Genomic DNA, 90414 nt, shown 5'->3' on the forward strand with positions numbered 1-90414 from the left:
GTATCGAAGCGGCTTTCTTCAATCGAAATGATTTGCAGCACCGCACTGCCGCCCGGTTTCAGGCATCTTTTCAGCGTTTCGAAATAGCTCGGCCAATAGGCCTCGCCGACTGCTTCGAACATTTCGACGGAGACAATCCTGTCGAATTGGCCGTTCAGGTCGCGGTAATCCTGCAGCCTCAGATCGATGCGGTCTGTGCTGCCGGCTTTTTCCGCCGCATTTTTTGCCCATTTTAGCTGGGAGGGGGAGAGTGTGATGCCGGTGACGTTGGCTTTGGCCTGCGTGGCAAGGTGAATGGCGAGTGCGCCCCAGCCGCAGCCGATCTCCAATATGTTCTCGCCGCCGCTCAATTGCAGTTTATCGACGATACGTTCCAGTTTTTTAAGTTGTGCGGCTTCGAGCGTAGACGCCGTGTCATCGAAAATCGCCGAAGAATACAGCATGGAGGGATCAAGCCACTGCCGGTAAAACTCGTTGCCGAGATCATAATGCGCTTCGATATTGCGGCGGCTGCCGCGTCTGGTATTGGCATTCAACCCGTGCGCAGTGCGGTTGAGAAGGCGCATCGGCAGGCTGCCGCGCATTGACCTTGCGAACGCCTCGCGATTTTGGGCCGCAAAGCGGATCAGCGCCGTCAGATCTGGTGTGGTCCAGTCGCCTTCGATGAAACCCTCGGCAAAGCCGATGTCGCCGTTCAGCAGCATTCGCCGGATCGCGCGCCAGCTATGCAGGACAAGGATCGCCTCGCTGCCATTCGTTGCGCCGGATTTTTCAATGATGCGGCCGCCGGGAAGAATGACATTTAATCTTCCCCTGTCGATATTGCTCAACAGCCGGTTGATGAGCCACATGCCTGGGCTGATACGGTCGTTCAGGCGCGTATTCTTCGCCGATAATTCCGTGAGATTGTCAAACGGGGTCATGAATTTTGGCCTCGATTTGCGACGATGAAGGACGATGGAAGGAGACTGGACCGGCAGGCGGCAGCGGCCGTTTTCTGAACTGCACGCCTTTCAGCCAAATTTTCAGGGCCTCCCAATGAATGCCCAGAATGACCTTGAGCGTCAGGAGGGGAATGGCGAAGAAAGCTTTCAGAAGCGCACCGTCCGTCAATTCGACACGCCGGGCCAAATGCCGGGCGGTCAGGATCAGGCCGTCCTTGTCGAAAGTATCGATGACGATTTTCAGCCTGTCGCCGGGCGGGGCGACGCGGAAAACATAGTGGAGATCCATGTCCATGAATGGAGAGACATAAAAGGCCTTGTCGCATTGCTGGACGATCTCGGTCGATTTGCCGGCTTCCACCGGGATCAGGTATGAGTGTCTCTCGCCAAACGTGTTGTCCACCTCCCAGAGGATAGCTTTGAGCGACAAGTCGCGCCCGTAGCAGAAGAAGACACTGAGTGGGTTGAAGGCCCAGCCGAGCACGCGCGGCATGGTGAGCAGACGTATCGGCCCTCCGTCCACTGCCATGCCTGCCGCCGTCATGGCTGCCTCGATCTGCTGGCGCAGCCCGATGGCGCTGCGGTTGCCGCGGTCCCTGCTGTGAAACGAGAACAGGTTGAACCGGTCTACGGAGAAAAATCGCAATTTCCGGTCGAGCACGTTTAACTCATCGAGGTCGAGGAGCAGCGAATAAATCCGGTAGGCGAGCTTATGGGTTTTCGGCTTCAAGCGCGCATGCGTTACATGGCCGGGAAAAAGCGCCGAGGTGAGGGGAGGCGTCATGCCATCGCCTCCATGATTTCCGTGTCTGTCGCAATCGTCGCCAAATCCAGGCGGATGATCCGGCCGTTGTCGTCGGCAACCTTCCATGGACGGGATACGCCGCCAAGATCTTCGGCGACGGCAAGGCCGGCCTGAAGACCATCTTCATGAAAACCGGATCCGAAATAAGCGCCGCAGAACCAGGTGTTTCGCAGACCCTGCAGGGCCCATAGCTCCTGACGCGCCTGTTCGGTGCCAGCATCAAAAACCGGATGGTGATAGGTTTCCTCGGCGATGATTTTTCCTTGATCCGGTTCTCGCTCGGGGTTCAGCGTTACGAAAATGTCCGGGGTTTCACCCAGCGGCTGAAGTCTGTTCATCCAGTAGGTAATGCTCGGCAGGCTCGTTTTAATGCGCGTGTCGGCCACATAGTTCCAGCTTGACCAGGCAGCGCGGCGGCGCGGCATGAAACGGCTGTCGGTGTGAAGCACGGCGCGGTTTTGGGTGTAGGCAAAAGCGCCAAGAATGCGCCGTTCGGCGCGTGTTGCATCGGCGAGCATGTCGAGCGCCTGATCCGCATGGGTTGCTATCACCACGTCATCGAAGCGCACGGCTTTGCCGTCCGCAGTGGTGATTTCGACGCCGTCCGGCAGGCGGTGGATGCGCTTCACAGGCGTCGAGAGGAGAATTCGATCTGCAAACGGCGCCGTAATGCGTTTCACATATTCGCGCGAGCCACCGATGACTGTGCGCCAGACTGGCCGATTGCGCAGCAACAGCAGGCCGTGATTGCGGCAGAATTTGATGAAATGCGCCGCCGGATAGCGGCCGACCTCCATGGCCGGCGTGGACCAGATGGCCGCAGCCATGGGGTAAAGATGATCGTCGCGGAACGCTGAACCATACCGGTTGCGGGTGAGATATTCGTCGAGAGACAGATCGCCCATCAAATGCAGGTCGCGTGGGGCATTGCGGTAAAAGCGCAAAAGGTCAGCAAGCATCGCCCAGAAACGTGGCCTCAGGATGTTGGACTTCTGGGCCAGCAGGCCGGGGCCCGTTCCGCCGGAATATTCGAAACCGCCATTATCCAGAGAAACGGCGAAAGACATGTTCGACGCTGCGGTCGCCACGCCCAGTTGCTTAAAAAGCGCCGTGAGATTGGGGTAGGTCTGCTCGTTATAGACAATGAATCCGGTATCGACATGGACTTGTCCACGGTCTGTGCCGAACGTCACGGTATTGGTGTGGCCTCCGATGCGGTCAGCCGCTTCGAAAACAGTTACATCGTGTCGTTGCGACAAAAGCCAGGCCGCCGACAGACCGGAAATTCCCGTTCCGACCACGGCGATGCGGCGGCTTTGTTCTTTTTTCGCTTCGGTGTCGACCATTTTTCCTCGCTATCGCACTGCCAATCCAGTCCTGGGGACCGCGACATGTACGAGGAGGCCGCTCGATCAGTTTCACCGGCGCACCGATTTTTTGAAATTTTGTCCGGCGCCTGAAACTATTTTGCGGGTCCGCTCGTATTTGCCATCACGAAACCCGACCTCAAACCATTCAAAATGGCGAGCGAATTAGTGATGTTTTCTGTAGTCCTGGCGCTTGCCATTCTCATGTCGCTTCTGATGGCGGGTGCTTGGGCGTTGCAGAGAGCAACCGGTTCAAGCGGCTGGATCGACACGGTCTGGGCGGCAACTGTCGGGCTTGGCGGAATTTTCGCCGTTGTTTTCGCTGGTGGAGACGGCTGGCGGCGTGGTGCTACACTTTTCCTGGTCGTTGTCTGGTCCCTGCGGCTTGCCGGCCATATTGGCATGCGCACGCGAGGAGCCGGGGAAGATCCCCGCTATGCAAAGCTTATCGAGCAATGGGGAAGCGCTGCCGCCTTGCGGCTATTCCTCTTCCTGCAGATACAGGCAATCGCCGCTTTCGTGCTCGTTCTTGCGGTCTATCTTGCGGCAAGCAACACCCATGTGTTTCCGCGTATGGTTGACGTTATCGCCATGGTGGTTGCCCTTGGCGCGCTGGCAGGTGAAGCGCTCTCCGACGCCCAGCTCTCGCAATTCAGAAAGACCGCAGCGGCAAAAAACAGTGTCTGCGAAACCGGCCTGTGGCGTTATTCCCGTCACCCCAACTATTTTTTCGAATGGCTTTTCTGGTGCGGTTTTCCGCTGCTGGCCATTCAGGGGCAGCCCTTGTCATGGGTATCGCTCGCCGCACCGGCGATGATGTACTGGCTGCTTGTCCATGTCTCCGGCATTCCGCCGCTTGAAGACCATATGCTCCAATCGCGCGGGGAAAAATTCCGCGCCCTTCAACAACGCGTCAACGCCTTTTTTCCGGGGCCGCGCAAGAACGAGGACAGGCCATGAACATGCTCGCACTCGCCATCAACGCCGCCGAGCGCGCGCCGCTCAGCGACAGCGTGACGCTCGCCGGAATAGATATGCTCTGCGCACGGACGAAGCGGCGGCTTGCCGCCATTTCAACGGATGCGGAAGAGGTTTTCGCGGCGGATATGGTGAAGTTTCCCGTCGCCAGCCATACTGACGATGCGAACAAACAGCATTACGAAGTACCAGCGGCATTTTTCGCGCTCGTTCTGGGAGAGCAGCGCAAATATTCCTGCTGTTATTATGACGATGCGACGACGACGCTGGATGAAGCTGAAAATGTTGCTTTGGCCCAGACCTCGGCCCATGCCGGCCTTGAGGACGGCATGGATATTCTGGAACTCGGGTGCGGATGGGGTTCGTTATCCCTCTATATGGCCGGCCGTTTCCCCAATGCGCGCATCATCTCAGTCTCGAATTCCGTGTCCCAGCGCGAATATATAATCGGTCGTGCCCGAGAACGGGGGCTTTCAAACCTTTCTGTCGTGACGGCCGATATGAATGATTTTACGACGGGAGATCGATTCGACCGTGTCGTATCGGTGGAAATGTTCGAGCATATGTCGAATTGGCGCGTGTTGTTCGAGCGTGTTCACTCGTGGCTGAAGCCGGACGGCAGGTTTTTCCTGCATGTGTTTAACCACCGCGACCGATCCTATCGTTTTGACCACAACAATCCTGCCGACTGGATCGCCCGGCACTTCTTCACCGGCGGCATCATGCCGGCCTTCGACCTTCCCCATCGCTTCAGTCAGCTTTTCACCGTCGAGCAGGAGTGGCGCTGGTCAGGGTCGCACTATCGTCGGACAGCGCTCGATTGGCTCGAAAATTTCGACAAAAAAATTGACCGTATCCGACCCATTCTGCAGCAAACCTATGGCGCCGACGCCCGGCTGTGGGAAAGGCGATGGCGATTGTTCTTCCTGGCGACCGCGGGGCTCTTTGGGCATGAGGGCGGTGACGTGTGGGGTGTGGGGCACTACTTTTTTAAGAGGGTTTAGTGTTAGCGCCACACAATCTCGACAGAAGGCAGCGATCGGGAAATTTCGTGTGATAATGATAGGGCATCGAGGGGGTCCTTATGAGATGACAGGGAGGGGCGTTGTTCCGAGGGAAATTTGCGAACTATGACCGGGCCTGTTTAATCGCGGCCTTGAGGCCTTTTTCATCCAGAACACCGGGATAGATCGTCTTGCCGATGACGAAGGATGGCGTGCCGACAAAGTTGAAGGCGAGCGCCTGGCGATAGTTTCGATCGAGCAGCGCGGAGATTTTCCTGTTGTTGCTGTTCACCGCCGCGGCGATGTCTTTCATCGCCAATCCTGCGCCGGTCAGGGCCTTTTCGACATCGTTTTCGGAAATACGCGCCTTTGTTTTCATCAGCGCTTCCATGGCGATTTCATATTGACCGATCTGGGCGGCCCCCAGCACCGCTTGCGCCGCGAAGACAGATGCGCCGCCGAAGATCGGCCAGTCCTTCAAAACAAGCCTGACGTCGCCGTCATTGGCGACAACCTTTTTCACCATGGCATGTGAAGTCTTGCAGTAGGGGCATTGATAATCGAAATATTCGACAATCGTGACCTTGCCTTTGGGATTTCCAAGCACGGGTGCGTCCCTGTCGAAGAACACCTCGTCCGTGCTGACCTGCTGTGCGAAGCCGTCTCCTGCAGACACCAGCGCTCCGCTAAAAGCCGCCAGTCCGCCGGCCATGAAATCGCGTCGTGAAAACATCAGAATTCTCCTTGTTGGATTATTGGATACCGGTAATGCGGCAGGATTGATCGCGACCTCGTTCACGGAGGCGATCCCTGCGCCCTGCGAGCGGATGCTGCCAGATCTGCGGCCGAGAATTTGCCGACCAGCCGCGTTGCTTCCGGCTCCTTTCGGTTGCTATCGAGAAAAACCATCGTGGGCGGGCCGACTACCTTCAATGTCGAAAGCAACGCCTGTTTATTCGCGTCCAGTTTTGTCAGGTCCAGGCTGACGAGGTTTACTCCCTTCAACGCTTCAACCACATCGGGTGCGGTTAAAAGTGAGCGCTCGATCGTGCGGCAGGTCACGCACCAGTCGGCTGTGACATAGAGGAGTGTCGGTTCCTGTGGCGGCGAGCTGTCGAGCCGGGCTTCCAGGCTTGCGATGGAGGAAATCTTCTCGAAGTCGCTTTTCTTTATCGATGCGAGAGATCCGGAACCAGTGGCGGAACTCAGCGGCTTCAGGGGAGAGAGCGGATCCGTTGCACCGATGCCGAGACCGACAAAGATCAAGATTGCCCAGATGACGGATGCGAGACCCGTCGTGCGGGAAAGCACGCTCACACCGGACTTCGGATCGCCGGTCCCTGCACCGAAGGCAAAAACGCCGAAGGAAAGGGCAAGTATTGCCCATCCGAGCAATGTCAGCCGTTCGGGAATGAGCGGCGTTGCCAGCCAAAGCGCGGTGGCCAGAAACATGAAGCCGAAAATCTGGCGCACTTTTTCCATCCACAACCCTGCTTTCGGCAGCGCCTTGCCGCTTGCGGTCGCCATGATGACGAGTGGAATCCCCTTGCCCAGTCCAAGGGCGAATGGTGCGGCGGCACCGATGACGACATCGCCGGTGCGGGCAATGTAGAGAAGTGCACCTGCCAGGGGAGCCGTGACGCAAGGTCCGATAAGCAATGCCGAGGAGAAGCCGAGCAGCATCGCGCCGGGAATCGTGCTCGCGCCCTGCGGCGATTTCGCAAACCGGGCAGAGATCACGGCCGGAAGCTGAATGTGGAAAAGGCCGAAATTTGCGAGCGCGAGGACGGCGAACAGGATGGATATCGCAGCTACGGCATAGGTCGATTGCAATGCGATCTGCAGGTTTTGCCCTGACCATGCGGCGGCCATTCCCATCAGCCCGAAGGCGAATGCAAGCGCAAGCGCATAAGATACGGACAACAGGAAGCCGCGCCGCGCGGTCAATTTTTCCCCTTCCCGGGCGAGCATGGCCGCAACGATAGGATACATCGGGAAAACGCACGGCGTGAAGGCGAGCAGCAATCCGAAACCGAGAAATCCGACAAGAAGCAGGATCAATCCGCCATCCGCCAGCAGCAGATCGACCGCCGTCTGCGCGCTATCCTCCGCCAGTGAAAATCCTTCCTTTGTGGCGTCCATGGAGACGCCGGCCGAAGCCTGTGCGGCTTTGGCGAAGCTGTTTTGGGAAAACACACCTTCAGCGCCCACGGTCAGGCTTGTCAGGTCGACCGTTTTGGTAGTCGGCGGATAGCAGAGCCCCCTGTCCTGGCAACCCTGATAGGTAAGGCGGAATTTCGCCGGCGCTTCGGCGATCGATGCCGTTGCGGTCTTGTAGTAAATCTCGGTAAAGCCGAAACTGGGGTCCTCTTTCATCTCTCCGGGGAGGGACTGGATTTCCAGTTTGCGGCCGTCCTCGCCTTCTGCGCTCAGATAGTCACGGTAGAGATAATAGCCGTCATTGATCGCCCAGCGAATGATGGCGCGGCCGTCGTTTCCTCGCTCGACCGTTGCCTTGAACGCCTGGTCCATGGCAAGTGGTGTTTCCATCGCGGCCGCCGGGGAGACGACCCTGAAAAGCGCCAGGATCACAAATGTGAACGCCAATATGCGCATCCGGCATATCCTTTCATGTATTCTTCCATGCCGGGACTGATCTCGCCGGGAGCTTAAGGCAGGCTTAAGCTGGTGCGCGCATGGCAAGATTGGATGGACCGCTTGCGGAGGCGTGATTGCGAATTCTCATTGTCGAAGATGATCCGATCCTGCTCGACGGGTTACGGGAAGGTTTGAAGCTGAGCGGCTTCGTCGCGGACGGCGTGACAACGGCCGCCGATGCGTCGGAGGCGCTGGCGACGGATAATTTCGATGCGGTCGTTCTTGATCGAATGCTGCCGGACGGTTCCGGGCTGGATGTCCTGAACGGCTTGCGTCGCAGTGGAAACCGGATTCCCGTCCTGCTCCTGACGGCCAAGGACGAGGTTGGAGACCGCATCGATGGTTTGGATGCGGGCGCCGACGATTATCTTGGCAAACCTTTCGATCTGGATGAGGTTGCCGCCCGTCTGCGGGCGATCATGCGCCGTGCGGCCGGGCGGGCGAGTGCGCAGATCAGCCTGCGAGGGCTGACGCTGGATCCCGCTTCGATGCAGGTTCTTCGGGATGGGTCGACCGTAATCCTGTCGCGCCGCGAGTTCTCGATCCTTCATGCGCTGATGGAAAGTCCCCAGGCAATTCACTCCAAACAGGCACTGGAAGAGCGTCTCTACGGCTGGCAGGAGGATGTGGAGAGCAATACGATCGAGGTGCATGTGCATAAGCTGCGCGCCAAACTTGGAAGTGCCGCCATCGAAACGGTGCGCGGGGTTGGCTACAGATTGGGGATGCCCTGATGCGTTCGATCCGGTTGCGGCTTTTTGCGATCCTGCTGGCGACGACGGGAGCCCTCTGGCTGCTTGCCGTCATGTGGACCTATTTCAGCGTGCAGCATCAGGTCGAGCGGGTGCTGGACGCGCGACTGATGGAAGCCGCCCGCATGGTCAGCTCGCTCCTTACCGATCACCATATCGATGTGGCTGCCGCCGTGGACGACACGAAAGCCACCGACGCCGCTTCGCCGTTCGATCTCCAGGAGGACTACCGACGGCAGCTCTCCTGCCAGATATGGTCGCTTCAGGGGCACCTCGTCAGCCGGTCGGAAAGCGCGCCGCGAGAATCGCTCACAGACAATCGCGACGGGTTTAGCGAAACCATCGTCGATGGTGTCCGATGGCGTGTCTTTGCGGTTGTGAATCCGAACCTCAATGCCCGTGTTCTTGTGGGCGACAGTCTGGAGATACGCGACAGGCTGGTTGCCGATGTGGTCAAGGGGCAGCTCGTTCCGGCCGTTGCCATTTTGCCGATCCTTGCGGTGCTGATCTGGCTGAGTGTTGGACAGGGGCTGGGACCGCTCAACAGGATCGCCATGTCACTGGGGTTGAGGTCTGCGGATGAACTGCACGCCATCGAAAACAGGGACACGCCCAGTGAAATCAAGCCATTGCTCAGATCGCTGAACTCCCTCTTCCTGCGGGTGGAGGCAGCCCGTGAGCGTGAGAAGACGTTTATCGCCTATGCCGCCCACGAGTTGAAGACCCCGCTTGCCGGATTGAAGACCCAGGCTCAGGTGGCGCTGCGGAGTAAGGAGGATGATGTTCGAGACAAGGCGCTGGCGCATATTTCGACGAGCGTTGACCGGACCGGGCGTCTTGTCCGCCAGCTTATCGACCTGGCGCTTGTCGATTCGGCGGATCGCGGCGACGGGATCGAGACGGTGCGGCTCGCAGAGATAATGGAGGACATTCGGTCCGATCTTGAAGCCCGGAGCAGCAGGCGTGGCATCTCCGTGAAGCTTCGCATGCAACCGGATGAAATGGTGACCTTGAGAAACGTCAATCTCCTGCGTCTGGCCCTGCGCAACGTGATCGAGAATGCGATTCAGTATTCGCCGGAAGGCTCAAGCGTTGAGATTTGTGCGCTGAAGAACGGTCCCAAGGTCGAAATCGACGTGACGGATCAAGGGCAGGGCATAAACCCGGAAGATCAGGCGACTGTCAGGGAGCGGTTCAAGCGAGGACATTCGGCCCATGGCGAAGGCAGCGGCCTTGGCCTGGCGATTGTCGACATGGCGATGCGAAAGCTCGGCGGGGAACTTGATTTTCGTCAGGCTGATTCCGGTTTCGTCGTGACGCTTATTCTGCCGCAGGAGTGACCGGACTACGGTTTAAGGCAGCCTTAAGGTTGGAGCTTCAGCCACGTTTTATAGGCTCCAACCAATTCCAGCAGGCTCCCATGATTCGTCTAATTGTTTCTCCTCGCAGGCCGATGGCCGTCGCGTTGACAATCTTCCTCACCGCTTGCGCAAGCAATGCCGACCGTATTCCCGGCGCTGCGCCGCGCCCTTCCAATGAGCGTGTCGAAGATCGGGAGGCAGCCCCGATCGGAACCGACCCGGTGCTTATGTATGGCGAAAAGACGGATGCCGGTTTTCATATTGCCGGCGTTAATACCGGAAAAATGAATCCCGAGTTCGTGCGACAGGTCGTAAGCTATGCCACGGACGAAAAGCCCGGTACGATCATCGTCGATCAACGAGCGCGTTTCCTTTATCTGATTCAACCCGGCGGTAAGGCGATCCGATATGCCGTGGGTGTCGGCCCTGTTGCGCGCGCCTTCGATGGTGGCGACGCGATTATTGCGCGAAAAGCTGCCTGGCCTCGCTGGATCCCAACACCTGAAATGGTCGCAAGGAACCCCGCGCATTACGGCCCGAACAAGGATGGAGTCGATGGCGGCCCGTCGAACCCGATGGGTGCCCGAGCGCTGTATATGCATAAGGATGGCAGGGATACATATTATCGTGTTCACGGCACGAATGATCCAGGCTCAATCGGCAAGGCTGTATCGGCCGGCTGCATTCGTCTTCTGAATCAGGATATCATCGACCTCTACAACCGGGTAAAGCCCGGTGCCCGGATCGTTGTACAAGGATAGCATGCAGCCGCTTGATAGCCTGGCGAAGTTCCAGGCGATTCCGAAGCCCGGATTAACCTGACGCTACAGGCTAAGACCGGGAAGAACGGTGCGGATGTGATCGCCCAGCGCCCTGGCTGCCGACGATGTCTGCGTATCGGCAAACTCGATGGCAATGCCGATCGTCGGCAGGGGTGGTAGCCCGCTTTTGACGATATGAAGGTCGGCTGGAACGGCTGTCCTTGTCAGCACGCTGATGGCGTGACCGGAGCGCGCGATTGCGATGAGGCCGGAAAGGCTGTTGCTGGCGAAGGCGACGCGGTAGCGGCGATTGGCGGCTTCCATGGCGTCGCACGCCGCGCGGTGATCCAGCGTCACGGGCGCGGAGAGCGCCAGCGGCAGCACATCCTTGGCGAGGAGATCCGGCTCCGGCCTGTCCGCCACCCAGACGAAGCTTTCCCTGCGGAGCACGTCGCGGTGATCCGGATCGGATTGCGAAACCAGCGCCATGTCGATCTGGCGGCGTTGTAGGAGGGGGCGCAGTTCCGTCGTGGGTGCGCAGACCATGCGCAGATCGACTTTCGGGTAGGTGCCGAAGAAGCCTCTCAGCAGTTCCGGCAGGAAGGCGATGGAATAATCTTCAGGGCAGCCAAGGCTCACGGTTCCTTGCAGCGTCGCCTCGCCCATATCGGCAAGGATTTCATCATGCCGGGCAAGCAGGGCGCTGGCATGGGCAAGCAGTCTCTCGCCCGCCGCAGTTACGCGCACTCCAGAACCCGTTCGCTGCAGCAGGGTATGGCCGACCAGCTCTTCCAGCCGCTGCATCTGGGTGCTGAGCGCGGATTGGGTGCGTCCGATCTGCGCTGCGGCGACGCTGATGGAGCCGGCGCGAGCGACAATGATAAAATTCTTCAGCAGCGTAAGGTCGAGCATGGCGATATCAAAATTATCGATATCGGAGTAAAATACTATCAATTGGACTGAGGTGGCAATGGGTTGTTATGTTTCCGCAAGATAAACTCTTGGGTAATGTGCCATGGACAAGCTTGCGAAGAACTTCGCCTCGCTCAATGACGAACCGGCTTTCTGGGAGGCCGCCAATAAACATCTGACCCGCTACGGACCGGCCTTCGAGGAGATCATCGTCGAACGGGCTGAGGGAAGTTTCGTCTATGATGCGGATGGGCGCGCCATTCTCGATTTCACCTCCGGCCAGATGAGCGCTTTGCTCGGGCATACCCATCCGGATATCGTTGCCACCGTCAACCGGCAGATGGCATCGGTCGCCCATCTCTTTTCCGGCATGTTGTCCCGCCCGGTCGTCGACCTGGCGGCGCGGCTGGCGGCGCTCGCGCCGGGTCTTGATCGCGTGCAATTGCTAACCACCGGGGCTGAATCCAACGAGGCGGCGATCCGCATGGCGAAGCTTGTGACCGGCGGGCATGAGATCGTCGCTTTCGCGCAGAGCTGGCACGGCATGACCGGCGCTGCGGCCTCCGCCACCTATAGCGCCGGCCGCAGGGGTTATGGCCCGGCCACGGCCGGTTCACTCGTTATTCCCGCGCCGAATGCCTATCGTCCGCGTTTCAAGAATCCCGATGGATCGAATGACTGGCAGGCGGAACTCGACGATGCTTTCGAACTGATAGATCGCCAGTCGACCGGCAATCTTGCCGCCTTCATTGCCGAGCCGATCCTGTCGAGCGGCGGTATCCTCGAACTGCCGGTCGGTTATCTCGCTGCGCTAAAGAAAAAGTGCGAGGAGCGCGGCATGCTGCTCATCCTCGATGAAGCCCAGACCGGTGTTGGCCGGACCGGGCATATGTTCGCCTTCCAGCGCGATGGGGTGACGCCCGATATCATGACGCTGTCGAAGACGCTCGGCGCCGGCCTGCCGCTTGCGGCGGTGATGACGAGCGCGGAGGTCGAACAGAAGGCCTTCGAGAGGGGTTTCCTGTTCTATACGACCCATGTTTCCGATCCGCTGCCGGCGGCTGTCGGCGTGACGGTTCTCGATGTGGTGGCGCGTGATGGGCTGGTGGAACAGGCAATTGCCCGCGGAAACCGTTTGAAGGAGGGGCTGCTCTCGCTGCAGCAGCGGTTCGAATGCGTTGGAGATGTGCGCGGGCGCGGGCTTTTGCTCGGACTTGAAGTCGTCGCCGACCGGCATACGAAAGCCCCCGGTTTCGAACTCGGTGCGCGCATCATGCAGGAGGCGATGTTGTGTGGCCTCAGCATGAATATCGTCAAGCTGCCCGGCATGGGCGGCGTCTTCCGCATTGCGCCGGCGCTGACGGTATCGGATTCGGAAATCGACCTTGGGCTGGAGATACTGGCGGATTCGATCGAATCCGCACAGCTTGCCCGCTAGGTGTGACCGGCATTTGCCGAGAATGTCAGTTCAACCCTTGCGCCTTCGCCGGGTCTGGAACTGATATGCGCTTCGCCGCCGCTCTGGCGAACGAACCCGTAGACCATGGCGAGGCCGAGACCTGCACCGCCATGGTCGCCCCGCGTGGTGAAATAGGGCTCGAAGGCCTTGTCCACGGCCTCCGGCGTCATGCCGATGCCCTCGTCGGTGACGGCGATCACCAGCGTATCTTTGCCCGAAGCGGCCTCGATCGAAATCAGGCCGCCATCGGGCATGGCGGCTGCGGCGTTCAGGCATAGATTGAGGATGGATTGTTCGAAAAGGGCCGGGTCCAGCGGTATCGAGGGAAGATCGTCGTCGATATAGAGCGCGATCCGGCATTTGGGGCCGACGGCGATTTCGAGAATATCGGCCATGCCGCGCAGCAGGCTTGCGACATTGATGACGCTTGGATGAATCGGCTGCTGGCTGCCGATGGTAAGCATGCTGCTGGCCAGAGACCGGCCGCGGTCTGCCGCCTTGCGGATGCGGGCGATGTGCCGCTTCTGGCGATCGTTGAAACCGGCTTCCCGCTCCAGAAGTCCTAGACTGCCGGTGATGATGCCGATCATGTTGCCTACCTCGTGGCTGACCTGATGGGTCATGCGCATGATGCCATCAAGTCTCTGGGCTTTGACGGCTTCCGCTTCCTGGCGATCGAGAGCGGTCACATCGCGGGCGAGCAGCACGATGCCGCCATCCGGCTGGCGTGACATCGATACTTCGATCACCCGCTGATCGTCGGTGCGATGGCGCAGGACTGCGCGGTCGAGCAATTCTCCGGGCTCTGCATCGAAGGGCAGCAGAGCCGGGTCGATTTCCGGGATCGGTTCGACAAACCGGCGAAGCGGCAGTTTTCGCGATGAGCCGGAGCGTCCGACGAGTTCGATGATGCGACGATTCATGGTGATGGGCCGGCCGGCCGGATCGAAGAGCGCAATTCCCTCGTTCATGGTGCGGAAGGTCGAGCGGATGGTGCGGGCCGCCGCTTCCGCCGTGCGCCTGAGGCGCGAGACGCGGTCGACGCTGTCATGGAAGGCGCGAAACGCATCGAGCAGCCGGATCAACTCCGTCTCGGGGCCGGTATAGGAGGGCGGGCCGACATCCTTATCCCCCTTGGCAAGGGCGTTCATACCGTTGGAGAGCGTCACGATCCCGCGCGAGACACGCATTACCGAGCGGATCGAGAAGATCGCCACGATGAGAACCAGAAGCGAGGCGACGGCAACAATGATCAGCAGCCGATTGAGGGCATCGGAAGTCGAAATCAGGTCTTCGTTCAGGCTGCGCGCAACCGTATCGCCCTGGGTTTCGGTCACATGGGAAAGATCCCGCGAGACGGTGTGAAGGCGGGAGACCGAGGCGCGGATGGCGAACATTTCCAGAAGGTAACGGCTCTGGGCTTCGAAGACCCGCTCGTAGGGCTGCAGCTCGGCCACGGGCAGGCGCTCGCCGGGATAGCCCTGCTGGCGCGCCGTCGTTTCCGCCACGTAACGGCGGCGCAGTTCGCCAAGCTGGAAGAGGCTGTCGGATGCGGATGCGGCCTGTACGATGCCGTTCATTCGCCGGCGCAGTTCCGGATCGAGGATGCCCTGACCGGTGGCGATTTCGCCGAGCGCCGCTGCCGCTTCCGCCTTGTGGCCCTGTGCCGCATCGGCATCCTTCGCAAGATCGAGCGTCTGTTCCCGGATGATCTGGAGGAGTTCGACGATGCGTTCGCTGGCAAAGCCACGGGTGATCCGTTCGCCGCTGTCCGGTCCTGTCATTTCGAGCAAAATATCGACCTGCTGGACCACCGAGCGGCTTTCGCTGGAAACGCGATAGGGCGAGGCGGCGTTCATCAGGAACGGTGCGCTGGAGACGAGATCGGAGACCTGCCGCGAGACCAGCGACGCCTTGGCGAGGCTTGAAAAGGCCTGCAACCCATAGGCCGCCATTTCATCGCGGGCGCGCTGCAGGCCATAAATGGCGATGGCGGAAAGGCTGAAGACGAGGAGGCAGGTAAAGACAATCGCAAAGGGCAGGCGAAAGGCGATGGAGGAAAGGAAGGAGCGGCTGATCACGGGGAAAGCTCGCCCTCATCGGTGTGGAGCACGTAACCCTTGCCGCGCCGCGTCTTGATATGGCGCGGCAGGTCGGGATTGATCTCGATCTTGCGCCTGAGCCGCAGCACCAGCACGTCGACATTTCTGTCGATGTAACGGTCGCTCTCCGAACCCAGCCTGTCGAGAATCTGGGAGCGGCTGACGGGCTGGTTGGGTGTTTCCGCCAGTATTTCCAGAAGCGCGAATTCGGCGGTGGTCAGTGTACGGCTACGGTCCGCGAGGCAGACGGCGCGGCGTGCATCGAGATCGATTGCCCAGTCGCCGAGGCGAAGCGCCCCGCGCCCATGATCGCTGTCCTTCTCCTGTTTCAGCGAAGGGATCGTTCGGCGCAGTACGGCTTTGATCCGGGCCGTGAGTTCGATGGGTTCGAAGGGTTTGACCACATAATCGTCGGCTGCGGTCTCAAGCCCGAGAACCCGGTCGGCGGCGCTGCCGGCGGCAGTGACCATGACGATGCCGATGTCGATCTGGCTGCGCAGCCGCTGGGCGAAGGTGCGTCCGGATGTGCCCGGCAGATTGTGATCGACCAGCACAAGCTGCATCCTGTCCCTTGCCAATATCTCGTCCGCCTCCTCGGCGGAGCGAGCGCAGGTGGGCAGCCAGCCCTCCGCCTCGATGAGGTCCGAGATGAGCTCGGCCATATCCGGATCGTCCTCGACGATCAGAATGCGAACCTTCTGATTAAGCACTGCACTTTCCTCCCGCCATCATCATAGGCATTGCGGCGGCGATCTTCAAAGGCTCGCTGGTTATCGCCCCTGTCATAATTGTAATATCTGTAATCTTGTTCGGCGGTGCGGTGAAAGATTGGTAACCATTCTTCGATTGCGGTGCGGACAGGATGTGACATGCTGTAGGTGGAGACTGGAACGGGGAGGTTCCGGGCAGGGAGGCTTAATTGAAAGCATTGACCGCACTTGCGGCGAGCATGGCTTTATGGCTGTGCGGCGCAGGGCATGGCATGGCCGAGCCGAAGTTGAACGTCCTTTGCGGCGTCGACGAGGCCTGGTGCGTGACCATGCAGCGGGCTTTCGAAGCCAGGGCCGGTCTCGAGATTTCGATGGTGCGCAAGAGCACCGGCGAAATTCTCGACCAGATTCGGGCCGAACGATCCCATCCCACTGTCGATGTCTGGTGGGGCGGTACTGGCGATACCCATTTGCAGGCGGGGTCTGAAGGGCTGCTGGATGAATACCGGCCTGTCCATCAGCAGGATTTGCTGCCGTGGGCGCAGAATTTCTCGGTGATGTCTGGATCGCGGTCTGCGGGAATTTATGCCGGCGCGCTGGGCTTTGCTTATAATTCGGAACTGCTTGCGAAGAACAATCTGCCGGCGCCGACCTGCTGGAAGGATCTGGCGAAGGATGTCTATCGCGGCCATATCCTGACCGGCAATCCGAACTATTCAGGCACGGCCTTCACCATGCTGGCCACTCTCGTCCAGCTGTTTGGCGAGGAGGAAGCTTTCGGGTTCATGGCGAAGCTCAACCAGAACGTCGTGGGCTATACCAAGGTTGGTGCTGCACCGGTGAAGGCGGCGGCGCGGGGCGAGGTCCTGATCGGAATTTCCTTCATGCATGATGCGGTGACGCAGAAGATCGAAGGGTTTCCGCTTGTTATCGTCGCCCCCTGCGAGGGCACCGGTTACGAGATCGGGGCGGTCAGCATCGTCAAGGGCAACCGCAATACGGCCCTTGCGCAGGATTTCGTGGAATTTGCGCTGAGCCCGGAAGGGCAGGCGACCGGGGCCGCGGCCGGCCAGAACCAGGTGCCTTCCAACGCCCGGGCGACATTGCCGCTGACCGCACCTGACATATCGATGATCAAGATGGTGGATTACGACTTCGCCACCTTCGGACAGCCGGAAGAGCGAAGTCGGTTATTGAGCCGCTTCGACAGCGAAATCCACCCGAGCCAGACCCAGTAGGGCCAAAACCAACATCCCGAAAAAGACAGCGCGCGCGCCGCAGGCGCCGCGACCGGCAGCGCCATGTCTGCGCGCGGCCCGAGAATTCAGACGCAAGCTACAGGAGGATAACCATGCGACTGACGATACTCTCCACCCTGCTTTTTGCCGGCACGGCACTCAGCGCCGTTTCCGCGCAGGCGGCGGGCGAACTGAACCTGATCTGCTCGGCCGATGTCGTCATCTGCGAACAGATGAAGGGCGATTTTGAAAAGTCACACGACATCAAGGTCAATATGGTGCGCCTGTCTTCGGGCGAGACCTATGCCAAGGTGCGCGCGGAAGCCCGCAACCCGAAGACCGACATCTGGTGGGCCGGCACCGGCGATCCGCACATGCAGGCGGCGTCCGAGAACCTGACGCTCGAATACAAATCACCGATGCTGGACCAGTTGCAGGACTGGGCCGTGAAGCAGGCGGAAAGCACCGGCTACAGGACTGTCGGCGTTTATGCCGGCGCGCTGGGCTGGGGCTACAACACCGAAATCTTCAAGTCCAAGGGTTACAAGGAGCCGAAATGCTGGGCCGACCTGCTGGCACCGGAACTGAAGGGCGAAATTCAGATCGCCAATCCGAATTCGTCCGGCACCGCCTATACGGCGCTCGCGTCGCTGGTGCAGATCATGGGCGAGGATCAGGCGATTGATTATCTGAAGAAGCTCAACGCCAATATTTCGCAATATACCAAATCCGGCTCGGCACCGGTCAAGGCGGCGGCGCGCGGCGAAACGGCGCTCGGCATCGTCTTCATGCATGATGCGGTGGCGCAGACGGCGGAAGGCTTCCCGGTCAAGTCCATCGCGCCCTGCGAAGGGACGGGTTATGAAATCGGCTCCATGTCGATCATCAAGGGCGCCCGCAACCTCGACAATGCGAAGACCTGGTACGACTGGGCGCTGACGCCGGAGGTGCAGTCGCGCATGAAGGATGCCAAGTCCTTCCAGCTTCCCTCCAACAAGACGGCGGAAGTGCCGAAGGAAGCGCCGAAGTTCGAAGACATCAAGCTCATCGACTACGACTTCAAGACCTATGGCGACCCGGCCAAGCGCAAGGCGCTGTTGGAACGCTGGGACCGTGAGGTCGGTGCGGTCGCCAACTGATCTTAACTCTGGCGACAGGCATCCCGGCTTTTTTAGCCGGGGTGTCCGCCACTCTTTCATCGGCATGAAATAAGCGAGGTCGGCCATGACACGTGGCAATCGCAGGCTGGACATCGTCCTGGCGCTCGGGGCTTTTGCCCTCATTCTTCTTCCCTGGTATCGCATCGAAGGCGGCTTTTTCAGCTTCCGCTGGCTTTCCGGATTTTTCTCGTCGGCCAACAATGCGCCCGGTGTGCTGCAAATATTGTCCTATGGAAAACCATGGCTGGTCGGCGTCGTTGTCTTTTTCCTCGCCGCATGCCTTGTCCGGCCTGTAGGCGATCCGATGCGGCGCGGCGGGCTGCTTGCCGTCATCGGCGCTGCCGGGCTCGTTTTCCTCGCCTTGCAGGGGCTGGCCATCGGCTTTAGCGGCTGGAGCTGGACGGTGAGCGAAAACCTCTTCGGCATGCTTGCCGATGGCCAGCCCTCCATGGGTGCCGGTGCCGTCGTCATCTCGTTCGTCTTCGTGCTGCTTTTTGCCTTCGGTCTTGCCGAGCGCGGCGTCATGAAAGGCGACGCCTTCGTCGTCGGTGCCATTTCCGTTCTGGTTTTCCTCGTCACGGTTTTTGTCTTCTATCCGATCGGCAGTATGCTGGTCGCATCCGTTCAGGATTTCGATGGCTCCTTCAATGCCGATGGCTTCATCCGCAATATTCAGGATCCCGGCATCTGGAGCCTTGGCTGCGTGGCGGGCGAAGAGCGTTGCGGCGTCGCCTGGCGGACGCTGTTTCTTGCCCTGATGACCGCCTTCGGCTCGACCGTGCTCGGCCTCGGCTTTGCCCTGATCGCCACCCGCACTCGCTTTCCTTTCAAGAAGGGCCTGCGGCTTCTGACGGTTCTGCCGATCATCACGCCGCCTTTTGTCATCGGCCTTGCTTTGACGCTGCTTTTCGGCCGCGCCGGTGTCGTCACCGAATGGCTTTCCTATCTCTTCGGCATCGAACCGGGCCGCTGGCTTTATGGCATGACCGGCATCTGGATCGCGCAGGTCCTTTCCTTCACGCCCATTTCGTTTCTGGTGCTGATCGGCGTGGTCGAAGGTGTCAGCCCGTCGATGGAAGAAGCCTCGCAGACGCTGCGCGCCGACCGCTGGCGCACCTTCTGGCGGGTATCGCTGCCGCTGATGAAACCCGGTCTCGCCAATGCTTTTCTCATCGGCTTCATCGAGAGCATGGCGGATTTCGGCAATCCGCTAGTGCTTGGCGGCACGCATGGCGTGCTGTCGACGGAAATCTTCTTTGCGGTCGTCGGCTCGCAGAATGATCCCTCCCGCGCCGCTGTGCTTGCGATCATCCTTTTGTGCTTCACGCTTTCGGCCTTCCTTGCCCAGCGTTTCTGGCTGGCAGGCAAGAATTTTGCGACGGTGACGGGCAAGGGTGACAGCGGCGCGCATATCGCGCTTCCGCGCGGCCTGTCCATCGGCGTCCACGCCGTCGTCGTGCCGTGGATGGTCTTCACCATCGTTGTTTATGGCATGATCCTTGTGGGCGGTTTCGTGAAGACATGGGGTCTCGACAATTCCCTGACGCTCGACCACTACCTCCGCGCCTTTTCCGTCAGCTTCTCCAATGGCTCGATTGCCTGGACGGGCGTTGCCTGGAACTCGTTCTGGACGACCATGAAGATCGCGCTGGTTTCCGCGCCGCTCACCGCCGCCGTCGGTCTTTTGACCGCCTATATCATCGTGCGGCAGAAATTCGCCGGGCGGAACCTGTTCGAATTCGCGCTGATGATGAGCTTTGCCATTCCCGGCACGGTCATCGGCGTCAGCTATATCATGGCGTTCAACCTGCCGCCGGTGGAAATGACCGGCTCGGCGCTGATCCTCATCGCCTGCTTCGTGTTCCGCAACATGCCGGTCGGCGTGCGCGGCGGCATTGCGGCGATGAGCCAGCTGGACAAGAGCCTCGACGAGGCCTCGCTGACGCTGCGGGCCAATAGTTTCCGCACCATCCGCAAGGTCATCCTGCCGCTCTTGAGGCCCGCAATCACGGCCGCACTGGTCTATTCCTTCGTGCGCGCCATCACTTCCATCAGCGCTGTCATCTTCCTCGTCAGCGCCGAATACAACATGGCGACCTCCTATATCGTCGGCCTTGTCGAGAACGGTGAATATGGGGTGGCGATCGCCTATTCCTCCATGCTGATCGTGGTGATGATCACCGTCATCACAGGCTTCCAGCTCATTGTCGGCGAGCGTCGCCTGCGGCGCGAAAACCGCGTCGCCGGCCTGCCCTCCGCTTCCTCCGTTCCTCTCGCTCAGGAGAAAACCGCATGATTTCCGTAAAACCCGGCTCCGTCACCTTTCAGAATGTCCGCAAGACCTTCGGCGCCTTCACCGCCATTCCCGACCTGTCGCTCACCATCGAGCCCGGCACGCTGGTCACCCTGCTCGGTCCCTCCGGCTGCGGCAAGACGACGACGCTGCGCATGCTGGCGGGCCTCGAGCATCCGACCTCGGGCCGCATCCTGATCGGCGACAAGGATGTGACCATGCTGCCCGCCAATGAGCGCGATGTCTCGATGGTCTTCCAGTCCTATGCGCTTTTCCCGCATATGACGGCGCTCGACAATGTCGCCTATGGTCTGCAATCCTCCGGGCTGCGCAAGGCGGAAGCGCGGGAAAGGGCGGAAGAGGGGCTGAAGCTCGTCGGCCTTGCCGGCATGGGCCACCGCCTGCCTGCCGAACTTTCCGGCGGCCAACAGCAGCGCGTGGCGGTTGCCCGCGCTCTTGTGCTCGAGCCGCAGGTGCTGCTGCTGGACGAGCCGCTTTCCAACCTTGATGCCCGCCTCCGCCGCCGGGTCCGCACCGAAATCCGCGAATTGCAGCAGCGGCTTGGCTTTACTGCCGTCTATGTCACGCATGATCAGGATGAGGCGCTGGCCGTTTCCGACCGGATCATCGTGATGAAGGATGGCGAAATCGCCCAGTCGGGTGCGCCACGCGATCTTTACGAGGCCCCGGCCTCCGCTTTCATCGCCGATTTCATGGGTGAGGCGAATGTCGTCGGTTGCGAGGTCATTGGCGTTGAGGGCGCCGATGCGCTGATCCGCGTCGGGGGGATCGATCATCGGGTCGCGGCCCGCAACGCCCGGCCGGGTCCCGCAGAGCTTGCGGTCCGCCCCGGCTCGATTTCCATCGGACAACCGGGTGCGCAGGGGCTTGCCGGAAGGGTGCTGCACAGCGCCTATCTCGGCGGTCACGTTGAATATGAGGTGGAAACCGATATCGGTACGCTTTTCATCGTCGACCATGCCGTGGAGACCAGCCTGCCGGCGGCGAGCGATGTGACGTTGGGGTTCAAGAACCGGGGCATTGCCTTGATTCAGGCTTGAAGCCGCTCCTGCACTCAGGATTACATCGAGACAGAGGCAGATTTGTTCTGCCTCTGTGTGTCGGGAACGCCAGCCTCAAATATCCTTCGCCAGACGGAGCGCATCGTAGATCGCCGCATGGGTATTGCGTGCGGCGACCGCATCGCCGATCCGGAAGAGCCGGTAGGCGCCTTCCGGGTTGCGCTCGACCGCTTGGGCCGCTCCTGCAAGCAGGGCGTCGTAGGAGATTTCCCCGAGGTTTTTCGAACCGGGTTTGAGTTCGAAATAAAGGTCGTCCAGCGGGATGGTGCCGTGGTTGACGACGATCTGATCGACGGTTCTCGATTTCGTCACGCCGCCATAATCGCTGCCGACATGGGCTACAAGCTGGTTGCCGTTTCTTTCCGCCGCTTCCAGCCGGTAGGTAACGGTGAAAGTCACATCGCGTTTTTGCAGCGAGCGCATATAGGGAACGAGGTTCATGGCCATGACTTCCGGGGCGAAGGCGCGGTCGGGCGTCATGATCTCCACTTTCGCCCCGGCTTTTGCAAGGAATTCGGCGGCTTGCAGACCGGCATGATCGCCGGCATCGTCGAAAACCAGTACATTCGTTCCCGGCTTGACGTCTCCTGAAATGATATCCCATGCCGAGACGACGAGATCGTTGCCGCTGGAAAGTACATCGGTATGCGGCAAGCCGCCGGTGGCGATGATGACCACGTCAGGGTTCTCCGAAAGAACCGTGTCCGCTTCGGCCCAGTTGTTGAAGTGGAAGGTGACGCCCAGTCTCTCGCACTGGCTCATGCGCCAGTCGATGATGCTGATCATCTCCCGGCGGCGTTCGCTTTGCGCCGTCAGCCGGATCTGGCCGCCGGGATTGTTGGCGGCCTCGAACACGACGACCTCATGGCCGCGTTCGGCACAGACGCGCGCGGCCTCGAGCCCGGCCGGTCCGGCGCCGACGATCACCACCTTCCGGCGTTCCGCCGCTTTGGGTATCTCGTGCGGCATGGTTTCCTCACGGCCCGTTGCCGCATTGTGAATGCAGAAGGCGAGACCGCCCTGATAGATGCGGTCGAGACAATAATTGGCGCCCACGCAGGGGCGAATATCTTCCTCGCGTTTTTCCATGATCTTGCGCACGATATGCGGATCGGTCATGTGGGCGCGGGTCATGCCCACCATGTCCACCTTGCCGGCGGCGATGGCGTGGCGCGCGGTGGCGACATCGGGGATCTTGGCGGCGTGGAATGTCGGGAAACTGGTCGCGGCGCGGATTTCACCGGCGAAATCGAGATGCGGTGCATTGGCCATGCCCTGAATGGGGATGACGTCGGTCAGGCCCGGGTCGGTGTCGATATGACCCCTGATGACATTGAGATAATCGATCAGGCCGCTGTCCTTCAGGCGTCTGGCGATTTCGATGCCTTCTGCCTGTCCGGTGCCGCCCTCAAGACATTCGTCGGCGGTGTAGCGGACACCGAGGATGAAATCGTCGCCCACGCGTTCGCGCATCGCCCTGAAAACGTCGAGACAGAAGCGCATGCGGTTTTCAAGCGGGCCGCCATAGGGGCCGTCCAGTTCGTTGGTCAGCGGCGAGACGAACTGGTCGATCAGATGGCCATAGGCTTCCAGCTCCACCCCGTCCATTCCGCCCGCCTTCATGCGTTCGGCGGCGTCGGCGAAGTCCTTGATGATGCGCTCGATATCCCAGTCCTCGATCTTCTTGGGAAAAGCCCGATGCGCCGCTTCGCGGTGATGGGATGGCGCAAGGATCGGCAGCCAGTCGCCCTTGTCCCAGCGGGTGCGGCGGCCGAGATGCGTGAGCTGGATCATGATCGCCGCACCCTGTTCATGCACGGCGTCGGTCATTTCCCGGATCCACGGGACGATTTCATCCTTGTAGGCGAGCAGGTTGTTGAAGACGGGCGGGCTGTCCTTGGAGACAGCGGCGGAGCCGGCCGTCATTGTGAGCGCAACGCCGCCCTTTGCCCGCTCCACCGTGTAGGCGCGGTAACGCCCCTTCGGCATGCCGTCCTCGGGATAGGCGGGTTCGTGCGAGGTGACGATGATGCGGTTGCGCAGTGTGAGGTGTTTTAGCTGGTAGGGCTGAAGAAGGGGATCGCTCGACATAGCCTGCTCCAAAAGGGTTTCTGTCTCAAGGCTAAGCGGGAATGTACACTTGTGTCAATTTACAAAACACAATTGTCTTTCCTTTTGACATGGGTGTACATCCCGCTTGTCGCGAAGAGACCGATTTGCTACGAACGCGTCATGGACGCGACATTGAACGACACCGGCTGGCGTGGATCGCAGGAGGGGTGGCTTGAGGCTGCCTATCAGGCTTTGCTGGAATCGGGGGTGGATTCCGTCAAAATCCTGCCTTTGGCGAAAAAGCTAAATCTGTCGCGCACGAGCTTCTACTGGTTCTTCAAGGACCGGGAGGAATTGCTGGCCGCGCTTGTCGCCCGCTGGCGGGAAAAAAATACCGGAAGCATCGTCCGGCAATCCGAAGCCTATGCCGAGACGCTGGTCGAAGCCATGCTGAATGTTTTCGACTGCTGGCTGGATCCCGCGCTTTTCGACAGCAGATTTGAATTCGCCGTTCGAAGCTGGGCCCTTCAGTCCGACGAGATTCTTGCGGAGGTTCGCAAGGCCGACGAGATGAGAATGACGGCGCTTGCACGCATGTTCGTGCGGTTCGGCCACAATGAAAACACGGCGGATGTGCGTGCCCGGACCACCTATCTGGTGCAGATTGGCTACATTTCCATGCAGTCCGAGGAAGCTGTTGCGGTGCGGATGCAGAGGATTCCCGACTATATCGCCATCTATACCGGTGAGATGCCGCAGCAGCGTGAGCTTGACCGGTTTTATGCGAGACACGGGTACAGGTCTGCAACGGCGCAACTGTGAGATTTCCGGAGTGACGTCAGCGTACAACGCACGCAATGCCGTCGGCTTATCTGCTGTTGCTGTAAGGTGGTAGAAGTCGAATTGTCTGCCCGCCCTCCTGCAATGTAGCTGCAACATTTCTCGACCAGTGGTGGGGATGGCAAGAATCCATTTCCGGGGGAAGTCATTGCGAATCTTGCTTCTTGAGGATGAACCCGAAATGGCGCGCGCGCTTCTTGAAGCCCTGCGCCGGCGCGATGTGCTAGGATGGACAGGGCAGGCCGCAACTTCCGGCGACGCCGGAGCTGACGGAACTTAAACGGCGCTATCCGAATCTCTGGTTTGTGGTGCGCGAAGCCAATGACATCGTATTGCAATATGGCGCTGTCCCGGGGCGTGCCCTGTCGGCGGTATTTCCCCGAAGTTTTGACCGTGCGCGTCTGGAGGTGGCCGGAACGCTACGCGCCACCGTTGAAAACCGCGATACAGCCGCCGGGCGCTAGTTCGCCGGCTATCGGTATCAGAGGCCGGCAATGTTGCGGCCGATATGGCGCAGTATGCTTTTGAAGAGTTTCACTTCGGCCGGGTCGAGGCCTTCGATTGCGGTTTTTTCGAACATGGCGGCGATGGGCATGAGTTCGTCGGCCAGTTCCTCGCCCTTCGGGGTAAGGGTGATGCGCACGATGCGCGCATTGTCGAGCGGCCGTTCGCGGCTGACGAGGTTACGCCGGACCATCAGCCCCACAAGCCGGGACAGCGTGGAAATCTCCACCGATACCATGTCTGAAAGCTCGGTCAGCGTCTTGCTCTCCTGCTGCCGCAGCGTCGCCAGCACGCGATACATCGGCAGGGTGATGTCATAGGAGGCCAGTCTTACCGAAAAGCGCTCGCCAAGCCGAACGCCCACCCAGTTGAGCAGGTAGGGTACCGAATCGGTGAATTGATAGGACACGAGCAAATCCCCGTTTGAGAACCATCTGCGCAAATGCTGATGTGCGCCTATCGGCTGTACCGGCACAATCCATCCGTTTCAATAGCTTCGCCCCATAAGACGGGGAAATGCGGCTTTCTCCCCCGCACAAAAAATGACAAAAAACATTTGCATTGACAAATATTGCAAACGCAAATAAATAAGAATGCAGGATTTGGGAGGATCTCATGACATCAGCATTGTTTGGCCTGAGCAGCCTTGCGCCTGAAGGCGTCGGTCAGAATTTCCGTTCAACAATGCGTCGTTTTCCGGCGACTGTGACGGTTATCACGGCCTGTGCTTCAGGTGATCAGCGCGATCACGGCATGACGGTCACGGCCGTCACTTCGGTCTCTATGGAGCCGCCGTCCCTGCTGGTTTGCCTGAACAATCGCACCCTGCTGCATGAACTGCTGCTGTGCCGACCCGATTTCATCGTCAATGTGCTAACGCAGGATCAGATTGCCCTGTCGGATGCCTTCAGCGGCAAAGTTTCGCCGGAAGAGCGTTTTCGCGACGGTCAATGGCAGCGCCACGACAATGGCGTTCTCTATCTGCCCACGGCCCATGCCGCCATCGCCTGCCGCCGGGTCGCGGCCATGCCTTACGGAACCCATACCGTCTTCATCGGGCAGGTTGTTTCGGCCGATGTCAGCGAGACGACACGGCCGTTGCTTTACGAAAACGCCCAATATTGCGCCGCAAGCCCCGCGAGCCTGCCCGCCTGATCATTGCCGCCCAGATAATCCCGGCGAGATAACGCCTGGCCAGCAACATCCGGCCGGTAAAGTCCGGCCAGTAAAGTCCGCAAGGAGACAATCATGAACGATATGAGCCATGCGCCGCTGCCGGCGCAAACGAACCCGCGTGCCCGCCTCGCAAGCCGCGTTACCGGCATAACCGATCTTTTCCGGGCGAGCGCCAGACAGACGGAGGAGGCCCGGCGCGTTCCGGCCAGCCACATCGAGGCGCTTCGTGGAATCGGTTATTTCGATATCGTCAAACCCCGCGCCTTCGGCGGCAAGGGCGGTGACTTCGCCGAGCTCGTCGAGGCCAATATCGAGCTTTCGGCCGCCTGTGCGTCGACCGGCTGGGTCGCTGGCCTGCTGTCGGCCCATCAATGGCTGCTGGCGATGTTTCCGGAAGAGGCGCAGACCGATGTCTGGGGTGAAAACCCCGATGCACTGCTATGCGGCTCCTATGCGCCGGTGAAGATGGCGGAGCTCGCGGATGGCGGTTACCGCCTCAGCGGCAAATGGGCCTTCGCCTCGGGCTGCGAGAATGCGCAATGGTCTCTCTGCGCCGCCATCCTGCCGCCGCAGGGCGAGGGAAAGCCGGTTCCGGCCTTCCTGCTCGTTCCCGCGAGCGAATATACCATTGAAGATACCTGGCATGTGGTGGGGCTGGCCGGCACGGGTTCCAAGACGCTCGTTCTCGACGATGTCTTCGTTCCCAAACACCGGGTTCTGACCTTCCCGGACGCGACCAGCGGAAAGACGCCCGGCGGGCATTATTATGCGGAGGAAGGCCTGTTCAACATGCCGCTTCTGACCGGCATTCCCTCCTGTCTCGCGGCGGCAGGCGTGGGCGCGGCCAGGGGCGCGCTTGCGGCTTACGTCGATCATGTCGGCGGCCGGGTGACGCGCGGTGCGGTGGCGGGCGGCAATAATCGCATGGCCGAATTTCCGACCATCCAGCTGCGCGTCGCGGAAGCAGCGGCGAGCGTCGATGCGGCTTGCGAAATATTGCTGCGCGATGTTGCACGCGCACAGGCGCTCTCGCAGGCAAGGATCGAAGGCCGGGCGGAATTTACGGTGGATGACCGTCTTCTCAGCCGTCGCGGTCAGTCCTTTGCGGTGTCTCTCGCTCTGCGCGCCGTGCAGGCGCTCAACGATTCCACCGGCGGCGTCGGGCTCGATCTTTCCAACCCGGTGCAGCGGGCTTGGCGGGATGCGAACGCGGTCGGCCGCCATATCAGCATGAACTGGGACGCCGTGGGCACCATGATCGGCCAGAGCATGCTCGGGCTGGAACCCAAGGGCCAATATTGATCGCCTCTCGGGCGGCAAATCATAGAGTGAATTCGGAGGAAACCACATGCAAGGCAAGGTCGCTCTCGAGGAGCATTTCGCAATCCCGGAAACGCTTCAGGATTCGGCCGGGTTCGTGCCCGGCGATTACTGGAAGGAACTGCAGCACCGCCTGCTCGACATTCAGGATACGCGCCTGAAGCTGATGGATGCGCATGGCATCGAAACCATGATCCTGTCGCTGAACGCGCCGGCGGTGCAGGCCATTCCCGACAGGAAGAAGGCGATCGAGATCGCGCGGCGGGCAAATGACGTCCTCGCCGAAGAATGCGCCAGGCGGCCGGATCGTTTCCTCGCCTTCGCAGCCCTGCCATTGCAGGACCCTGACGCGGCGACGCAGGAGCTTCAGCGCTGCGTCAACGATCTCGGTTTCGTCGGCGCGCTCGTCAATGGTTTCAGCCAGGAGGGCGATGGCCAGACGCCGCTTTATTACGACCTGCCGCAATATCGCCCATTCTGGGGCGAGGTGGAAAAGCTCGATGTGCCCTTCTACCTGCATCCGCGCAACCCGCTGCCGCAGGATTCGCGCATCTATGACGGCCATCCCTGGCTGCTCGGCCCCACCTGGGCTTTCGCGCAGGAAACGGCCGTGCACGCGTTGCGTCTGATGGCGTCCGGCCTGTTCGACGAGCATCCGCGGCTCAACATCATCCTCGGGCATATGGGCGAGGGCCTGCCCTACATGATGTGGCGCATCGACCACCGTAATGCCTGGGTAAAGCTGCCGCCGCGTTATCCCGCCAAGCGCCGTTTCGTGGATTATTTCAACGAGAATTTCCACATCACCACCTCGGGCAATTTCCGCACCCAGACGCTGATCGACGCCATTCTGGAAATCGGTGCGGACCGCATCCTGTTTTCCACGGACTGGCCCTTCGAGAATATCGACCACGCCTCCGACTGGTTCAACGCGACGACCATCGCCGAGGCCGACCGGGTAAAGATCGGCCGCACCAATGCGCGCCGCCTGTTCAAGCTCGACGGGCGCTGAACCATGCAGCCCTTCGTCTATATGGCCGCGCCCGCCCGCATCGTCTTCGGCGCGGGCAGCTCGGCGGGGGTGGCGGAGGAAATCCGCCGCCTTGGCCTGTCGCGGGCGCTGGTGCTTTCCACGCCGCAGCAGAAGGGCGACGCGGAGGCGCTTGCCGCCCGGCTCGGCCGGCTTGCCGTGGGTGTCTTCTCCGATGCGGCCATGCATACGCCGGTCGAGGTGACGAAAAACGCGGTCGAAACCTATCGCGCCGCCAGTGCGGATTGCGTTGTGGCGCTTGGCGGCGGCTCCACCACCGGTCTCGGCAAGGCCATTGCGCTGCGCACCGATGCGGCGCAGATCGTCATCCCGACCACCTATGCCGGCTCCGAGGTGACGCCCATTCTCGGCCAGACGGAAAACGGGGTGAAGACCACCATACGCGGGCCGGAAATCCTGCCGGAAGTGGTGATTTACGATGCGGAACTGACGCTTGGATTGCCGGTCGCCATCAGCATGACGAGCGGGCTGAACGCCATGGCGCACGCGGCGGAGGGGCTTTACGCGCAGGACCGCAATCCCATCGCCAGCCTGATGGCGGTTGAGGGATTGCGGGCGATGATCGAGGCGCTTCCCGGCGTGAAGGCTGCGCCGCAGGATGTCAAGGCGCGCGAGACCGCGCTTTATGGTGCGTGGCTGTGCGGCACGGTGCTTGGCGCCGTCGGCATGTCGCTGCATCACAAGCTCTGCCACACGCTGGGCGGCAGTCTCGATCTGCCACACGCGGAAACCCATGCGGTGCTTCTGCCGCATACCATCGCCTATGTGGAACAGGAGGTGCCGCATCTGCTTGCACCGCTTGCTTCTCTAGTGGGCGGCAGGGCAGGGACGGGGCTCTACGATTTTGCCGCCCGGCTCGGCGCGCCGTCGAGCCTTTCGGCTCTCGGGGTTCGGTCGGACGATCTCGACCGCATGGCGGAGCTTGCAACGGCCAATCCTTACTGGTGCCCGCGGCCAATCGAAAAAACTGCGATCCGCGACCTTTTGCAACGCGCCTTCGAGGGCGCGCGGCCGGAGTGATGGGAGGAGACGATGGATATGAAGATGAGCAATGATGACGGCTACTTCGTCGAGGAACGTTCGGCTGAAACCGTGATCGCGCGGATGCGCGACTGTGACGATCCGCGTCTGAAGGAAATCATGGCGGTGGTGACGCGCAAGCTGCATGAGGCGGTGAAGGAAATCGAACCGACCGAGGAGGAGTGGATGAAGGCCATTCATTTCCTCACCGAGGTCGGCCAGATCTGCAATGAATGGCGGCAGGAATGGATCCTGTTTTCCGATATTCTCGGCGTCTCCATGCTGGTCGACGCCATCAACCATCGCAAGCCAAGCGGCGCGTCGGAATCGACCGTTCTCGGCCCTTTCCATGTCGCGGATGCGCCGGAAATGCCGATGGGTGCGAATATCTGCCTCGATGGCAAGGGCGAGGATATGGTGGTCACCGGACGCATCCTCGATACCGAGGGAGCGCCGGTCGCCGGCGCGCGCATCGATGTCTGGCAGGCCAATGACGAAGGTTTTTATGACGTGCAGCAGAAGGGCATCCAGCCCGATTTCAACCTGCGCGGCGTCTTCATCACCGGCGAGGACGGACGCTACTGGTTCCGGGCCGCCAAGCCGAAATATTATCCGATCCCGGATGACGGTCCGGTCGGGCAGCTGCTGCGCGCCATGGGGCGGCATCCCTACCGGCCAGCGCATCTGCACTATATCGTTTCGGCCGAAGGCTTCGCCACGCTCGTCACCCATATCTTCGATCCCGACGATCCCTATATCCGTTCGGATGCGGTCTTCGGCGTAAAGGAGAGCCTGCTCGCCGATTTCCAGCGGGTGGATGATGCGCAGAAGGCGCGGGACCTGGGTTTCATCGGCGACTGGTTCTGGTCGGTGAACCACGATTTCGTGCTCGCCCGATGAGCGGCGGCAGCGACCGAACCCGGCTTTACGTGCGTTTCGCCGAAAGCGATCCCGCCGCGGCCGCACAACGGGCGGCGCAGATAGAGGCTCACAAGGTCCATCTGCGCAATGGTGAGGCGATGGCGGAAGGGTTCAAGATTCTTGTCTCCGGCCCGATGAGCGCGGTTGCCGACGGCCCATCCGCCGCCCTCATTATTGCGCAGGCGCGCTCGATCGAAGACGTCATCGCCTTCAGCGATGCCGACCCATTCGTCATTCACGGTGTTTATAACCGCATTCATATTTTGAGCTGGACGCCGACGTTGTCGACGATTTCCGGGCTGGAGCCTGGCTGAATTTCGTCGGCGCGGTGCGCCTGGCATTTGTTAATATTTCATTTGCAATTTTTGCAAATGCAACATTTAATCGAAGGCGGGATGCTGGCGATATGTGCTTGACAGGAGCAGGGCACATATCAGTGTGGAGCACGCCGGGCACTCACGGAGGATATCGCAGGAACGGGAGACGCTTATCCATACCGGATGGCGCGTTCATGCGTGAAAGGGAGGAACATGTCCACGAATTATCTGAGCGCCGCGTCAGCGCGGACGAAGAACCCGGCCGTCGTTATCGCGACATGCGGCCTGATGATCATGTTTGACGGTTACGATCTCGTCGTTTACGGCGCGGTCGCACCGGCACTCTTGAAAGAAGGCGCATGGGCGCTCAATCCGGCCATGGTCGGGCGCGCCGCCGCGCTGACGCTGGTAGGCATGCTGCTGGGCGCGCTTTTTGCCGGCACCATGGCCGACCGCATCGGCCGCCGGAAGGTGGTTCTTCTCAGTCTCGCCGGCTTTTCGGCGATGATGATCGCCTCGGCCATGACGCCGAATTTTCTCGCCTTCGAAATAACGCGCTTCTTCGCCGGTCTCGGGCTTGGCGCGCTGTTGCCGACGGTCACCGCGCTGGTGCTGGAATTTTCGCCGCCGCATCGCAGGGCGCAGGCCAATTCCCTGTCTTTCCTCGGTTATCTTATCGGCGGCATCATTTCCGGCGTCATGGGCATTCTCCTTCTGGAGACCTATGGCTGGCGGCCCTTGATGCTGATCGGCGGCCTGCCGCTTATTCTTCTGCCGATCTTCATGCGTTTCCTGCCGGAATCGCCCGAATGGCTGGCAAGCAAGGGCCGGCAGGCGGAGGCTGACGGCATTTGCGACAGCTACGGTCTGCAACGCATCGTGCCGCATGCGAAAATTCAAAAGGGCGGTGTCGGCGCGCTGTTCTCGGAAGGCCGGCTGCTCTCGACGCTGAATGCCTGGGGCATCCACTTCTGCTCGCTGCTTCTCACCTTCGGCATGGTCAACTGGCTGCCCACCATCATGAACAAGATGGGTTATGATATCAGCTCGGCGCTCAGCTTTTCCGTCATGCTCAATGTCGGGGCCGCGATCGGCATCCTCATCGGCGGTCGGTTTGCGGATAAGGGCAATGTCAAGGTGGTCGTAGCGATCCTGTTTGCCATCGGCGCTGCCTCGATCTTCGCCCTGACGGTGAACAAGGGTCCGCTTCTTTATGCCTTCGTCGCCCTTGCGGGTGCGGGCACCATCGGCACGCAGATTCTCGCCAATGTTCTGGTGGGGCGGCTCTATCCCGTTCATATTCGCGGCGCGGGTCTCGGTTTTTCACTGGCGGTTGGGCGGCTCGGCGGCATTGCCGGCCCGATGATCGGCGGCCTCGTGTTGCAGCGGGGTCTGGCGCCCGAGTGGAATTTCTACATTTTCGGCTCGGTCGCACTTGTGGGGCTGATGCTGACGGTATTGACCCTGCTTTACCGCACCTCCGGTGACGCGCGGGTTTGATGAATGAAACGGCTGGCCGCGGAGAACCGAAATCCGCGGCCGGAGCATTTCCGGCAAAGCTGCCGAGCGGTTTTACGCCCGGAAAATGACGTTAACGCATCATGCCTTGCGGGACACCGGCGCTATTGTCGCCATCTGCTGCAACGTCCGTTCATTGACGCGCTTGGCCCGCGCCAGCGCATCGTCGCGATCTTCCGGCAGTGTATAGGTCATATAGGACAGCGACGTTTCGAGGTCGTTGTTGTTATGTCCGAGAATGGCGGCGAAGTAGCTGTTCTTGGTCACATGCGGCGGCGCGAAATTGTGAAAGGCCACCTCGGCATAGAGGTGCCGGAGGCCATAGGGCTTGGGAAGCTCTTCCTTCGGCCAGAGATCCTCGAACAGGTTAAAAACCGTGTCCCGGAGCAGCAGGCGGGTTTCCGACGAAAAATCGTCGATCGACATGCCATGCCACAATTTTCCCTGTCCGCTTTCGCGCAGGCGCCTATAGGCGGCCAGAATGGTTTCCGAGCGGGCAAGCACCGGGATTTCATAGGTAATCCCGAATTTCGTTCCTTCGCCCTGTTTCGTCTTGGCCTGGCCGTTGAACAGGAGGCTCCATTTGGAGACGCCCTTGCCATAGGGGGCCGGCGAAAATTCGGCCTGGGTGAAGACCTCGTAGGGGCGGCGCCCGGTCATGCCGATCAGGCCGATGCCGATCATCAGGGGATCGGCGGACAGGAGCTTATCGGCGCAAATCTTCAGAACCTGCCGGTAATTCTCGAAGGTGATCAGCGCGCCGTGTTTTCTGGCGATCTTCTCCATCTTCACCCGGCGCGCATCGTCATACATCGCGGCATCGCCGGTGGCGATCTTCAGCATCGGGTGGTCGTCGCCGAAGGCCTCGCGGATGGCGTTGCGATATTTGGTGATGTAGGAGATGATCGTTGTCTGGGCTCTGCCCTTCATGGTGCTGATTTCAGCATTCCACAGGGACTGCATCTCTTCTTTCGTTCCCATACCGTTCATCGCCGAAATGAAATCCGCGATGCGCAGCAGAACGGTCGGCTTGCGACCGGCGGTGTTGAACTCCGCCCGTTCGATTTTTTCGACGATGGAGGTCGCCACGCCGGTTTTCGTATAGTCGGCGCGCGCAATATAGGTGTTCAGCCGCTCGCGCAGCTTTTTCATGTTGCAGATGGCAAGCGGCGTGCTCTTGACGCCGAACTCCGCCTTCAGCGCATTGCGATATTTCATGATGTAGAGTTCAAGCGTCTTTTCGGTGCGGCCATTGTCGAAATGGTAGCGGACCTCGGCATCCCACAAATCGCGGATTTTTCTGTTGCGCAGCGTGTCATCGCTCTTCATCGCCTCTTTGACCTGGCCGACGAAATGATCGATGCGTTCCACGAGGACTGGTGTTTTCGTCTTTCGCTTTGAAGCGGGCATGCGGCGGCTCCCTGAACCCGTCCGGAAATATAAAATCCATGGTTGGCGATCAACAGCAGCACGGTTGCGGAAATGTGATGAACATCCACTGCAGGCCGGTTTCTTTTGAATAATAGTTTAAGCGATTCCGCAAGCACGGCCGCGACGCGAAGAAGCATCGGCGATGCATTCGCCGCCGAAGATCATCCTAGACGCGGGATTTCGGCCGATGGGGATGCAGGTTATTTCGGAAGCCGGGTCTTCAGCGACGTCACGATACGCTTGGCCAGTCCCTCATAGTCCTCGTCAAAATGGTGACCGCCCTCGATGCCGACTGCTTCCACGCCCTTGGCTTTCAGGCCGGGGCAGGGGTCTTCATCTTCTTCTTCCGTGCCATAGATGCATTGCACCAGCTTCGGATCAATCTTGGCGATGTCATCCACCGTCTTGCCGCCCTTGCCTTCACCGGCAACGCCAAGCCAGCCTTCGACGGAAATCTCGAAATCCACTTCGGTCGAAAGTCCCATCAGGGTCAGTTGCACGACATGCGACTTGTCGCGGTCCGGCAGCAGATTATAGGTGGCGGGAAGAATATCGGCACCGAAGGAATAGCCGATCAACACCACATTGCGGACTTTCCATTCCTTGCGATAGGTGTCGATGATGCGGCCGAGATCTGTGGCGACCTCCTGCGGTTTCTTTTCCTTCCAGAAATAGCGGAGCGAATCGACGCCGATGACGGGTATGCCTTCCTTCTGGAAGGCGCCGCCCACTTCCTCGTCGAGATCGCGCCAGCCGCCGTCGCCGGAATAGATCACCGCCATGGTGTCCATCACCGGGCTGGTTTCCAGAACCTTGATCGGCAGGCCGAGCGGGCTGTCGGTGTCGCCTGCGGCGTCGATCTGGTCGGACAGGGTCTGGGTCAAAACCTCGTCCGCCTTGTCATCCACATCCGTCACGTCGATATCGGGATGCAGCTTGACGAGCGCGTTGACGTGGTCGCGGCCCTTCTGATCCGCGGCAGGCGTGAACAACACGCTGACGGGGGCGGGCAGCGGCCCGTCGGTCAGGCCATAGACCGTTTCGCCATCCGCCTTGTCCTTGGTTGCGGGGGTGCAGAGGATTTTCTCAAGCGGCAGGCCGGCCTTGGGGTCGACGGCGATGGCTTCCCGGACGGTGGAAACGGGGCTCTGCGCAATCATCGCCAGCGCCAGCGTTCCGCCCTTGCCGATGCCGGTGAGGATGGGCTGGCGATAGCTGCTCGTGCCGGCGGTGCGCTGGATCTGCTGCGAGAGCGACTCGATGTCCGAGATCATATAGATGCACTCGTCATCATCGGCCTCGAGCGCCTTCAGATATTCCTTGAAATCGATACCGACCACGGCTGCGCCCTTTTCCACCAGCGCCTTGGCGCGGGTCTCATCGGCAGCCGTCCATCCGTCCGCATCAGAAATCAGGAAGACGCTGGCGAGAATTTCGCCATCCGGCACCATGATATGCTCGGAAGGGATCATGCCGGTCTCGTAAGCGGGTTTGTCCTGCGCAAAAACGGCGCCAGAAACAAACAAGGGGGAGGCGAACAGGGCGGAGGCGGCAAGAACTGCTTTCAGCATGCTGGGTTTTCTCATTTTCCGATCACTCCTCTGACGCCGCCGCTGATGAGAACCGTCGCGTCCATCAGCGCCAGAGCGGCGTCTGCGCCGTTCTGCACGGCAAGGTAACGCGGTTCCCATTTCGGGTGAAACTTCGCCTTGAAGGCGCGAAGTCCCTTGAAGTTGTAGAAACGTTCGCCGTGTTCGAACAGCGTGCTGCCGATGCGGTCCCAGACGGGGGCGGCGTCGCGTTTCGACATGCCGGACATGGGGGCCATGCCGAGATTGAAGCTCTCATAGCCCGCCTCGCGCAGATATTGCATGATGCTGACGAAGAGAAAATCCATCGAGCCGCGCGGCGCATCCGGCGAAAAACGCATGAGGTCGACGGTGGCTTCCTTTTTCGTGTCCGTCACCATCAGATTGGCGAAAGCGGTGATCTTTCCATCCTTGCGCAGCACGGCGACAGGTTGCGACAGGATGTAATCCGGCTCGAAAGCGCCAAGAGAGAAACGCTTTTCCCGGGTATTGTGGTGGGCGAGCCAGCCATCGGAGACCTGTTTCAGCTCATCCAGAATATCCGCCACCTGCGCCTGTTCGACCACCTCGAAGGTCAATCCGTCGCGCGCGCCGCGGCTCAGCGACTGGCGAAGATTGGCAAGCTTGCCGCCCTTCAGTTCGAATGCGGTGAGATCGACCAATGCCAGTTCGCCGAGCTTGAAGGCGCGCAGGCCCGCATCGGCGCAATGGGAGAGGAGGAAAGGCGAAATCTGGTAGAAGGCGGCGCGCGCACCGGCGCCACGGGCGGCTTCCACGAATTGCCAGACCAGATCCGGAAAATCATCCTCATCGCCGACCGGATCGGCAAACGCGATCCATGAGCGGCCCTGGATGCCATACATGATGAAGGCGTTGCCGCTTTCGGAGAACATCACGTGTTTGTCGCCCATGCGCACCAGATTGGCGTCGGCCGCATCCTGTTTCATGACGATGCCGGTCGCACTCGTGACGTCGTCGGCCTTGATGGCGTCCGGCCTGAAGGCCACCGGCCGCATCAGGCTGAAGATGGCGATGGTGGAGGAGGCAAGCACGAGGCCGAGAAGGGCGCGCAATCCGCGCGGCGCTTCCTCGGAGAATTCGAACTGCCACCATAATGTCTGGCTGTAATCCGTATCGCGATAAACGAAGAGCAGGATTGTCGCCGCGCCGGCAATGATGACGGCCATGGCGGCGAGCCAGCTTGGGCCCAGCGCCTGCTTAACCAGCGAGGCATGGCGGTTGAAGCTGCGCATATTGACGGAGAGGGCCGCAATGAAGACGCCGAGGATGGCGGCTTCGAACACGGCGATGGCCTTGAGGAGCGAGAGGACCAGCGCCAGCGAGGCGGCGACCAGCGCAATCCACCAGGCGCCGTCAAGCCGCTGCCCGAGGCCGCGCGAAGCGACGACAAGCACGAGGCCGAGAATGCTCGTGAGAAAATGCGCCGCTTCAACGATGGGAAGCGGTACGAAATTGGAGAGGAAATCTAGATTGCTGTCCGGCGTCGGCGTCACACTCGAGAAGATCAGCATGGTGCCGAGGATCATCGCGAAGGTCGATAGCAGCGGCGGCGCGAGCCTGACGGCAAGCTGGCTGATATCGGAGACAACAGGCTTTGCCGCGAACTGCTTCATCTCCGAGACGAGCATGACCAGAATGGCCACCACCAGCGGCAGCACGTGATAGATCACGCGGTAGAGAACGAGGCTTCCGAGCAGCTGATCGACGCTGATGGCGTTGCCAAGCCCCGCAACCATGACGGTTTCAAAGACGCCGAGGCCGGCGGGCACATGGCTGAGCACACCGAGGCCGACGGCGGTGGCGTAGATGGCGAAAAATGTCGGCCAGCCGAGATGCGTGTCGGGCAGCAGGACATAAAGCACGGAGGCGGAGGCGGCGATATCGAAGGCGGAGACCAGGAACTGGCGCGACGATGTCCGGCTGTCCGGGAGACGAAGCCGCCATGCGCCGAGCCGGATGGCGCGCCCGTTGCGCCCGACATAGGCGGCCGCCACGAGAATTGCGATTATGGCAAGCGCTGCACCCCTGAGAATAACGGCATCGACGCCGATGATGGCGGCGATGCGCGGTGCGACGATGAAGGTGGAGATGGCGCTGACCGAAAGCAGCCCAAGCCCGAAGGACAGCGTGACGAAGGCGATGACGCGGGCGATTTCACCGGGTGACAGACCCAGCCGGGAATAGGCGCGAAAGCGGATGGCGCCACCGCTCAAGGGGCCGAAACCGGCGGTATTGCCAATGGCATAGGCCGCAAACGCAGTTGCCGCCATGGGCGGAAAGGGCAGCTTGCGGCCGATATATTCGATGGCATTGGCGTCGTAGAATATCAGCGCCAGAAAGCTGAGCGCGGTGAAAACGATGGCGAGCAGCACCGCCGAGGCCGAGGTCTGTGTCAGCGCATCGATGACGTCGTCATAGCGGACTTCGGAGGTCAGGTGATAGATGGCGAAAGTCATCATCACGAAGACCAGCGTAATGGCGATCGCGGTCAGATAGGGTCGGTTTCTGGCAAAAAAGCTTTCAACCGCAGATTCCGTAACATCGGTTTGTGTAATTTCGCTCTTGTCTGCCATTTACTTTGCCCAGCGCCAGTTCCTGTTGGCGAACCACAGGATTGTGTCGCTAATTCGTTTAGGTTGAGGAAATGTGATTAGCAGAAAAGCATGAAGTGTCGATGTGAAGTTTATGTCCGATCATGCGTGAATTTCACCGGTCGGGCGCTGAAAATACAACTATGGAATGCATGATTGGTGGGATTGTTCCGAATGACGCCAAATTGACCGTTGCGGTTGCTTGGTGGTGCCGTTTGATGCGACTACACGCTCCTTTCGATTGAAGGAGATGCCAATGAACAAGCCCACAAGAATAATAGTTTCGCTCGTCGTCGCCCTTGTGGCGGGCGGCGGATACATGGCGGTGGATAAGATGCGCGGCGCCGAATGGGTCGTTTCGCCGCAACAGATCGCGGAGGCCAAGGCAAAAGGGCAGATGGGTTATGAATCCCGTCCGGGCACCGTGACTGTGTTGCCGATCCGCAGCGAGACGGCGGATGTGCTGCCGATGAAATGGGCGCTGATTGGTGTCGTCGCCGGGCTTCTGGCTTTCCGGGCGACCGGCAAGAAAAAAGCGGCAAAGGCTTAAGGGCCTGCCGCTCACATCTCCGGCGCTTTGCGCCGGAGATAAATTGCAATATGCCTCACGCGCCCCAGGTTTTTTCGAGCACACGGATCCAGTTGCCGTGGCAGATTTTGGCGAGCGCCTCGTCGTCATAACCACCCTTGCGCAGGGCTTCGACCAGCAATTGCAGATCGGCTGCGTCCTTCATGGCCGCGGGAATGGTGGTTCCGTCGAAATCCGAACCGAGCGCGACGTGATCGATGCCGATGCGGTTGACGATATAGTCCACGTGGCGGACGAGTTCGTTGAGATCGGTGTCCGGATTTTTCACGCCGTCCTGACGCAGGAACAGAACGCCGAAATTGATGCCTGCGAGGCCGCCCGTGTCGCGGATGGCGTCAAGCTGCCGGTCCGTCAGGTTGCGGCTGTGATTGCACAGCGCATAGGCGTTGGAATGCGAAGCCACCAGCGGCGCGCCGGAAATCCCGGCAATGTCCCAGAAACCCTGCTCGTTCATGTGCGACAGGTCGACCATGATCTTCAGCTCGTTGCAGGTCTTTATCAGCCTCTTGCCGGCATCCGTGAGGCCGGGGCCGATATCCGGCGTCGAGGGGAAACGGAAGGGAACGCCGTAAGCGAAGATGTTCGGGCGGCTCCAGACCGGCCCGAGCGTGCGCAGGCCCGCTTCGTAGAGAACGTGGAGCGCATCCAGATCGGCGCCGATCGCCTCCGCACCTTCGATATGGAAGACGGAGGCGAAAGCGCCCTCTGCCATGGCGTCGCGGATATCGGCGGCCGTGCGGCAGACCTTGAGCGCGCCTGCGGATTGTTTTTCGGCCCGGAACAAAAGGCCGGCCATGGCAAGCGTTGCCTTCAGCGCATCCGCCTCAGTCGGCGTCGGGTAGTCGCCGTTGGCGTCCTTGTCCATGCTGGGCGAAGGCACATAGGCGGCGCAGAGGCCACCGGCCAGCCCGCCTTTCTTGGCGCGGGGCAGGTCGATGTGGCCGACGGTATCCCCTTCGACGAGAAGCGTTTCGGGGGAAGCATTGCCCGATCGCCATAACCGCAGCAGCACGTCGTTGTGGCCGTCGAAGACGGGTACGGTTTTTTGATCGGTCATGGTCATTCACCTTCGGAAATGGGATTGCGCGGACGCGCGTGCGGACGAGTTTTCTGAATTGGTAGAGGAAAGGTCAAGGCGGGAGCAAATGCAATCCGTGCATAGGCTCTGCCAAATTTGGAATTGGTCGGGCCTCGTTTGCTCGTGGTAATCGCGGGAAAACATAAAAAAAAATGACTGGATTGGGGCAAACCCATACCGTTTTCCGAAAAATAAGGTCCGAAAGGGGATTTTCGATGATTTCAAGACGCAACCTGCTGATTGCCGGCGCTGCCGTTCCGTTCCTTTCTTATGCGCGCATTCCGGCCTTTGCCGCGACGCCGAAGGATATTCTGGTTGTTGCGCAGCAGCTGGACAATATGACGAGCCTTGACCCGCATGAAGGTTTCGAAGCCGTCGGCGGTGAAATCATCTCCAACATGTATCAGAAGCTGGTGCGCGCCAACCGTGAGGATTCGACCAAGGTCGATCCGGTCATCGCGAAATCCTGGGAAGCCGATGCGGACAGCAAGGTCTTCACCTTCACGATCGGTGACGAGGCGACCTTCGCGAGCGGCGCCAAGGTCACGGCGGAAGACGTCGCCTTCTCGTTGCAGCGCGCCATCAAGATGAACAAGAGCCCGGCCTTCATCATCAGCCAGTTCGGCTTCACGCCCGACAATGCCGAGACGACTATCGTTGCCACTGATGACAAGACGGTGAAGCTGACGACGGCAAAGCCGACCGCCATCTCCTTCCTGCTTTATTGCCTCTCCGCCAATATCGGCGCGATCGTCGAAAAGAAGGCGGTTCTCGCCAATGCTTCCGGCGAAGACCTCGGCAATGGCTGGCTGCAGAAGAACAGCGCCGGCTCCGGCGACTTCGTGCTACAGGCCTGGAAGCCGAGCGAAAGCGTTGCGCTCACCGTCAATCCGAACGGTCCTTACAAGGGCAATATCAAGCGCATCATCCTGCGCCACGTCACCGATCCGTCTTCCCAGCTGCTGATGCTGCAGAAGGGCGATATCGACATTGCCCGCGACCTGACGTCGGAACAGCTGCGCACCGTCAAGGACGATGCGAATATCGAACTGGAGCGCAAGTCCATTGCCTCGCTGGTGCTGATCTCGCTCAACCAGGGCAATGAGAACCTCGCCAAGCCGCAGGTCTGGCAGGCCATCAAGTGGGCGCTGGACTACAAGGGCATGCAGGAAAACATCGTGCCGCTGACGCACGAAATCCACCAGAGCTTCGAGCCGAAGGGTTTCCCCGGCGCCGTCAACGACATTCCGTACCAGCGCGACGTCGAAAAGGCCAAGGCTTTGATGGCGGAAGCCGGTCTTGCCGACGGTTTCGAGATCAGCATGGATCACTATTCCGCCCAGCCTTATCCCGATCTGGCGCAGGCCATTCAGGCAAACCTTGCCGATATCGGCATCAAGGTGCGCCTGCAGTCGGCGGAAAACCGTCAGGTTCTGACCAAGATGCGCGCGCGTGAGCACCAGATGGCGCTTTCCGCATGGGGCACGGATTATTTCGATCCGCATTCCAACGCCGATGTCTTCAACATCAACAAGGACAATGGCGACGACGCCAAGTCGAAGCCCTTCCTGTGGCGTTCGCGCTTCAAGAACGACGACTTCGCCGCCAAGGCCGAAGCCGCGCGTGACGAGAAGGATCCTGCAAAGCGCGTGGAGCTTTATGAAGCCCTGCAACGCGAGCACATGGAAAACAGCCCCTTCGTCTTCATGTTCCAGACCACGAAGACGGCAGCCTTCCGCAAGGGTGTTTCCGGCTTCGAACTCGGCGTTCTCTCCGAGGGCAATTCCTACCACGATGCGAAGAAAGCGTGACATTGAACAAGCGCGTTAAAAGCATATCGTCGATACTGAGCAGCGTCCTCCTGACGCTGTTCGGTTTGATGGTCATCACCTTCATGATCGGGCGCGTCATGCCCGTCGATCCCGTCATCGCGGCGGTCGGCGATAACGCGCCCGAAGACGTCATCGTGCGGGTCCGGGCCGAAATGGGTCTCGACCAGCCGCTGGTCGTGCAGTTCTTCCATTATGTCTCGCAGGTCCTGCATGGCGATTTCGGCAATTCGATCCTGACCCGCAATCCGGTCTGGATCGATATCAAGCGCGTTTTCCCCGCCACCTTCGAACTTGCCACCGCAGCTCTCATCCTTGCTGCGCTGATCGGCATTCCGCTCGGTGTCTGGGCGGCCGTCAAGCAGGGCAAGCTGACCGACCAGGTCATCCGCGTCGTCTGCCTTGCCGGTCACTCCGTGCCGGTCTTCATGCTGGCGCTGATTTCGCTGCTCGTCTTCTACGCCACGCTTGGCGTCGCACCGGGGCCGGGCCGGCAGGACATCATCTATGACGGCATGATCACGCAGGTCACTGGTCTGATGACGGTCGACACGCTGCTTGCGGGCGACTGGGACGCCTTTTACGACGCCATCGCCCATATGGTGCAGCCCGTATGCATCCTCGCCTATTTCAGCATGGCCTATATCACCCGCATGACGCGCGCCTTCATGATCGACGCGCTGAAGGGCGAATATGTCATCACCGCCCGCGCCAAGGGGCTTTCGGCCATGACCGTGATCTGGGGCCATGCCTTCCCGACGGTCGCCGTGCAGCTCATCACGGTTCTCGCGCTCACCTATGCCGGCCTCCTCGAAGGTGCGGTGGTGACGGAAACTGTGTTCAGCTGGCCGGGTCTCGGCCAATATCTCACCGTCTCGCTCATGAACGCGGACATGAACCCCGTCGTCGGAGCAACCCTGTTGATCGGCTTCATCTATGTCGCCCTCAACCTGCTCGCAGACGTGCTTTACAGAGTTATGGATCCTCGCGTTCGATGATGTTAGCTAATTTCAGAAACTGGGCGCTGGATGAGACGCCACATTCGCGAACACAGGCTGCCTGGGGCAACCGGTATCGCATCTGGCTCAATCTCAAGTCCAATCCGCTGGCGGTAATCGGACTTACGATCATCGTTCTCTTCATCGCGCTGTCGCTGCTGGCGCCGCTGCTTGCCCCTTACGATCCGGCGACGCAGAACCTCGGCAATCGCTTAGCGTTTCCGAGCGCCGAACACTGGTTCGGCACGGATGAGCTTGGTCGCGATATTCTCTCGCGCATTCTCTATGGCGGCCGCGTCACGCTCGGCATGGTCATTGCCGTCGTCGTTCTCGTAGCACCCATTGGCCTCGCCATCGGCTGCATCGCCGGTTATTTCGGCGGCATTGTCGATACGGTGCTGATGCGCGTGACGGATGTGTTCCTGGCCTTCCCGCGCCTCATCCTCGCGCTTGCTTTCGTCGCGGCTCTGAAGCCGGGTGCCGAGAGCGCCATTCTCGCCATCGCGCTCACCGCCTGGCCGCCCTATGCGCGTCTGGCGCGCGCCGAAACAATGACGGTGCGCGGCAGCGATTTCGTTGCGGCTTATAGGCTGACCGGCGCTTCCGCCTGGCGCATCATCGCCCGGCATATCGCGCCGCTTTGCGTGCCGAGCCTTATCGTGCGCATTACGCTTGATATGAGCTCGATCATCATCACCGCCGCAAGCCTCGGCTTCCTTGGCATGGGTGCACAGCCGCCTTCGCCGGAATGGGGTGCGATGATCGCCACCGCCAAGCGCTTCATCTTCGAACAATGGTGGGTCGCCACCATTCCCGGCATCGCCATCTTCCTCGTTTCGCTCGCCTTCAACTTCCTTGGCGATGGCCTGCGCGACGTTCTCGACCCGAAGGGACATTGAGCCATGCTGGTCGAAATCGAAAATCTGAAGATCGCTTTCCAGACCCGCACCAGCCGTTTCGAGGCGGTGCGCGGTGTCTCCATGAAGCTCGGCACTGAAAAGCTCGGCATTGTCGGCGAATCCGGTTCCGGCAAGAGCCTGACGGCGCGGGCGCTGATGAAGCTCCTGCCCTCCAATGCGGATATCCGCGCCGACAAGCTCGCCTTCGACGGCATCGACGTGCTGTCGGCCAGCGAAAAGCAGATGCGGCAGATCCGCGGCAAGCGGGCCGGCTTCATTCTTCAGGACCCGAAATATTCGCTGAACCCGGTGAAGACCATGGGGGCGCAGATCGCGGAAGCCTGGCGTGCCCATAAGGGCGGCAGCAAGCGTGCCGCCATGGAAGCGGCCATCGCGCTTCTCGATCAGGTGAAGATCCGCAATCCGCGCCAGGTTGCCTCATCCTATGCGCATGAGGTTTCCGGCGGCATGGGCCAGCGCGTGATGATCGCCATGATGCTCGCGCCCGATCCGGAACTGCTGATCGCCGACGAACCGACCAGCGCGCTTGACGCCACGGTGCAGGCTGAAATCCTGCGGCTGATAGAGGAGCTGGTATCGGAACGCGGCATGGGCCTCATCCTCATCAGCCACGACCTGCCGCTCGTTTCGCATTTCTGCGACCGCGTCGCTGTCATGTATTCAGGCCGGGTGATGGAGGAACTGAAGGCTTCCGAGCTTTTGAAAGCCCAGCATCCTTACACGCAGGGACTGCTGAACTGCATTCCCTCGCTGACGCATCCGCGCGAGCGTCTTCCCGTTCTCAACCGTGATGCAGCGTGGTCCAGCCAATGATCGACGTCGATAATCTCCGTATCAAGTTCGGCGACCGCGAAGTGGTAAAGGGCGTGTCCTTTTCGGTGGAAAAGGGCGGCAGCTTCGGCATCGTCGGCGAAAGCGGCTCGGGCAAGTCCACCATCCTGCGCGCCATGGCCGGCCTCAACGAAAGTTGGGAAGGCCGCATCGCCTTTGCCGGCAAGGATGCGCCGCTGAAGCGCACGCCGGAATTCTTCCGGCAGGTGCAGATGGTGTTTCAGGACCCCTATGGCTCGCTGCATCCGCGCCAGACCATCGACCGCATTCTCAGCGAATTGCCGCTGGTGCATGGCATGGACAATATCGAAAAGCGCATCCAGCAGGCACTCTCGGATGTGGCGTTGCCGCAGGCCGTGCGGTTCCGTTTCCCGCACCAGCTTTCCGGCGGCCAGCGCCAGCGCGTGGCGATTGCCCGCGCCTTGATCGCCGATCCGCAGGTGCTGCTGCTTGATGAGCCGACTTCGGCGTTGGATGTTTCGGTGCAGGCGGAAATTCTGAACCTGTTGCAGGACCTGCGCGCGGCGCGCAACCTCACCTATATTCTCGTCAGCCACAATCTGGCGGTCATTGCGCATCTGTGCCCGCAGGTGGGCGTGATGTTGAACGGGGAAATGGTGGAGCAGCTGAGTGCGGACGATCTGCGCGAAGGCCGCACGAAACATCCGCATACGGAAGAGCTGCGCAGCCTGAGCATCCGGTTGGAAGAGCCGGCCTGAGTCTACGTTGCCAATAAATCGAGCGGGTGCCACGAGTTTCTTCTCCCCGAGGGGGAGAAGTCCGCGGCAGCGGGATGAGGGGGCAAGCTTCCCGTAAATCTTTACCGTTGCCCCCTCATCCGACCCTTCGGGCCACCTTCTCCCCCTCGGGGAGAAGAAACAAGCGGCGATGCCGAGGCTTTCTGTAGAGACGACAAGACACGAGACCGAACCATGCCACAGCAATTCGACTGGAATGCCGCTTCAACGCTTGCCGAGAGCTTCGTCTCGCAATGGGCGGGCAACGAGCCGGGCGGGGCGGTCATCGGTTTCGATCTCGGTGGCATTCGCTTCGCTCATGCTGGAGGTGTCGAAAGCCTCTCCACCTTCGCACCTTTCACGCCGCAGAGCGTGGTGCGTTATGCTTCCGTCACCAAACACGCTTTCTGTGCCATGGTGCTTGCCCACTCCGATCTGATCGGGCTTGACGATACACTCGGCAAGCATCTGCCGGAGCTGCAATCGCCGCTCCGCGAGGTGACGGTGGGGCAGGCGCTGGATATGAGTGGCGGGCTGCCGGATACGCGGGAATGCCTCTCACTGCTTGGTCTTTCCGTTTACACGGAGACAAAGGCCGGCCCGCTTCTCGAATACCTTTCGCGGCTGACGCGGCTGAATTTTCCTGCTGGCAGCGAGGTGTCTTATTCCAATACCGGTTATCGTCTGGTGGAAGCGGCGCTGGAGCGTCGCGGTTTCCGTTTCGATGATTTCGTTCAGACGCAGATTGCCGGTCCCTTCGGCGTGTTCCTGAAGGCGCCGGATGTCTGGAACGATCCTGTCGACGGGTTGGTGCCGGGTTACTGGAAGGATGAAGACAACTGGCAGCTTTCGGCCGCCGGTCTGCATATTTCCGCTTCGGGCAGTCTTGCCGGCAGCGCCGAAGCGCTGACCCGCTGGTTGCAGGGGCTGATGCGGGGCGAGGGCAGCTTTGCGGGTGTTCTCCACAGGCTTTCTGCTGAACGTTCGTTGGCCGATGGGCGAATGAGCGAATATGGTCTCGGCCTGCGCTGGTCGCATCTGGGAGACAGGCGCTTCGTCGGCCACGGCGGTTCGCATCCGGGCTACAAGACTTACTTTCTCCTCGATCCGGAAAACGGCACTGGTTTTGTCGTGGTGTCGAACCGCGAGGATACCAACGGCTTCAAGATCGTGCTGGAAAGCATGGCCGCCCTCACCGGCCTGCCTTTGCCCAAGCCCGCCGCCAGCCTGCAGGAAGGCCTTTACGTGACCGAAAGCGGGCCGTGGTGGCTGGAAATCAAGGGCAGTACGTCGACTTTCATTGATGGTGACGACACGCTTTATGAGGATGCGGATGGCTGGGTCTCTTCCCGCTCCGCATCGTCTCCGATGCGCCTCAGGCTAGAGGGTGATGCCATTGTTGGCGAGGCCGGCCACGCCGCTCGCCGCTTCCTGCCGGTCGGCGATCATGCGGTGCCGGATGATCTTTCGGGCTCGTGGCGCTCGGATGAGGGCGCCGAATTTTCGATCAGCGGCTCATCGCTGACGATGGGCATCGGCCCGACGCGTCGCAGCATGCCTCTGAAGGCGCTCGGTAATGGCCGTTTCCTCTTCACGCTGATTGACGGGCCGTGGACGAAGCGCGTCTGCCTCAACCGGCTGGGTGACGACCGGATCGAGCTGGTTTCCAGCCGGGCGCGGATGATCGAATATTCCAGAACCTGCTAACGGTCTGAAACCGATCCCGTTGCGCCCGACAAATTCGACGTCATCCTCGGGCCTGTCCCGAGGATCTGCAAGCGATTGATTTTGTTGACGTGCTTAGATCCTTGGGATAAGCCCAAGGATGACGAGAGCGAGGCTCGGGCTATTTCCTCAACAGTCCGAAGTTTCTAGTGGGTTTCAATCAGGTTCCATTGCTCCTAATAAAGACCCATGTTCCCGGCAGGCCGGGACAACATCTTTGTGGGAGAACAGGCCCTTGGAAGTCAAATGGCTCGAGGATTTCCTGGCGTTGGCCGGAACGCTCAATTTCTCGAAAGCGGCGGATGAGCGGCATGTGACGCAATCCGCCTTCAGCCGACGCATCAAGCAGCTGGAGGCCTGGGTGGGTGCCACGCTGGTCGATCGTGCTTCCTACCCCTCGCGGCTGACCGAGGCGGGCGTGAAGTTCGTGCCGGTGGCACAGGAGACGCTGAAACAGCTCTATCATGCCCGGCGCACCCTGTTGCAGGAGGATGGCGAGGATGCGAAGACGGTTCGGCTGACGGCCCTGCACACCCTGTCCTTCACTTTCTTCCCGGATTGGCTGAAACGGGTGAACGAGAAGGCCGGGCCGCTGTTTTCGGTTCTGCGGCCGGATTCCGGCAGCATGGAGGAGAATCTCAATTCGCTGGTGGACGGGCAGAGCGATTTCCTTCTGACCTATGCCCATCACGAAGTGCCGATGCTGCTCGATGCGCAGACCTTCGAGTTCCGCGTGCTGGGTGCGGAAAACATCATTCCCGTTTCCGCGCCGGCGAAAGACGGCTCGCCGCTGCATGAACTCATGGAAAATGCACGAAAACCATTCGCCTATCTGGACTATGAAAAGGCTTCGTTCTTTGGGCCGTTGCTGCGCGATCTGCTGAGCGCGCGCCTGCCGCAATTCGAGCGGGTGCATGAGGGCAGCATGTCGGTGGGGCTGAAAGCCATGGCGATGGCCGGCTGGGGTGTCGCCTGGGTGCCGGAAAGCCTGATGCGGCACGAGCTGGATAGCGGCGCGCTGGTGCGTGCCGCCGATGACAGTTTCGATATTGCCGTCGATATCCGGCTTTATCGTTCCAAGGAGAACCGCCGGCCCGTTGTCGAGCGTATATGGGCGGTTCTCGAAGGCTGATGTTTGCTTAAATCGCGGTGCGGCGGGCGTTTTCGAGGTAGAGCGCGCGCAAGCGGCTCACCATCGGGCCGGGCTTGCCGTTACCCACCGGCTTGCCGTCGATCTTCGTGACCGAAACCACGAAGTTGGAGGCGCTGGTCAGGCAGGCCTCGTCAGCATTCAGCGCCTCTTCCAGCGTGAAAGGGCGTTCTTCCAGCGTGAAGCCGGCTTCCTTGGCCAGCTGTAGCGCGGCAAGGCGGGTGCAGCCGGGCAGGGTCTTGTTGCTGTTGCCGCGGGTGACGATCTTTTTGTCGCCGGTAATGATATAGGCGGTGGAGGAAGCGCCTTCGGTAACGAAACCATCCTCGATCATCCAGGCTTCGTCACAACCCTCGGCCTTGGCGATGCGCTTGGCCATGACCTGCGGCAGCAGGCAGACGGTCTTGATGTCGCGGCGTTCCCAGCGCTGGTCGGGAACCGATTTGACGGCGATGCCGGCTTCCTCGACCGGGGTGCCGATCAGTTTCTTGGCCTGGGTGAACATGACCAGCGTTGGCTTCAGATCGGCGGAGAAGAGGAAGTTGCGGTCTTCGGCGCCACGCGTCAGCTGCAGGTAGATCATGCCTTCGACAAGGTTGTTGTCGGCGATCAGGCGGCGCTCGGCCTCGACGATCTCTTTCGTGGTGACCGGCAGCGGCACATCGATTTCGCGGGCGCTGCGCTCCAGCCGGGCCATATGCAGGTCGCTGTCGATCAGCTTGCCTTCCAGAACCGAGGTGACTTCATAAATGCCGTCGCCGAACAGGAAACCGCGGTCGAAGATGGAAAGGCGGGCGTCCGCTTCGGGCAGGAATTCGCCGTTGACGTAAACGATGCGACCGGATTGGCTAGTCATGAAAACTCCGTCTGGAAAAGTCAGGCTGAAAGAAGGGTTTTAAGGGCGTCGATGGAAATGGCCTCGACCGTGGAGACCTTGCCGGTGCCGGCATTGAAGCCAGTTGTCGTGGTTGCCGCGCAGAGCGAATTGAGGATCGCCTCCTCCGTCGCCTCTATCGCGGCTTCGAAGAATGGCGAAATCGCATCGTTGGAAAGTTCCGGATAGTCTGCGACGGCCTTGCGGCGCGCAGGCGTGCGGCGCAGCCGCTCATCGGTGGAGAATGCCAGCGCATAGTCACCGGAGCCGTTGCTGAGTGCCGCACCCGTGCGCGCCAGCCCGCCGAAGCTTCTAGCCGCCAGACGCTTCAGGTTGCGGGAGGAGAGCGGCGCGTCGGTGGCGACAATGATGACGATCGAGCCGTCCTTGTCCTTATGGTCAGGGCTGACATAGGACTTGCCGCAGACCAGCAGATGGCCGCCGTAATTGGATTGGACGAGAATGCCGAGCGTATAGGTCGTTCTGGCGATGGTGACGATGCGGGATGCGGTGCCGATGCCGCCTTTCATGCCGAAGGCCACCGTGCCGGTTCCGGCACCCACGCCGCCCTCGGCCACCGGGCCTGTGGCCGCGTTTTGCAGCGCGACCGAAATTTCCTCGATGGTCGGGCGGCCGGCACGGATGTCGTTCAGGCGGGAATCGTTGGTTTCGCCAACGACGGCATTGATCGAGACGACTTTCTCATTGCCCGGCTGTGCCAGCGTATGGCGGTTGATCGCCTCGATGGCCCGGCCAGTTGCCAGCGTATTGGTGAGGATGATGGGTGTTTCGAGCTCGCCGAGTTCCTCGATCTGGGTCGAACCGGCAAATTTGCCGAAGCCGTTATAGACGGCGAAGGCGGCGGGCACCTTGTCCTGAAACAGGTTGCCGCCATGCGGCAGGATCGCGGTTGCGCCCGTGCGGATCGTGTCGCCTTCGATGACGGTCGAATGGCCGATGGTCACGCCTTCGACATCGGTGATGGCGTTGAGCGGGCCGGTCTCGAAATGGCCGGGCCGGAAACCGATATCGCGCAGTCTCGGGCGGGTCGTCTGATGCATCGGGCGATCACTTTTGCGGAATACGGGCTCAAGGTGGAAAAGGCGCGGCTTCATGAAAAGCTTTGCTCTGACTTGACGTTAGACTACTTCGCCGCGAAACGGCATCGCAAAAATGGAATAGTTTTATGCAGGCAATGGATGCGCTCAGGAGGCGCGCAGCGCGGGTTCGCCTTCACGCTCCAGCCATTGGCGCATCGCGTCTTCCGTCTCTTCGCGCGTCGGTGCGCCGATGCGGCCGCCGAAGATCGTGCATTTCAGCGCGGCGGCAACGGAGGAGAGGCGGATGGCCGCGCGGCTTTCCATGCGCTCAGCCATCGCAAGTGCAAACGTGCCGTGGAAAATATCGCCCGCCGCCAGGGTATCGACTGCCTTAACCTGCATGGTCGTCTGGAAATGCACCGTGGGATCGCCGGCTTCCGTCCACCAGCAGCCTAGTGGACCGGCGGTGACGGCGATGAAGGTCTGCGGGTAGCGGGAATGCAGCATCGGCAGCATGTCCTTCACCGTTTCAAGTCCGGTGAGCCGGGCGGCGGCGGGTTCGGAAAAGACGATATGGGTTGCGGCGGGAGCGAGCTTTTCAAGCGTCTCTACCGGAGCAACGTCGCCATCCAGAATGGCGGGTTTGCCAAGCGCGCGTGCCACCGTCAGAACATCGCGCGCCAGTTCCGGCCAGCGAACATCAACCAGAACGGCATCAAAGGGGGCAATATCCTCCGGCGTGCAGGTGCGTTTTTTCTCATGCAGTCGGTGATCGTAAAAAGGCACGATCAGCCGTTCTCCCCGGTCATCGATGATGATCGTCGACAGGGCCGAGCGCGCCCCGGCGGCGATAGTCATGCCGGCAACATCGATGCCGCTTTCGGCGAGATCGCGCAGGATGCGGGTGCCGGTTTCGTCATCGCCCACCGCGCCCCAGAGGCTGGCGCGCCCCCCCATGCGATGGACGGCATAGGCAGCACTGGACGCCATGCCTTCGGCGATCTGCAGCATCTCATAGGGCAGGACCTTGCCCTCACCCTTCGGCATGTCATGCACACGGAACAGGGTGTCCAGCACGGCGGCACCCACGCAGAGCACATGCTTGCCGCCTTTGTCTGCCATGCTGTTCACTTCTGTCACCTGTCAGATACGCTTGCCGCTGTCCTTGTCGAACAGATGCACGGTTGCCGGATCGATGGCAATGCGGATCGTATCACCGAAGCGGACATTGAGGCGCTCGCGGAACAGGCAGGCGATCTCGTCGCCCTTGCAATTCAGCTTGGCATAGATTTCCGAGCCGGTGCCTTCGACCAGTTCGACCCGGCCTTCAATGCCACTCTCAGCGGCGCGGATATGTTCCGGCCGCACGCCGTAGACGAGGTCACGGCCGCCCAGCTTGCCGATATCGGCATTGGCGGGCAGCGGCAGGCTGAGGCCCTTCGCCGTGCGGAACACACCTTCCTCCACCCGGCCGCGAATGAAATTCATGGCGGGCGAGCCGATGAAGCCGGCGACGAAGAGGTTGGCGGGATTGTCGTAAAGCTCCAGCGGCGCGCCGATCTGCTCGATGACGCCATCATGCAGCACCACGATCTTGTCGGCCATGGTCATGGCTTCCACCTGGTCGTGAGTGACATAGATGGTGGTGGTGCCGATGCGCTGGTGCATGGCCTTGATCTCGCCGCGCATCTGCACGCGCAGCTTGGCGTCGAGGTTGGAAAGCGGCTCATCGAACAGGAAGACCTGCGGATCGCGCACCAGGGCGCGGCCCATGGCGACACGCTGGCGCTGGCCGCCGGAAAGCTGGCGCGGATAACGGTCCAGCAGCTTTTCCAGCCCCAGAATGGCGGCGGCCCTGTCCACCTTCGCCTTGGTTTCCTCGGCGCTCACCTTCTTCAGCTTCAGCGCGAAGCCCATATTGTCCTTGACCGTCATGTGCGGATAAAGCGCGTAGTTCTGGAAGACCATGGCGATATCGCGGTCACGGGCGGGCAGGTGGCTGACCTCGCGTGCGCCGATGTGGATTTCGCCGTCGCTCAGCTCTTCGAGCCCGGCGATCATGCGCAGCAGCGTGGATTTGCCGCAGCCGGAAGGGCCGACGAGCACGACAAATTCGCCATCCTTGATGTCGATATCGATGCCATGGATGATGTTGACCGCGCCGAAGCGCTTCTGGACGTTCTGAATATTGACCGGTGCCATGTGCAGGTTCCCGTTATGATTTGTTTGGTTCAGCCGCCCTTGACGGCGCCGGCGGTGAGACCCGCCACGATCTGTTTCTGTGCGAACATGGTCAGCAGCAGCACCGGCAGCGTCACGATCAGCGCTGCGGCGGCAAGCGGACCCCAGCTGACCTGTTCGAAGGACAGCATGTTGTAGACCGCGACCGGCAGGGTGCGGGTTTCACGGCTGGCCAGCACGATGCCGAAGACGAAGTTGTTCCACGAGAAGATGACCGCGAGGATGAAGGAGACGACGATGCCGGGCTTGGCAATCGGTAGCGCCACCAGTCGGAAGACCTGCCAGGAGGACGCGCCATCGATGCTTGCCGCTTCTTCCAGTTCCTTCGGCGTGGTCTCGAAATAACCGATCATGATCCAGACGACGATCGGAACCGTCACCACCAGATGGATGATGATCTGTGGCCAGAGCGTGCCGAGCAGGTTCAGCCATTGGAACAGCAGGAACAGCGGAATGAGGAAGGAGAGGCCGGGCGTCATGCGGGCGATCATGATGACGACCGCCGACTTTTCCGCCTTCAGCCGGGCGATGCCATAACCGGCGGGCACGCCGATGACGAGCGCGAGAATAGTGGCCGCACCGGTGACGAGGACCGAGTTCCAGAAATAGAGGAAGAAGTTGTTTTCCTCGAACACCTTCACATAGTTCGACCAGGCGAAACGTTCGGGAATGAGGATCGGTGGATAGGCGCCGTTGTCGATTTCATATTTCAGCGACAGCGAGATCATCCAGATGAAGAACAGGATGACCGGTGAGATCATCACCAGCGCCACGAAGAACAGGCCGATGCGATCAACCGTCTTGCGTTTCAGGATTTTTGCACACATCAGCGATCCTCCATCTCGTTCCATTGCGAGCGCTGGCGCACCATCAGAAGCACGAAGGAGAGCGCCACGATGATGATGAAGAAGACGACGGCCATGGCCGAGCCGTAACCGATGTCGTAATAGGCGAATGCCGTGTTGTAGAGGTAGATGTTGATGGTTTCGGACGCGGTGCCGGGTCCGCCCTGGGTCATCGCGTAGATGATGTCGAAGCTTTTGACGGCGTCGATGGAGCGGATGATGACGGCGATCATGAGGAACGGCGCAATCATCGGCATGGTGAGATAACGAAACTTCTGCCAGGCATTGGCGCCATCGATTTCGGCGCTCTCATAGGGTTCGCGCGGCACGGCGGCCAGTCCGCCGAGCACGATCAGCATGACGAGCGGGGTCCATTGCCAGGTTTCCACCAGCACCAGAGAGGGGATGACGGTGGACTGGTTGTAGATCCATTCCAGCGGGCCGATGCCGATGAAGGAGAGCAGATAGTTCAGGACACCGAGCTGCGGGTGGAACATCATGGTCCAGACGAGCGCGATGGCGACCGGGGTCGCCATCATCGGCATGACGAAGACGCCGCGCAGGAAACCGCGCAGCGGCAATTGCGCATCGAAAACCAGCGCCGCCAATGTTCCGAGGAACAGTGGGGCGACGACCGACAGCACGGTATAGATGAGCGTGTGCCAGAGCGATTCCCAGAACCGGGCGTCGCTGGCGAGCCGGATGTAGTTCTCGAAACCGATAAAGCTCTGCTCCTGTCCGAGCGTCCAGCGATGCGCGCTCATCCAGAGGGTAAAGACCCATGGAAAAACGATTACCGCCGAAATGACGACAAGTGCCGGTATGACAAAGGGCCAGTAGTTGGGAGCAAGCCTTGCCGGCCTGCTCCCTTCTTTACGACTGACGCCTGTTTTGGTGTTTTCGATGCTCACGGAGGCCATTATCCCTCGCTACGCGCCAGAACGGGTGCGAACTGTTCCGTCGCCTTCTTGAGTTCTGCGGCAGGATCCGCGCCGCCGATCATGTTGGTGAGGCCGACGCCGTAGATGTCGCGGAATTCCGTCACCGGAATGATGACGGGCAGCGCAAGCTGCGAGACCTTGCCGGAACCGACGACCGCATCCAGCCAGGCGGCCGGCATCTTCACGCCTTCACGCACCTTCTGGTCTTCGAGGATGGACTGGCGGAAGGGAACGCCGGCACCCGCCTGCAACAGACGCGCGCCCATTTCATGCGAAATCGCCCATTGGCAGAAGAGGTAAGCGGCTTCCTTCTTGCTGCTGGCTTCGACGACGCCGAGACCATCACCGAATGTGCCGGCGGCCTGCGCTGCCGGGCCCTTCGGCATGACGCCGTAACCGACCTTGCCGACGACGCGGGATTTTTCCGGGTTTTCGATTGGCGGCGCAAAACCGACGCCATCGAACCACATGCCGATCTTGCCCTGGAGGAAGGCCGACTGCGCTTCCGCCCAGTTGAAGCCGGAGACGCCGGGAGGGGCGGCCTTGGTCATCAGGCGCTGATAGAGCTTGGCGGCTTCCACCGCTTCCTTGGATTCGGTGTTGACCTTTCCGTCCGCGCCGATGGGCTTTGCGCCATAACCCAGCATCAGCGAGGTCCAGACCGGGGTATTGGCGTTCTTCAGGCCACGGGCAACGAAACCATAGGTGTTGGTTGCGGGATCGGTGATCTTTTCCGCCGCCGTCACCAGTTCCTCAAAGGTCTCAGGGTATTTCAGGCCCTTGGCTTCGAAGAGCTCCTTGTTCCAGTAGACGATCCAGTAATCCACCGAGAAGGGCAGCGAGCGCAGCACGCCGTCGCTATCCTTGGCAAACAGCATACCTGCCTCGGCAAAATCCTTCTCCGCAAGCGAAGGATCGGTCAGCGACGGGTCCTTCAGGAAGCCGCTGATATCGGCAAGCCATTTGCCCTTTTCGAATTGGCGCTTCTGAACGTGGTAGCTCAGATGCACCACATCGAAGCTCGGCTTGCCGGAGGAAAGCTCGATCACGACCTTCTGGCGCTGCTGCTGTTCCGGGGTGGCTTCGGCATTGACCTTGATGCCGGTCAGTTCTTCAAATTCGCCGAGATATTTGATCAGCGTTTCGCTGCGTGGGCTTTTGACGAGATTGACCTCAAGCGTGGTGCCGGCGTGTTTTTTCCAGTTCACCGCTGCCGATGCCGGGCGAATGCCGAGCATCGCGCCGCCGCCAAGCGCCGCCGTGCCTGCCAGAAAGGCGCGACGCGTGGGGTTGAGCAATGAATGCGTCATGTCAGTTCTCCTCCAGATTAGCCGGAAATTCTCCTCACCCCGGCTTGTTGCTTATTTTCCTGCAATCCCGGCGCAGAACCTCTTCAGTTCCTGCCGGAATTGCCTTAAACCGCCAGCGCCCTGTCCCTTGCGTTGCGGATATGGGCGGTCAGCCGCTCCACGGCGTCTTCGACGGATCGCCTCTCGATGGCCTCGAGAATGGCGAGATGTTCCTTCATCACCGACTTTACGTGGCCGGCGATGCGGAAGCGCTCCTGATTGATAAGGCGCATCTTGATGGAATTGACCCGGTAGGCGTTCGAGATGATCGAATTGCCGAGCGCATCGATGAAGGCATCGTGCATGCCCCAGTCCACCTGCTGCGCATGCTCGTCCAGTTCCGGCGATTCCCCGCCATTTTCAGCCGCTTCGGCAATGTCGCGATGCTGTTTTAAAAGCTTTGCGATTGCCTCGTCGGAGGCCGAGCGGGTAAAAAGCGCGACAGCCTCCTTTTCGAGAAAGATGCGGAACTGGAACGCCTCGCGGATGAGGTTGATGTCGATATGGGCGACCTGCAACCCCCGTTGCGGCACGGTCTTGATCAGCCCTTCCGCCTCCAGCCGCGGAATCGCCTCCCGGATCGCGCCGAGCGGCAAGCCGGTCAGTTCCACGAGGCGGCGTTGCGAGATGAATTGTCCCGGGCGAACGTCGCGCGAGAGAAGGTGATGCGTAAAGCTCTCATACGCCCGTTCCCGCAATGTCTGTTCGCCGGTATCTTCCATGCTCAACCTTTCAAGGTCTGTTCAGGCGGCCTGTTTGCGAAACAGCGCATCGAACGCGCCTTCGATCTGCCGCCGGCCCTCCGGTGAAATGGCGACGAGCGGTGCGCGCACGTCCGACCAGATATTTTCTCCTGTCGTGTGTGATACCAGCACCTTGACCGCTGGTGTAACCGGGAATTTCAGAAGTTCCACAACAAGATCTTCGACGCGCTTGTCGTCCTTGCCGTCAACGGCCATCGCACGGACTTCCTGTGTCAGGAAATTGGCGACGCCGGAGATCGCGCCCTGACCGCCGAGGCGAACACCCTTCGCCAGATCGCGCTCATCGCCTATCAGGATGGCGAGATCGCCATGTTCTTTCAGCAGGCGCTCGGTATGGCTCCAGTTGCCGGAGGAATCCTTGACGCCGGTGACGATGCCGGGGAATGCCTTTTTCAGCCGTCCAACCAGCTCGACCGACAATGTCACCATGGTCACGGAAGGGATGTTGTAGACGAGAATGTCGCGTGCATCCTTGCCGATTTTTTCGAACACCGCCGAGAACCAGGCAAACAGGCCGTCATCGCCGACATTCTTGAAATAGGAGGGTGGTGTGAGAAGAATATTGCGGGCGCCGGCCTTCAGGGCCTCCGCCGACTGGTCGGCGGCGTCCTCGATGGAATCCACCAGAACGCCGGTGACCAGACGGGAAGGCGCAACGCCGGCCTCGATGAAGCGGGAAAGAATGACCTGCCGTTCACGGCTGCCGACGGAGCATCCTTCGCCCGTGGTGCCGAAGAGTGTCACGCTGTCGCAGCCATTTTCAAGGCAGCGTCTGGCATGGGCGATCATGGCGTCGATATCGACCGTTCCGTCCTTTTTGAAAGGAGTGGTCAGGGCTGCCGAAAGGCCAAATTTCTGGGTCAAGTAAGATGCTCCTCGAAGGTGATTGCGCATTGATAACGCGCTGACATGTTAGTTGTAAAGAGGTAATTGTAGTTTGATTGTTCGGAAGACGGGGATCGGGGAATTCGCTTCGTCGTGCGTTGAGCGGCAATGCTGCGAGGCGTTGGGATGGAAGGGTTGTACAGGGGCAGGGAGGCTGCTTTACCGTGGCGACAGCGGGCTTATGCTCTTTGCAGGGCGAGCGGATAAATGCGAAAATAAAATTTGACTGTTGGAGTAAAGATTTTTATCAGCAATCTGAATATTAGGGATAAAGGGACCATCATCATGACCATTGCGGAGCCGTCAGCGCCTGTAGCAGACATTGAGCAGAGCCGCGTCAAGCGCCTGAAAGCTGCGACGCGCGGCGCGCATGGCGATCTCGATGCCTTCATCATGGCATCGAAGCCGTTCGAGAGCCGGGAGAACTTCGGCAAATTCGTGGAAACGCAATATCTTTTCCATCGTGACCTCGATGTCTTCTTTTCCAATGCGACGCTCGATGGCCTGCTTCCTGATCTCAAGGGCCGCCGCCGTCTCTCCATGATCGAGCAGGACCTTGCCGATCTCGGTCTTGCCATTCCCGAAACCGCCGAGCCGCGCTTCACCGGTGAAATGCCGTTCGATCTGCCGGAGGCCATGGGTTGGCTTTATGTGGTTGAAGGCTCCAATCTGGGCGCTGCTTTCCTGCTGAAGGATGCGGCCAAGCTTGGTCTGAATGAAGACTTCGGCGCGCGCCATCTGGCCGGCGCTCCGGAAGGGCGCGGCCTGCACTGGCGCACTTTCACCGCCGCTCTCGATGAGATTTCGCTGACGGTCGAAGAGGAAGAGCGGGTCATCGCCGGTGCGGAAGCCGCTTTCCGGGCCGTGCATGCCTATGCGCGGCAACGCCTCGCCTGAGATTTCGGCATAGCTTTGCGATTCTTGTTCTCATCGCGCAGACGTGCCCCGTGGCACGTGTGTGTTCGATTGAGTCGTAAAATCCCTGCACCGTCACCCCGGACTTGAACCGGGGTCCAGTGCGATCAAGTCCTTGATCGCGAAAGGCTCCTCTCACGGCGCAGACGCGCCGTGGCTGGATGCCGGCTCAAGGCCGGCATGACGGAGGGAGGTTTTGGGATGCCGCGCAACGCTCCGCGACCGATATAAGAGCCGCCCATTTCCCGCAGATTGCGTTCGATATTTGCCGAATAAACAGGCAAATAATTTTATCGAATGATAAAATTTTTATCTTTTGGTAAAAATAATTCGCCTCCAAAATTTTATCCATTTGATAAAATTATTTTATTTGGTCTGGCACAGAACCTGCTACTCTTTTGCCAAGTCAGGAGACACCTGATGCAAAAAAGGGAACAGCAAGATGGAAGTTGGTGTTTTTATCCCGATCGGGAACAATGGTTGGCTGCTGTCAGAAAACGCGCCGCAATACAAACCGAGCTTCGACCTGAACAAGGCCATCACTTTGAAGGCGGAGCAATATGGTTTCGACTTCGCGCTCTCGATGATCAAGCTGCGCGGCTTTGGCGGCAAGACCGAGTTCTGGGACTATAATCTGGAATCCTTCACGCTGATGGCGGGCCTTGCCGCTGTCACCTCCAAGATCAAGCTGTTCGGCACGGCCGCAACGCTGGTCATGCCGCCGGCCATCGTTGCCCGCATGGCGACGACCATCGATTCCATTTCCGGCGGCCGTTTCGGCATCAATCTTATTACCGGCTGGCAGCGGCCGGAATATAGCCAGATGGGGCTCTGGCCGGGCGACGATTATTTCGGTGATCGTTATGAATATCTCGGCGAATATACGACAGTCCTCAAGGAATTGCTGACGGAGGGCCAGTCGGACTACAAGGGCAAGTTCTTCCAGATGGAGGATTGCCGTATGAAGCCGGTGCCGCAGGGCGACGTCAAACTCATCTGCGCCGGCTCTTCCAATTCCGGCATGGCGTTTTCGGCCAAGTTCGCCGATTACAGCTTCTGCTTCGGTGTCGGCGTCAACACGCCAAAGGCCTTTGCGCCCACCAATGAGCGGCTTCTGGCGGCAACGGAAAAGACCGGTCGAGAGGTTAAGTCCGTCGTGCTGACCATGATCCTTGCCGAGGAAAAATCCGAAGATGCCTGGGCGAAATGGGAGCACTATAAGGCCGGTGCAGATGAGGATGCGATCAAGTGGCTCGGCCTGCAAAGCGCTGTCGACACCAAATCCGGCTCCGACACCAATGTTCGCCACATGTCCAATCCCGTCTCGGCGGTCAACATCAACATGGGAACGCTGATCGGCTCCTATGAGGAAGTGGCGGCGATGCTGGACGAGATGAGCGAAGTGCCGGGAACGGGCGGCGTGATGCTGACCTTTGATGATTTCCTCGAAGGCGTCGAGAAATTCGGCAAATATGTGCAGCCGCTGATGAAGAGCCGCGCGCATGTTCAGGCTGCACTGGAGGCTGCGGAATGAGTGAAGCCGTCGTGGCGGGTTACAAGGGGCCGGAAAGCCGTTCGGAAAGCGTGACGCTTCCCGCAAGGCCGGAGCCGATCACCCTGAAACCCAGCGAGACCGCCGTTGTCGTGGTCGACATGCAGAACGCCTATTCGACCGAGGGCGGTTATGTCGATCTGGCCGGTTTCGATATTTCCGGGGCCAAGGGCACCATCGCCAACATCAAGAAGACGCTGGATGCGGCGCGGGCGGCAGGCGTTCAGGTCATCTATTTCCAGAATGGCTGGGACAAGGACTACGTCGAGGCGGGCGGGCCGGGCTCGCCCAACTGGCACAAATCCAATGCCTTGAAGACCATGCGCAAAAGGCCGGAACTGCAGGGCCAGCTCTTGGCCAAAGGCACGTGGGATTATGCCATCGTCGACGAGTTGCAGCCGCAGCCCGGCGATATTCTGGTGCCGAAGACGCGATACAGCGGTTTCTTCAATACCAATATGGACAGCGTGCTGCGCGCCCGCGGCATTCGCAATCTGGTCTTTGTCGGCATTGCCACCAATGTCTGCGTGGAAAGCTCGCTGCGCGACGCCTTCCATCTCGAATATTTCGGGGTGATGCTGGAGGATGCCACCCATCATCTCGGGCCGGACTATATCCAGCAGGCGACGGTCTACAATGTCGAGAAGTTTTTCGGCTGGGTCGCCACCGTCAATGATTTCTGCGGTGTCATCTCGCAGGCCGCACCCGTCACCGATTGATTGAGAAAAACAAAGAGGAGAACGAAATGCCGAAAAAGATCATCGTACCTGTTGGCACCAGCAAACCCATCGCTCCCTTTTCGCCGGGAACCCTTGCCGATGGCGTGGTTTACGTTTCCGGCACGCTGCCCTTCGACAAGGACAATAATGTCGTGCATGTGGGCGATGCGAGCGCCCAGACCCGCCATGTTCTCGAAACCATCAAGTCCGTCATCGAAACCGCCGGCGGCACGATGGAGGACGTGACGATGAACCATATCTTCATCACCGACTGGGCGAATTACCAGGCCGTCAACACGGTCTATGCCGAATATTTCCCCGGCGACAAGCCGGCGCGTTATTGCATCCAGTGCGGCCTCGTAAAGCCAGACGCGCTGGTGGAAATCGCCACCGTCGCCCATATCGGCAAATAGGGCGAAACGGCAGATGATGCATTTCGAGGTTCATGGCCGGACTGATCCTGAGGCGCCCACCATCCTGCTGTCATCGGGGCTGGGCGGATCGGGCGCCTATTGGACGCCGCAGATCGAAGCCCTTGCCGATCATTTCCGGATCGTCACCTACGACCATCGCGGAACCGGCAGGACCGGCGGTGAGGTGCCGCTGGAGGGCGGCATATCGGCGATGGCGGATGATGTGCTGGAAATCGTCTCGGCGCTGACCCTCGAGAAATTCCACTTCATGGGTCATGCGCTTGGCGGTCTGATCGGCCTCGATATCGCGCTGCGCAGGCCCGGCCTTATCGACAGGCTCGTTCTCATCAATGCCTGGAGCAAGGCGGATCCGCATTCCGGGCGCTGCTTCGATGTGCGGATCGAGCTTCTGGAGAAATCCGGCGTTGAGGCTTTCGTGAAAGCCCAGCCGCTGTTTCTTTATCCGGCCGCCTGGATGTCGGACCATCAGGAGCGGCTGGCGCGGGACGATGCCCATGGCGTCGCGCATTTTCAGGGCAAGGGGAATGTGCTTCGGCGCATCGCGGCACTGAGGGCCTTTGACGTCGATAGTCGCCTTGGCGAGATCGGCAATCCGGTTCTGGTGGTGGGCACGAAAGACGATCTTCTGGTGCCCTACACTCGCTCCGTGCGTCTCGCTGAGGGTTTGCCGCAGGGGGAACTCTGCCTTCTCGATTTCGGGGCGCATGCGGTCAATATTACTGAAGCTGACCTTTTCAATGCTCGGCTTTTGCAGTTTCTGCTACCGGCAACACGAACATTCTGACGGGATTTTTAGGACAATGACCACAGCACTCGACGACAAGGCACTTGCAGCACTTTTCACCGCGGCGCGCACCCACAATGGCTGGGCTGACAAGCCGGTCGGCGACGAGACGCTGAGAGAGCTTTACGATCTGACGAAGATGGGTCCGACCTCAGCCAATTGCTCGCCGGGGCGTTTCGTGTTCGTGCGCAGCCAGGAAGCGAAAGAAAAACTGCGGCCGGCGCTTTCGTCGGGTAATCTTGAAAAGACCATGGCAGCACCCGTCACCGTGATTGCCGCCATCGACCGCGAATTTTACGAAAAACTGCCGATGCTGTTTCCGCATGCCGATGCCCGTTCGTGGTTCACCTCCAGCCCGGCCGTGGCCGAGGAAACGGCCTTCCGCAATGCCACTTTGCAGGCGGGCTATCTCATCCTAGCAGCCCGCTCGTTGGGACTTGATACCGGGGCGATGTCCGGTTTCGATAAAGGCAAAGTGGATGCGGCGTTTTTTGCCGGCACGACGTGGAAATCCAATTTCCTGATCAATCTCGGTTATGGCGATCCGTCTAAGCTCTTTGGCCGCCTGCCGCGTCTTGGCTTTGATGACGCCTGTGTGCTGGCTTGATGGCCTGTTAAGGAAGGATGGGTTAGATGCAGATGATGTCTCTTGAAAAGGAAGCGGAAATGGAGACGAAGACTGCACAGCAGCGCAGCCTCGATTATAGAAACGCCATGGCGCGGCTCGGTGCGGCGGTCAATATCGTCACCACGGACGGGGCGGCAGGCCGTGCAGGCTTTGCAGCGACAGCGGTTTGCAGCGTTTCCGACAACCCGCCCACCCTTCTTATCTGCCTCAACCGCAATTCTTCCGCTTACAGGGTGGTGAAGGCCAATGGCGTCGTCTGCGTCAACACGCTCGCCGCCCATCACGAGGTGCTGAGCACGCTTTTCGGCGGCAAGACGCCGGCGGAAGAGCGTTTCGCTGCCGGGAGCTGGGGTGTGCTTGAAACCGGCGCGCCGGTTCTGGAGGACGCGCTTGTCTCTTTCGACTGCCGCATCCGTGAGGCGCATGACGGCGGCACGCATGATATTCTGATCTGCGAGGTTGTAGATATGAAGATCAATGCGGGCGATGAAGCGCTGATGTATTTCAACCGGCGTTACCGGGTGCTTTGAGCGCGGTCTTTTGAAAGTTGGAAGTGGCGGCAGTCTATCGACAAAGTCCCGCGAAACGGTTCCGTTTGGCGCGGCCGTAGCATCCGTACACCGTCACCCCGGACGAAACGTATCGTCGTTTCTCCGAAATTCGAAGGCGTTTCCGGCCTCCCGGAAACGCCCTTTTCATTTACTTGATCAGCGGCAGAAGATCGTTGATCGACTTCTTGGCGTCGCCGTAGAACATGCGGGTATTGTCTTTGTAGAACAGCGGGTTCTCGATACCGGAGTAACCCGTGCCCTGGCCGCGCTTCGAGACGATGACCAGTTTGGACTTCCACACTTCCAGAACCGGCATGCCGGCAATCGGCGAGTTCGGATCGTCCTGGGCGGCCGGATTGACGATGTCGTTGGAGCCGATGACGATGACGACGTCGGTATTGGGGAAGTCGTCGTTGATTTCGTCCATTTCCAGCACGATGTCGTAAGGCACCTTGGCCTCGGCCAGCAGCACGTTCATGTGGCCGGGAAGACGGCCTGCGACCGGGTGGATGGCGAAGCGCACGGTTTTGCCGTCGGCGCGCAGCTTTCGGGTCAGTTCGGAGACAGCCGCCTGCGCCTGCGCCACCGCCATGCCGTAGCCGGGAACGATGATGACGCTGTCGGCGTCATTCAGCGCGGCCGCCACGCCTTCGGCGTCGATCGCCACCTGCTCGCCCTCGATTTCCATCGCCGGGCCCGTCGTACCGCCGAAGCCGCCGAGGATGACCGAGATGAAGGAGCGGTTCATCGCCTTGCACATGATGTAGGAGAGGATCGCACCCGAGGAGCCGACCAGCGCACCGGTGACGATCAGCAGATCGTTGCCGAGCGTGAAGCCGATGGCTGCGGCCGCCCAGCCGGAATAGCTGTTCAGCATCGAAACGACGACAGGCATGTCGGCGCCGCCGATGCCCATGATCAGGTGATAACCGATGAAGAAGGCGGCCAGCGTCATCAGCACCAGCGTCCAAGCGCCGGCGCCGTTGCAATACATGATGAGCAGCACGAGCGACAGGATCGCAGCGCCGGCATTGAGCAAATGTCCGCCCGGCAGTTTCTTCGCCTTGCCGTCCACCTTGCCGGCAAGCTTGCCGAAGGCGACGACGGAGCCAGTGAAGGTGACTGCACCGATGAAGACGCCGAGGAAAACCTCGACCTTCATGATCGCCAGTTCAACCGGCGTCTTGTGCGCCAGGATGGCGGAAAAGCCCGTCAGCAGGGAACGCGCGGTTTCATCGAGCGAGGCGACATGCGCTTCCTCGATATGGGCGTTGAAGCCGATGAAGACGGCGGCGAGGCCGACGAAGGAGTGAAGGGCTGCAACAAGCTGCGGCATTTCGGTCATCTGCACGCGGCTTGCGACGAAGTAGCCGAGAACGGAGCCGCCCGCCAGCATCAGCAGCACCACGAGCCACTGCCCGACGCCCTTGCTGATTTCAGGGCCGAAGACGGTGGCGACGATGGCGAGACCCATGCCGACAATGCCGTACCAGACGGCGCGTTTGGCGCTTTCCTGTCCGGAAAGGCCACCAAGAGAAAGGATGAAAAGAACGGCTGCGGCAACATAGGCCGCGGAAACGATGCCAATGGTCATTGAATGTCCCCTACACGGCTCAGGACTTCTGGAACATGGCGAGCATGCGCCGTGTCACGAGGAAACCGCCGACGATGTTGATCGTCGCGATCAGGACGGAAAGCGAGGCGAGGATCACCACCAGCCAGTTGCCGGAACCGATCTGCAGCAATGCGCCGATGATGACGATGCCGGAAATCGCGTTCGTCACCGCCATCAGCGGCGTGTGCAGCGAATGGCTGACATTCCAGATGACCTGGAAACCGACGAAGCAGGCCAGCACGAAAACGATAAAGTGGCTCATGAAGCTTGCCGGTGCGAAAGCGCCCACCAGAAGCAGGATCGCTGTACCGACGGCGAGCAGGCCGACCTGGCTTTTCGTCTGCGCCTTGAAGTCCGCGTGTTCCTTGGCGTGCTTTTCCTCAGGCGTGAGTTCTTTTGCTCTTTCCTTCGGCTTCTGCGCGGCAATCGCCTGAATTTTCGGCGGCGGCGGGGGATAAGTGATTTCACCCTGATAGGTGACCGTCGCACCGCGGATGACGTCGTCTTCCATGTTGTGAACCGGCTTGCCGTCCTTTGCGGGCGTCAGATCGGTCATCATGTGGCGGATGTTGGTGGAATAGAGCGTCGAGGCCTGCGTGGCCATACGGCTCGGGAAATCCGTATAGCCGATGACGATGACGCCATTGTCGGAAACGACGCGCTGGTCGGGAACCGTGAGGTCGCAATTGCCGCCGCGTTCGGCAGCGAGGTCGACGATGACCGAACCCGGCTTCATCATCGCCACCATGTCGGCGAGCCACAGTTTCGGGGCGTCGCGGCCCGGAATGAGCGCCGTGGTAATGACGATATCGATCTGCGGCGCGAGTTCGCGGAATTTTTCGAGCTGCTTCTCGCGGAATTCCGGCGAGGAGGGGGCGGCATAACCGCCGGTGGCCGCGCCATCCTGCTGCTGGTCGGCGAAATCGAGATAGACGAATTCGGCGCCCATGGATTCGATTTGTTCGGCCACTTCCGGGCGAACGTCGAAGGCATAAGTGATGGCGCCGAGCGATGTGGCCGTGCCGATGGCGGCAAGACCGGCAACGCCTGCGCCGATGACCAGAACTTTGGCGGGCGGCACCTTGCCGGCGGCGGTGACCTGACCGGTGAAGAAGCGGCCGAAATTATTGCCGGCCTCGATGACCGCGCGATAACCGGCGATATTGGCCATGGAGGACAGGGCGTCCATTTTCTGGGCGCGGGAAATGCGCGGCACCATGTCCATGGCGATGACATTTGCGCCCTTTTCCTTCGCCTGCTCCAGAAGGTCCTTGTTCTGAGCGGGATAGAAGAACGAGATCAGCGTCTTGTCCGAAGACAGGCGATCAATCTCCGACGTTTCCGGCTGACGAACCTTGGCGATGATGTCGGAACCGGCGTAAAGCGCATCGGCGCTGTCGACGATCGTTACACCGGCTGCGCGATAGGCGTCGTCGGAAAAACCCGCCGCCTTGCCTGCTCCGGTTTCGAGAATGCAATCATATCCGAGTTTCTGCAATGCCTGGGCGCTGTCGGGCGTCATGCCGACGCGCGCCTCGCCCTCATATAATTCCTTAGGTGTCCCGATTCTCAAAATGGCTCTCCCTCTGCCTGATAATATAGGGGGGTCATAACCTATTCAGGGGGGCTTTGTCTCCATATTGATTTTGTCTTGCCTGCGACGGAATGACAGCCCGCTGCGACAGTCTTGTTCGATATGCGGACGTACCGCGCAATAAAAGAACCCGGCGCTTCAGCGCCGGGTTCCGAAAATGTCGAACAGGGTATGGCTCAATCCATGGCGTGGATATCGCGATCCTTGGTTTCCGGCAGGAACAGCAGGCCGACGACCAGTGTGATGCCTGCGAAGATGATCGGGTACCAGAGGCCGTAATAGATGTCGCCTTTCGCCGCGCTCATCGCAAAGGCGGTGGCGGGCAGAAGACCGCCGAACCAGCCGTTGCCGATGTGGTATGGCAGCGACATGCCGGAGTAGCGGATGCGGGTCGGGAACAGTTCGACCAGCAGGGCCGCGATCGGGCCGTAGACCATCGTCACGTAGATGACGAGAACGGTCAGGACTGCGATGATGACGACCCAGTTCACGGCGGCCGGATCGGCCACCATGGAGAAGGTGCCGCCGCCGGCTACGGTGTAGACGGCCATTTCCGCCGCACCTGCGGCTTCTGCCGGTGTCAGCAGCTTGTCCGCCACCAGCTTGTCGGTCGCGACCATCTTCTTGTCGGCAGCGCGAACGGCCTCCGCATTGAGGTTAAGCTCCGGATTTGCGGCAATGAAGGCATCCAGTTTCGCGTCCGGCACCTGCGCCGCGCCGCGCACCAGCGGGTAGCCGCCATCGTGAAGCGCCATGTTGACCTGCTTCTGGAAGGCCTTGTCCTTGGCTGCCGCATCCGCACCGGCGGCGACGGCGTCATAGCTGGTAATGGTGGCATCGCCGATCTTCACGGTGGCCGGCTGGCCGGCTGTGCCCGCAACCACGTCGTAAGGCACGGAGTTGCGTGTCAGGAACGAGGTGGCGATATCGCAGGATGTGGTGAATTTCGCCGTGCCGGTCGGGTTGAACTGGAACTTGCAGTCGCCGGGGGCTGCGGTCACGGTGGCGCGAACGGTGGACTGGGCTTGCGCCAGCGCCGGGTTGCCGGCCCATGTCAGTGCCTTGAACAGCGGGAAGTAGGTCAGCATGGCAAGGATGAGACCGGCCATGATGATCGGCTTGCGGCCGATCTTGTCGGAAAGCCAGCCGAAGATGACGAAGAAGCTGGTGCCGAGGATGAGTGCTGCCGCCACCATGATGTTGGCGGACTGGCCGTCGACCTTCAGGATGCTCTGCAGGAAGAACAGCGCGTAGAACTGGCCCGTATACCAGACAACGGCCTGGCCGATGACGGCGCCGACAAGCGCGATGAGCGCAATCTTGGCGTTCTTCCACTGGCCGAAGGCTTCGCTGAGCGGCGCCTTGGATGTCTTGCCTTCTTCCTTCATTTTCTTGAAGGCCGGAGATTCGTTCATTTTCAGACGAATCCAGACCGATACGCCGAGCAGCAGAACGGAGACGAGGAAGGGAATGCGCCAGCCCCAGGCGGCGAAGGCTTCCTTGCCGAGTGCGAACTGCACGCCGAGAATGACCACCAGCGACAGGAACAGGCCGAGCGTCGCCGTCGTCTGGATCCATGAGGTGTAATAGCCCCTGCGGCCGTTCGGTGCATGTTCGGCGACGTAGGTTGCCGCACCGCCATATTCACCGCCGAGCGCCAGGCCCTGCAGCATGCGCAGAACGATCAGGATGATCGGAGCGGCAATGCCGATCTGCGATGCGCCGGGCAGGACGCCGACGAGGAAGGTCGAAACGCCCATGATGAGGATGGTGATGAGGAAGGTATATTTGCGGCCGACAATGTCGCCCAGACGGCCGAATACCAGCGCGCCGAAGGGGCGCACGAGGAAGCCGGCGGCGAAGGCCAGCAGCGCAAAAATGTTGCGTGTCGTTTCCGGATATTGGCTGAAGAAGTTCGCGCCGATATAGATCGCCAGCGAGCCGTACAGATAGAAATCGTACCATTCGAAGACTGTTCCGAGAGAAGAGGCGAAAATCACCTTCTTCTCTTCACCCGTCATTGGACGGGCGGCGCCGCTCACGGCTGCAATATCTGCCATTGTCTGTCCTCCACAGATGTCCCAATTGGCGCATTGCGGAGCCCATCTCTCTCCTCCGGACTCCCCATAAGGGTGCAATGCGCGGAGTGTCAGAGTGACAGAAAATTAACTGCAATAAGAGCGATGCTTTCGGATTATGACTTTAGTCTAATGCAAGGCGTCCCGAAAATGTCGCGAGGCCGATTTTACGGCCTGCGCAAGACGCCTCCAAACGCGCCTTTTTTCTTGACACAACCGAGAAACCTTCTAATAGCTTCTCGCGAAGAAGGAGCATCACCTTGCGCATGCATGTTGCAGACATGTTCGTCATGGAAGGACCGGCACAATCCGCCGGCGATGATCCGCGCCTTTCTCATTCTACCCGAATTACGGCCAAAACGACGATTAAAACCGTCTAACGTCTCTGGCCACCGCTCTCTCCCCGGTTTGGCTGGGGATCGAGGAAGCCGCGATCTGATGCGGGTTCCCACCTCACCAAAAAGAGGAGAGACAGAAAGAGAGCTTGATCATGGGTTTCAAAGTTGCAATTGCAGGCGCCACCGGCAACGTCGGTCGCGAAATGCTCAATATCCTGGCCGAACGCGGTTTCCCCGCCGATGAAGTCGTGCCGCTTGCTTCCGCCCGCTCGCAGGGCACGGAAGTCTCCTATGGCGACCGCACGCTGAAGGTTTCCAACCTCGAAAACTACGATTTTTCCGACACGGATATTTGCCTGATGTCGGCCGGCGGCGATGTTTCCAAGAAGTGGTCGCCGAAGATCGGCCAGCAGGGCTGCGTTGTCATCGACAACTCGTCCGCATGGCGCTACGATCAGGACGTTCCGCTGATCGTTCCGGAAGTCAATGCCGATGCGGTTGCCGGCTTCACCAAGAAGAACATCATCGCCAACCCCAATTGCTCCACGGCACAGCTCGTCGTCGCGCTGAAGCCGCTGCATGACTTCGCCAAGATCAAGCGCGTCGTCGTTTCCACCTACCAGTCGGTGTCCGGCGCCGGCAAGGAAGGCATGGACGAGCTGTTCCAGCAGACCCGCGCCGTGTTCGTCGCTGATCCGGTGGAAGCCAAGAAGTTCACCAAGCGCATCGCCTTCAACGTCATTCCGCATATCGACGTCTTCATGGAAGACGGCTACACCAAGGAAGAGTGGAAGGTTCTGGCCGAAACCAAGAAGATGCTCGATCCGAAGATCAAGGTAACCTGCACGGCCGTGCGCGTTCCGGTCTTCATCGGCCATTCGGAATCGGTCAATATCGAGTTCGAAAACGAGATCACCGCCGATCAGGCGCGCGACATCCTGCGCGAAGCGCCGGGTTGCCTCGTGATCGACAAGCGCGAAAACGGCGGCTACATCACCCCGGTTGAATCCGCCGGTGAGGACGCGACCTATATCTCGCGCATCCGCGAAGATGCGACGGTCGAAAACGGCCTCAACCTGTGGGTTGTTTCCGACAATCTGCGCAAGGGTGCGGCTCTCAACGCCGTCCAGATCGCCGAACTGTTGATCAATCGTGGTTTCATCAAGCCCCGCAAGGCGGCTGCCTGATCCACGATACGATTTTTTAAGGTTCGTTAAGTATAACCCGTCTGTTCTGTGTGGGGCAGGCGGGTTTCATAATTGGCGACGATCACGGCCAGTTTATTTGCAGGCCTTGCTGCCGAAAGGCAATTTAGGCCGCCAAAAGACAGTTTTGGCACCTGAATCATACAGTATTGACGGTTTGGTTCTCGGGAAAAATTCCCCAAAGGATATCGAAGGCAGATTTTGATGCGGGCAATGAAGGTAATTCTGGCTGGTGTGGCCATGGTTTCGGTTCTGGCAGCGACGCCGGTTATGGCTGCGCAATGCGGCAACACTTCGGCGGGCTTCGATGCCTGGGTCGGCGCCTTCAAGCAGGAAGCGGCGGGCCGCGGCGTCAGCGCCTCGGTGCTCGACCGTGCTTTCTCCGGCGTCTCCTACAACCAGGCGACGATCCGCGCAGACCGCGGCCAGCACAGCTTCAAGCTTTCCTTCGAACAATTCATGCAGAAGCGCGGCGGTCAGACGATCATTTCGCGCGGCAAGACCATGAAGAAGAACAATGCTGCTCTCTTTGCTTCCATCGAGCGCGCCTATGGCGTGCCGGCCGGTCCGCTGCTCGCCATCTGGGGCATGGAAACCGGCTTTGGTGGCTTCATGGGCAACCAGCACACGCTTTCCGCCGTGGCGACGCTCTCCTTCGATTGCCGTCGTTCGGATTATTTCACCGAGCAGCTTTATGCAGCTCTGAAGCTCGTCGGCAGCGGTTCGCTGAACGTCAACGCCAAGGGTGCGGCCCATGGTGAAATCGGCCAGACGCAGTTCCTGCCGCTGAACGTCGTGCGTTACGGCGTTGATTTCGACCGCGACGGCCGTATCGATCTCGTCGGTTCGCGTGCCGATGCGCTGGCTTCCACCGCGAACTTCCTTGTCGGCCATGGCTGGCAGCGTGGCGCCGGTTACCAGCAGGGACAGGCAAACTACGCCGCCATCCAGGGCTGGAACGCAGCAAGCGTCTACCAGCAGGCGATTGCCTTCATCGGCAAGGCGATTGACGGCCAATAAGGCTGCTTTCCAAGCGCGAATTCCCACTTCCGTCATGCCGGTCCCCGGAACAAGCCCGAGGATGATCCGGCATCCAGTCACGGCGCGTCCGCGCCGTGAAAGAGTCTTTGGCGATCAAGGACTTGATCGCGCTGGACCCCGGATCTAGTCCGGGGTGACGAGCGTTGAATTTGGCCGGTAGCTATTACCTGCCAATCACAGATCCGGGCGACGGAAATCACCCGTCTTGCCGTCCATAACCCACAATTCGCCGGTCGAAATATCGAACCATGCGCCGTGCAGCTTCACCTTACCGGCGGTTTCCTGTGCCTTGACGAAGGGGAAACCGCGCAGGTTGGCGATGGAGTTGCGGATGGAAACACGTTCCAGTGCCGTCTGCCGCTCGGAAGCTGTCATCACGTCGTTGCTCTGGATTTGCGAGGCGGCCGACTTGACCATGTTCATCCATTTGCCGATGAAATCGCCGGGCGACAGCGGCTCGAGATTGGGGTCGAGAGCAGCCTGAATGCCGCCGCAGCGGCCGTGGCCCATGACGACGATATCCTTCACCTTCAGAACCTGAACGGCATATTCGATGGCCGCCGAGGTGGCGTGGTACTGCCCGTCCGGCTCGAAGGGCGGCACCATGTTGGCGACGTTGCGGACGACGAAAAGCTCTCCCGGTCCGCAGTCGAAAATGGTTTCCGGCGCGGAGCGGGAGTCACAACAGGCAATGAACAGGGTCTGCGGCTTCTGTCCGGTGTCGGCCAGAACGCGGTATCTTTCGCGCTCGTCGACATAGCGACCGTTCATGAAGTTCTTGTAGCCGTTGAGAAGGTTTTCCGGAAAATCTTTCATCTATCGCAGTACCGTTGTGGTTGGACCGAGATCAAGAAAAGAACTCGGTGCGTTGAAGACCAATCCTTTGGAGCATTTTCGTTTTTCTTCGAACCGCGAAATCGCTCCAACTCCTTGTTTGTCGCATTTCCGGACGGAAAACCGAGGGCCACTTTTCCTGGAAATGCTCTAGCCGCTATTTGCGCTTGCTGCGCGAAGGATGCAAGAGATGACGCATCTGCACCATCGCCATGGGTGTGGAGAGGCTGGAAGAGTCCGTCTCCAGCGTCAGTTCGTTCATCTCGCGTTTTTTGGTGCGGGCCAGAATTTCGAACACGCTGGCGGTCGCGAGCTGCAGCGCCTTTTCGTCATCCATGCCTTCCAGCAGGCGGGCGAGGAACAGCGCCGACATCAGGTCGCCGAGACCGTTCGGCGCATTCTCAATGGCACGATGTTCGGCAAGCAGCGCGTGGCGGCCGCTGAGATAAAGATTGCCGGTGCCGCCCGTCATCATCGGCACGGCCGAGGTGACCAGCATTTTCGGCGGGCCCAGCGCAAGCGCGGCATCCATGATGGCATTGTTGGTCTCGAGCTCCGCGCCGCTCATCCAGGCGAGTTCATAACGGTTCGGCGTGGCGACAGTGGCAAGCGGGATGAGGTGATCGCGGATGGCTTCCGCGGTCTCGAGCGGAATGTAAAGCCCGCCCAGATCGCCCATGACCGGATCGCAGGCGTAAATCAGCGACGGGTTCTTTTCCTTCAGATTGCGGATCAGCCGTGCGGTGGAGCGAACCTGCGCCGCACTACCGAAATAACCGGTCAGAACAGCCTTGACCTCGCCGATCCATTTGGCGTTTTCGAGGTCGGTCATCGCCTTGTCGAAATCGTCGTCCTGAAAGCGCATCCGGGTGGAAGGGCCGTGGCCGGGATGCCAGGGCATGACGATTGTGGGCACCGCCCAGACGGGATAACCGAGGGTCTCCAGCGCAAAGACAGCGGCGCGATTGCCGACGGAGCCACGCATGACATGGCTGGAAATGACGATGACGGCGCCCTGTGTATTTTCCTGCATCACGGCCTTCTTGCTTTCAAACAAGGCAGAAAGCCCGCAAGTGCACCTCGCCCTGCCACTGCCCAAAGATCAAGATGCGCTCTCATGACATATCGCAAGGCCGGTTTCCACCGTTAATCCCGCAAGGGTCTGTCCCGCAAAAGCATGGCGCGGTCAGGTTCTTTGTCTCTGCCAGCGCTGCCTGCCTGTCATTGCGAGATTGCCGAAGTACTCTATAGTTGTACCATGCTCGATCTCGTCATTGCCTATTGGCCGCATATCCTTGCCGTTCTCTCGATTTTGATGGGAAGCGTGGCGGCCGTGCATGCCACGATGACGAAGGAGGAGGTCCGCTCCGCGCTCGGTTGGGTCGGCGTCATCGTGCTGTCGCCCGTCGTCGGCGCGGTCATCTATGCCATTGCCGGCATCAACCGCATTCGCCGGTCCAACATCACGCAGCAGCGGTCCTTCATGCAGGACGAGATCATGGATCGCGTGGCGCGTCTGGATGCGAGCGGCGACATGATCGCTGCGCGCTTCGGACGCCGTTTCGAGGCGATGAAGACGCTGGGCGACCGGGTGACGCGCCATGCGCTGACGACAGGCAACGGCATAGAGCCGCTGGTGACGGGGGATGCCGCCTATGCCGCCATGCTGGGGGCCATCAACGAGGCGAAGCGGTCGATCATTCTCGAAACATATATTTTCGACAATGACCGGATCGGCGCCCGCTTTGTCGCGGCGCTCGAAAGGGCGAAGTTCCGCGGCGTGGAGGTGCGGGTGCTGGTGGATGCGGTGGGCGCGCGTTATTCGGTGCCGAGCATCCTGCCGACGCTCAGGGAAAAGGGCATCGTCTGCGACGTCTTCAACGGCAATGTCATCATGGGGCTGCGGCTGCCCTATGCCAATCTGCGCACCCACCGCAAGATCCTCGTGGTGGACGGCCGCATCGCGTTCAGTGGCGGCATGAATATCCGTGAGGGGTTCACCCAGGAATTCGGCGGCGAAAGCCAGTCGCACGACACGCATTTCAAGATCACCGGGCCGGTCGTATCGGATTTTTTCTCCATCGCGGCGGAGGACTGGCGTTTCACGACGAAGGAACTGCTGGACACGCCCCTCTGGGATATCGCCATTCCCGATGGTGTGCCGGGTTCGCAGATCGTTGCCCGCGTCTGCTCCTCCGGGCCGGATAAAAGTATCGAGACCAGTCACAAGATGCTGATGGGTGCGTTTTCCGTCGCGCGCTCCTCCATTCTCATCATGTCGCCCTATTTTCTCCCCGATCGGGAGCTTATTTCGGCGCTCATAACCGCAGCAAGACGGGGAGTTGTTGTCGATATCATCGTGCCGAAAAGCAATAATCTGGTGCTTGTGGACAGGGCGATGACGGCGCAGTTCGACCAGATGTTGAGGAATTACTGCCGCATCTGGCGGGCGACGGGGGCTTTCAATCACTCCAAGCTTCTGGTGATCGACGGGCGCTGGAGCTACATTGGCTCTTCCAATCTCGATCCGCGTTCGCTGCGATTGAACTTTGAGATCGATCTCGAAGTTATGGATGAGGAATTCGCGGCGACAATCGGCGAGCGCATCCGGGATGCACGGGCAACCGCCTTGCCGGTGCGGCTCAGCGAACTGAATGCGCGGCCATTCGTTGTCCGTTTTGTGGAGCGTGTCCTGTGGCTCGCTTCGCCTTATCTTTAGAGTGCGGTGCGTCCAACAGGGCGCTGCGCGAGACCGGAGGCATCGACGCGTGAAAAAGAACGGTTTGCTGGATGATGAAAAAACGGCTTTGACGAAAAACACCAGCCTGTCCGCCTTCGTCATGCAGTCGCTGCGCGACCGTCGCCAGCGCCAGAATGCGGCGCCAGCGACGAAAGATCATTCCTTTCCGGTCATCGCCTCCTACAATGTGCATAAATGCGTCGGCCGCGACCGCAAGTTCGATCCCGATCGCACCAGCCGCGTCATTCAGGAAATCGGCGCTGACATCATCGCCCTTCAGGAAGCGGACAGCCGTTTCGGCGAGCGTACCGGTCTGCTCGATCTCGCGCGGCTGGAGCGGGAAAGCGGCCTCATTCCCGTGCCCGTGCAGGCCGGCGTGAAGGCGCATGGCTGGCACGGCAATGTCGTGCTGTTCAAGGAAGGCGCGGTCAGGGATGTGCATACGCTGAAATTGCCGGGGCTGGAGCCGCGCGGCGCGCTCGTCGTGGAGCTGGATCTAAAGCGGGGCGGCACGCTGCGGGTCATCGCCGCCCATTTCGGGCTTCTCAGACATTCCCGCGCCCAGCAGGCGAAAGCGTTGATCAGCCTTCTCGAAGCACGCAACGAATGCGCGACCATCCTCATGGGAGACCTGAACGAATGGCGTCTCGGCAACGGGTCGTCGCTCAATACGTTCCGGGATGCTTTTGGCGCTTTGCCGCCGGCGGTGCCGAGTTTTCCGTCCAACCTGCCGGTGCTGGCGCTCGACAGGATCATCGCCAATCGTGAAGGGCTGATCGAGCAGGTGGAGGCGCATGACAGCGCGCTGGCGCGCATCGCCTCGGATCATCTGCCGCTGAAGGCCGCAGTGCGGACCGACCTGCTGCCGGCCTGATCGCGTTGCGGCGTGGTGTGCCGCATAAAGGCGCCAAAAAGGCCGGATTAGACCCGTTGCGCCACCGTCATGTGGCTGCGCGAGCGCGCTTCAAGCAACGATGTGCGAATGGCTTCCATCAGCCGCTCGCGATTATTTCGGGTCTTGCCTCTGTCGAGATTTTGCGCGGCAAGCGCGAGATCGAGACCCTCATGCATCACTATCGAATAGGCAACGGTCGTTGCCCAGTTTTCGTAGTCCTGCTCCATCATGTCGCCCCTGAACTAAATCATTTAGTCCGAATCACCCTGTTCTTTAAAAATACCACAAAATACAAAGCATAAAATAGAATTGTTTCTTTTGATGTTCATCAATATGGCTGGATATATTGCATTTCTGACGCCTCCGATGCCGCTTAAATTATCTAGTGTTGCCGTGTAAGTATTTGAAACTGATTCTATTTCAGAAAACCCGCATGAACGTTTTGTGTCATAAAAAACGCCGCGCATCGGGGGATGCGCGGCGGGCTTGCGTCGAAGGTGGCGGTGGATGGGAGTGCGGTCTCAGCCGGCCTTTTCGAGCTTGTAGTCCGAATTGGCCGGTTCGTCCTGCTTGTGCTGGATGAGCGGACGATTGCCCGCCAGCCTGCGCACCAGCACGTAGAAGACCGGTGTCATGAAGATGCCGAAGAACGTTACGCCGATCATGCCGGAGAACACCGCGACACCCATGGCCGCACGCATTTCCGCACCTGCACCGGTGGAGACGACCAGCGGCACCACGCCCATGATGAAGGCGAGGGAGGTCATCAGGATCGGGCGCAGGCGAAGCCGGCTTGCCTCGATGGCCGCCTGAAGCGGCGTTCGTCCTTCGAATTCCAGCTCCCGGGCGAATTCCACGATCAGGATCGCGTTTTTCGCCGAGAGACCGACAAGGACGACAAGGCCGATCTGCGTAAAGATGTTGTTATCCCCTCCCGTCAGCCAGACACCCGTGAGGGCCGCAAGCACACCGAGCGGGACGATCAGGATGATCGCAATCGGCAAGGTGAGGCTTTCATATTGCGCGGCGAGCACGAGATAGACGAGCAGCAGCGCCAAGGGGAAGACCACGATGCTGGAATTGCCGGCCAGAATCTGCTGGTAGGTCAGGTCCGTCCATTCGTAGTCGACGCCTGCGGGCAGGGTTTCGGCAAGGATTTTTTCAATCGCCGCCTGTGCCTGTCCAGAGGAGAAGCCCGGCGCCGGACCGCCGTTGATATCGGCCGCAAGGAAGCCGTTATAACGGTTGGTGCGCTCCGGCCCCGTCGTCGCATTTACCTTCAAGAGCGTCGACAGCGGGATCATCTGACCCGATGCGGAGCGAACCTTCAGGCGACCGATATCTTCGGCATGGGCGCGGAACTGGGAATCCGCCTGAACCCGCACGCTGTAGGTCCGTCCGAAAGCATTGAAGTCGTTGACATAGAGCGAGCCCAGATAGATCTGCAGCGTCTGGAAGACGTCGCTGACTGAAACGCCCAGCTGTTCCGCCTTGGCGCGGTCGAGATCGGCGAAGAGCTGCGGCACGTTGATCTGGTAGCTGGAGAAGATGCCCGCGAGTTCCGGCGTTTGATAGGCCTTGCCGATCACGGCCTTCGTCGCTTCATCCAGCGTCTGATAGCCGTAGCCGGCGCGGTCTTCGATCTGCAGCTTGAAGCCGCCCGTCTGGCCGAGACCGTTGACCGGCGGCGGCGGGAACATGGCGATGAAGGCATCCTGAATGCCCGCATATTTCTGGTTCAGCTGCATGGCGATGGCGCCGCCGGACAGTTCCGGTGTCTTGCGCTCTTCGAAGTCATCGAGAACCGCAAAGACGATGCCGGAATTGGAGCCGATGGTGAAGCCGTTGATCGACAGGCCGGGGAAGGCGATGGCGTGGCTGACGCCGGGTGTTTCGAGCGCAATGTCGCTCATCCGCTTGATGACGCTTTCCGTGCGGTCAAGCGTTGCGCCGTCCGGAAGCTGGGCGAAGCCGATCAGGTACTGCTTGTCCTGCGCCGGCACGAAGCCGCTCGGGACGGTGGTGAACATGCCGTAGGTGGCGGCCACCAGCGCCATATAGACCATCATGACAAGGCTCTTGCGCGTCACCAGCCCGCCCACGGTCTTGCCGTAGCCGTTGGAGGCCGCACCGAAGGCGCGGTTGAAGCCGCGGAAGAACCAGCCGAGGATTTTATCCATGAAGCGGGTCAGCCAGTCTTTCGGTGCGCCGTGTTCCTTCAGCAGCAGGGCTGCAAGAGCGGGCGACAGCGTCAGCGAGTTGATGGCCGAAATGACGGTGGAGATCGCAATCGTCAGCGCGAACTGCCGGTAGAACTGGCCGGACAGGCCGGAGATGAAGGCAAGCGGCACGAAGACCGCGACCAGAACCAGCGCAATCGCGATGATCGGGCCGGAGACTTCGCGCATGGCCTTATAGGTGGCGTCACGCGGCGAGAGCCCGTTTTCGATATTTCGCTCGACGTTTTCGACGACAACGATGGCGTCATCCACCACGATGCCGATGGCGAGCACGAGACCGAACAGGGTCAACGCGTTGATGGAGAAGCCGAAGGCATACATGACGGCGAAGGTGCCGATGATCGAGACCGGAACCGCGATCAGCGGAATGATCGATGCGCGCCAGGTCTGCAGGAAGAGGATGACGACGAGCACCACGAGGCCAACGGCCTCGAGGAGTGTATCGACGACCTTCTCGATGGAGGAGCGCACGAATTTCGTCGTGTCGTAGACGATTTCGTATTTCACGCCATCGGGCATTGCCAATTGCAGATTGTCCATCGTGGCGCGGACATTGTCGGCGATTTCAATGGCGTTGGAGCCGGGGGCCTGAAGCACCGCGACAGCCACGGCGGGTTCGCCGTCGAGCAGCGAGCGCAGTGTGTAATCGGCCGCACCGAGTTCGATGCGGGCGACATCGCGCAGGCGGGTGATTTCACCGTTCGCGCCGCTCTTGACGATGATGTTGCCGAATTCCTCCGGCGTCGTCAGACGGCCCTGCGCATTGACGTTGAGTTGCAGGTCGACGCCATTGGGGCTTGGCGAGGCGCCGATGACGCCGGCTGCGGCCTGCACGTTCTGCTGGCGGATGGCGTCGGAAACGTCGCTGGCGGCCAGATCATGCTCTGCCACCTTCTGCGGGTCGAGCCAGACGCGCATGGAATAGTCACCAGCGCCGAAGACCTGCACCTGGCCGACACCTTCGATGCGGGCGAGGCGATCCTTGACGTTCAGCGTCGCATAGTTACGCAGATAAGTGATGTCATAGGCGTCGGTCTTGGAGACGAGGTTGACGACCATGATGAAGTCGGGCGAGCTCTTGACGGTGGTGATGCCGAGTGCGCGCACTTCCGCCGGCAAGCGCGGTTCGGCCTGCGACACGCGGTTCTGCACCAGCTGCTGCGCCTTGTCTGGGTCGGTGCCCAGCTTGAAGGTCACGGTCAGCGTCAGCACGCCATCGGACGTCGCCTGGCTTCCCATATAGAGCATGTCCTCGACGCCGTTGATCTGTTCTTCCAGCGGTGTCGCGACGGTTTCGGCAATAACGGTCGGGTTCGCACCGGGATAGGTGGCGCGCACGACGACGGATGGCGGAACGACTTCGGGATATTCCGAAATCGGCAGGGCGCGCATGCCGAGTAGGCCTGCCACCACAATCAGGACCGAAAGCACGGCAGCGAATACCGGCCGGTCGACAAAAAATCTGGAAATATTCATATCCAGTCCCTCTCCGGGTCTTTGGGAATGCGAAGGCCGTTCCGGCGGCAATTCTGCCGCCGGTGAAGGCCGGTTCTGTCTGAAGGGGCGTCTCGCGGGAGGCGGGACGCTTACTGATCAAAGAGGTGGGTTACTGCGAAGCAGCAACCTTGTCTTCCGCCTGCGGTGCGACGGTGGCGCCGGGACGAATGCGCTGCAGGCCGTTGACGACGATCGTATCACCGGCGGCAAGGCCGCTTTCGATGATGCGCTGGCCATCGGCCGGTGCGCCCGGCTTGATCTGGCGGTAGCTTACCTTGTTTTCGGCATCGACCACGAAGACGAAACGCTTGTCCTGATCCGTGCCGATGGCTCGGTCGCTGATGACGATGCGGTTTTCCGGCTTCGGTTCACCCATGCGCACCCGCACGAACTGGCCGGGAATGAGCCTGCCGTCCGGATTTTCGAAGACGGCGCGGACACCGATGGTGCCGCTTGCCGAATCCACCTGGTTGTCGATCAGATGCAGCGTGCCCTTGATCGGCGTGCCCTCATCCGAAAGCGTGCCGATTTCCACCGGGATCTGTTCGAGAGCGGGCAGGGCGCCGTCCGTCTGCGGCAGTTCGGCAAGCGCTTTGGCCACCACGCCTTCGCTGGCATTGAAGCTGGCATAGATCGGGTTGACCGATACCAGTGTCGTGAGCGCCGGCGAGGTCGAGCCGGCGGCGACGAGGTTGCCGGCGGTGATTTCAATGCGGCCGACGCGGCCGGAAACCGGGGCGAGGATTTCGGTATAACCGAGATCGAGCTGAGCCGTGGTCAGCGCTGCGCGGGCGGCGCGAAGCTGGGCTTCGGCATCCGCAAACGAGCTTTGCCGCTGGTCGAGATCGCTCTGGGAGATGGTGCGGTTATCGGAAAGCCTGCGGCCACGGTCGAGTTCCGTTTTGGCAAGGCTGACCTTGGCTTCGGCGGAAGCGACCTGGCCTTCAGCACCCGCAACAGCGGCCTGATAAGGGGCCGGGTCGATGGTGAAGAGAGGATCGCCTTCCTTCACCAGCGCGCCTTCGCGGAAATGCACGGCCTTGATCTGGCCGGCGACGCGGGAGCGGATCTGCACCCGGTCAACGGCTTCGAGACGGCCGGAAAACTCTTCCCAGCGCATCACGTCGCGGCTTTCCACCTTGGCGACGGTAACCGGGATTGCCGGTGTTTCAGCAGGCGTCGAAGCGGCCGTTGCATCGCGGCTGGTGGGGAGGTCGAAAAACAGTGCTGCTGCTGCAACGGACATGGCAAGCCCGATGCCGGCACCCGTCAGGGCCCGGCGCTTTGTGTTCAGCGTCATGGGTATCTCCTTGGCCCCCGATCGGGAGCAGGTCGTTCATAAATAAATGCGAATTTTCAGTGCTTTAACTGGTCAACGAAGGTCTTGAACTCCGAACAGACGGATGAGACCCATCCGCCGCCCTCTCCTTGATAAAGCCCCGTCCAGCCGACACCGGCGGGGAAAACATGCTGCCGGACGCTGACACCGGAGGCGATGAGGCGGTCTGCATAATTGACCGTTTCGTCGCGCAGAGGGTCGTCCTCGGCGGTAAAGATCAGCGCCGGCGCCACCCGGTTCAGCCGCGTGCACTGGCAGGGCGCGGCATAGGGGTGGAAAAACCCGCACGCCTTGGCAAGGTAATGGCTCCAGCCATCGGCCCAGCGCTGGCGCATGCCGATCCTGTCCGCATCGCGGAAGGATTCCGTCGTCATCATCGGGTCGATCATGGGCGACAGAAGAATCTGGCCTGCGAGTTTGCCCGGCATGCGGTCGCGGGCCTTCAAGGCAAGCCCCGCCGCCACATTGCCGCCAGCCTCTTCGCCGGCCACGAACAGCAGCGATTTCGCGCCGCCATAATGCTTGCGGTCCCGGCTCAGATGATCGAGCGCCTCATAGGCGCAATCGATGACCATCGGAAACTCGTTGCCGGACGGCTTGCTGTAATCGGCTTCCACGACCACCGCGCCGCTTTCCGCGAGCGCGCGAGCCACCGGAAGCTCGGGGCAATTGCCGCCCGGCTCGAGACCGGGTTCCAGAAACGATCCGCCGCGCAGATAAAGCACGACAGGCGGATGGCTGCAGAGGCAGGAACCTTCATAACGGCGCACGGAGAGCTTCGACGCGGACGTCTCGCTACCCATATTTTCCCAATGCGCGTTCATGACTCCAGATCCTTTGCCCGCCACTTAAAGCGTGTTGCGATCCTTCGGATACGCTCCTGCGCTTTAAGTTTTTATCTTGCCGCATGTCGTCACCGCAAAACCGCAACGCACTTTGCGCGACATGCTTCAAGGCGGATCATATTGCAAAATCTGAAATCCATATTATTGTTCGGATCGAAACGATCAAGCATGCAAATTTGAAAACACTATTCCGAAATCACGGATAATCATATCTCCGAGGCAGTGAATGGATCAGCTCTCCGCCATGCGGGTTTTTACGCGGGTCGTGGAAACCGGCAATTTCAGCCGCGCCGCCACCGCGCTGAACATGCCGAAAACCACTGTTACCAATATGGTGCAGGCGCTGGAGGCGCATTTGCACACCACACTTCTCAACCGCACCACGCGCCGGGTGATGCTGACAACGGACGGCGCTCTCTATTATGAGCGGGCCTCACAGATTTTATCGGAAATCGAAGAACTCGACGGTAGCATGTCCAGCGCTCAGGTGCAGCCATCCGGCCGGTTGCGGGTGGAAATGGCCGGTGTCTTCGCGGACCTGGTGGTTATCCCACATCTTTGCGAATTTTACCAGCGTTATCCGCAAATCCGTCTCGACCTCGGTGTCGGCGACCGTCTGGTCGATTATATCGCGGAGAATGTCGACTGTGCGCTGCGGGTCGGCGTGCTGCGCGATCAGTCGCTGATTGCCCGTAAAGTGGGCGAACTCCGGTTCGAGACATTCGCCTCGCCGTCCTACATCGAAAATTTCGGTATGCCGCAAGAACCGGAGGATCTGGAGAAGGAGCATTATTCGGTGGGCTACCTCAATGCCACCACCGGCCAGATCATGCCGGCCTCCTTCGACAATGGCGTGCGCAGCGTCGAGCTGACCCCGAATTATGTCGTCTCGGTCAATGACAGCCGCACCTATCTCAATGCGGCGCTGGCCGGCATGGGTATCGTGCAGCTTCCCGTTTTCATGGTGAGGGATGCGCTTTCGCGGGGAGAACTGGTGCCGGTGCTTTCCGAGTGGCGGCGCGAGGCCATGCCGATCTATGTGGTCTATCCCCAGACCCGGCATGTAACCAACAAGGTCCGCGTTTTTGTCGACTGGCTGGCCAAGTTGGTGCACGGCCTGGTGTGAGGCGGCCAGTCACCGCCCGACCCTTGCTGCGACAAAATCGATGAAGGCGCGAACGCGGGCGGCCAGGCGTTCGTGACCGGCATAAACCGCGTGGATCACTTCCATCTCCTCGGCATTGTAGTCTTCCAGCACCGGTACGAGCAGGCCCGCCTTTATATCCGGCTCGATATGAAATTCGCCGACCCTTCCCAGTCCCAGGCCCGTCAGGCAGAGCCTTCGCATGGCCATGCCGCTGTTGACCGAGACATTGCCCGTTACGGGCAGACGGTAAACTTCCGCAGAGCCGGGGTTGCGAAACGGCCATTCGTTGAGGCTGCGGCTGAAATTGAAGCTGAAGCAATTGTGCCGCGCCAGATCCTGCGGTTTTTCCGGCATTCCGTGTCGTTCGATATAGGCGGGGGAGGCGACGATGACGCGGCGGACTTCCTTCAGCTTTCTCGCCTTCAGGGATGAATCTCCCATCGCGCCCGAGCGGATGGCGATATCGGTGCGTTCCTCGATCAGGCTGATGACGCCGTCGGTCAGCGAGATATCCAGCTCGATTTCCGGATAAAGCGACAAAAATTCCGGCGCAAGCGGCAGCAGATAACGTTCGCCGAAGCCCAGCGTGGTGTTGACGCGCAAAAGGCCGCGCGGCACCACCTTGCCGCCGCTCGCCACGATCTGCTCGGTCTCGGCTATATCGGCGAGAATGCGCCTTGCCCGCGCAAGATAGACTTCGCCCTCCGGTGTGAGCGTGACAAGCCGGGTGGAGCGGGCAAGAAGCCGGGTGCCAAGGCGGTCTTCGATACGGGTGACAAGCTTGCTCACCGCCGAGGGTGAAAGCTTCAGCCTGCGCCCGGCGGCGGAAAAGCTGCCAAGTTCCGCCGCCGCCACGAAGACTTCCATTTCTCCGGCCCGATTGTCCATCGCCGCACCACCTGTGAAATCAATTCAAAGGTATTTATCCAACCTTGCCGATTATCATGCAAGTCCCCTTCGCCCATATTGCGTCCATGGATTTGATCCAACCGGATAGCATCGCTATCCAAATGATCCAACCGGACGGCGTTGCTGTCCAGAACGCCCGCGATCCCGCTCCGGGCGAAGAGGTATTTGTCATGCCATTGGCCTTATTTGCCCTGACGATCGCGGCCTATGCGATCGGCACCACGGAGTTCGTGATTGTCGGTCTTCTGCCGACGGTCGCGACCGATCTCAACATTACCCTGCCGCTTGCCGGCCTCATCGTCAGCGTTTATGCGCTGGGCGTCACCTTCGGTGCGCCGATCCTGACGGCGCTAACCGGCAGGATCGAAAGAAAGCCGCTGCTGCTCGGCCTGATGGCCCTGTTCATCATCGGCAACAGCGCTGCGGCCCTGTCGCCCAGCTATGAGATGCTGCTTGTCGCCCGCGTCATCGCCGCTTTCGCCCATGGCGTCTTCTTTTCGGTCGGCTCCACCATCGCCGCCGATCTCGTGCCGGAAAATCGCCGCGCCTCGGCCATTGCCATGATGTTCATGGGGCTGACGGTCGCCATCGTCACCGGCGTTCCGCTTGGCACCTATATCGGGCAGGTCTTCGGCTGGCGTGCGACCTTCTGGGTCGTTGCCGCCCTTGGCGTCATCGCCTTCTTCGGCATTGCCACGCTTCTGCCGAACACGCTCAAGAAGGCGCCGCCGGCAAGCCTGTTCGATCAGGTCCGTGTTCTCGGCTCTGGTCGCCTGCTCATCGTTTTCGCCATGACCGCGCTTGGTTACGGCGGCACCTTCGTCGCCTTCACCTTCCTTGCGCCGATCCTGCAGGATGTCACCGGCTTTTCCGAAAAGAGCGTCAGCCTGATCCTCGTGCTCTATGGCATCGCCATTGCGGCCGGCAATATCGGCGGCGGCAGGATCGCCAACCATAACCCGGCCAGGGCGCTGATCGGCCTCTTCCTGGCGCAGGCCATCGTACTGCTCGTCTTTTCCTTCACCGCCTTCTCGCCGGTGCTGACGCTCATCACGCTTGCCGCGCTCGGCTTCCTGTCCTTCGCCAATGTTCCCGGCCTGCAGCTTTATGTGGTGCAGCTTGCCAAGGAACATCGCCCCGGCGCTGTCGATGTCGCCTCGGCGCTCAACATCGCCGCCTTCAACCTCGGCATCGCCATTGGCGCATGGCTTGGCGGTCTGGTGGTGGAATCGCCGATGGGTCTTGCCGCAACCCCGTGGGTCGGCGCCATCCTCGTCGCCGTGGCCCTGCTCCTGACCCTCTGGAGCAGCATGCTCGACCGCCGCGCCGCGCTGACGCTGAAAACCGCCTGAACTTTTCATAAAATTCCCGGCCGCTCCCAAGTCGGCCGGGTCACGTCAAAGGAGAAAATATATGTTTGATGTCACCGCAAATGGCGCTTCGATCCCGGCGCTGGGTTTCGGCACGTTTCGTATTCCCGGTGCCGATGTGCTGCGCATCGTTCCCCATGCGCTGAAAGCCGGTTTCCGCCATATCGATACCGCCCAGATCTACGGCAATGAGGCCGAGGTCGGTGAAGCCATCGCTGCTTCGGGCGTGGCGCGCGGCGACGTGTTTCTCACCACCAAGGTCTGGGTCGAGAACTACAGGCATAATGCCTTCCTCGCCTCCGTGGATGAGAGCCTGAAAAAGCTGAAGACCGATTATGTCGACCTGCTGCTGCTGCATTGGCCGAACGAGGCGGTTTCGCTTGCAGAACAGATCGGCGCGCTGAACGCGGTAAAGGAAGCGGGCAAGGTGCGCCATATCGGCGTTTCCAATTTCAGCACGGCGCTGATGGCCGAGGCGGTGAAGTTGTCCAAGGCCCCGATCGTGACCAACCAGATCGAATACCACCCCTATATCGATCAGGACGTGGTTATCGCCGCGGCAAAGGCCGCCGGCATGTTGGTGACGGGTTACTACGGCATGGCCGATGGCAAGGTGTTTAATGATCCGGTGCTGAAGGAAATCGCCGCAGGCCGTGGCAAGTCGGTGGCGCAGGTGGTGCTGCGCTGGCTCGTGCAGCAGCAGGGTGTCATCGCACTGTCGAAGACGGTCAGCGAAGCCCGCGTCGATGAAAATCTCGCCATCTTCGATTTCGAACTTTCGGCCGATGAAATGGCGGCGATCCGCGCGCTTGCCAGGCCGGATGGCCGCATCGTTTCACCGGAAGGGCTTGCACCCGTCTGGGACAAGGCCGCCTGATAATAAGAGCCGGGGAGGGAACGCCCTTCCCGGTTTGCCCGTGCGTGGGAAATCCTCGCGCGGCAATGCTCCTCACAGCCCATGGAAACGACGCGTTTCACATCGGGTGCAGTGAAGATTTATCTGCCTGTTCTGGAAATTTGGAGCGGGCGAAGGGATTTGAACCCTCGACCCCAACCTTGGCAAGGTTGTGCTCTACCCCTGAGCTACACCCGCTCAAATCCACCGGTCCGGGGTAGTTCGCTGAACCGTGGGCCGCCGAAGCGGCGACGGGTGCTATATCGCTCAATCGTTTTTGGAATGCAACAGTTTCTTTTGTGGTTTCGGTGGAAATCCACCTGCGTGCGGATTTATCCGAAAGCTGGCGGCCATCACGGCTGACGACCAGGGGATTTACGTTGAAGATATTGTTTCAGCTGGTTTTTATCCCCCTGCCATGGGTTGGTGACCGGCGGGAATGCCAGAAAATAACCTATTTACATTTGGTTAAAATCTGATTCGACAAGTGATTCGTTCGGGTGTACAAATTCCCTGTCCACAAGAAAAATCAAAACGATATTGGGAACGATGTTTGGCATATCATCATCGGGAGGATGAGCCTTGTCGTACGCAGCTTTTGAACGGGTTGGCGCACAATTGTCGCCGGAGCAGATCACCGATCTGCAGACTATTTTCGATGGCGTATGTTTCGAATGCTTTCAAGACCGCAGCAGCCATGTTGCCAACGAGTGCGCGGCGGTTTTGATCCGTAGCGCCCAGCGCGGCATTCTCGACCATGAGATGTTGCGCGATATCGGTCTTGCGGTTTTACGTCGGCACTGATTGCGCCATATGACAATAAAAAAGCGCCCGAGCATCTCGGGCGCTTTCGTGTGTGTTGGGGCGGCAGCCGCTTCCGGCTCAGCTCTTTTCCTGCACATGCGCTTCGAGGAACCAGAGCGACTTGTCGAGATCGCGCGAGGCGGCGGTGAAGATGTCCGCCGTCGTCGGGTCGCCCGCCTCGTCGGAATCGTCGATAGCCTTGCGGATCATGTTCGCGACTTCGCCATAACGCTCGATCAGCTCATCCAGATGGTCGTGGATCTTATAGATATCGGTCGGATAGGCCTTGAGCTTCGTCGTCGACGAGACGGATTGCAGGCTGCCGAGCGCCGTGCCGCCAAGCTGGACAACACGCTCGGCAATAGTATCGCCATGATTGTCGAGCTGGGTGCGGAAAGTGTCGAGAAGTTCATGCACGGCGATGAATTGCGGGCCCTTGAGGTTCCAGTGCGCCTGCTTGGTGATGAGCGCAAGGTCAATCACCGAGGCCAGCGATTCGTTGAGGATGCCGATCACGGTCGACTTGGCGTTGGAAGGCAGGTCGTTCTTCGTCTTGTGCGTCTTCATCGATGTCTCCTGAAGTTGCGGACGGAATGCCGCTTTGGAAAAGTCCGTCGTTTAACGTCCGGGCCTGAGGCCCTGTTCCATGCTAAGCACTGGGACAGCGAAAATCCTGCACAATCATCATGTCATTCGTAAAACAGGCAGATGCGCCGGCCGTCTATCTCATTGACGCGGATCGGCATGTCGTAGATGTCCTTGAGGACATCCGGACGGATGATCTCTTCCGCCGGCCCATGATGGCAGATGCGGCCTTCGCGCATGGCGATGATGGTGTCGGAATACCAGGAGGCAAAGTTGATGTCGTGCAGCACCAGAACCACGGTCTTCTTCAGCTCGTCAGCGGCGCGGCGCATGATCTTCATCATGCTGGAGGCGTGTTTCATGTCGAGGTTGTTGAGCGGCTCGTCGAGCAGCACGTAATCGGTATCCTGGCACAGCACCATGGCCACGAAGGCGCGCTGGCGCTGGCCGCCGGAAAGCTCGTCCAGAAACCGGCCGGCAAGGGCTTCGAGGTGCAGATATTCCAGCGCCCGGTCGATATGGACTTTGTCCTCGATGGTGGGGCGGCCCTTGGAATAGGGGTAACGGCCGAAACCGACGAGGTCGCGCACCGTCAGGCGCGAAGAGATGTGGTTGTCCTGCCGCAATATAGAAAGCCGCTTGGCCAGCGTATCGGATGGGGTTTTCGTGACATCCAGACCGTCCACCGTCACCGTTCCGGCATCCATCGACATCAGCCTTGCGACGATGGAAAGCAGCGTCGATTTTCCAGCACCATTCGGCCCGATGATGGAGGTGACGCCGCCTGCCGGAATGGAGACGGAGACGCCATCGACGACGAGGCTGTCGCCATAGGATTTGCTGATCTGACTGGCGATGATCATCGCGCACCCCGCTTCAGAATAAGACCGATAAAGACGATACCGCCCAGAAATTCGATGATGATCGAGAGCGCCGTATCGAAGGCGAAGACCCGCTCCAGCACCACCTGACCGCCCACGAGGCAAATCACGGCGATGAGGATCGCCGCCGGCAACACATAGGCGTGTTTGCCATTGCCGGTAAGATAATGGGCAAGGGCCGCGACCAGCAGCCCGAAGAACATGACCGGGCCGACGAGAGCGGTAGAGACGGCGACCAGCACGGAGACCAGCACGAGGATGATGGTGACCGTGCGCTTGTATTCGACCCCCAGGCTGATGGCCGTTGCGCGGCCGAGCGAGAGGACGTCGAGCGTGTGCATGAGCCTGAGCCCGATGATGGTCACCACGCCGATGATAATGGCGGAGACGGCAAGAAGCGTCGGATCGATGGAATTGAAGCTGGCGAACAGCACATCCTGCAGCACCGTATATTCATTGGGGTCCAGCACGCGCTGCATGAAACCCGAGAGGCTGCGGAAGAAGACGCCGAAGACGATGCCGACCAGCACCAGAAGATGCAGGCTGCGTTCCGCGCCGACGAAAAGCCAGCGATAGAGCAGGGCGGAAAAGGCGACGAGCAGCGCGGTCTCCGTGAGAAATTTCAGCTGCGGATCGATCAGGACGACGGTTGCCGAGCCGAAAACGAAGATCAGCCCGGTCTGCATCAGCACGTAAAGCGAATCGAAACCCATGACCGAAGGGGTGAGGATGCGGTTGTTGGTGACGGTCTGGAACAGCACGGTGGAGACCGCGATGGCATAGGCCACCAGCAAGAGCGACAGAAGTTTGATGCCGCGAAACGGCAGTACGAAGCTCCAGCTGCCCTTGGCGCCAAGCGTCATGAAGGCGGCCATGGAGATGAGTGCGAATACCGCAAGCACCAGCAGAACGGTTTTTGCACGCCGGTCGGGATGTCTCTCAAGCATGGTGGCGTTTCCGCAGCAGGAGATAGAGGAACAGCGCGCTGCCAATGACGCCGACCACGGTTCCGATGGGTATTTCGTAAGGCGCACGCACGGTGCGGCCGATGATATCGCAGGAAAGCACGAAGACCGCGCCGAGCGTCGCCACCCAGGGCACCGAGCGGCGCATATTGTCACCGATCATCAGGCTGACGACATTCGGCACGATCAGGCCGAGAAAGGGGATCATGCCGACGGTGACGACGACGACCGCGCTGACCAGCGAGACGATGGTGAGGCCGAGCGCCATGACGCGGCGATAGTTGAGGCCGAGATTGGTGGTGAAATCGCGACCCATGCCGGCCACGGTGAAGCGGTCTGCCGCGAGATAGGCGGCGATGGCGAAGAGGAAGCCGACCCACAGCAACTCATAACGGCCGCGCAGCACACCGGAAAAATCCCCCGTCATCCATGCGCCCAGCGATTGCAGGAGATCAAAACGATAAGCGAAGAAGGTGGTGACGGCGGAGATGACGCCGCCCAGCATGATGCCGATCAGCGGCACCAGCAGCACGTCGCGCAGCGGCACCTGCCTCAGGATACGCAGGAACAGCGCGGTACCGGCGAGCGCGAAAACGGCGGCCACCAGCATCTTGCCGAAGATCGGCGTATCCGGCGCCAGCAGGGTGATGGTGAGCAGGCCAAGGCCGGCGGATTCGGTGGTGCCCGCCGTCGAAGGTTCCACGAAGCGGTTACGCACCAGCATCTGCATGATGAGCCCGGCAATCGCCATCGAGCTTCCGGCCAGTATCAACGCCAGCGTGCGCGGAATGCGGCTGACGAGCAGCACGCGCAGCGCGTCCGCGCTGGTATCAGGCGAAAAGAGCGTCGCGAGCGAGACATTGCTGACGCCGACGAACAGGCTGGTGATGGCGAGCACCAGAGCCAGAAGAAGGGCTGATATCAGTGAAAGGGACTTCACGTTGGCGGTTTCCGGAAAAGGCGAAAGCTCCCGGTAGCCTCAAGCCATCGGGAGCCCTGATGTTGTTCGGCAGGGGTTATTTCTTCTCGGAGACGGCCTTGTAGACCTGATCGAGCAGGGTGGAGAGCGCCGTATAACCGCTGCTGACGATATAGGCCGCCTGCGGATCGAGATAGACGATCTGCTTTTTCTTCCAGGCATTGGTCTGGTGCACCAGCTCGTTGTCCAGCACCTGGGCTGCCGCCTTGCCGGGATCGGTGGCGCGGCCGATGCCGGCGTCGCGGTCGATCACGAACAGCCATTCGGGGTTCACCTCGGCCAGATATTCGAAGGAGACGACATCGCCGCGGTCGAAGCGGTCGTCGATGTCGGCTGCGACCGGCTTGAAGCCGATTTCGGTGTGCAGCCAACCGGTGCGCGAGCTCGGGCCATAAACGCCGACCTTGCCGGCATTGGTGACGAGGATCATCGCCGTGCCGGAATTGGGTGCGATTTCCTTCAGCTTGGCCACTTTTTCATCGATGGCGGCATCGAGCTTCCTGGCTTCTTCCTGCTTGCCGAAGATATCGCCGAGCTTGGTGATGTTGGCTTTGACGCTGCCGATGAATTCCTTGGAATCCACCGACATGTCGATGGCGGGCGTGATCTTCGCAACGTCCGGATATTTCGCGCGCGAACGGCCGCCGACAATGACGAGATCGGCCTCGGCCGCATTGATCGCCTCATAATCAGGCTCAAACAGCGTGCCGACCTTCAGATATTTGCCGTCGGCATATTTCTGCAGATAGGTGGGCAGGTTGGAGCCGACGACACCGGCGGGCTCGACGCCGAGCGCATCTAGATTGTCGAGAGAGGGAATATCGAGAACCAGAACCTTCTTCGGCGCCGCCTTCAGCACGGTCTCGCCCTGCGCGTGCTTGATCGTCATTTCTTCGGCACTCGCCGTCATCGCGCCGAGGCTGAAGGCCGCTGCCGCCAGCAGCCGAACGGGGAAGGTGAAGTTGATGGCCACTTAATATGTCCCTTGCAATATGGTTCCGAGCCGGCGGACGTGATCCCGCCGGGTTAACTTGATGTTGACGATCAGCTTTATTGGCAAGGTCGGCGGAAATCAAAATTATGTTTTAGAACGGTTCTGAATTGCGGTGAGCGGGAAATGTGCGGGTGGAAAAGTATGGCCTGCAGTCTGTCCGGACGTCATCCTCGGCCGTTGAACAAAATCGACAGGTCGCAGATCCTCGGCACAAGGCCACTGCTGTCCGGTTTAAATTTGGTGGACATGGCGCACGGTGTTGATTCTACTCGTATTCGAGCGTTTGGCGACGATCTCGGACACGAAAG

At 60.1% G+C, this 90414-nt stretch carries 79 protein-coding genes, 1 tRNA gene and 2 pseudogenes; 43 read left to right on the forward strand and 39 right to left on the reverse strand.

Annotated elements, in window-relative coordinates:
* From PIB16_RS22865 to PIB16_RS22875, 3 genes are all read right to left on the reverse strand, one after another.
* The coding region (locus PIB16_RS22865; RefSeq protein WP_271046381.1) for an SAM-dependent methyltransferase at positions 1-923 on the reverse strand (923 nt) is incomplete at its 3' end.
* On the reverse strand, positions 910-1728 hold the full coding sequence (locus PIB16_RS22870; protein WP_271046382.1) for a DUF1365 domain-containing protein: 819 nt from the start codon (positions 1726-1728) through the stop codon (positions 910-912). The genes PIB16_RS22870 and PIB16_RS22865, both read right to left, overlap by 14 nt.
* A complete protein-coding gene (locus PIB16_RS22875) occupies positions 1725-3095 on the reverse strand; it encodes an NAD(P)/FAD-dependent oxidoreductase (RefSeq protein WP_271046383.1) in 1371 nt (456 codons plus the stop codon). The genes PIB16_RS22870 and PIB16_RS22875 overlap by 4 nt, the downstream gene beginning before the upstream one ends.
* Positions 3096-3287: 192 nt before the next feature.
* Between PIB16_RS22875 and PIB16_RS22880 the strand changes: the two genes are divergently transcribed.
* Together PIB16_RS22880 and PIB16_RS22885 are read left to right on the forward strand one after the other, a co-directional pair.
* Positions 3288-4076 carry a DUF1295 domain-containing protein gene (locus PIB16_RS22880; protein ID WP_271046384.1) on the forward strand — a complete coding sequence of 263 codons (789 nt, stop codon included), beginning with the start codon at positions 3288-3290 and terminating at the stop codon, positions 4074-4076.
* Positions 4073-5098: an SAM-dependent methyltransferase gene (locus PIB16_RS22885; protein ID WP_271046385.1), complete on the forward strand. Its 1026-nt coding sequence runs from the start codon at positions 4073-4075 to the stop codon at positions 5096-5098. Before PIB16_RS22880 ends, PIB16_RS22885 begins: the two co-directional genes overlap by 4 nt.
* 124 nt (positions 5099-5222) lie before the next feature.
* Here PIB16_RS22885 and PIB16_RS22890 read toward each other — a convergent pair whose 3' ends face one another.
* Both PIB16_RS22890 and dsbD read right to left on the reverse strand, forming a co-directional pair.
* Positions 5223-5831, reverse strand: a complete 609-nt coding sequence (locus PIB16_RS22890; protein ID WP_078051615.1) for a DsbA family protein — start codon at positions 5829-5831, stop codon at positions 5223-5225.
* Between the two features lie 62 nt (positions 5832-5893).
* Entirely contained in the window at positions 5894-7705 is a 1812-nt protein-coding gene (gene dsbD, locus PIB16_RS22895) for a protein-disulfide reductase DsbD (RefSeq protein ID WP_271046386.1), read from the reverse strand.
* A gap of 125 nt (positions 7706-7830) precedes the next feature.
* On the opposite strand from dsbD, the gene PIB16_RS22900 reads away from it, so the two are divergent.
* The 3 genes from PIB16_RS22900 to PIB16_RS22910 all read left to right on the forward strand — a co-directional run bounded on the left by PIB16_RS22900 (position 7831) and on the right by PIB16_RS22910 (position 10630).
* Positions 7831-8490, forward strand: a complete 660-nt coding sequence (locus PIB16_RS22900; protein ID WP_065656201.1) for a response regulator — start codon at positions 7831-7833, stop codon at positions 8488-8490.
* On the forward strand, positions 8490-9848 hold the full coding sequence (locus PIB16_RS22905; RefSeq protein ID WP_271046387.1) for an ATP-binding protein: 1359 nt from the start codon (positions 8490-8492) through the stop codon (positions 9846-9848). Before PIB16_RS22900 ends, PIB16_RS22905 begins: the two co-directional genes overlap by 1 nt.
* An 80-nt stretch (positions 9849-9928) precedes the next feature.
* Positions 9929-10630: a L,D-transpeptidase gene (locus tag PIB16_RS22910; protein ID WP_236781156.1), complete on the forward strand. Its 702-nt coding sequence runs from the start codon at positions 9929-9931 to the stop codon at positions 10628-10630.
* Between the two features lie 63 nt (positions 10631-10693).
* Here PIB16_RS22910 and PIB16_RS22915 read toward each other — a convergent pair whose 3' ends face one another.
* Positions 10694-11542, reverse strand: coding sequence for a LysR family transcriptional regulator (locus PIB16_RS22915; protein ID WP_162856837.1), 849 nt, complete (start codon positions 11540-11542; stop codon positions 10694-10696).
* A 103-nt stretch (positions 11543-11645) separates the two neighbouring features.
* On the opposite strand from PIB16_RS22915, the gene PIB16_RS22920 reads away from it, so the two are divergent.
* On the forward strand, positions 11646-12980 hold the full coding sequence (locus tag PIB16_RS22920) for an aspartate aminotransferase family protein (protein ID WP_271046388.1): 1335 nt from the start codon (positions 11646-11648) through the stop codon (positions 12978-12980).
* Here the strand turns inward: PIB16_RS22920 and PIB16_RS22925 are convergent.
* Together PIB16_RS22925 and PIB16_RS22930 are read right to left on the reverse strand one after the other, a co-directional pair.
* Positions 12977-15082: a sensor histidine kinase gene (locus PIB16_RS22925; protein WP_125145424.1), complete on the reverse strand. Its 2106-nt coding sequence runs from the start codon at positions 15080-15082 to the stop codon at positions 12977-12979. The genes PIB16_RS22920 and PIB16_RS22925 overlap by 4 nt on opposite strands.
* On the reverse strand, positions 15079-15813 hold the full coding sequence (locus PIB16_RS22930) for a response regulator transcription factor (protein ID WP_080856758.1): 735 nt from the start codon (positions 15811-15813) through the stop codon (positions 15079-15081). Before PIB16_RS22930 ends, PIB16_RS22925 begins: the two co-directional genes overlap by 4 nt.
* A gap of 239 nt (positions 15814-16052) precedes the next feature.
* Here PIB16_RS22930 and PIB16_RS22935 point away from each other — a divergent pair, with 239 nt between their 5' ends.
* The 4 genes from PIB16_RS22935 (at position 16053) to PIB16_RS22950 (ending at position 21565) form a co-directional block, all read left to right on the forward strand.
* Positions 16053-17051: an ABC transporter substrate-binding protein gene (locus PIB16_RS22935; protein ID WP_271046412.1), complete on the forward strand. Its 999-nt coding sequence runs from the start codon at positions 16053-16055 to the stop codon at positions 17049-17051.
* Positions 17052-17164: 113 nt separating this feature from the next.
* Positions 17165-18190, forward strand: a complete 1026-nt coding sequence (locus PIB16_RS22940) for an ABC transporter substrate-binding protein (RefSeq protein WP_003492136.1) — start codon at positions 17165-17167, stop codon at positions 18188-18190.
* Positions 18191-18275: 85 nt separating this feature from the next.
* Positions 18276-20507, forward strand: coding sequence for an ABC transporter permease (locus PIB16_RS22945; RefSeq protein ID WP_271046389.1), 2232 nt, complete (start codon positions 18276-18278; stop codon positions 20505-20507).
* Positions 20504-21565 (forward strand): ABC transporter ATP-binding protein, encoded by a 1062-nt coding sequence (locus PIB16_RS22950; protein WP_078051624.1) that lies wholly within the window; start codon positions 20504-20506, stop codon positions 21563-21565. The genes PIB16_RS22945 and PIB16_RS22950 overlap by 4 nt, the downstream gene beginning before the upstream one ends.
* Positions 21566-21640: 75 nt before the next feature.
* Here the strand turns inward: PIB16_RS22950 and PIB16_RS22955 are convergent, their stop codons facing one another.
* Positions 21641-23677 carry an NADH:flavin oxidoreductase gene (locus PIB16_RS22955; RefSeq protein WP_271046390.1) on the reverse strand — a complete coding sequence of 679 codons (2037 nt, stop codon included), beginning with the start codon at positions 23675-23677 and terminating at the stop codon, positions 21641-21643.
* Positions 23678-23818: 141 nt separating this feature from the next.
* Between PIB16_RS22955 and PIB16_RS22960 the strand changes: the two genes are divergently transcribed.
* The 3 genes and pseudogenes from PIB16_RS22960 to PIB16_RS26730 all read left to right on the forward strand — a co-directional run.
* Complete coding sequence (locus PIB16_RS22960; RefSeq protein WP_271046391.1) at positions 23819-24460, forward strand: TetR/AcrR family transcriptional regulator; 642 nt, start codon at positions 23819-23821, stop codon at positions 24458-24460.
* Between the two features lie 166 nt (positions 24461-24626).
* Positions 24627-24746 (forward strand): annotated as a pseudogene (locus tag PIB16_RS26810) (DNA-binding response regulator); the annotation flags it as partial.
* Positions 24706-24939: pseudogene (locus tag PIB16_RS26730) on the forward strand (sensor histidine kinase); the annotation flags it as partial. The pseudogenes PIB16_RS26810 and PIB16_RS26730, both read left to right, overlap by 41 nt.
* A 20-nt stretch (positions 24940-24959) precedes the next feature.
* On the opposite strand, the gene PIB16_RS22965 reads toward PIB16_RS26730, so the two are convergent.
* The gene (locus tag PIB16_RS22965) at positions 24960-25391 is read right to left on the reverse strand and encodes a MarR family winged helix-turn-helix transcriptional regulator (RefSeq protein WP_004433168.1); all 432 of its coding nucleotides are present in this window, start codon (positions 25389-25391) and stop codon (positions 24960-24962) included.
* Between the two features lie 206 nt (positions 25392-25597).
* Here PIB16_RS22965 and graD point away from each other — a divergent pair, with 206 nt between their 5' ends.
* The 7 genes from graD (at position 25598) to PIB16_RS23000 (ending at position 32287) form a co-directional block, all read left to right on the forward strand.
* Positions 25598-26137 (forward strand): FADH(2)-dependent resorcinol hydroxylase reductase component, encoded by a 540-nt coding sequence (graD, locus tag PIB16_RS22970; protein WP_020810141.1) that lies wholly within the window; start codon positions 25598-25600, stop codon positions 26135-26137.
* 93 nt (positions 26138-26230) lie between these two features.
* On the forward strand, positions 26231-27460 hold the full coding sequence (gene graA, locus PIB16_RS22975; RefSeq protein ID WP_271046392.1) for an FADH(2)-dependent resorcinol hydroxylase oxygenase component: 1230 nt from the start codon (positions 26231-26233) through the stop codon (positions 27458-27460).
* A gap of 46 nt (positions 27461-27506) precedes the next feature.
* Complete coding sequence (gene tsdA, locus PIB16_RS22980; protein WP_059755140.1) at positions 27507-28490, forward strand: gamma-resorcylate decarboxylase; 984 nt, start codon at positions 27507-27509, stop codon at positions 28488-28490.
* 3 nt (positions 28491-28493) lie between these two features.
* The gene (gene graC, locus PIB16_RS22985; RefSeq protein ID WP_271046393.1) at positions 28494-29549 is read left to right on the forward strand and encodes a maleylacetate reductase; all 1056 of its coding nucleotides are present in this window, start codon (positions 28494-28496) and stop codon (positions 29547-29549) included.
* A gap of 12 nt (positions 29550-29561) precedes the next feature.
* On the forward strand, positions 29562-30449 hold the full coding sequence (gene graB / locus PIB16_RS22990; protein WP_174039637.1) for a hydroxyquinol 1,2-dioxygenase: 888 nt from the start codon (positions 29562-29564) through the stop codon (positions 30447-30449).
* On the forward strand, positions 30446-30784 hold the full coding sequence (locus PIB16_RS22995; RefSeq protein WP_271046394.1) for a YciI family protein: 339 nt from the start codon (positions 30446-30448) through the stop codon (positions 30782-30784). The genes graB and PIB16_RS22995 overlap by 4 nt, the downstream gene beginning before the upstream one ends.
* Positions 30785-31000: 216 nt before the next feature.
* Positions 31001-32287 carry an MFS transporter gene (locus PIB16_RS23000; protein ID WP_271046395.1) on the forward strand — a complete coding sequence of 429 codons (1287 nt, stop codon included), beginning with the start codon at positions 31001-31003 and terminating at the stop codon, positions 32285-32287.
* Between the two features lie 99 nt (positions 32288-32386).
* On the opposite strand, the gene PIB16_RS23005 is transcribed toward PIB16_RS23000, so the two are convergent.
* The 3 genes from PIB16_RS23005 to mprF all read right to left on the reverse strand — a co-directional run bounded on the left by PIB16_RS23005 (position 32387) and on the right by mprF (position 37919).
* Complete coding sequence (locus PIB16_RS23005) at positions 32387-33715, reverse strand: telomere resolvase (protein ID WP_065656214.1); 1329 nt, start codon at positions 33713-33715, stop codon at positions 32387-32389.
* A 221-nt stretch (positions 33716-33936) separates the two neighbouring features.
* The gene (locus PIB16_RS23010) at positions 33937-35322 is read right to left on the reverse strand and encodes a virulence factor (protein WP_161987858.1); all 1386 of its coding nucleotides are present in this window, start codon (positions 35320-35322) and stop codon (positions 33937-33939) included.
* On the reverse strand, positions 35319-37919 hold the full coding sequence (gene mprF / locus PIB16_RS23015) for a bifunctional lysylphosphatidylglycerol flippase/synthetase MprF (protein WP_080856748.1): 2601 nt from the start codon (positions 37917-37919) through the stop codon (positions 35319-35321). The genes PIB16_RS23010 and mprF overlap by 4 nt, the downstream gene beginning before the upstream one ends.
* A gap of 274 nt (positions 37920-38193) precedes the next feature.
* Here mprF and PIB16_RS23020 point away from each other — a divergent pair, with 274 nt between their 5' ends.
* The gene (locus PIB16_RS23020) at positions 38194-38487 is read left to right on the forward strand and encodes a hypothetical protein (RefSeq protein ID WP_174039633.1); all 294 of its coding nucleotides are present in this window, start codon (positions 38194-38196) and stop codon (positions 38485-38487) included.
* Between the two features lie 55 nt (positions 38488-38542).
* On the opposite strand, the gene PIB16_RS23025 is transcribed toward PIB16_RS23020, so the two are convergent.
* Positions 38543-39583: a dipeptidase gene (locus PIB16_RS23025; protein ID WP_271046396.1), complete on the reverse strand. Its 1041-nt coding sequence runs from the start codon at positions 39581-39583 to the stop codon at positions 38543-38545.
* Between the two features lie 236 nt (positions 39584-39819).
* On the opposite strand from PIB16_RS23025, the gene PIB16_RS23030 reads away from it, so the two are divergent.
* The 7 genes from PIB16_RS23030 (at position 39820) to PIB16_RS23060 (ending at position 47776) form a co-directional block, all read left to right on the forward strand.
* Entirely contained in the window at positions 39820-41415 is a 1596-nt protein-coding gene (locus tag PIB16_RS23030; protein WP_220317365.1) for an ABC transporter substrate-binding protein, read from the forward strand.
* Between the two features lie 2 nt (positions 41416-41417).
* A complete protein-coding gene (locus PIB16_RS23035; RefSeq protein ID WP_271046413.1) occupies positions 41418-42431 on the forward strand; it encodes an ABC transporter permease in 1014 nt (337 codons plus the stop codon).
* A complete protein-coding gene (gene nikC / locus PIB16_RS23040) occupies positions 42428-43330 on the forward strand; it encodes a nickel transporter permease (RefSeq protein ID WP_271046397.1) in 903 nt (300 codons plus the stop codon). The genes PIB16_RS23035 and nikC overlap by 4 nt, the downstream gene beginning before the upstream one ends.
* A gap of 3 nt (positions 43331-43333) precedes the next feature.
* Positions 43334-44164, forward strand: a complete 831-nt coding sequence (locus tag PIB16_RS23045; protein ID WP_174036442.1) for an ABC transporter ATP-binding protein — start codon at positions 43334-43336, stop codon at positions 44162-44164.
* Positions 44161-44901, forward strand: a complete 741-nt coding sequence (locus PIB16_RS23050; RefSeq protein ID WP_078051639.1) for an ABC transporter ATP-binding protein — start codon at positions 44161-44163, stop codon at positions 44899-44901. The genes PIB16_RS23045 and PIB16_RS23050 overlap by 4 nt, the downstream gene beginning before the upstream one ends.
* Positions 44902-45114: 213 nt before the next feature.
* The gene (locus PIB16_RS23055; protein WP_271046398.1) at positions 45115-46626 is read left to right on the forward strand and encodes a serine hydrolase domain-containing protein; all 1512 of its coding nucleotides are present in this window, start codon (positions 45115-45117) and stop codon (positions 46624-46626) included.
* A gap of 253 nt (positions 46627-46879) precedes the next feature.
* Complete coding sequence (locus PIB16_RS23060) at positions 46880-47776, forward strand: LysR substrate-binding domain-containing protein (RefSeq protein ID WP_271046399.1); 897 nt, start codon at positions 46880-46882, stop codon at positions 47774-47776.
* 7 nt (positions 47777-47783) lie between these two features.
* Here the strand turns inward: PIB16_RS23060 and PIB16_RS23065 are convergent, their stop codons facing one another.
* From PIB16_RS23065 to PIB16_RS23105, 9 genes are all read right to left on the reverse strand, one after another.
* On the reverse strand, positions 47784-48650 hold the full coding sequence (locus tag PIB16_RS23065; protein ID WP_271046400.1) for a D-amino-acid transaminase: 867 nt from the start codon (positions 48648-48650) through the stop codon (positions 47784-47786).
* Positions 48651-48670: 20 nt separating this feature from the next.
* The gene (locus PIB16_RS23070) at positions 48671-49729 is read right to left on the reverse strand and encodes a P1 family peptidase (RefSeq protein WP_271046401.1); all 1059 of its coding nucleotides are present in this window, start codon (positions 49727-49729) and stop codon (positions 48671-48673) included.
* A gap of 144 nt (positions 49730-49873) precedes the next feature.
* On the reverse strand, positions 49874-50830 hold the full coding sequence (locus PIB16_RS23075; protein ID WP_271046402.1) for a sugar kinase: 957 nt from the start codon (positions 50828-50830) through the stop codon (positions 49874-49876).
* Between the two features lie 21 nt (positions 50831-50851).
* Positions 50852-51910 carry an ABC transporter ATP-binding protein gene (locus PIB16_RS23080; RefSeq protein ID WP_065655585.1) on the reverse strand — a complete coding sequence of 353 codons (1059 nt, stop codon included), beginning with the start codon at positions 51908-51910 and terminating at the stop codon, positions 50852-50854.
* 29 nt (positions 51911-51939) lie between these two features.
* On the reverse strand, positions 51940-52761 hold the full coding sequence (locus PIB16_RS23085) for a carbohydrate ABC transporter permease (protein WP_174036486.1): 822 nt from the start codon (positions 52759-52761) through the stop codon (positions 51940-51942).
* Positions 52762-52775: 14 nt separating this feature from the next.
* Positions 52776-53714: a carbohydrate ABC transporter permease gene (locus PIB16_RS23090; protein ID WP_271046403.1), complete on the reverse strand. Its 939-nt coding sequence runs from the start codon at positions 53712-53714 to the stop codon at positions 52776-52778.
* Positions 53714-55045 (reverse strand): ABC transporter substrate-binding protein, encoded by a 1332-nt coding sequence (locus PIB16_RS23095; protein ID WP_174036436.1) that lies wholly within the window; start codon positions 55043-55045, stop codon positions 53714-53716. The genes PIB16_RS23090 and PIB16_RS23095 overlap by 1 nt, the downstream gene beginning before the upstream one ends.
* Before the next feature lie 104 nt (positions 55046-55149).
* Entirely contained in the window at positions 55150-55806 is a 657-nt protein-coding gene (locus PIB16_RS23100) for a GntR family transcriptional regulator (RefSeq protein ID WP_065655581.1), read from the reverse strand.
* A 21-nt stretch (positions 55807-55827) separates the two neighbouring features.
* Entirely contained in the window at positions 55828-56712 is an 885-nt protein-coding gene (locus PIB16_RS23105; protein WP_271046404.1) for a dihydrodipicolinate synthase family protein, read from the reverse strand.
* A gap of 306 nt (positions 56713-57018) precedes the next feature.
* Between PIB16_RS23105 and PIB16_RS23110 the strand changes: the two genes are divergently transcribed.
* The 7 genes from PIB16_RS23110 (at position 57019) to rutF (ending at position 62295) form a co-directional block, all read left to right on the forward strand.
* Positions 57019-57630, forward strand: coding sequence for a biliverdin-producing heme oxygenase (locus PIB16_RS23110; protein WP_078051649.1), 612 nt, complete (start codon positions 57019-57021; stop codon positions 57628-57630).
* Positions 57631-58090: 460 nt separating this feature from the next.
* A complete protein-coding gene (gene rutA / locus PIB16_RS23115) occupies positions 58091-59182 on the forward strand; it encodes a pyrimidine utilization protein A (RefSeq protein WP_142844954.1) in 1092 nt (363 codons plus the stop codon).
* The gene (gene rutB, locus PIB16_RS23120; RefSeq protein WP_060723695.1) at positions 59179-59919 is read left to right on the forward strand and encodes a pyrimidine utilization protein B; all 741 of its coding nucleotides are present in this window, start codon (positions 59179-59181) and stop codon (positions 59917-59919) included. Before rutA ends, rutB begins: the two co-directional genes overlap by 4 nt.
* A 26-nt stretch (positions 59920-59945) precedes the next feature.
* The gene (gene rutC / locus PIB16_RS23125) at positions 59946-60332 is read left to right on the forward strand and encodes a pyrimidine utilization protein C (protein ID WP_004443491.1); all 387 of its coding nucleotides are present in this window, start codon (positions 59946-59948) and stop codon (positions 60330-60332) included.
* Between the two features lie 13 nt (positions 60333-60345).
* Positions 60346-61137 carry a pyrimidine utilization protein D gene (gene rutD / locus PIB16_RS23130; RefSeq protein ID WP_271046405.1) on the forward strand — a complete coding sequence of 264 codons (792 nt, stop codon included), beginning with the start codon at positions 60346-60348 and terminating at the stop codon, positions 61135-61137.
* 16 nt (positions 61138-61153) lie between these two features.
* Positions 61154-61744 (forward strand): malonic semialdehyde reductase, encoded by a 591-nt coding sequence (locus tag PIB16_RS23135; RefSeq protein WP_125145444.1) that lies wholly within the window; start codon positions 61154-61156, stop codon positions 61742-61744.
* Positions 61745-61770: 26 nt separating this feature from the next.
* On the forward strand, positions 61771-62295 hold the full coding sequence (gene rutF / locus PIB16_RS23140; protein WP_080789835.1) for an NADH-dependent FMN reductase RutF: 525 nt from the start codon (positions 61771-61773) through the stop codon (positions 62293-62295).
* Positions 62296-62464: 169 nt separating this feature from the next.
* Here rutF and PIB16_RS23145 read toward each other — a convergent pair whose 3' ends face one another.
* From PIB16_RS23145 to PIB16_RS23155, 3 genes are all read right to left on the reverse strand, one after another.
* Positions 62465-63910, reverse strand: coding sequence for an NAD(P)(+) transhydrogenase (Re/Si-specific) subunit beta (locus PIB16_RS23145; RefSeq protein ID WP_003522629.1), 1446 nt, complete (start codon positions 63908-63910; stop codon positions 62465-62467).
* A 19-nt stretch (positions 63911-63929) separates the two neighbouring features.
* The gene (locus tag PIB16_RS23150; protein ID WP_271046406.1) at positions 63930-65504 is read right to left on the reverse strand and encodes a Re/Si-specific NAD(P)(+) transhydrogenase subunit alpha; all 1575 of its coding nucleotides are present in this window, start codon (positions 65502-65504) and stop codon (positions 63930-63932) included.
* A 197-nt stretch (positions 65505-65701) separates the two neighbouring features.
* Positions 65702-67585, reverse strand: coding sequence for an MFS transporter (locus PIB16_RS23155; protein WP_161987856.1), 1884 nt, complete (start codon positions 67583-67585; stop codon positions 65702-65704).
* Between the two features lie 508 nt (positions 67586-68093).
* Here PIB16_RS23155 and PIB16_RS23160 point away from each other — a divergent pair.
* Together PIB16_RS23160 and PIB16_RS23165 are read left to right on the forward strand one after the other, a co-directional pair.
* Entirely contained in the window at positions 68094-69128 is a 1035-nt protein-coding gene (locus PIB16_RS23160) for an aspartate-semialdehyde dehydrogenase (RefSeq protein ID WP_003522626.1), read from the forward strand.
* Between the two features lie 222 nt (positions 69129-69350).
* The gene (locus PIB16_RS23165) at positions 69351-70166 is read left to right on the forward strand and encodes a lytic murein transglycosylase (protein WP_078051652.1); all 816 of its coding nucleotides are present in this window, start codon (positions 69351-69353) and stop codon (positions 70164-70166) included.
* 195 nt (positions 70167-70361) lie between these two features.
* On the opposite strand, the gene PIB16_RS23170 is transcribed toward PIB16_RS23165, so the two are convergent.
* Both PIB16_RS23170 and pdxY read right to left on the reverse strand, forming a co-directional pair.
* Entirely contained in the window at positions 70362-71003 is a 642-nt protein-coding gene (locus PIB16_RS23170) for a carbonic anhydrase (protein ID WP_065655570.1), read from the reverse strand.
* Between the two features lie 175 nt (positions 71004-71178).
* Positions 71179-72054 (reverse strand): pyridoxal kinase PdxY, encoded by an 876-nt coding sequence (gene pdxY, locus PIB16_RS23175; RefSeq protein WP_078051917.1) that lies wholly within the window; start codon positions 72052-72054, stop codon positions 71179-71181.
* 225 nt (positions 72055-72279) lie between these two features.
* Between pdxY and PIB16_RS23180 the strand changes: the two genes are divergently transcribed.
* Complete coding sequence (locus tag PIB16_RS23180) at positions 72280-73740, forward strand: phospholipase D-like domain-containing protein (RefSeq protein WP_271046414.1); 1461 nt, start codon at positions 72280-72282, stop codon at positions 73738-73740.
* Between the two features lie 49 nt (positions 73741-73789).
* The gene (locus tag PIB16_RS23185) at positions 73790-74635 is read left to right on the forward strand and encodes an endonuclease/exonuclease/phosphatase family protein (protein WP_078051654.1); all 846 of its coding nucleotides are present in this window, start codon (positions 73790-73792) and stop codon (positions 74633-74635) included.
* Positions 74636-74682: 47 nt separating this feature from the next.
* On the opposite strand, the gene PIB16_RS23190 is transcribed toward PIB16_RS23185, so the two are convergent.
* The 4 genes from PIB16_RS23190 to PIB16_RS23205 form a co-directional block, all read right to left on the reverse strand.
* Complete coding sequence (locus PIB16_RS23190) at positions 74683-74886, reverse strand: hypothetical protein (RefSeq protein ID WP_065655566.1); 204 nt, start codon at positions 74884-74886, stop codon at positions 74683-74685.
* A 291-nt stretch (positions 74887-75177) separates the two neighbouring features.
* Entirely contained in the window at positions 75178-78372 is a 3195-nt protein-coding gene (locus tag PIB16_RS23195; RefSeq protein WP_271046407.1) for an efflux RND transporter permease subunit, read from the reverse strand.
* Between the two features lie 130 nt (positions 78373-78502).
* A complete protein-coding gene (locus PIB16_RS23200; RefSeq protein ID WP_078051656.1) occupies positions 78503-79693 on the reverse strand; it encodes an efflux RND transporter periplasmic adaptor subunit in 1191 nt (396 codons plus the stop codon).
* Positions 79694-79749: 56 nt separating this feature from the next.
* Entirely contained in the window at positions 79750-80556 is an 807-nt protein-coding gene (locus tag PIB16_RS23205; protein ID WP_020809339.1) for an alpha/beta hydrolase fold domain-containing protein, read from the reverse strand.
* 247 nt (positions 80557-80803) lie between these two features.
* On the opposite strand from PIB16_RS23205, the gene PIB16_RS23210 reads away from it, so the two are divergent.
* Complete coding sequence (locus PIB16_RS23210; protein ID WP_065655564.1) at positions 80804-81703, forward strand: LysR family transcriptional regulator; 900 nt, start codon at positions 80804-80806, stop codon at positions 81701-81703.
* Between the two features lie 9 nt (positions 81704-81712).
* On the opposite strand, the gene PIB16_RS23215 is transcribed toward PIB16_RS23210, so the two are convergent.
* Positions 81713-82612 (reverse strand): LysR family transcriptional regulator, encoded by a 900-nt coding sequence (locus tag PIB16_RS23215; protein ID WP_271046408.1) that lies wholly within the window; start codon positions 82610-82612, stop codon positions 81713-81715.
* Positions 82613-82803: 191 nt separating this feature from the next.
* Here PIB16_RS23215 and PIB16_RS23220 point away from each other — a divergent pair, with 191 nt between their 5' ends.
* Both PIB16_RS23220 and PIB16_RS23225 read left to right on the forward strand, forming a co-directional pair.
* Positions 82804-83985 (forward strand): MFS transporter, encoded by a 1182-nt coding sequence (locus tag PIB16_RS23220; protein ID WP_271046409.1) that lies wholly within the window; start codon positions 82804-82806, stop codon positions 83983-83985.
* A 61-nt stretch (positions 83986-84046) separates the two neighbouring features.
* A complete protein-coding gene (locus PIB16_RS23225) occupies positions 84047-84880 on the forward strand; it encodes an aldo/keto reductase (RefSeq protein WP_271046410.1) in 834 nt (277 codons plus the stop codon).
* 141 nt (positions 84881-85021) lie between these two features.
* On the opposite strand, the gene PIB16_RS23230 is transcribed toward PIB16_RS23225, so the two are convergent.
* Positions 85022-85096, reverse strand: a tRNA-Gly gene (locus PIB16_RS23230).
* Positions 85097-85480: 384 nt separating this feature from the next.
* Here PIB16_RS23230 and PIB16_RS23235 point away from each other — a divergent pair.
* A complete protein-coding gene (locus PIB16_RS23235) occupies positions 85481-85702 on the forward strand; it encodes a hypothetical protein (RefSeq protein ID WP_003522612.1) in 222 nt (73 codons plus the stop codon).
* 78 nt (positions 85703-85780) lie between these two features.
* Here PIB16_RS23235 and dps read toward each other — a convergent pair whose 3' ends face one another.
* The 5 genes from dps to PIB16_RS23260 form a co-directional block, all read right to left on the reverse strand.
* Entirely contained in the window at positions 85781-86269 is a 489-nt protein-coding gene (gene dps / locus PIB16_RS23240; protein WP_003522611.1) for a DNA starvation/stationary phase protection protein Dps, read from the reverse strand.
* A gap of 122 nt (positions 86270-86391) precedes the next feature.
* Positions 86392-87150, reverse strand: a complete 759-nt coding sequence (locus PIB16_RS23245) for an iron ABC transporter ATP-binding protein (protein WP_078051660.1) — start codon at positions 87148-87150, stop codon at positions 86392-86394.
* Positions 87147-88115: an iron chelate uptake ABC transporter family permease subunit gene (locus PIB16_RS23250; RefSeq protein WP_271046411.1), complete on the reverse strand. Its 969-nt coding sequence runs from the start codon at positions 88113-88115 to the stop codon at positions 87147-87149. Before PIB16_RS23250 ends, PIB16_RS23245 begins: the two co-directional genes overlap by 4 nt.
* A complete protein-coding gene (locus tag PIB16_RS23255) occupies positions 88108-89073 on the reverse strand; it encodes an ABC transporter permease (RefSeq protein WP_080815896.1) in 966 nt (321 codons plus the stop codon). Before PIB16_RS23255 ends, PIB16_RS23250 begins: the two co-directional genes overlap by 8 nt.
* A gap of 76 nt (positions 89074-89149) precedes the next feature.
* Positions 89150-90085: a siderophore ABC transporter substrate-binding protein gene (locus PIB16_RS23260; RefSeq protein WP_080856734.1), complete on the reverse strand. Its 936-nt coding sequence runs from the start codon at positions 90083-90085 to the stop codon at positions 89150-89152.
* Positions 90086-90414: the final 329 nt, after the last annotated feature.

Source organism: Agrobacterium sp. ST15.13.015, assembly GCF_027871645.1.
Lineage (GTDB): Bacteria > Pseudomonadota > Alphaproteobacteria > Rhizobiales > Rhizobiaceae > Agrobacterium > Agrobacterium leguminum.

Coding starts and splice junctions, on each gene's coding strand:
- PIB16_RS22870 (WP_271046382.1), bottom strand. CDS start 1,728: ATGACGCCTCCCCTCACCTCGGCGCTTTTTCCCGGCCATGTAACGCAT.
- PIB16_RS22875 (WP_271046383.1), bottom strand. CDS start 3,095: ATGGTCGACACCGAAGCGAAAAAAGAACAAAGCCGCCGCATCGCCGTG.
- PIB16_RS22880 (WP_271046384.1), top strand. CDS start 3,288: ATGTTTTCTGTAGTCCTGGCGCTTGCCATTCTCATGTCGCTTCTGATG.
- PIB16_RS22885 (WP_271046385.1), top strand. CDS start 4,073: ATGAACATGCTCGCACTCGCCATCAACGCCGCCGAGCGCGCGCCGCTC.
- PIB16_RS22890 (WP_078051615.1), bottom strand. CDS start 5,831: ATGTTTTCACGACGCGATTTCATGGCCGGCGGACTGGCGGCTTTTAGC.
- PIB16_RS22905 (WP_271046387.1), top strand. CDS start 8,490: ATGCGTTCGATCCGGTTGCGGCTTTTTGCGATCCTGCTGGCGACGACG.
- PIB16_RS22910 (WP_236781156.1), top strand. CDS start 9,929: ATGATTCGTCTAATTGTTTCTCCTCGCAGGCCGATGGCCGTCGCGTTG.
- PIB16_RS22915 (WP_162856837.1), bottom strand. CDS start 11,542: ATGCTCGACCTTACGCTGCTGAAGAATTTTATCATTGTCGCTCGCGCC.
- PIB16_RS22920 (WP_271046388.1), top strand. CDS start 11,646: ATGGACAAGCTTGCGAAGAACTTCGCCTCGCTCAATGACGAACCGGCT.
- PIB16_RS22935 (WP_271046412.1), top strand. CDS start 16,053: ATGGCTTTATGGCTGTGCGGCGCAGGGCATGGCATGGCCGAGCCGAAG.
- PIB16_RS22940 (WP_003492136.1), top strand. CDS start 17,165: ATGCGACTGACGATACTCTCCACCCTGCTTTTTGCCGGCACGGCACTC.
- PIB16_RS22945 (WP_271046389.1), top strand. CDS start 18,276: ATGACACGTGGCAATCGCAGGCTGGACATCGTCCTGGCGCTCGGGGCT.
- PIB16_RS22950 (WP_078051624.1), top strand. CDS start 20,504: ATGATTTCCGTAAAACCCGGCTCCGTCACCTTTCAGAATGTCCGCAAG.
- PIB16_RS22955 (WP_271046390.1), bottom strand. CDS start 23,677: ATGTCGAGCGATCCCCTTCTTCAGCCCTACCAGCTAAAACACCTCACA.
- PIB16_RS22960 (WP_271046391.1), top strand. CDS start 23,819: ATGGACGCGACATTGAACGACACCGGCTGGCGTGGATCGCAGGAGGGG.
- graD (WP_020810141.1), top strand. CDS start 25,598: ATGACATCAGCATTGTTTGGCCTGAGCAGCCTTGCGCCTGAAGGCGTC.
- graA (WP_271046392.1), top strand. CDS start 26,231: ATGAACGATATGAGCCATGCGCCGCTGCCGGCGCAAACGAACCCGCGT.
- tsdA (WP_059755140.1), top strand. CDS start 27,507: ATGCAAGGCAAGGTCGCTCTCGAGGAGCATTTCGCAATCCCGGAAACG.
- graC (WP_271046393.1), top strand. CDS start 28,494: ATGCAGCCCTTCGTCTATATGGCCGCGCCCGCCCGCATCGTCTTCGGC.
- graB (WP_174039637.1), top strand. CDS start 29,562: ATGGATATGAAGATGAGCAATGATGACGGCTACTTCGTCGAGGAACGT.
- PIB16_RS22995 (WP_271046394.1), top strand. CDS start 30,446: ATGAGCGGCGGCAGCGACCGAACCCGGCTTTACGTGCGTTTCGCCGAA.
- PIB16_RS23000 (WP_271046395.1), top strand. CDS start 31,001: ATGTCCACGAATTATCTGAGCGCCGCGTCAGCGCGGACGAAGAACCCG.
- PIB16_RS23005 (WP_065656214.1), bottom strand. CDS start 33,715: ATGCCCGCTTCAAAGCGAAAGACGAAAACACCAGTCCTCGTGGAACGC.
- PIB16_RS23010 (WP_161987858.1), bottom strand. CDS start 35,322: ATGAGAAAACCCAGCATGCTGAAAGCAGTTCTTGCCGCCTCCGCCCTG.
- mprF (WP_080856748.1), bottom strand. CDS start 37,919: ATGGCAGACAAGAGCGAAATTACACAAACCGATGTTACGGAATCTGCG.
- PIB16_RS23020 (WP_174039633.1), top strand. CDS start 38,194: ATGAACAAGCCCACAAGAATAATAGTTTCGCTCGTCGTCGCCCTTGTG.
- PIB16_RS23025 (WP_271046396.1), bottom strand. CDS start 39,583: ATGACCGATCAAAAAACCGTACCCGTCTTCGACGGCCACAACGACGTG.
- PIB16_RS23030 (WP_220317365.1), top strand. CDS start 39,820: ATGATTTCAAGACGCAACCTGCTGATTGCCGGCGCTGCCGTTCCGTTC.
- nikC (WP_271046397.1), top strand. CDS start 42,428: ATGATGTTAGCTAATTTCAGAAACTGGGCGCTGGATGAGACGCCACAT.
- PIB16_RS23045 (WP_174036442.1), top strand. CDS start 43,334: ATGCTGGTCGAAATCGAAAATCTGAAGATCGCTTTCCAGACCCGCACC.
- PIB16_RS23050 (WP_078051639.1), top strand. CDS start 44,161: ATGATCGACGTCGATAATCTCCGTATCAAGTTCGGCGACCGCGAAGTG.
- PIB16_RS23055 (WP_271046398.1), top strand. CDS start 45,115: ATGCCACAGCAATTCGACTGGAATGCCGCTTCAACGCTTGCCGAGAGC.
- PIB16_RS23065 (WP_271046400.1), bottom strand. CDS start 48,650: ATGACTAGCCAATCCGGTCGCATCGTTTACGTCAACGGCGAATTCCTG.
- PIB16_RS23070 (WP_271046401.1), bottom strand. CDS start 49,729: ATGCATCAGACGACCCGCCCGAGACTGCGCGATATCGGTTTCCGGCCC.
- PIB16_RS23075 (WP_271046402.1), bottom strand. CDS start 50,830: ATGGCAGACAAAGGCGGCAAGCATGTGCTCTGCGTGGGTGCCGCCGTG.
- PIB16_RS23080 (WP_065655585.1), bottom strand. CDS start 51,910: ATGGCACCGGTCAATATTCAGAACGTCCAGAAGCGCTTCGGCGCGGTC.
- PIB16_RS23090 (WP_271046403.1), bottom strand. CDS start 53,714: ATGGCCTCCGTGAGCATCGAAAACACCAAAACAGGCGTCAGTCGTAAA.
- PIB16_RS23095 (WP_174036436.1), bottom strand. CDS start 55,045: ATGACGCATTCATTGCTCAACCCCACGCGTCGCGCCTTTCTGGCAGGC.
- PIB16_RS23100 (WP_065655581.1), bottom strand. CDS start 55,806: ATGGAAGATACCGGCGAACAGACATTGCGGGAACGGGCGTATGAGAGC.
- PIB16_RS23110 (WP_078051649.1), top strand. CDS start 57,019: ATGACCATTGCGGAGCCGTCAGCGCCTGTAGCAGACATTGAGCAGAGC.
- rutA (WP_142844954.1), top strand. CDS start 58,091: ATGGAAGTTGGTGTTTTTATCCCGATCGGGAACAATGGTTGGCTGCTG.
- rutB (WP_060723695.1), top strand. CDS start 59,179: ATGAGTGAAGCCGTCGTGGCGGGTTACAAGGGGCCGGAAAGCCGTTCG.
- rutC (WP_004443491.1), top strand. CDS start 59,946: ATGCCGAAAAAGATCATCGTACCTGTTGGCACCAGCAAACCCATCGCT.
- rutD (WP_271046405.1), top strand. CDS start 60,346: ATGATGCATTTCGAGGTTCATGGCCGGACTGATCCTGAGGCGCCCACC.
- PIB16_RS23135 (WP_125145444.1), top strand. CDS start 61,154: ATGACCACAGCACTCGACGACAAGGCACTTGCAGCACTTTTCACCGCG.
- rutF (WP_080789835.1), top strand. CDS start 61,771: ATGCAGATGATGTCTCTTGAAAAGGAAGCGGAAATGGAGACGAAGACT.
- PIB16_RS23145 (WP_003522629.1), bottom strand. CDS start 63,910: ATGACCATTGGCATCGTTTCCGCGGCCTATGTTGCCGCAGCCGTTCTT.
- PIB16_RS23155 (WP_161987856.1), bottom strand. CDS start 67,585: ATGGCAGATATTGCAGCCGTGAGCGGCGCCGCCCGTCCAATGACGGGT.
- PIB16_RS23160 (WP_003522626.1), top strand. CDS start 68,094: ATGGGTTTCAAAGTTGCAATTGCAGGCGCCACCGGCAACGTCGGTCGC.
- PIB16_RS23165 (WP_078051652.1), top strand. CDS start 69,351: ATGCGGGCAATGAAGGTAATTCTGGCTGGTGTGGCCATGGTTTCGGTT.
- PIB16_RS23170 (WP_065655570.1), bottom strand. CDS start 71,003: ATGAAAGATTTTCCGGAAAACCTTCTCAACGGCTACAAGAACTTCATG.
- pdxY (WP_078051917.1), bottom strand. CDS start 72,054: ATGCAGGAAAATACACAGGGCGCCGTCATCGTCATTTCCAGCCATGTC.
- PIB16_RS23180 (WP_271046414.1), top strand. CDS start 72,280: ATGCTCGATCTCGTCATTGCCTATTGGCCGCATATCCTTGCCGTTCTC.
- PIB16_RS23190 (WP_065655566.1), bottom strand. CDS start 74,886: ATGATGGAGCAGGACTACGAAAACTGGGCAACGACCGTTGCCTATTCG.
- PIB16_RS23195 (WP_271046407.1), bottom strand. CDS start 78,372: ATGAATATTTCCAGATTTTTTGTCGACCGGCCGGTATTCGCTGCCGTG.
- PIB16_RS23200 (WP_078051656.1), bottom strand. CDS start 79,693: ATGACGCTGAACACAAAGCGCCGGGCCCTGACGGGTGCCGGCATCGGG.
- PIB16_RS23205 (WP_020809339.1), bottom strand. CDS start 80,556: ATGAACGCGCATTGGGAAAATATGGGTAGCGAGACGTCCGCGTCGAAG.
- PIB16_RS23210 (WP_065655564.1), top strand. CDS start 80,804: ATGGATCAGCTCTCCGCCATGCGGGTTTTTACGCGGGTCGTGGAAACC.
- PIB16_RS23215 (WP_271046408.1), bottom strand. CDS start 82,612: ATGGACAATCGGGCCGGAGAAATGGAAGTCTTCGTGGCGGCGGCGGAA.
- PIB16_RS23220 (WP_271046409.1), top strand. CDS start 82,804: ATGCCATTGGCCTTATTTGCCCTGACGATCGCGGCCTATGCGATCGGC.
- PIB16_RS23225 (WP_271046410.1), top strand. CDS start 84,047: ATGTTTGATGTCACCGCAAATGGCGCTTCGATCCCGGCGCTGGGTTTC.
- dps (WP_003522611.1), bottom strand. CDS start 86,269: ATGAAGACGCACAAGACGAAGAACGACCTGCCTTCCAACGCCAAGTCG.
- PIB16_RS23245 (WP_078051660.1), bottom strand. CDS start 87,150: ATGATCATCGCCAGTCAGATCAGCAAATCCTATGGCGACAGCCTCGTC.
- PIB16_RS23250 (WP_271046411.1), bottom strand. CDS start 88,115: ATGCTTGAGAGACATCCCGACCGGCGTGCAAAAACCGTTCTGCTGGTG.